The sequence below is a fragment of the Pluralibacter gergoviae ATCC 33028 = NBRC 105706 genome (assembly GCF_001598855.1).
GTDB lineage: Bacteria > Pseudomonadota > Gammaproteobacteria > Enterobacterales > Enterobacteriaceae > Pluralibacter > Pluralibacter gergoviae.
On the sequence record NZ_BCZS01000007.1, the window covers coordinates 1 to 115,343 of the forward strand.

The following is a 115,343-nucleotide window of genomic DNA, read 5'->3' on the forward strand; positions in this document are numbered from 1 at the left end:
CCATACCGTTAAACAGTTCCTGCGTCTGTTTCGCTTCCGGGCCGGTTCCGTTAAGCAGCTGCTGTATCTGCTGGTAGCCTTCCTGCACTTCCTTAGGATTCTGGTAACCCAGATTCTGATAAGTAGCCTGTTTCTCCTGCGCATCCTTACGCGCTGTGGTACAGGCCGAAGCACTTCCGCCCAGACAGGCATCTACCAAGGCTTTGCTGGTTTCCGCGTCCTTACGATTTAAGGCATCCAAGTCCCGCTGTTCTTCCTGTGTACGCTCTTTCCTGTTACGCAGATATGTCTGGCGGCTCTTATCCGTACTGCTCAGATAATTATTCTCAACTATAGTTTAGGATTAAACTCTCTAGATAATCCTTACCCGAACCTTTAACTAACTCTATATCTTGCAGTGTATTTTGGCTCAACCATTCATTAATATTTTCATAATTAAAAAAATTATCATTAACTATTTCACTCTTTAATAATGAATCATCATTAATTCCAAGCACTCCATCATCTACAGGTGTTCGTTGAAAAAGACACCAATTATTACTTGCATCTAAAATAATCAACCCACCATAATCACCATCATCATTCATACTCTTACTTAATAAAAATATCTTACTTACCCAATTATCATCTGCGTTAAGGGAACCTAAATAATTATAGTCTGAAGAGGAATACACATACGCAGACGCAACCTCAAAATGAGAATTAAAAATCAAATAGTTTAAAGCACCAATTAAACATTCTGAAGTACATATATCATTATCAAAAAATAAATAATTTTCAAATCTCTTTAAGAAAACATCTTGAGGGAGATTTACCCCAAGTTTCACCGTGCGCTCAAGCAAAGATATTGCTTTTTTATTTTCGAAATCCATCACTATTTCTCTCCAGGAAAACGTATTTTAGAAATTATTTTCCCACCCACTGAAACTGAGGCGGACGGTACTCCTGATTCAGCTCCGACGATTCCACCACCGGTAGAAAATGGATAAAATCTATATACTGTATCTCCTTTAGACATGATAGTAACTGAACCATCTTTTGACATTGCCTTGGTATAACCATTCGCTGACAGATTATTAATCGCCTCATCTGGAGTTATGTTCTTAACAACTATTTGTCCTGCACTCTTTTTCGTATTCTTGGCAGCAAAATCTATATCTGTTTGTTTCCCTATTGCTGAGATATCTTTGCTAATTTCATTAGCAAATCTAATATCATTTGCACTTCCTGCCTGCCCAGGTTTCGGTACACTCCCTGCTCCCAACGCACCATAAGCAATATTGCTCAGACCATCAGCTCCTGTTTTAAGGAGAGATGCTTCCAGCCAGCCACATTTACCTGCGCACTGGTCAATGATATCAGCATACCATTGCGCTGAACTTTCATAAGCGCGGCCAGCCATATCATCCTGTTTGCGCAGTTCTGTATACGCCTGATCGCTGAGTTCCATCTTCGCGCGCATATCAGCAACACAGGCCGCATCACCGGAGTCCCAGCATGACTTCAGTTTCTGAACATTCTCTGCTGACTCTTTCGCCATTTCCTTACGAATATTCTGCTCACAGCCTGCATTCCCGTTGCACGCTTTGTACTTATCAGCGTATTCCTGCGGATGGCCCTGATTCAGGAAATTATTCTCAACCGCATTCTTCCCGGCCTGCGCCCCGGCCACTGCATCTGCGGTGCTGCCTCCAGTGAGCCCTCCCGCCAGCCCGGCCGCCAGGGTTCCCAGCGCGCTGATGGTCTGCTTCTGCTCCTCCGTCAGTTTATCCCTCGGTACGCCCGGATATATCTGCTGCGCAATATACTCGCCCAGCGCACCGCCACTTGCCCCTGCCAGCGCGGAGTTGCCCTGGGCTGAGGCCACTACCGCCCCCAGTACCGCGTGCGCCATCAGGTTCGCCTGGGTGTTCACCACCTCATTGCCATTTGCGTCCTTCGTGGTGGTCATGTTGTGAATCACTTCCGCCAGGTACGGCGCTGCGGCTCCGCTGATGGCCTGGCCGATGTTCCCCCCTGCCAGACCCTGCACGGCTGCCGTAGCCGCTGAAATCGCCTGCTGCACTGTGCTACCGGTGCCCCAGGGCTTCATCGCGCTGGCATAGGCCTGGTCTGCTATTTCCTGACGGCTCGGGTCAGGCTTGCCTTCCGCCACCAGTTTTTCCTTCGCCGCCTTCAGCGCTGCCGGGTCGTTCCTCGCCTTTTCGCCGGCAATCTTCCCTTCGGTCCTAGCGATATCCGCCACCTGCGTCCCTATCTCCCCGATAAGCTGCGCTTCCTGCAGGCGCCTCTGCTCCTTCTCCTTGTCAAATATCGGGCTCAGGCCGTTCGCCGCGTGCTCCGTGTCCCGGCTCAGCGTCGATACGTCCTGCTGCTGGTTGCCCGGGTCCCGGATGATGATGGTCCCGGCTTCCACCGCCGCGTGCGTCGTGCTGCTGTCGTGGCCGCTGCCGTGGGCGCCGGTCAGCGTGTTGCTCGCCATATTGCCGATAAACTGGCCCGCATAGCTCCCGCCGGTGCTCACCCCCGCGCTCTGGTGCTCTACCGTAAAGTCGGCCTGATTGCCGATATCCCTCCAGCCCAGCGTCCCCGTCTCCAGACGGTTTTTGTCCGGAGTGGCGGTGGACGCAAGCACTCCGCCGTTGAGCTGGGTATGGCTGCCCACGTTGACGTCAAACCCGCCGTTGCCCGCAAACAGCCCCGACTGCTCCTGCACCGAATCGAAGTTGCTGTTCATCCGGTCGCGGCTGGCGCTGACGCTCGCCGAGCCGCTGAAGCCCGCGCCCCAGGTCACGCTGGCACCCGCGCTGCTGCCGGTCTGCTTCATGTCGTAGCGGTCGCTGTCCTGCTCGCTGGTGATAGTCAGGTTGCGACCCGCGTTGGCGATAATCGATTCGCCGCTGCCCTGCGCACCCTGCATCAGAATGTCGCGTCCGCTGTCAATGGTCAGGGTACGGCCCGCGCTCGCCGTGGTTTCGGTATGCGTCAGGCTGCTGCCGTTTTCCCGGCCTTTGCTCTGGTTCGCGCTCGCCGATACGCTGAAACCCGCGCTGCCGGAGCCAGCAGCTACCCCGACGCCCACGCTACCGCCGTGGCTCTTGTTGCTGCCACTGCTCTCGGAACTGTTCTGCCCGGAGGTCATGTTGATATCCCGGCTTGCCGCCAGGCCCATGTCGCGTCCGGCCTGCAGGTCGCTTCCCTGTATGTTCAGGTCGCCGTCCGTGGCGCGGATGGTCACATCGCGCCCGGCCTGAACGTGGCTCGGAGAGGCCGTATGCTCCTCCAGCCGGTTTTCAGATTTCGACTTCTGGCTGCCGTAGCTCAGCGTTATCCCGGCGTAGTTGCCTTCGTTAGAATCAGCGGCGCCCTGCGCCAGCCGCGCGGCCTGTGTAGCCTGGTAGCCGGTCAGCGCGGCCTGGGTTCCCTTCAGCGCCGCCAGCCGACCGTCTTCCTCATTTCTGGCCGATTTCAGCTGCTCCGTGGCCGTATTCAGGGCGCTGCCCACCGTCCCCGACAGCCCCAACGTCAGGCCGCTGCTCTTGGTCTCGCGGGTGGTCAGGGCGGTATGGCTGTTCTCTGCTGCCGTAATATTAACGTTTTTACCCTGAATCGTCATATCCTCGCCGGCCACCAGATCGCTGCCGTGGATGTTGACGCCGTTGCCGGCAAGCAGGGTAAGGTTCCCCTGGCTGCTGCCTACCACGCTGCCTTTTTTCACGTTGCTGAGATCGTCGCTGGTGACTTTCTGCGACGAGCTTCCCGCCGAGATACCTATCCCGCCGGTACTGCTGATGCCGGATTTTTTCTTCGTCTCACTGAAGAAGGAGTGGTCCGACTCATCGGCGGTGGTCAGCGTAATGTTATTCTTCGCCTCCAGCGTCACGTCGTGGGTACCCAGAATATTACTGCCCTCAGAGGTGAGGTTGTTTCCGGCCATCACCGTAACATTATCGCCGGACACCGTACTGCTCGCCGCCGTCTCCCGGTGCATCTCAGAGGCGATTTTGGTGGTGGTTTTCGAGAAGGTGCCGTGCTTTGTCCATTTCGCCCGGCTGGACTGATCCCAGGTATCTTCCCCGCTCAGCAGATTGACGTCATTGCCCGCCATCAGCGCGGCGTCGCCGGTGGCCGTCACGTCCGCGGCGCGCAGGTTCAGGTCGTGCCCGGCCTGCATCAGCAGATCGCCCCCGACGCCGATCGTTGAGCCTATCTCCCGGGTCTCCATGCTGCGATCGTAGTTCTTGCTGTTGCGGGTATAGTCCGTGGCGTGGCTGATGCCGGCGGTATCCAGCGTAATGTCATTCCCGGCTACCAGGCGGGTGATACTGTCCTTGCCCTGGTTGCTGAGCTGGCTTGCCGTCATATGGATATCATGGCCTGCTTCAGCCGACAGTTCGCCTTTGTCATTGGTGACGGTAATCACCGCCTGGCGGCCGAGCCAGCCTTCGCTGCCTTTCTGATAGCTGTCCGTCACGTTGAGAATATCATGCCCCGCCTGCAGGCTGAGCTGGTCGCCGCCCTTGAGCTGGCCGCCGCGGTTGACGATGTCATTTGTCGCAACCAGCTGCGTCCGGTTGCCGCTGATGTCGCCGGTGTTCAGCAGGTTGCCCGCAGAAATGGCCGTCAGATCGCGCCCCTGAATGGTGCCGCTGTTGATCACATCCCCGGCGGTGTTGATGCGCACATTGTTGCCCGAGAGCAGGGCGCCGTCGCCCTTAAGATCGCCGGGCTTAACCCGGGCGTATACTTTCGGCACGCTGACGACCTGGGTACTGCCGTCAGGCAGGGTGACCGTCTGGTTCACCATGATCACCATGTCGCTGGTGACCTGCAGCATTTGCTCCGGAGTGAGATCGACGCCCGGGGCGATGCCGAAGCGTTCGGTGAAGGATTTACCGCTGCTGAGCAGAGCGCGGTACTGCTCTTCATCGTCGCTGTAGCCGGAGAGGTAGCGCTGTCCGGTCGCCTTCACGATCTGATCGCGCACCAGCGACTGCTCGTAGTAGCCGTCGCCGAGCCGCTTCTGCAGCTGGTCCTGAGAGTAAAAATCGCCGCTGCTCAGGGCCTTTTTGCCCTGGGTAAAGCGGGGATCGGTCTCCACCAGATAGTTGCTGTCGGTGCCGGGATGCAGCACGAACAGGCTGCTGTCCGGCACTTTCACCGGCCCGGTGACGCTGCGCAGCACCCAGTTATCCTGTCCCGCCGGCACCGTCGTCGAGGCACCGCTCTGGGTGCCGTCAAGCTGTGCATTTCCCACGGTTCCGTTCAGGCTACCCGTCGCACCGGACGTCAGGCCGCCGGCACCGCTGAGGGCGACGTCCACCAGGCCATCGGCGCCGCTGCGGCGCTGTAAATCTGACGGCGAATGGTCAGCGCTATCCGTGAGCGTGTCGTTCACCGGCCTGAGCTGCGTATCGACGGACTGGCCGGGCGGCAGCGCGACTTCGGTCACCAGCGTCCGATCGTCGCGGCGCATCAGCTCAGCGCCGCCGTTCAGACCAGATGCCTGTTCACCGCCGCCGGTGGTCGGCTTCTGGCCGTCGATGGTCCGGCCATCGGCGGGCCCCTGGCCCTGCTGCTGAACCGTCAGATGCAGCGGCAGGTCAATTTCCTGCAGAGGAGGCTGGTAGGCGCCCTGGCCTTCAAAGTGGGTCTCCTTGTGCTCTTTTCGTTTCCCGGCCCGGATCACCACGCCGTCGTCGGTAATTTCCTGCCTGACGGTGGTCTCATCGTTATTCACATTGCCGTTGATGGTCAGATCCTGCCCGGCCACCACCTGGCTGTCCTTATTGTGCAGGCCGCCGTTGAGCAGCAGGTTACCGCCGCTGCGGATAACCGCGCTGTCCTGGCCGCTGACCGCCTGCTCCTTAACGCTGCGGGTGAAGGAGAACACGTCAAAGCGCCGCCCGGCATCGGTCACCCCCGGCAGGTTGAACCAGATAATGTCGTTGGCCGTGTCCTGCCAGAGATACACATATTCGTCCTGGCCGTTGACGTTAACCGTGATGCGGTTGCCTTCCGCATCCAGGGCGTAGCTGCGCCCGTCCTGATCAAAGTCAAAGGCAACGTTGCTGGTTTCGCCCTGCTCGTAATTAATCACGTGGCCATTGAAGCGATAGTGCTGGCCGTCAATCCGGCCGCAGCCTTCCGGCCACTCTCTGCCGCTGCACAGCTCAACCTCCAGCATATTGTCGCTCACCGAGACATTTTGCAGGCTGTCGCTGACCGTGAGGTGAATATCGCGGTTCTCAGTCTGCGCGGCGTCGATGCGCAAATCGCCCATCGCTTCAATCGTGGCGCTCAGGTTTTCCACCTGCGAAGCCTGGCCGCTCAGCTCACCGGCCTCATTCAGCGCGCCGCCGATGCTCAGCCCGCCGTTGCTGTAGATCAGGCCGTGATCCTGATTGACCAGCCGATCGGTGGCAATAACGAGATCTTCCCGGGCGGCAATGGTGGCCGCCGTGTCGCCCGCTTTATCATTGAGCAGCGTGCGGGCATCGATCGCCAGGCGATCGCCGTAAATGCGCCCGGTGCCGGTGTTGTGCAGATCGCCGGTGCGTATCAGCACGTCGCCGCCATCAATCAGCCCCTGATTGAGAATGTCAGATGCATTCACCCGCGTGGTGCCAGCATTAATGTCACCGCTCTGCAGGTTGTCGAGATGGCCGCTATTCAGCGTCAGCTGGTTACCGGCGTTAATGCTGCCGGCGTTGGTCAGGGCGTTACCGTTGGTATTCAGCGTCAGATCGTTGCCGGCGGCAAGGCTGCCGTCCTGATTCAGCGCCGAGGCCACATCCAGACTGAGGCTGCCGCCGCTGGTGATCCGCCCGACGCCGTCAATCTGCCCCAGCCACAGGCTGGCGTCGCCGTTGGCCACGATATCGCCGCCGCCGTTGGCAAGCGCAGGCCGCTGGCCTGGCTGGCCGATGGTCAGGCTGTTCTGCGAAGAGATCAGTCCGCTCTGGTTATTGAGCCGTTCGCTGACGTTCGCCTGCAGCGTATCGCCCGCCCGCAGGGCGCCGCTCTGGTTATTGAGCGAGGCCGCATTCAGCGTCAGGTCCCGGGCCTCGATGCCCTGGCCGCTGCCGCGGGTATTCTGGTTATCAAGCTGCGCGGCGCTGACCGTCAGGGCCCCATCGGCCTTGATAAGCCCCTGCTGATTGCGCAGATCCTGTGAGGCAGAGACGTCTGCATCGCCGGCGGCATATATCAGGCCGGCGTCGTTATTCAGCGAGTCCACGCGGGTGGTCAGCCCCCCGCCGGAGAGGAGCTGCCCGCGGCCGTTATCCAGCTGCGAACCCGCTACCGTCAGGCCCGCTCCGCCCTGGATCAGGCCCTGAGCGTTGCCGAGCGCGCCGGCGCTGAGCGTCAGGATCTTATCGGCCAGCAGCGTGCCCTGTTCGTTGTGCAACCCGGCTCCGCGGGTATCGAGGCTGATGCTGCCGCCGGACTGGATGACCCCGCTCTGGTTATTCAGATCGCCGGTGGTGAGCTGGCTATCTCCGGTGCTGTTAATCAGCCCCTGACGGTTATCGACATCCTGCCCGCTTACGGTAAGCGCGTTTGCGGCAATCAGCCCGCCCTGGTTATTCAGGCCGCCGGTCGAGAGCGACAGGCTGCCGCCGGAGCGCAGCCCGGTGCTGTCGCCGTTCGTGCCGCTGTTATCCAGCAGGTTGCCCTGCGTATTGATGGTCAGCGCGTCGCTGCCCTGTATTAATCCGTTCCGGTTCGTCAGCGCCTGGCTGGTTAGGTCGATATGCTTCGCCACCAGCACGCCGTCGCGGTTATCCATCTCTGCGCCGTTCAGCGTCAGCCGGTTGCCGGCGCTGACAAAACCCTGCTGATTATTCAGCCCGCCCGTCAGGCTGAGCGTACTGTCGCCGGCGGTGGACTGAAGGGTACCGCGCTGGTTAGTCAGACTGGCCGCGCTGAGGTTCAGGTCGCCGGTGCTCTGCAGCGTCCCGTCGGTGTTATCCAGCCGCTGGCCGCCGTTGACCGTCAGCGGGCCTTCAACGGCAGTGACCATGCCCTGCACATTATTCAGATCGTCGGCGACAAGGGTTACCCCGCGGCGGGCGGCAATCTGTCCGCCCTGATTATCCAGCCCCTGCGCGACGCTGACCGCCAGATTGTCGGCCGCCGAGAGCAGCGAGCCGCCGCGGTTGTTGAGGCTTCCGGCGCTAATCTCTACCGGGCCCGCCCCCTCCAGCGCGCCCTTCTGGTTATTCAGCAGGCCGTCAACGCTTACGTTCAGCGCGCCGGTCTGACTGCTGACGGTACCGTTCTGGTTATCAACAGACCCGGCCCGCAGCTCTACCGCCTGCTGGCTGGCTATCTCGCCGCCGCCATTGAGCAGCGCCCCGTCCACGGCGATGCGGTTAACGCCGTCAACCGCCAGCACGGTCCCTTCGCGGTTGTCCAGCGCGCCGCCCTGCAGCAGCACGTCGTGCCCGCTCTGAACCACGCCGCGCTGGTTATTTATCGTATCCGCCAGACTGGCCCGCAGCTGTCCCCCGACGCTGGTGAGGGTGCCGTCGCTGTTGTCCAGCGTCTGGCCGTCAATCTGCAGATCGCCCTGGGCCGCCATGCGGCCGCTCTGGTTAGCGATCTCCCGGGCTGACGCCGTCAGCGCGCCGCCGGAGGCCACGATTTGCCCCCCGGCGTTGGCGATGCGATCGCCCTTCAGCTGCAGGGCGCTGGCGGCATCAATAATGCCCCCCTGATTCAGGATCCCGGCGGCCGCGCCGATAAACGCGCCGCCGTTGAGGGCCGATACCCGGCCGCCCTGATTATCGATGTCGCCCGCGTTCAGCCGCACGTCGTTTCTGGCAAGCAGCTCTCCCCGCTGGTTGTTAAAGGCGTCCTGCACCCTGACGTCGGCGCTGCCGCCCGCCGCCAGCAGCGCGCCGTCGCTGTTGTTGACACTGCCAGCCGAGACACCCAGGCTCTGCCCGCTTTGCAGGGTGCCGCGCTGGTTATTGAGATCCTGCGTCAGCGAAGCCGTCAGCGTGCCCTCGCTGGCGCTGACCAGCCCCTGGGCATTATTGAGCGAAGCGCCGCTGAGGCTCAGGTCGCCGGCGCTGCTCAGCTCCCCGCCCTGGTTATTCCACGCTTTCCCCTGCGCCGTCAGGCTCTCGCCGCTGATGAGCCCGCCCTGGTTATCCACGTCGCCCGCGGTCAGCGTCAGCAGACCGCCGGAACGGATCCCGGTGCTGTCAGTCAGCGTCCCGGTATTGCTGAGCGCTCCGCCCCGCGTGTCGATAGCGAGGGCATTGCGGGCCTGGATAAGGCCGCCGTCGTTAATGAGGCCGTCAGAAACAACCTCCATCGCGTCGCTGGCCAGCAGCTGGCCGCCGCTGTTATCAAGCTGACCGGCGTCAACAGTAAGCCGCTGGCTGCTTTCAATATCGCCGCTCTGATTATTGAGCGCGCCCGTCGTCAGGCGGCTGTCGCCATGCGTGGCGGCAATGATGCCCTGCTGGTTATCCAGCGAAGCGCTGCGCAGCTCCAGCGCCGTCCCGGCCAGCACGCTTCCGCCGCGGTTGCTCAGGGCGCCGCTGAAGGCGCCGTTAACCTGTGATTTTGCCGAGAGGATTTTACCGCCGTCGTTATCCAGCGAGGCGGCATTGAGGTTCATCGCCTGCTGGCTCTGCAGCGTGCCCTGCCGGTTAGCGAGTGCGCCGGTCAGCGACAGCGACGCCGCGCCGCCGTCGGCGCTGAGCAGGCCGTCGGCGTTATTCAGCGAGGTGCCCTTCAGCGTCAGGCTCTCACTGGCGCCCAGGTAGCCGGACTGATTATTGATATTGCCCGCGTTCAGAATCAGGTTACGGGCCTGCAGGTTACCGTTCAGGTTGTTGAGATCGCCGCTGTACAGGGTCAGCGTCTGGCCGGAAAGCAGCCCCAGCCCGTCGGCATCTGTCCGGGCGTTAATCAGGCTGCCGCCGTGCAGATCGACATTCAGCGCGCCGGGCGTGGCGATGCGCCCGGCGGTATTATCAAGCGAGGCGGCATTCAGCGTCAGCCCATCGGCGCTCTCCAGCGTGCCGCCGCTGTTGTCAAACGCGCCGGAAAGATCCAGCGCGCTGCCGCCGGACGCGGCGCTGATGGCGCCCTGATGATTGTTAAGCTCCCCGGCGCTCAGCGCCAGCTGCTGCGCAATCAGCCTGCCGCCGCTGTTATTCACGCTGCCGGTGAAACCGGCCTGAAGCTGCCCTCCGGCAGCCAGAACCCGGCCGGACTGGTTATCGAGGGCATTCCCGCTGAGGAAGAGATTTTTTGCACTTTGCAGGTTACCGCCGCGGTTATCGATGTCGCCGGTAACGCTGAGGCTGGCATCGCCGCCGTCGGCGCTGATAAAGCCCTGCTGGCTGTCCAGCGAGCCGGCATCGATCGCCACCGTCTGCAAACCTTCCAGTGTCCCCTGGCGGTTGGTCAACGCGGCCGCGTGAATGTCGAGCCGCTGAGCAATCAGCGTGCCCGAGGTATTGTCCAGATCGCCGCTGCGAACCCCGAGGTTACCGTTACTGGCAATGCGGCCTTCGGTATTATCCATGCTGCCCGCGCTGAGCGTCATCGCCCCCGCGCTCTCGATCAGGCCGCCCCGGGTGTTGAGCAGCCCGCTGGCCCCGATCTGCGCCTCGCCGTCTCCGGTCTGCAGCAGATGGGCATTCTGCAGGGAGAGCGTTTCACCCTGCAAATTAACCTGCTGGCCCTGCGTCAGGCCGCCGTCGAGTACGATCTGCTGCCCGCTGACGCTCAGCGCCTTCCCGGCGAGGATTTTACCCTCCGCCCCGGCAATATCGCCGCCCTGAATCGTCACGTTTCCGCTATCCGAGCCGAGCTGACCGCCGGTATTGATAAGCCTGCTGCTGGTCAGGGTGAAGTCACCGGCGCTGGCCAGGGTGCCGCCGCTGTTATCTATCTCGCGGCTGCTGAGCGAGAAGCCCTGAGTCCCCCGGGAGATGAGCGTCCCGCCGCTGTTGTCAATTTTGTCCGCGGCGCGAATATTCAGCTGGCTGGCGGCGATGGCGCTGTTGCGGCTGGAGAAGGCGCGGGCGCTGCTGAGCGTCGCCCGATCTGCATCAATCAGCGCCCCGTCCACGCTGAGGTTGCCGTCGCGGGCGGTTGCCGTCACCGCCGCCGAGCGGTTCTGGCTGCCGGAGAGATCCACTTCACTGCCGGAGGCGGTGAAGCCATCGCGACTCAGATGCGTGCCGTGGCTGGCCAGCCGTCCGGCAGCGTTGACGGTCAGCTGACCGCTGCGGGTCGCCTGGCCGTTATCGTCTATTCCCGCCCCCAGTGCGCTGCCGCTATCCGCCTCCACGCTTTGGGCATTGACGGTGGTATTCCTTCCGGCAATGAGGCTGGAGCCGGCCTCGCTGCGTAAGACGCCCGACGTATCCAGGCGCAGATCCTGGTCAGCGCGCATCTGGCCGCTATTGGTCAGGCTGCCCTGATTCGTCACGCTGAGGTTTCCCCCGGTGGCAATATGTCCCTGGTTATCCAGCTGGGCCGTTTTCAGGGCCAAATCCTGCTGCGAATAGAGGGTGCCGCTGTTAGTCAGTTTGCCCTCGGCGTTGAGGGTAAATCCGCCCTGGGTGGCGCCTATCTCTCCGGCGTTGCGTACCCCGACCCCGCGCTCGGTTCCCACCAGGGTGATGCGGTTAGCGTACATCCCGCCCAGCGAGGCGGTATCCACCGCAAACTGCGGGCGACCGTCCGGATCGTCGGCCTTGACCTGAATGACGTTGCCGTCGGCGTCCGTCTGGTTACGACCGGTCGTTATCTTTAAATCGCCGGCCTGCAGGCGGGCGTTAACGTCCACCGCACGGGCGATCAGCCGGGTGTAGTCCTGCCCGGTGGCGTTCATGCCGCCGCCGCTGATGGTTATTCGCCCGCGATCGACGTCATAGCCCGCGACCTGGCCGTTTTCCAGCCGCACCCGGCCGGCGGCCAGGGTATTACGCCCGGCGTTGATAAAGCCGCAGCCGCTGCAGGTGATCCCTGCCGGGTTGGCGATAATCACGTCTGCCTTTTGGCCCGCCACCTCCACGAAGCCGCGCAGCTGGCTCGGGTTCATGCTGTTGACTTCGTTAAGAATAACTTTCGCGGAACCTTTCGCCAGCCACGGGTTACCGGCAACCTGTCCGGCCAGCTGAGTCTGGGTATTGTGCTGGCTGTTGTTTAAGATGGCGCCCCGCTCGCCGACGTCGAACTGGCTGTATTTGTTGTGCGAAAGCCCCTTATCGTTGGGCGTCTGAATATTGACCTGCGGCAATCCATTACCGGTTTGCATCACGGTGGGCTGCTGTCCGCCCGGCGCGCTGCGATCGGGCGCGATAGTTTCAGCCTGCGCCGCCGCGCTAATCATACCTCCGGCAAGCCACAGCGCCAGCGTGAGCGGGCGCAGGGCGGCAACGCATTCTGGCTCGCAGCCCGGGCCGCGGCCCGTATCGCCGCCCCTGGCCCGCGCCAGTTCGGAAACAACAACCAGCATCCGGCGGGCGCGGTTGAAAATGATGCGATAACAGTGTCTGTTCATCTTTCATCCCTGTATTCAGTACTGCCAGCTGACGCTGAAGCCAAAGGTCACCGAATCTGTTTTAAATCCGTGCGGTTTAGAAAGCGGCGTTCCGCCAAAAGCGTCATAGCTGAGGCCGAGTGCGGAAATATTGCCCCGCAGCCCCGCCACGCCGCCGGCCAGATGGCGACCCAGCAGCGTCGAGCCATCGCTGCGCCCGCCGACTTCGCCATAGTCGGCCCCGAGGTAAAACTCCTGCTCCGGCAGCGGCGTCTGCCAGGCGAGGGTATTCTGCACGTACCAGCCGTGGCTGGCGCTCAGCGTGCGTTCACCGTCGAACCCGCGCACCGTCCAGCGGTTGCCGATGGCCAGCTGATCAGGCGAGGTCAGGGGCGTGGTGCTCATCTGGCGCAGGTAGTTCATCTGATAGCGGAAATTCTGATTGCCCAGCGCAAACGGCCAGTTGAGCCCCGCGGTCCACGTGAGGATTTTGCTTTTTGCCGTAGCGTCGTAGCCGTCTTCGTACTGCTCTTCGTAAGCGGGCATCGCGCCGAACCAGCGGGTGCCGCGCTGATAGCTGACGCCGCCGTCAATCGTCGCGTTGCCGATATAGTGGCGATGATCGAGCCCCAGCAGCCAGGCGCTGGTACGCCGACGCTGGACCTCGATTTCCGTGTGGTCGATGTAGTTACGGATCTCGCGAACCTGAACGCTGCTGCGCAGCGTCGTTTTACCGCTGGCGTTACGCTGAATAACGCGGCTCAGGCCGACGTTAAGATTTTTGCTTTTGCCCGAGTAGCGGATATCGCCGTTATAGCCCGCCACGTTCTGCACGTAGTTGTACTGCCCGGCATTGACCTCAAACAGCCAGTAGCCCAGCGGAACAGAGTAGTGGCCGTTGATGTTTTTACTCTGCTTGCGGCCTTTGAAACCCAGATCGTGGCTGGCGGAGACGTAAAGCAGATCGCTCAGCGCAAACGGATTATCCAGCGCCAGCATGGCGCCGCCCTGGCTGCGGCCGGTGCTTTTGGTGCCCGAGTTGTCGACCCACATATTCACCCGCCAGAGTTTGCTCTGGTGGCGGGTAATAACCACATCGCTTTCGCCGGGGTTATCGCCGGGAACGATCTCCATGCTGTCCTGTACCGTCGGCAGGCGCTGCTGGTTCTCCAGTCCCTGTTCGATATCGCGCAGATCCAGCAGCTGGCCTTCCCGGGCGGGCACCGAGGTAAAGAGCACGGCGCGCTCATCCGAGCCGTCGGCATAGCGGATATGGCGCAGCATTCCCGGCACCAGCGCCAGGGTCAGTTCCCCCTTACTGAGATCCTGCTCCGGCACCAGCACCCGGGAGGTGACCCAGCCGTGGTCAACCAGCCGGTTTTGCAGGCGGCTCATCAGCTGGTTAATCCCCTTGACGCCGAGGCAGTGGCCAACGGCACCGTCGGCAATGCGCTGCGCCGGAAACCAGTGCGGGAACGCCTCCCGCCCCGTCAGGCGGACGCGATCGATTGAAAAACAGGGTGTTTCCTGGGGGAAGGGCCCGTCAGCATCAGGCGGGGTGCTCTCGTTCAGCGAGATATCAGGCGCGTCAGGGGTAAGCTGCGCCTCTTTTGCCGACTGCTGGCTTTTGATGTGCTGCTGCTGCTGATCGATGAAGGGCGCCGCCTGCGTGTTCCAGGCGACAAAGCTTGCCCCTATCATCACGACGTGACGGGGCCAGTGCTTCAGCAAAATCCTTGCCAATGTCCGTAACTCCATTTGAATGTATGTAACCGTAAAGAAATGTCATTTGTAGTCTATGGATATCCGATTCCGGACAAAAAAACAACATCGGCGGTAAATTTTAATTCACAAAAGATAAACATTAGCAATCGGAGTTATATCAAACGGCCATTTTTATACCCATTCGCCGGAAGTATTGCCCTCCGGCCTGGCGAGAAGTGACCTCCTGGCCAGCGGACGCCGCCATACGAGCTTTATGCCTGATTCCAATTTAATTCAGTTTTTCTGACAAACTATAGCGAATTGTTTCGATTTTAATCAAACGGTCCGCCGCCTATTATTTATCACATCAGGGCGAAGCGCCCTACAGTGACCAGATAACTTAAGGAATACGACCATGAAAACCATCAAAACTTTTGCTGCTGTTGCCGCTCTTTCTCTGATGTCCTTCGGCGCCTTTGCCCAGAGCGTCAGCGCAACCGCCTCTACCCTGGACCGCGCGGAAGCGCAGATTGCCGCGAAGGCCGCAGCCGAAGGGGCGTCCTACAAAATCACCAGCGCACAGTTCAATAACCGCGTGCACATGACCGCCGAACTGAGCAAATAAGTGCCGAAAAAAACAAAACAGGCTGCCACCGGGCAGCCTGTTTTGTTTTTCACTATACGGGAAACTAGCGCTCCTGCTGCTGACGGGCCAGCGCCGCCAGCACGGTACGCTCAGAGAGGTTCAGGTAGTCGCTCATCGCCTCTGCCGCCTCGCCATTTTTACCCGCCCGCAGCAGCCCGAGGATCGCGGCGTTCTTTTCGATATAGGGCGCGTGCAGCAGGGCATGATCGTTGAGGTGGCCAAACGCCAGCCGCAGCTCGGCGGAAACCTGGCGATAGAGGCGCATCAGGCGCTCGCTGTCGGTCAGCTCAACCAGCGCGATATGAAAGGCCATGTTTTCGGTGCCGACGCTGCGCCATTCGCTCTTTGCCTGGTGCTGCCGGGCGGCATCGACCGCCTCCGCCATGCGCGCTACCGCCGGGTGGAAGGCGCTGGCGCCGCGCAGGGCGTCGCACTCAATCAGCCGCCGGATGCGGTAGATGTCAATAATCGACGCCACGTCAGGGAGCGAAACGCTGACGCCCCGGTGCGGCTCGTGGCGCACCAGGCCCTCCTGGGTCAGCAGGCGGAACACTTCGCGCAGGGTATTGCGCGAAATGCCGAGCTGCTCGCTGAGATGCGCTTCCGACAGGCGGGTTCCGGGAATAAGATCGCCGGCAATAATGCTGGCGCGAACGGTCTGTGCCGTGCGCTCAATGAGCGTCTGCGCGGGCGCTGCTTTTTTCATTTCCTCTCCAGGGGACCGCACCGAGCGGCCATCTTCACACAATCCTCCGGCAGCGACAAGCTGCGAAATCCGCACCTAAACGGTGCAATTCACGCACCGCAACAGGGCGCAATGCGATCTTTGTCGTAATTTTACATCGCGAATTCGAAAAGAGATTGTCTACGCTGCGGCCGTTCACCAGGATATTGTTCAACAATAAAACAAATATTGATTAACAAACACAACACATAACTCAACAATGGTCCGGTTATTGCTTGGCTGAATGATGACAACCGTTCACCGCTGCCAATAGCCAAAGGAGTCCGCTTATGCCCGCTCTGGAAGTCGAAGATAAAGCCTTTCTCCGCAACCGGCGCTCGTCGCTGGTTGCCGCCATCTTTCTGATGGCCACCTCCGCGATAGGTCCGGGATTTATTACCCAGACCACCGCTTTTACCGCCACCATGGGCGCCGCCTTCGCCTTCGGTATTCTGGCCTCGATCGTTATCGACTTCGTGGTGCAGCAGAATATCTGGCGGGTCGTCACCCTGACCCAGATGCGCGCCTCCGACGTGGCCAACGCCGCCCTGCCGGGCAGCGGCTATCTGCTAGCGGTACTGGTGATTTTCGGCGGCCTGGTGTTCAATATCGGCAATATCGCCGGCGCCGGGCTTGGTATGAATGCCATGTTCGGCATCAGCCCGAAGTGGGGCGGCCTTATCAGCGCCGGCTTTGCGCTCTACATCTTCTCCTCGCGCCGGGCGGGAACGGCTATCGATCGGCTGATGGTGGTACTCGGTATTCTGATGATTGCCATGGTTGTCGGGGTGATGTTTGTGACTAAGCCGCCGGTAGGCGATGCGCTGTTCCAGACCGTGATGCCGGGCCATATCGATTTCGCGACCATCACCACCATCGTCGGCGGGACCGTCGGCGGCTATATCTGCTACGCCGGCGCCCACCGCCTGCTCGATAAGGGCATGGTGGGTCCCGAGCACATAGAGGCCGTCTCCTCCGCCGCCAACAAAGGAATTCTGGTGGTCGGCATCATGCGCTACGTGCTGTTTCTGGCGATCCTCGGCGTGGTCGCCAGCGGCGTAACCCTCGATCTTTCCGGCCAGGCGGCCAACCCGGCCTCGCAGGCATTCCGCTACGCGCTGGGCGAGTTTGGCGTGCGCGTATTTGGCTTTATCTTCTGGGCGGCGGCGATCACCAGCGTGATCGGCGCGGCCTATACTTCCGTCTCCTTTATGACGGTGTTTAAGGCGGGAATGACCGACCGCCAGCGCAATATCGCCACCCTGATTTTTATTGCCGTCTCGCTGGCGGTCTATCTGGCGCTCGGTACGGCGCCCGCCGCCCTGCTGGTGTTTGCCGGCGGCTTTAACGGCCTGGTGCTGCCGGTGGGGCTGACCATCTTCCTCTATGTCGGCTGGAAACGCAGCGACCTGATGAAGGGCTACCGCTATCCGCGCTGGCTACTGTGGAGCGGGCTGATCATCTGCGCCCTGACCTGGTACATGGCCGCCCTCTCTGTCGGCACCATTTTTAGCTTCCTGGAGATTGTCTGATGCACTGTATTGATTTAAATAGCGACCTCGGCGAAAGCTACGGCCAGTGGCGCCTCGGCGACGATGCCGCCATCCTGCCGCTGGTCAGCAGCGCGAACGTCGCCTGCGGCTTTCACGCCGGTTCCCCGGATGTGATCCTCGCCACCCTGCGCGCCGCGGCCCGCGGCGGCGTCGCCGTGGGGGCCCACGTCGCCTACCCGGACCTGGTGGGCTTCGGCCGCCGCAATATGGATCTCAGCCGCGATGAGCTGTTCGCCGACGTTATCTACCAGATCGGCGCCCTGCAGGGGCTGGCGGCGGCGGCGGGCACCCGCGTGCGCTACGTGAAGCCGCACGGGGCGCTGTACAACACCATCGCCGGTAACGAGCGCCAGGCGCGGGCGGTGATTGACGCGATTCTGGCCGTCGACGCCACGCTGCCGCTGGTCGGCCTCGCCGGATCGCGCGTGCTGACCCTTGCCGCAGAGGCGGGCCTGCGCACCGTCGCCGAAGCGTTCGCCGACCGCGCCTATCACCGCGACGGCAGCCTGGTCTCCCGCCGCGAGCCGGGCGCGGTGCTGCACGACCCGCAGCAGGTGGCCCGGCGCACGCTGCAGCTGCTGCAGGACGGCGGCGTCACCTCGATTGAGGGCGAATTCACCGCTATCGCGGCAGATTCCATCTGCGTTCACGGCGACAGCCCCGGCGCCATTGAGATGGCGCGCCAGACCCGCGCCCTGCTGGAAACCAGCGGCATCGCTATCCGTCCGTTCGTGGAGATGCCATGAGGCTGATTAAAGCCAGCCGCCAGGCGATTGCTGCCGCCCGGGAGGCGCGGGCGGCGATCCGCGGCGGGTTCGACAGGCCGACCGCCGGGATGGCCCCGGGGATGACCCAGGCCAATATGATCTGCCTCCCCCGCGACTGGGCGTTTGATTTTCTGCTCTACGCCCAGCGCAATCCGCAGAGCTGTCCGGTACTCGACGTTATTGAAGCCGGTGATTACCGCACGCCGCTGGCGGAAGGGGCCGATCTGCGCAGCGATATTCCGCGCTACCGCGTCTGGGAGCAGGGCCGGCTGGTGGACGAAGTCACCGACGCTACGGCGCTGTGGCGCCAGCATCCGGATCTGGTCACTTTCCTGATCGGCTGCAGCTTTACCTTTGAGACCCCGCTGCGCGAAGCCGGGATCGAGATCCGCCACATCACCGACGGCTGCAATGTGCCGATGTACAAAACCAGCCGCCAGTGCCGCCCCGCCGGGCGACTTTCCGGCGAGCTGGTGGTCTCCATGCGCCCGATCCCCGCCGATCGCGTCAGCGACGCGGTGACCATCAGCGGCCGCTTTCCGGCGGTGCACGGCGCGCCGGTGCATATTGGCGAACCGCATCTGCTCGGCATTGCCGATCTTCAGCACCCCGACTTTGGCGATGCGGTGCGCATCGAGCCGGGCGAGATCCCGGTCTTCTGGGCCTGCGGCGTGACGCCCCAGGCGGCGGTGATGCGCTCCGGCGTTCCCTTCGCCATCAGCCACGCGCCGGGGCACATGTTTATTACCGATATACCAGATGCCGCCTGGCAGGGAGCATAACGTGCGTTTTTTGCCCGTCAACAGCGACAGTTTTCTGATTGAACTGGCGAGTCTCGACGAGACGCTGGCCCTCTTTGACACTCTGCGGCAGGCCGCCCTGCCCGGCGTCGACGAGCTGGTGCCTGCCGCGCGCACCGTGCTGGTTCACTTCTCGCCCTGGCTGACCTCGGCCCGCGCCCTTATCGCCGCGATTGCCGCCCTGCCGGTGGCGGCAGGCACCGGGCGCAGCGTGCCGCAGATAAGCGTCGCGGTGCGCTACGACGGCGAGGATCTGCCCGCGCTTGCCGAGCGGCTCGGCGTCAGCGCGGCTGAACTTATTGAGGCGCACCAGTCCCTGCGCTGGAAAGTGGCCTTTACCGGCTTTGCGCCGGGCTTTGCCTATATGGTCAGCCCCGGCTGGGACTATGAGGTGCCGCGCAGGACGACGCCGCGTACCCGCATCCCCGCAGGCTCGCTGGGGCTGGCGGGCGAGTTCAGCGGCATCTATCCGCAGGCCAGCCCCGGCGGCTGGCAGCTGATCGGCACCACCGATACGCCGATGTGGGATATCGCCCGCCGCCCGCCGGCGCTGCTGCAGCCGGGCGCGGAGGTGCGCTTCGTGGCCGACGGCGGCGGGAAGATCGTCTCCCTGCCCCCGGCCGCAGCGCCGACGCCGGTAGCCGACGCGGCGCTGACGATCGTCGCCCCGGGCCTGCTGACAATCTGGCAGGACGGCGGGCGCCGGGGGCAGGCCAATATGGGCGTCGCCGAATCCGGAGCGATGGACAAAACCGCCTGGCGGGACGCCAACCGGCTGGTGGGCAACGCCGCGCAGACGCCCGCGCTGGAGATAGCCTTCGGCGGCTTTGCGGCCAGGGCCGAACGGGACCTGGTGCTGGCGGTCACCGGCGCCGACTGCGCGCTGACGCTTAACGCCGCGCACCCGCTGCCGATGCATCACCCCTTCGCCGTGCGGGCCGGAGACGTGCTGCGCCTCGGTCCCGCCCGGCGCGGCGTGCGCAGCTATCTGGCCATTCGCGGCGTCAGCGCGCCTGCCCCGGTGCTGGCCAGCGCGGCCTTCGATACCCTCGCGCAGGTAGGGCCTGCGCCGCTGCGCGCCGGGGACCGGATCGGTCTGGATCCTCAGGCGAGGACCGGCAGTGTGGCGCTGTCGGCCACGCGCTGCGCGCTGCCCGCGCCCGGCGAGACCGTTACCCTGGACATCATTGCCGGGCCGCGCACCGACTGGTTTGACGACGGCGCGCAGCGCCTGCTGACGACGCAAGTCTGGCAGGTGACCGCCCAGTCCAATCGCATCGGCCTGCGCCTTGCGGGCGAGCGGGCGCTGACCCGCAGCCGACAGCAGGAGCTGCCCAGCGAAGGCACCTGCGCCGGCGCTATCCAGGTGCCGGCCAGCGGCCAGCCGGTGCTGTTTCTCAACGATCATCCGCTGACCGGCGGCTATCCGGTCATCGCCGCCGTGGCGCCGCACCACCTCGACCTCGCCGGACAGATCCCGCCAGGATGCGGTATTCGCTTTAATCCGATCTCCCCTTTTATCGACCTGCAGGAGCACCGTAACGATGACTGATTTAGCCCAGCCCCGCCATAAAGTGCTGATCGCCAACCGGGGCGAAATTGCCGTGCGCGTTATTCGCGCCTGCCGCGATGCCGGGATGGCGTCGGTGGCGGTGTACGCCGATCCCGACGCCGACGCCCTGCACGTCGCGATGGCGGATCAGGCCTTCGCCCTGCCGGGCGTGGCGCCGAAAGAGACCTACCTCAATATTGCGGCGCTGCTCGACGTTGCCCGCCGCAGCGGCGCCACGATGGTGCATCCCGGCTACGGCTTCCTCTCCGAGCGGGCCGACTTTGCCCGCGCGGTGCAGGAGGCGGGGCTTATCTGGATCGGCCCGCCGCCGGAGAGCATCGCCCGGCTTGGCGACAAAGTGCAGGCGCGCAGGATCGCCCTGAAGGTGGGCGCGCCGCTGGTGAAGGGCACCGCCGATCCGGTAGAGAGCGCGCGGGAGGTGGTGGATTTTGCCCGCGAGCACGGCCTACCGGTCGCCATCAAGGCGGCATTCGGCGGCGGCGGGCGCGGCCTCAAGGTGGCCTGGACGCTGGAGGAGATCCCCGAGCTGTTTGCCTCCGCCGTCAGCGAAGCGCAGACCGCCTTCGGGCGCGGAGAGTGCTACGTCGAGCAGTACCTGGACCAGCCGCGCCACATTGAGGCGCAGATTATGGCCGACGGGCACGGCTGCGTGGTGGCCGTCGGCACCCGCGACTGCTCACTGCAGCGGCGCAACCAGAAGCTGGTGGAGGAGGCCCCGGCGCCGTTTATCAGCGACGCCCAGCGCGAGGCCATTCACCGCTCGGCGGTCGCCATCTGCCGCGAAGCGGGCTACGTCGGTGCCGGCACGGTGGAGTTTCTGCTGAGCCGCGACGGCACCCTCTCGTTCCTCGAAGTGAATACCCGCCTGCAGGTGGAGCATCCGGTGACGGAAGAGACGGCGGGCGTCGATCTGGTGCTCGAACAGCTGCGGGTAGCCCAGGGGCTGCCGCTGTCGATAAGAGAGACGCCCGCGCCGCGCGGCCACGCGCTGGAGTTTCGCATTAATGCCGAAGATGCCGGGCGCGGCTTCCTGCCGACGCCGGGCGCGGTGACGCGCTTCGCTCCTCCTTCCGGGCCGGGCGTGCGGGTAGACAGCGGCGTGGAGAGCGGCGGCAGCGTGCCGGGCAGCTACGACTCGCTGATGGCGAAGCTTATCGTCACCGGCGCGACCCGCGAGCAGGCCATTGCCCGGGCGCGGCGCGCGCTGGCCGAATTTCAGATTGAGGGCGTGGCCTCGGTGCTGCCGTTTCACCGGGCGGTGATCGACGAGCCGGACTTCACCGACACGTTTGCCGTCCATACCCGCTGGATAGAGACGGCGTTCAGCGAGCGGGTACAGATCGCCCCGCGCCCGCTGCCGGTGCAGGACGCGCCGCTGACCCGCACCTGGATCGAGCTGGACGGCCGGCGGGTGGCGCTGGGCATTCCCGCCGGGCTGCTGGCCGCGCCGCAGGGGGCGTCTCCAGCTCCGGCGGCACCGGCCGCTGCGGCGGACGAGGGGGATGTGGCGGCGCCGATCTCCGGCGTGCTGCACCGCTGGCTGGCGGAGGACGGCGCCGCCGTCGCCGCGGGCGAGCCGGTGGCGGTGATGGAGGCGATGAAGATGGAGGTTCAGGTACTGGCGGGCCGCAGCGGCGTACTGCGCCGCGCGGTGTCCGCCGGAGAGCAGGCCAGCGCGGGCGCGACGCTTGGGAACATTCGCTAACGCCGGGTCAGGCGATACACCGGCACCAGCCGCGTGGTGCCGGTCAGGCTGTCGGAGACCTCCGTCTCGGCGGTCATGATGCCCATTCCGCTCTTTCTGAGCCGCAGCACGTCGGCGGCGATGCGCTGAATGCCGAACCAGAATAACCCGTCCAGCGCGGTCACCGACAGCCCGGCCTCCAGCGCCTTTTTCAGCCGCTCGCGCGGGGCTTTGGTCTCTTTGGCTATCTGCTGGAAGGGCGCGGCGTCGCTGCCGCCGGGCGCGACCCGGCGGATGCGGGTGGAGAGGCGGTAGTGAAAAGCGTCGGGAATATCGCCAAGCCCGGTTTTCAGGCTGTAGACGCAGCCGAAGCGCTTATCGTTAAACACCGCGCTTTTCTGGCTGATGGCAAGCGTTTCGCGCATCCCGGCAACCAGCTGCGGGGCGCGGATCAGCAGCAGCCGGAAGGGAAGTTCAAAGCTTGTGACGTAATCGACATTGAGCAGCGCAATGCGCAGGCGCTCTTCGCTGCCCGCCCGGCTCTGCTGACATTCGGTGATAACTTCGGCCCACTGGCGGGTCAGGCGCGGATCTTCATTGAGCGCCGTGAACTGGTATTTTTCTATCTGGTAATCAATACGCTCTGCCATCGCTATTCCCTTTCCGCAGATTAACGCTAGTGGGTCACCGTTTTAGAAAAGAGCTGAATGACTACCACGCCGGCAATAATCAGCGTAATGCCCGCCACGGCCGGCAGATCGAGACGCTGATTGAAGAGCAGCCACGACAGCAGGGAGACCAGGCATATGCCCACGCCCGCCCAGATAGCATAGGCAACGCCTAAGTTCATTACTTTCACGACCTGAGAGAGGCCGTAAAAAGAGATGATATAGCCCGTAACCACCGCCAGCGAAGGCAGCAGGCGGGTAAAGCCCATTGAAGCTTTAATCATCGAGGTTGCCAGCGTTTCCGCGACGATAGAAACCAGCAAAATAAGCCAGGTTTTCTGCATGGAGATATCCCTGTTCAGCACGGCGATTTGTGGAAGAATAATCGGCAATAACAGGAGTGTAAACAAGTGTATGGAGCAGCGTCGGCGGCGGGTAATAATCTGCCGCCGGGAGTGCCCGTCCCGGCGGCAGCGCTACTAGCGTTTTTCGACAATCAGCGGCTCGATGTCGCTCTCTTTTTTGACCACCAGCGTTTCATCGCCGCGCAGACAGCTGCCGGCGTAGCTGCCGCCGACGGTGAAGGTGCAGACCTGGATATACTTGCCGTCCACTTTCGGCAGGCACCACAGCTGCTGGTAGATGTTTTTGCGATCGACAAACTGGCCGCTGCTCTGGTCCAGCAGCCCGGCATCGTGGCTGATAAGGTCGATATTGCTGCCGCAGCGCCCGGAGATGGGCTTCACCGCGTAGCCGGTTTTCGCCAGCTCGTCGTTGACCGCGAAGTCGGTATCCAGCAGGTAGTGATGATGCGGGAACAGCTGCCACAGCACCGGCAGAATCGCCTTGTTGCCGGGCACCACGGTCCACAGCGGCTCAAAGACCATCACTTCCGGGCGCAGCAGGACGTCGATCAGCCGCACCTGGTTGTCCGGATGGCCGGTGCGGATCGGCACCGCCGCGTATTCGGTTTCGCTCACCTCGCGCACCTGCTCGATGGCCGTCTCCCAGGCCCAGGTTTTCCATACGCAGTTGACCAGCCGGCCGTCGCCGTCGATAAGCTGCCCGGCGGGATCCCAGCCCAGCTCGTCCAGCCCGCAGAGGATCTTGCTGTCAAAGCCGGCCCGGGTCAGCGCTTCCTGCATAAACAGGGCGTGGTAGCTCTCCTCCAGATCTTTATCCTGCATGATGTGGACGAACGGGCGGGCGGAGCTGTGCTGCCACGCGGCGGTGAGCTGGCTCAGCAGATCTTCCGCCGGGTTGTAGCCGCTGCCCGTATAGCCGGTCTGCGCCCAGCGCTCGAGGATCAGGCCGCCCTCGGTGTGGCAGGAGGCGGAGTCAGCGTTGTACTCGTACACCTTCAGTCCGCGCTCGTCCATGCAGAAGTCCATTCGCCCGGTGATCATGTCGTGGCGGCGGCGCTGCCACGACAGGCGCAGGCGCGGCCAGAGGATCTTCGGAATGTCGAACAGCGCCAGCAGGCTGTCGTCCTTCATCACCTTGTCGGTAGCGTGGAGGTACATCAGATGAACTTCATTGGTAGCCTTGATCAGCTCCTGCTCGGCGGACTCGCTGATGGTGTAGTAGTGGAGCGGATCGTGGTTGATGAAGTGGCCGTTGGCCTTCACGTAGGCGGCCTGCAGCGGGTCCCGTTCGTCGAGCCATTTGCCGCTGAACTGCCCCTTATCCTCAAGCCGCGCGCCGTTAATTTTCAGCGTCCCGCTCGCCACTTCCGGCTGCGGCAGGCCGCCGCGCGCGTCGTCGGTCTGGATCATCCAGCCGAGGATCTCGGTGTCGTCGAAGGTGTCATGCAGCGTGTAGCGGCCGTCCTGTACCGTCAGGGTCAGCTCGCGGGTCCACTGCTGGCCCTGGGGCAGCGGCTGGTGAATGACGTTCTGTTCGGCGATGCGCACCTTGTCGCCCACCAGCTGGGTGATGACCGCCACGTGCCCGGTCTCGTGAAACTCGCCGCCCTTCTGCCAGATCAGCAGCGATCCGGCCTCCGGCGCCCGGCGGGAGCCGTTGGCAAAGGCCTGCAGCGGCAGCAGGTTGTCGTTCACCACCTGGCGCAGAAAGCGCAGGGAGAAGATCTCATAGGCCATGCCGACGTCGGTAAACACAAAGCCGTAGGTGAGGAACAGAAAGCGGCGGGCGAACTCCACGCACTGCCACTTGTGGCCCATGTATTCGTTGTCGATGTAGCTACGAAAGGCGGGATCGTCGCGGGAGGGCCGCGGAACGAGGCTGCTGTAGTTCGAAGAGTAAATGGCAACGCCGCCTGGGGCATATCCTAATAATGTGCCAAACGGCGCATCGCTACTGGACTTTCCTGTACTCATTGTTCCAACCTAAGTCATTAACTAAAAAAAGGCAGGCGGCGAGTGGCACCGGGTCATTGTCGTCTGCGGAGTGTTGCTACTGTGACAGAAGTGGCTTAATCATACACTCGAACAAAAATATTATCGCCGGACAACATGCTAATCAGGAGTCGCTATGCAGGCACAGCCGCTGGAGTGGGGCCACGGCCCGAATACCTTTGAAGTCTTTCTGGAACCCACCTGCCCGTTTTCGGTCAAGGCGTTCAACAAGCTTGACGCCCTGCTGGACACGCTCGGCGAGGAGAACGTAACGGTAAAAATCCGTCTGCAGTCGCAGCCCTGGCACCTGTTCTCCGGGGTGATTGTGCGCTGCATTCTCGCCGCGTCAACGCTGCCGGAGGGCAAGGCCGCCGCCAAGCGGGTGATGCAGGCGGTGGCGGACCACCGGGAGGAGTTTGAGTTTACCGACCACTGCGCCGGGCCCAATATGCAGGCGACGCCGGAGCAGATTATTGACCGCCTGGAGCGCTACAGCGGCGTGCGCGTGCGCGAGGCCTTTGCGGTGCCTGAACTGCAGACGGCGATCAAGTGGCACTGTAAATACGCCCGGCAGAACGGTATCCACGTCTCGCCGACCTTTATGGTCAACGGCCTGGTGCAGGCCGATCTCGGCAGCGGCGATGATATCAGCGCCTGGGCAGAAAGGATTATGGCCTGAGCGATAAAGGCGCAAAGGGTTAAGGCCCGGCGCGCCCCACTGCTACACTCGCTTAATTGATCCACAACCACAAGGCAGGTTCTACGATGTCTGACAACAGCTACCAACCGCCCAAAGTCTGGGAATGGAAACAAAGCAGCGGCGGCGCGTTCGCCAGTATCAACCGCCCCGTCTCCGGCGCCACCCACGAAAAAGCGCTGCCGGTCGGCAACCATCCGCTGCAGCTCTACTCCCTGGGCACGCCCAACGGTCAGAAGGTCACTATTTTGCTGGAGGAGCTGCTGGCGCTGGGCGTCACCGGCGCCGAGTACGATGCCTGGATGATCCGCATCGGCGAAGGCGATCAGTTCTCCAGCGGCTTTGTTGAGGTGAACCCCAACTCTAAGATCCCCGCGCTCAGCGATCGCTCCGTCACGCCGCCGCTGCGGGTCTTCGAGTCCGGCAATATTCTGCTCTACTTAGCCGAGAAGTTTGGCCACTTCCTGCCCAAAGATCTGGCCGGGCGCACCGAGACGCTGAACTGGCTGTTCTGGCTGCAGGGCTCGGCGCCCTACCTCGGCGGCGGCTTCGGCCACTTCTACAACTACGCGCCGGTAAAAATCGAGTACGCCATCGACCGCTTCACTATGGAGGCGAAGCGCCAGCTCGACGTGCTGGATAAACAGCTGGCGCGGGGCCGCTATATCGCCGGCGAAGAGTACACTATCGCCGATATCGCCATCTGGCCGTGGTACGGCAATCTGGTGCTCGGCGGCGCCTACAACGCGGCGGAGTTCCTCGACGCGCAGAGCTATAAGAACGTGCTGCGCTGGGCGCAGGACGTGGGCAGCCGCCCGGCGGTGAAGCGCGGGCGCATTGTCAACCGCGCCCAGGGGCCGCTCAGCGAACAGCTGCACGAGCGCCACAACGCCGGCGATTTTGATACCAACACGGAAGACAAGCGCCAGGGCTAACGCCGTCAGGCCATCTCCTGCGCCAGGCGGAAGCGCTGCACCGCCTGCTGCAGGGCATCGGTCTGCGTCTCCAGCGCCGATGAGGCGCTGGAGACCTCCTCCACCAGCGAGGCGTTCTGCTGGGTCACACCGTCCATCTGAGTAATCGCAATCCCGACCTGGGAAATCCCCCTGCTCTGCTCATCAGAAGCCCCGGCGATCTCCTGCACAAGGGTTGCCACCTCGCCCACCGACTGCATTATCTGCTGCATGGCGGTGCCGGTATCGTTCACCAGTGAGACACCGCCGGCGACCTGGGCGGTGGATTCCGCGATCAGCCCTTCAATCTCCTTCGCCGCCTGGGCGCTGCGGCTGGCCAGATTGCGCACTTCGCTCGCCACCACCGCAAAGCCCCTGCCCTGCTCGCCCGCACGGGCCGCCTCCACGGCGGCGTTGAGCGCCAGAATATTGGTCTGGAAGGCGATGCTGTTGATAACGTCGGTGATTTCGGCGATCCGCGCCGAGCTTTGCGAGATGCCGGACATTTTTTCCACCACGGCGGTCACCAGCTTGCTGCCTTCCGACGCCGACTGCGCCGATGAGGACGCCAGCCGGCTGGCCTGCCGGGCGCTCTCGGCGTTGCGCTGCACGGCGGCGGTGAGCTGCTCCATGCTGGCGGCGGTCTCTTCGAGCGCCGCCGCCTGCTCTTCGGTGCGCTGCGACAGATTGGTATTGCCCGCCGCAATTTCCGTCGCGCCACGCCAGATATTCTCGCTGCCGCTGCGGATGGCGCTGACCGCCGCGCTGAGGCTGTGCTGCATGTCGTTGAGGATAGGCACCACCTGGCCGATGCAATTGCGGCCAATCTCCTCCATCGGCTGGCTAAGATCCCCCTGCGCCATCTGGCGGAAGTGCTGACGCACCCGCTCCAGGGGCCTGACCAGCATCGCGACCAGATAGCGGTCCGAGAACAGCAGCAGCAGCAGGCCAGTAATGACCGCCGCCATGATCAGGGTGCGGGTCACTCTGGTCAGGTGGTCTACCGTTAACCGGGTCTGCGCCAGCTTTTTACCGGCCTGGGCCGTGAATTTCTCTGAGCTGGCGGAAAACGCCCGGCTAAGCGCCGGGGTGGTGTTTTGCGCCAGCGCGCGCCACGCCTCGACGTTGCCGGCCTTAGCCTGCGCCATCTGCGGCGCGGCCCCTTCATCCAGCAGCGTCTGCCAGCGGGCGATAAGCTCTGCGGAGACGGCCGGGGTCATCGGCCCCGGAGAGACCTGTTTAAAGTCATCAAGGCGGCTGCGCATCTGATCAAGCGCCTGCTGCGCCGGCGCGAAATCAGCCGTCCGGCCGGTCATGGCGCGGTTGAGGCGGGTGATAAAGCGAAAGTAGCGGTCGTTACCTTCGCTGAGCAGCAGCATCTGGTTCACCAACTGCCGATCGGTATCGTTACCTTTGGCCACCTGCGACAGTGACCATATGCTGTAGCCGCCGACGCCGGACCACAGCAGCGCAAAAATGCTCAGAGTGATCAGCATCACCCGCCTGATAGTGAAGTTACGCAGCAGATTCATATATTCCCCCGGAAAAATCGGTTAATTAAGGTGATCTATGTCACGTCAATCCGGTTATCGGCAGGGAATGAAATAGTTATAACGTTTCGTATGATCTTTTTGTAAACAGAATAATGTCCTGAAAGCGTCTTTATGCGATCCCGCCAGGTTACCGCCGGGCGTCCGCTGTATAGACTGTATAGAATAGAAATGACGTTTTAAAACAACCAAGAAGGGGAGTTCATGTCCTGGTCTGCCAGTCCCGATCGCTATTCCCGCATGCAGTACCGCTACTGCGGCAGCAGCGGCCTTCAGCTACCCGCGCTCTCGCTGGGGCTGTGGCACAGCTTCGGCCACGTACAGCCGCTGGAGTCCCAGCGCGCCCTGCTGCGCACCGCCTTTGATGCCGGTATTACCCATTTCGACCTCGCCAACAACTACGGCCCGCCGCCGGGCAGCGCGGAAGAGAACTTTGGCCACCTGCTGAAAAGCGACTTCGCCGCGTACCGCGATGAGCTGATTATCTCAACCAAAGCGGGCTACGATATGTGGCCCGGCCCCTACGGCGCGGGCGGCTCGCGTAAATATCTGCTGGCGAGCCTCGATCAGAGCCTGCGGCGCATGGGGCTCGACTATGTGGATATCTTCTACTCCCACCGGGTAGATGAAAACACGCCGATGGAAGAGACCGCCGCCGCGCTTGCCCACGCGGTGCAGAGCGGCAAGGCGCTGTACGTCGGGATCTCGTCCTACTCCACGGAACGCACCCGCACCATGGCCGCGCTGCTGCGCGAGTGGAAGATCCCGCTGCTGATCCATCAGCCCTCCTACAACCTGCTCAACCGCTGGGTGGATAAAACCGGGCTGCTGGACGCCCTGCAGGAGAGCGGCACCGGCTGTATCGCCTTCACGCCGCTGGCCCAGGGCCTGCTGACCGGCAAATACCTCAACGGCATTCCGGATGGCTCGCGAATGCAGACCGAGGGGAAAAAGGCGCGCGGCCTGACGGAGAATATGCTGACGGAGAGTAACCTCAGCAGTCTGCGGCTGCTGCAGGCGATGGCGGAAAAACGCGGGCAGAGCATGGCGCAAATGGCCCTGAGCTGGCTGCTGAAGGACAATCGCGTCACCTCCGTGCTGATTGGCGCCAGCCGTCCCGAGCAGGTGGAAGAGAACGTCAGGGCGCTGGATAACCTGCAGTTCAGCGCGCAGGAGCTGGCGCAGATTGACCAGCACATCGCCGACGGCGGGCTGAATCTGTGGCAGGCCTCGTCGGATAAATAACACTCAGGCCCCCGACGGGGGCCTGATTCGCTTTATATCAGCCGGAAGACGGCAGCGGCGCTCTGCAGCGCCCCCGGTTACTTCGCCCCGGCCCGCTCTTCCGCCACCAGACCTATCTTGAGATAGCCCGCCTGATGCAGCGTATCCATCACTTTCATCATGGTTTCGTAGTTCACGGTCTTGTCGGCGCGGAAAAAGATAGTGGTGTCCTTTTTACCCTCGGTGAGCGCGTTGAGCGCGCTAATCATCGTCTCCTCGGTGACCGGATCGTTACCGATAAACATGGTGTCATCGGCTTTAACGCTCAGGTAAACCGGCTTTTCCGGGCGCGGCTGCGGCTGGCTGGAGGCCGCAGGCAGGTTGACTTTGACGTCCACGGTGGCCAGCGGGGCGGCGACCATGAAGATAATCAGCAGAACCAGCATGACGTCGATAAACGGCGTCACGTTGATTTCGTGCATCTCATCGCCATCTTCCATGTTTTCGTTCATGCGCATTGCCATGTGCTGTCACCCCACTCGCAGTTTTTGCGTCGCGTGTACCGGGGAGGCGCTGCTGGCGTTAAGATCAAGATCGCGGCTCTGCAGCAGCAGGACCTGCGCGGCGACATCGCCGAGCATCGCCTTGTAGCTGGCAATCATGCGGGCAAAGACGTTGTAGATAACGACCGCCGGGATCGCGGCAAACAGGCCGATACCGGTCGCCAGCAGGGCTTCGGCAATGCCGGGGGCCACAACGGCAAGGTTGGTGGTCTGGGTCTGGGCAATGCTGATAAAGCTGTTCATGATGCCCCAGACGGTGCCGAACAGACCGACGAACGGCGAGATGGCGCCGATAGTCGCCAGGAAGCCGTTACCGCGGCCCATATAGCGGCCAACGGCGGCAACGCGGCGCTCCAGGCGAAAGCCGGTGCGCTCTTTAATGCCTTCGCGGTCTTCGGAACCTTCGGAAAGCTCCAGCTCATTCTGCGCTTCATTAATCAGCATCGCGCTCAGGCTTTTGGCCTCAAACGTGGAGGCCACTTCGCTCGCCCGATCGAGGGAGCGCACGTCGCTGAGCTGCTTCTGCTCGCGCTTGAGGCGGCGCTTGTGCGCCAGCAGCTCGGTGCTCTTGCTAAAGAAGATTGCCCAGGTAACGATCGAGGCCAGAACCAGACCAATCATCACCACTTTAACAACGATGTCTGCATGATGGTACATGCCCCAAACGGAGAGGTCCGTCTGCATCAAATCATTACCCACTGTGTCTCTCCAGGATCTGAATCACAAAAAAACTGAGCGTAATGATATCAAAACGACGTCGAATTGATAGTGGTTCTCATTACTATTTCCCCAGCCGTAAAATTTTATTCTATATCGGACCGCGACCGATACAGACGCTCGCAATCGTGCTAGTTTAGACGTCCAGACGTATAAAAAAGGCAGAGCGAACATGTCCGACAAGCCACTCCATCATCAGGAAACCGCGCTGGTCCACGCCGGGCGCAGCAAACGATACACCCAGGGTTCGGTGAACAGCGTGATCCAGCGCGCCTCATCGCTGGTTTTTGACACCGTCGAAGCTAAAAAGCACGCGACGCGCAACCGCGCGAAGGGCGAGCTGTTTTACGGTCGCCGGGGGACCCTGACCCACTTCTCGCTGCAGGAGGCAATGTGCGAACTGGAAGGCGGCGCCGGCTGCGCGCTGTTCCCCTGCGGCGCGGCCGCCGTCGCCAATACGATACTCGCCTTTGTTGAGCAGGGGGACCATGTCCTGATGACCAACACGGCCTATGAGCCGAGCCAGGATTTCTGTACCAAAATCCTCGCCAGGCTCGGCGTCACCACCGGCTGGTTCGATCCGCTGATCGGCGCAGAGATAGCAAGCCGCGTTCAGCCCAATACCCGCGTCGTGTTTCTGGAATCCCCGGGCTCTATCACCATGGAAGTGCACGATGTCCCGGCCATCGTCAGCGCGGTGCGCAGCGTCGCCCCGGAGGCGATCATCATCATCGATAACACCTGGGCCGCCGGGGTACTGTTTAAGGCGCTGGACTTCGGCATTGATATCTCGATTCAGGCCGCCACCAAGTACCTCATCGGCCACTCCGACGGCATGATAGGCACGGCGGTCGCCAACGCCCGCTGCTGGGATCGGCTGCGCGAGAATGCCTATCTGATGGGCCAGATGGTGGATGCGGACACCGCCTACATGACCAGCCGCGGCCTGCGCACGCTGGGCGTGCGCCTGCGTCAGCACCATGAAAGCAGTATCAAAATTGCCGAATGGCTGGCGCAGCATCCGCAGGTTGAGCGGGTTAACCACCCGGCGCTGCCCGGCAGCAGGGGGCATGAGTTCTGGAAGCGCGACTTTACCGGCAGCAGCGGCCTTTTTTCTTTTGTGCTGAAGAAGCGGCTGAACGACGCCGAGCTGGCGGCCTATCTCGACAATTTCACGCTGTTCAGCATGGCCTACTCCTGGGGCGGCTTTGAGTCGCTGATCCTGCCCAACCAGCCGGAGCAGCTAGCAGCGATTCGTCCCGAAGGCAAGGTCGATTTCGACGGTACGCTGATCCGTCTGCACGTTGGTTTAGAGAATGTTGACGATCTTATCCAGGATTTATCTGCAGGCTTTGAACGTATCGTGTAAAGTGGCTGCCAATGGACACCAGTACGGACAAATGCGGTTACAATCGTCTGTATGAGATGCGCCCGGGATCAAGATGTTTCGGGCGATTGAGGAGTATACTGTCGGCAAATTCGCACGTACCGCAGCAGGCGGTTTGCGCGATGACGCGTATAACCAGAAATAGAATGTATACACAAAATCATTCAAGTTGCATCAAGGCGGCAGGTGAGTGACAGGAGTCTCTCATTAATCCCAGGTGCTTACTCAAGTAAGTGACCGGGGTGAACGAGCGCAGCCAACGCAGAGGCAGCTTGAAGGATGACGTGTATAGTCCCACAGGAAAGTCCATGGTTGTTATTCAAGAGATTGTCGCCGCGCTCTGGCAACATGATTTCACCGCGCTGGCGAATCCCCACGTGGTGGGCGTTGTTTATCTGGTCATGTTTGCGACGCTGTTTTTAGAAAACGGGCTGCTGCCGGCTTCGTTTCTGCCGGGCGACAGCCTTCTGCTGCTTGCCGGCGCGCTGATTGCAAAAGATGTCATGGACTTCATCCCGACGATGGCGGTGCTGACCGCCGCGGCGAGCCTCGGCTGCTGGCTGAGCTATATTCAGGGACGCTGGCTCGGCAATACCCGCATCGTGAAAGGCTGGCTGGCGCAGCTGCCGGTGAAGTACCACGAGCGCGCCACCTGCATGTTCGATCGCCACGGGCTGCTGGCCCTGCTGGCGGGCCGCTTTCTCGCCTTCGTCCGCACGCTGCTGCCGACCATGGCCGGGATCTCCGGGCTCTCGAACCGCCGCTTCCAGTTCTTCAACTGGCTGAGCGCCGTGCTGTGGGTTGGCGTGGTAACCGGCTTCGGCTATATGCTCAGCATGATCCCGTTCGTCAAGCGCCACGAAGACCAGGTGATGACCTTTCTGATGATCCTGCCCATCTTTCTGCTGGTCTGCGGCCTGTTCGGCGCGGTGTTCGTGGTCATCAAAAAGAAATACTGCAGCGCCGCCTGACGGCGCACCGCACCGTTCCCGGCTACACGCCGGGAATGCCCCGAATACGCGCCGCATCCTCTCCCGGCGTAGTGCCAAAATAGCGCTTAAACTCCCGACTGAACTGCGAGGCGCTTTCATAGCCCACCCGCATCGCCGCGGTGCTGGCGTTCAGGCCGTCGTGGACCATCAGCAGCCGCGCCTTGTGCAGGCGGTAGGACTTGAGGTACTGCAGCGGCGAAGTGCTGGTCACGGCCTTGAAGTTGTGGTGGAACGCCGACACGCTCATGTTGGCCTCCGCCGCCAGCCGGTCAACGCTGAGGTTTTCGGTATAGTGGCTCTCAATCTGCTTTAGCACCCGGCTTATCAGGCTGAAGTGGGTCTGGCGGCTGACCAGCGCCGTCAGCGCCCCGCCCTGCGGCCCGGTCAGTACGTAATAGAGGATTTCCCGCACGATCTGCTTACCGAGAATGCGCGCGTCCAGCGGGCGCGTCATCACGTCCAGCAGCCGCTCGGCGGCGCAGAGGATCTCATCCGTGAGCGGCGAGGAGTTGATGCCGCTCGCCGCTGCCGGCGTCTGAAACTGGCGGTCCTCGCCGATATCCATCAGCAGCTCCTGGAGCTGAAGCACGTCGATGTTCAGCCGCATGCCCGCAAGCGGCACGGACTCGGTCGCGAAGGTCTGACACTCAAACGGCAGCGGCACCGTCAGCAGCAGGTATTCGTTGGCGTCATAGCGGAACGTCCGCGCATTGATGTAACCAATTTTATGGCCGGAAAAGAGGAATATAACGCCCGGCTGATACATCACCGGCATGCGCGGCCAGGGCTGCGTGTCGTAGAGCAGCGTGATATCCGGCAGCAGTCTACTCAGATTATCTTCTTTATTTATCAGCGTGTTAATCTTTTCAGATAACAACTGGCAAATGGCTTCTCGGCTCATCGCAGATCCTCACGGGAGAAAATTTCAACGACCGCATTGTGCCTTCGCCGATGCATTTTCTCCAGCGGCGTGGAGAAATAGGCAAGACTAAAACAGGAATGTGCATTGAGCGAAATAGCGATGATGATCACAATATTCAGCATCAGGCAGCCCTCCGGCCGCCTCCGTTACAGAGAGAGCAAGCCATGTTTAATTTTAATCTGCACACTCCTACCCGGATCCTGTTTGGTAAAGACGCCATCGCCGATTTGCGCGCGCAGATCCCTGACGACGCCCGCGTGCTGGTCACCTACGGCGGCGGCAGCGTGAAGAAAACCGGCGTGCTGGATCGGACGCTGAGCGCCCTGAGCGGTCTTGAAGTGCTGGAGTTTGGCGGAATTGAGCCGAACCCTTCCTATGAAACCCTGATGAACGCGGTGAAGATTGCCCGCGAACAGCAGGTTACTTTCCTGCTGGCGGTCGGCGGCGGTTCGGTGCTGGACGGCACCAAGTTTATTGCCGCCGCCGCGCACTACGCTGACGGCGTCGATCCGTGGGAGATTTTACAGACTTATGGCGAGAAGATAGCCAGCGCTATCCCGATGGGTTCAGTGCTGACCCTGCCGGCGACCGGCTCTGAATCCAATAATGGCGCCGTTATCTCGCGTAAAACCACCGGCGACAAGCAGGCATTCAGAAGTCCGCATGTACAGCCGCAGTTTGCCGTACTCGATCCGGTCTATACCTACACGCTGCCGCCGCGCCAGACCGCCAACGGCGTAGTCGATGCCTTTGTTCACACCGTTGAACAGTACGTGACCTACCCGGTCAATGCCCAAATTCAGGACCGCTTCGCCGAGGGCATCCTGCTGACCCTGATTGAAGAGGGTCCGAAAGCGCTGGCGGAGCCGGAAAACTATGACGTGCGCGCCAACGTGATGTGGGCCGCGACCCAGGCGCTCAACGGCCTGATTGGCGCCGGCGTGCCGCAGGACTGGGCGACCCACATGCTGGGCCACGAGCTGACGGCAATGCACGGCCTCGATCACGCCCAGACGCTGGCGATTGTTCTGCCCTCCCTGTGGAACGAAAAGCGCGACGCCAAGCGCGCCAAGCTGCTGCAGTACGCGGCCCGGGTGTGGAACATTACCGACGGCACGGATGACCAGCGCATCGACGCCGCCATTGCCGCCACCCGCCGCTTCTTCGAAAGCATGGGCGTGCCGACCCGCCTGTCGGACTACGGCCTCGACGGCAGCAGCATCCCGGCGCTGGTCGACAAGCTGGAAGAACACGGCATGACAAAACTGGGTGAAAATCAGGATATTACTCTCGACGTCAGCCGCCGCATTTACGAAGCCGCCCGCTAAGGTTTTTCTGCATTCCCTTTCGTTTTTGCGGTTTTCGACCAGACTTAATGCTACGACTTCACCGGGGAGAGTAAGCGGCCCCGGTGAATTTTCACCTTAAGGAGGAACGCATGACACATCCAACCGTAATCAAGCTCCACGACGGCAACGTAATGCCGCAACTGGGTCTCGGCGTGTGGAAAGCAGGCAACGAGGACGTTGTGAACGCCATTCACAAGGCGCTGGAAGTGGGCTATCGCGCGATCGATACCGCCACAATGTATAAGAATGAAGAGGGCGTAGGTAAAGCGATTCAGACCGCCAGCGTCCCCCGCGATGAGCTATTCGTGACCACGAAACTGTGGAACGACGACCAGCGCCGCCCGGCGGAAGCCCTGCAGGAGAGCCTGGACAAGCTTAAGCTCGACTACCTCGATCTCTACCTGATCCACTGGCCGGATCCCGCGCTGGACCGCTACGTTGAGGCCTGGCAGGGCCTGATCAAACTGCGCGAGCAGGGGCTGGTGAAAAGCATCGGGGTGTGTAATTTCCAGGCGCCGCACCTGCAGCGCCTGATTGACGAGACGGGCGTGACGCCGGTCATCAACCAGATTGAGCTGCACCCGCTGATGCAGCAGCGTCAGATGCAGGTCTGGAACGCCAACCACAAGATCCAGACCGAATCCTGGAGCCCGCTGGCGCAGGGCGGCGAAGGCGTCTTCGATCAGGCCATTATCCGCAGGCTGGCGGACAAATATGGCAAAACCCCGGCGCAGGTGGTCATTCGCTGGCACCTCGACAGCGGCCTGGTGGTGATCCCGAAATCGGTCACGCCGTCGCGCATCGCCGAAAACTTTGACGTCTGGGATTTCCGCCTCGACAAAGAGGAGCTGGCGGAGATCGCGAAGCTGGACCAGGGCAAGCGCCTTGGGCCGGATCCGGACCAGTTTGGCGGCTGAGTTCTGGCGTTAGCGCCGATATCTTGCCGGGCGGCGCTACGCTTGCACGGCCTGCAAAACCATTGAATACAGGCCCGGCGGCAAATGCCGGGCTTTTTTACGCCTTCGTCGGGCGTTTGCCCGCAGGTCTCGCCGGACGCCTCTGGTGCGCGGCCGGCGTATGTTTGGTCAGCGCGGGCTGCGCGCGGCGGCCCTGGCGGCGGGCCTCGCGCATCTCCTCGACAGTCGGGGCGGGCACCAGGCAGTCGCGGCGTCCGCCAATCAGGTGCTTTTTACCCATATTTTCCAGCGCCTGGCGGATCAGCGGCCAGTTGGCCGGATCGTGGTAGCGCAGCAGCGCCTTGTGCAGCCGGCGCTGGCGGTCGCCCTTCGGCACCGCCACATCCTCGCTCTTGTAGTTCACCTTATTGAGCGGATTCTTGCCGGTGTAATACATGGTGGTGGAGTTGGCCAGCGGCGACGGGTAGAAGTTCTGCACCTGGTCGAGTCGGAAGCGGTGGCGCTTGAGCCACAGCGCCAGGTTGACCATATCCTCATCGGTGGTGCCCGGGTGCGCAGAGATAAAATAGGGGATCAGATACTGCTCTTTGCCCGCCTGCTTCGAGTAGGTATCGAACAGCTCTTTAAAGCGGTGGTAGCTGCCCATGCCCGGCTTAAGCATTTTCGACAGCGGCCCCTCCTCCGTATGCTCCGGGGCAATCTTCAGGTAGCCGCCGACGTGGTGGGTCGCCAGCTCTTTAATGTAGCGCGGATCGGCCACCGCCAGATCGTAGCGCACCCCGGAGGCGATGAGGATCTTCTTCACGCCCTTAAGATCGCGGGCGCGGCGGTAGAGATCGATAGTCGGCTGATGGTTGGTGTCCATGTGCGGGCAGATCTCCGGATAGACGCAGGAGAGCCGGCGGCAGGTCTGCTCGGCGCGCGGCGAGGTGCAGCGCAGCATGTACATGTTGGCGGTAGGCCCGCCGAGATCGGAGATAATGCCGGTAAAGCCGGGCACGCTGTCGCGAATGGCCTCGATCTCGTTGATGATCGACTCTTGCGAACGGCTCTGGATAATGCGCCCCTCGTGCTCGGTGATCGAGCAGAAGGCGCAGCCGCCAAAGCAGCCGCGCATGATGTTCACCGAGAAGCGGATCATCTCGTAGGCCGGGATGCGGCTTTTGCCATAAGCCGGATGCGGCACCCGCTGATACGGCAGGGCGAAAACGCTGTCCATCTCTTCGGTTGAGAGCGGGATCGCCGGCGGATTGATCCACACGTAGCGGTCGCCCTGCTTCTGCATCAGCGCCCGGGCGCAGCCGGGGTTAGTTTCGTGGTGAAGAATGCGCGAGGCGTGGGCGTACATCACCTTATCGGCCTTCACCTTCTCAAAAGAGGGCAGCAGAACGTAGGTTTTCTCCCACGGCTTCGGCTTCGGCGGCTGGACGGTGACAGGCTTCGCCTCCGGCTCATCGGACTGCGGCTTTTTATTCTGCATGCAGGCCAGATCGTCGCCGTAGGGATGCGGGATCGGGTCTATCCTGCCCGGCCTGTCGATGCTGCGGGAGTCCACGCCGCTCCAGCCCGGCAGCGCCTCCTTGACGATAATCGCCGTATTGCGCACGTCGCGAATATCGGCCACCGGCTCGCCCATCGCCAGGCGGTGGGCCACTTCCACCAGCGGGCGCTCGCCGTTGCCGAAAATCAGCATGTCCGCCTTGGCATCCACCAGCACCGAGCGGCGCACGGTATCGGACCAGTAGTCGTAGTGCGCGGTGCGGCGCAGGCTGGCCTCGATGCCGCCGAGGATCACCGGCACCTCTTTCCACGCCTCTTTGCAGCGCTGGGTGTAGACCAGCGTCGCCCTGTCGGGACGCTTGCCCGCGACGTTGTCCGGCGTATAGGCATCGTCGTGGCGCAGCCGGCGGTCGGCGGTGTAGCGGTTGATCATCGAGTCCATATTGCCGGCGGTAACGCCGAAGAACAGGTTCGGCTTGCCGAGGCGCATGAAGTCCGCTTTGCTGTTCCAGTCCGGCTGGGCAATGATGCCGACCCGGAAGCCCTGCGCCTCCAGCATGCGGCCGCAGATCGCCATCCCGAAACTCGGATGATCGACGTAGGCATCCCCGGTGACCAGGATAATATCGCAGCTGTCCCAGCCGAGCTGGTCCATCTCCTCCCTCGACATGGGTAAAAACGGCGCCGGGCCAAAGCAGGCCGCCCAGTACTGGGGCCAGGAAAAGAGGTCGCGATCGGGCTGGATCAGGGATGTTGCGCGCATAGGACGTCCGGGAGATGGTTAAAAAGGCTGCAAAAGGCGGGGATTATACGCCTTATCAGCACAAAATGAAGGGATTATTTGGGCTGCGGCGGGCAGCCCGGCAGGGGCGCGCTACGGCGCCGGATTCACCAGAATTTGTCCGATGGAGCCGCGGTCCGCCAGCTCCAGGGTCTGGCTGGCGAACTGGAACGGGAAGTGCGGCCACGACGGCTGGCCGAAGTAGACCAGCAGTTCGACCTGGCCGTCGACCCAGACGGTATCTTTCCAGCCCCGGTCTTCCGGGAACGGCATGGCGCCGTTAACGTTGGTTATCTGGAACATCACCCCTTCGATGTGGAACGACTGCGGCGAGTCGGCGCGCAGCGTCCAGCGCTCCCAGCTGCCCTGCTGGGCGGTGACGTCGATGCGCTGCGGATCCCACAGGTGGCCGTTGATGCCCGGATCGTCGCCGAGAGTAAAGTCGCGGTTGCGGATGGGAGACCCGGCCACCATTTCGGTGGGCAGCAGGCGCATCGGCAGGCTGTCGGTGACCAGCGGCAGCAGGCCGGTGGGGCGCAGGGTCAGCACCAGCGTGGAGATCAGGATGCTGGAAGGCTCAAAGAAGCCGCGAATGCGATCCACGATGCTCGCCGCTTCGCCGCAGGTGATCGACACTTCGTCGCCGTTGGTCATGTCGACGAGGATCTCGCGGCGCTCGCCGGGGGCCAGCGACAGCTGCCTGACCGACACCGGCGCCGGCAGAAAGCCCTGGTCGCCGGAAATCACGTGCAGCGGGCGGCCGTCGCTCATCTGCAGCTGGTAGCGGCGGGCGTTAGAGGCGTTGAGCAGGCGCAGGCGCACCCAGCCGCGCGAAACTTCCACGTAGGGGCTCTGGGCGCCGTTGACCAGCAGCGTATCGCCGACGAAGCCGCCGCTGCCCGGTTCGCTGTACTCCGGCGCGCCGAAGTTATCCAGCCGCTTGTCCTGGATGATCACCGGGAAGTCGTCCACGCCGTAGTGGTTAGGAATAGGTAAGGACTTACTGACTTCATCCTCTACCAGCCACATGCCCGCCAGGCCGTTGTAGACCTGCTGCGCCATATGGTTGGGGGTATTGGCCTGATACCAGAGGGTGGCCGCGCGCTGGCGGATAGGCAGCACCGGCGCCCAGTCGGCGCTCGGCGACATCATTCGCGCCGCGCCGCCCATCAGCGGCCCCGGCACCTGCAGCCCTCGGATAGTCATGGCCACGTTGTCCGTGAGCCGGTTGCTGTAGATAAGCTTAACGTCGTCGCCGTTCCAGACGCGGATGGTCGGCCCGAGGTAGCGGCCGTTGACGCCCCACACCGGCGCGCGGGTGCCCGGCGTGAATGACCAGTGGGCGCGCTGCAGCGTCATAAACAGCGGCTGTCCGCGGCGGGACTCCAGCAGAGGCGGCACCGGCAGCGCGGGCTGCTGGCCCGCGGCATTTGCCCTCAGCGGCACGGAGCCCGCACAAAGTGCAAGCCCTGATGCCTGAATAAACTGACGCCGACTGAGTGACATATTAACTCCAGAGTGACAACACCAACGCGGGAAGGTCTTCCCGAATGCTTATTTTTGTTTTTTTGCCGCTTCGCGCCGGGCCACTTCCTGGTCCAGCTCGTCAATTTTCGCGATCATCATTTCGCGGCAGTAGGCAGCAAGCTCACGCACCTTGTCTTTGCTCCACGCGCTGGTATCGACCGGCGGCAGCATCTCGACGATCACCAGACCGTTATCCAGCCTGTTGAGGTTAATCTTGTTCGAGGTGTTAGAGACGCACACCGGAATAATCGGCACGCCGGCGGCAATGGCCGCGTGGAAGGCGCCGGTTTTAAACGGCAGCAGGCCGCGCCCGCGGCTGCGGGTACCTTCCGGGAACATCCAGAAGGAGATTTTGCGTTTCTTAAAGGCATTGACCACTTCCGCGATGGTGCTGTGGGCCTTGGCGCGATTGTTACGGTCAATCAGCAGATTGCCGGTCAGCCAGTAGAGCTGGCCGAAAAACGGTAGCCACGCCAGGCTCTTTTTGCCGACGGTCACGGTAGGGGGCAGCACGATATTGGAGGCGGTCACCATGTCATAGTTGTTCTGGTGATTCGCAATATAGATAGCATTGCCGAACTGCTCGTAGCCCGCGGGCAGGCGCTTTTCGACCTTCAGACCAAAAACGGGCGCCAGTCGGCCAAACATATGGCCAAAGGTGGCGACGTGCTTCGGATTACGCGGGCTGAACAGGCAATAGATGCTACCCAGAATGCATACGATAATGCAGTAGATAACAACAATAATTGCACGTAAAATCAATAACATAACAACCTCTGAGTCTCAAGCCGTTTCGTGTTATATACCGGCGGAGACACTCTGACTGGCAGGTCCCTGAAAACGCTATTGTTAATCGCAGCGCACGAATTAACAACGGTTTTACCGCAAATTTTATACGCCCCCGACATGCGGGGGCAGAAGCCGCTTACTCTTCGCTGTCGCCGGCCGCAGGTCGCAGCGGCGAATCAACCTCGATGCGGTCGATTTTCTGCAGGCCGCGCATCAGCGTGCCGCGGCGCCCGCGCTCGCCGGCGACCTTCTGCAGCTCTTCCGGACGCAGCTTGATTTTGCGCTTGCCGACGTGAATGGTCAGCGTGCTCTGCGGCGGCAGAAGCAGGAGATGGGCAAGGCCATCGGCCCCGCTTGCCGCGTCTGCAGACGGAATACCGATAATCTTGTTACCCTTGCCCTTCGACAGCTGCGGCAGATCGCTGACCGGGAACATCAGCATACGCCCGGCGCGGGTGATGGCCAGCAGGGTATCGGTTTCGTCCTCGATCACCGCGGGCGGCATCACCTGGGCATTTTCCGGCAGGGTAATCATCGCCTTGCCGGCGCGGTTGCGCGCCACCAGATCGGCGAAGGTGCAGACGAAGCCGTAGCCGGCGTCGGAGGCCATCAGCAGCTTCTGCTCGTCGTTTTCCATCAGCATCTGCTCAACCGTCGCCCCCGGCGGCAGCGTCAGCTTGCCGGTAAGCGGTTCACCCTGGCCGCGCGCCGACGGCAGCGTGATCGGGTCGATGGCGTAGCTGCGCCCGGTGGTGTCGATAAACACCACCGGCTGGTTGCTCTTGCCCTTCACCGAGGCCTTCCAGGCGTCGCCCGCCTTGTAGCTCAGGCCCTTCGCATCGATATCGTGGCCCTTGGCGCTGCGCACCCAGCCCATCTGCGACAGCACGATAGTGACCGGCTCGGACGGCAGCATGTCGTGCTCGTTCATCGCTTTGGCTTCTTCGCGCTCGTGCAGCGGCGAGCGGTGGTCGTCGCCGTAGGCGTCGGCGTCGGCCTGCAGCTCTTTCTTCAGCAGGGTATTCATCTTGCGCTCGGAGGCGAGGATGGCCTGGATCTGATCGCGCTCTTTCTCCAGATCGCTCTGCTCGCCGCGAATTTTCATCTCTTCCAGTTTGGCGAGATGGCGCAGCTTCAGTTCGAGGATGGCTTCGGCCTGGGTTTCGCTGATGCCAAAGCGCGACATCAGCACCGGCTTCGGCTCATCCTCGGTGCGGATGATGTGGATAACCTCGTCGATATTGAGGAACGCCACCAGCAAGCCTTCGAGGATGTGCAGGCGCTTAAGCACTTTCTCCAGGCGGTAGTTGAGGCGGCGGCGCACCGTGTCGCGGCGGAACGCCAGCCATTCGGTGAGGATCTCCAGCAGGTTTTTCACCGCCGGACGGTTATCCAGGCCGATCATGTTGAGGTTAACGCGGTAGCTCTTTTCCAGATCGGTGGTGGCGAACAGGTGATTCATCACCTGCTCCATGTCCACGCGGTTGGAGCGCGGGACGATCACCAGCCGGGTCGGGTTCTCGTGATCCGACTCGTCGCGCAGGTCGTCGACCATCGGCAGCTTCTTGTTGCGCATCTGGGCCGCAATCTGCTCCAGCACGCGGGCGCCGGAAACCTGGTGCGGCAGCGCGGAGATCACCACCGCGCCGTCCTCTTTGCTCCACACGGCGCGCATGCGGATGGAGCCGCGGCCGTTCTGGTAGATTTTGCGGATATCGGCGCGGGAGGTGATGATCTCCGCTTCCGTCGGATAATCCGGCCCCTGGACGATATCCAGCAGTTCGTCGAGGGAGGTTTTCGGCTGCTCAATCAGGGCGATAGCCGCTTTTGCCACCTCGCGCAGGTTGTGCGGCGGAATGTCGGTGGCCATGCCGACGGCGATGCCGGTGGTGCCGTTCAGCAGAATGTTGGGCAGGCGCGCGGGTAAGGTGCGCGGCTCCTGCAGCGTGCCGTCGAAGTTGGGCTGCCAGTCAACGGTCCCCTGCCCCAGTTCGCCGAGCAGCACTTCCGCATACTTTGACAGGCGGGATTCGGTGTAGCGCATGGCGGCGAAGGACTTCGGATCGTCCGGCGCGCCCCAGTTGCCCTGACCGTCCACCAGCGGATAGCGATAGGAGAAGGGCTGCGCCATCAGCACCATCGCTTCATAGCAGGCGCTGTCGCCGTGCGGATGGTATTTCCCCAGCACGTCGCCGACGGTGCGGGCCGATTTTTTAAACTTGGCGCTGGCGCTCAGGCCCAGCTCGGACATGGCGTAAACGATGCGGCGCTGAACCGGCTTAAGCCCGTCGCCGATAAAAGGCAGCGCCCTGTCCATGATGACGTACATGGAGTAGTCGAGGTACGCCTTTTCGGTAAATTCATGCAGCGCAAGGCGCTCAGCCATATCGCTCATTAATATAGATTCCTCACTCGAAACGCCGCGCGGGGGACCGACGGCAAGCATCGGGCGATGATACCCTATCTCGGATGAGGAGTCACAGGGATGCCGCCACGGGCGTGGCGGCGGGGGGCATTACGGATTCACTTTTTTGAGCTGCTTAACGTCGATTTCTACGCCTTTTTTGTCCTTATCGACTTCGCCGATAATTTCAACCACATCGCTCGGGGTCACGTTCACGCCGTTCCAGTGCTTGCGGTCGATATCGACGCTGATGGTGCCGGTGCTATCCTTAAAGGTGTAGTCGTCGTCGGAGTTCTGCTGGATGATATTGCCGCGCAGGGTCACCGGAGCGTCATCCTGCAGACGTTTAGCGGCATCGACGGTGGTCACGCTGCTGTTAGGCCCGGAGAAGCCGCCGGCCTGCTGCTGCGAAGCCGGTGCGCCCGGGCCGGAAAAACCACCCTGAGTGTTTGCCGCGAATGCCGGCGCCGACATCAGTGCAACGATAGCGGCCAGAGCAAAAGTCTTCTTCACGTTAATTTCTTTCATGAGCGTTCTCCCTTCATCAGTGTTTGATTGTCATTACACAGCATAGAACTTAACGACTTCTTAACCGGTAAAAAAAAGTTTTTTTTGCTGTACACCGCCCTTTTGCGCGGGTTTACTGACCGCAAACATCGGTTAACGTGGAGACGAACGGATGAGGATTTTACTGATAGAAGATGACAAGCTGATCGGCGACGGCCTGAAGGCCGGGCTGGTGAAAATGGGCTTTACCCTCGACTGGTTTACCCGCGGCAATGAGGGCAAGGCGGCCCTGTACGCAGCGCCGTACGATGCGGTGATCCTGGACCTCACCTTGCCCGGCATTGACGGACTGGAGATCCTGCGCGAATGGCGCGCGAAAGGGAAAAATGAGCCGGTGCTGGTCCTGACCGCCCGCGATGGCCTGGCCCAGCGCGTGGAGGGCCTGCGCCTCGGGGCCGACGACTACCTGTGTAAACCCTTCGCCCTGATTGAGGTCGCCGCCCGCCTGGAGGCGCTGATGCGCCGGGCCCACGGTCAGGCCAGCAACGTGCTGCGCCACGGCAACGTCAACCTCAGCCCCGACAACCTGACGGCAACCCTTAACGACGAGCCGCTGCTGCTCAAGCCGAAAGAGTTCGCCCTGCTGGAGCTGCTGATGCGCAACGCCGGCCGGGTGCTGCCGCGCAAGCTTATTGAAGAGAAGCTCTACAACTGGGACGACGACGTTTCCAGCAACGCCGTTGAGGTTCACGTCCACCACCTGCGCCGCAAGCTCGGCAGCAGCTTTATCCGCACCGTGCACGGCATCGGCTATACCCTGGGTGAGCAATGAATTTTCTCAATAATCTCAGCCTGCGCGTCCGCCTGACGGTGCTGTTTATTTTTGTCACCCTGCTCGCCTGGGGCTGCGCTAGCCTCTTTGCCTGGCACCACACCACCAAGCAGCTCAACCGCTTGTTTGATACCCAGCAGATCCTGTTTGCCAAGCGGCTGGTGGTGATGAGCTTTAATGAAAAGCATATCAAGAGTCCGAACCTTGAGCCCAACAAGAAGATCAAGCACGCCAACATGGACGACGATGCCCTGACCTTCGCCATTTTCACCGTCGACGGCAGGATGGTGATCAACGACGGCGAGAACGGCCCGGATATTCCCTACGCCTACACTCAGGACGGCTTTTTTGACGGGCCGATGTACAACGACGAAGACGAGTGGCGCTATCTGTGGATAACCACGCCCGACGGCAAGTACCACATCGTGGTCGGCCAGGAGAAGGAGTACCGCGAGGAGATGGCGATGAAAATCATCACCCGCCAGCTGCTGCCGTGGATCGTGGCGCTGCCGCTGATGATTATGATCATGACCATGCTGCTCAGCCGCGAGCTGTCGCCGCTGAAAAAGCTCACCCGCACGCTGCGCTACCGCTCGCCTGACGTTGACGAGCCGCTCAGTACCAAAGGCGTTCCCGGCGAGGTTCGCCCGCTGGTCGAAGCGCTCAATCAGCTGTTTACCCGCTCCCACGCCATGATGATCCGCGAGCGGCGCTTCACCTCCGACGCCGCCCACGAACTGCGCAGCCCGCTGACGGCGCTCAAGGTGCAGACAGAGGTGGCCCAGATGTCGACGGACGATCCAGAGGCGCTGCAGAAGGCGCTCTCTCAGGTTCATTTCGGCATCGACCGCGCTACCCGCCTGGTGGAGCAGTTGCTCACCCTCTCGCGGCTGGACTCCCTTGACCAGCTGACGGATATCGAGCAGATCTCGATGGCCGATCTGCTGGAGTCCGCGGTGATGGATATTTACCACACCGCGCAGCAGGCCGGGATCGAGGTGCGGCTGCACGTTCACGCCCGGGAGACGATCAAGTCCGGCCAGCCGCTGCTGCTCGGCCTGCTGGTGCGCAACCTGCTGGACAACGCGGTGCGCTACAGCCCGCGCGGCAGCGTGGTGGACGTGAATCTTAAAGCGCACCATTTTACCGTCCGCGACAACGGCCCCGGCGTCAATCAGGAGGCGCTGGCCCACATCGGCGAGCGCTTCTACCGCCCGCCGGGCCAGGATGAGCCCGGCAGCGGCCTGGGACTGTCTATCGTACGGCGGATCGCCACGCTGCACGGTATGTCGGTCTCTTTCGGCAACGCGCCGGGCGGCGGCTTTATCGCCAAAATCATCTGGTAGGCCGATTATTGCGCATACAGCAAAAGACTTTGCACATTTTGCTAATATCCTCACCCATCCGGCGGGGTTAAAATATGCGCATACTGCAGCTTTGAGGACAAACCATGAATAAGATTCTGATTATTAACGGCGGTAAGAAGTTCGGCCACTCCAACGGCCAATTGAACGACACCTTGACCGACGTCGCGGCAACCTTCCTGCGCGATCTCGGCCGCGAAGTGCGCGTCGTGCGCGCCGACAGCGACTACGACGTGAAGGCCGAAGTGGACAACTTTCTGTGGGCCGATGCGGTTATCTGGCAGATGCCGGGCTGGTGGATGGGCGCGCCCTGGACCGTGAAGAAGTACATCGACGACGTCTTTACCGAGGGCCACGGCTCGCTGTACGCCAGCGACGGCCGCACCCGCTCAGACGCCAGCAAAAAATATGGTTCCGGCGGCCTGATCCAGGGGAAAAAATACATGCTCTCCCTGACCTGGAACGCGCCGATGGAAGCCTTCACCGAAAAAGACCAGTTCTTCCACGGCGTGGGCGTTGACGGCGTGTACCTGCCGTTCCACAAGGCCAACCAGTTCCTCGGGATGGAAGCGCTGCCGACCTTTATCGCCAACGACGTGATAAAAATGCCCGACGTGCCGCGCGATGTAGCAGAATATCGCAAGCATCTTGGCGAGATTTTTGGTTAACTGAAGCTCTGATTAAACAGGAGTACGCATATCATGTTGACCGTTATTGCCGAGATCCGTACCCGTCCTGGACAGCACCACCGCCAGGCCGTACTCGATCAGTTCGCTAAAATTATTCCGACCGTGCTGAAAGAAGCGGGCTGCCACGGCTACACGCCGCTGGTGGACGCCGCCACCGGCCTGAGCTTCCAGGCCACTGTCCCGGACTCTATCGTCATGGTGGAGCAGTGGGAGAGCGCCGCGCATCTGGAAGCGCACCTGGCGACGCCGCACATGAAGGCGTTCGGCGAGGCGACCAAAGGCGACGTGCTGGAGATGGACATTCGCGTTCTGCAGCCGGGCGTCTGAACCGCCTGAATGAAAAAACCGGCGAATTCGCCGGTTTTTTTGTGCCTTCAGCGACGTTCACGCCTCTAAATCCGCCATATCGCCCTTCTCCTGCAGCCAGTTGCGGCGGTCTTCCGAACGCTTTTTGGCCAGCAGCATATCCATTACCGCATCGGTCTGACGCTCGTCCTCATCGCGGATGGTGAGCTGCACCAGGCGGCGGGTATTCGGATCGAGGGTGGTTTCGCGCAGCTGCATCGGGTTCATTTCGCCCAGCCCCTTGAAGCGCTGCACGTTCGGCTTGCCCTTCTTGCGCTTAAGCTGCTCCAGCACGCCGGCCTTCTCTTCCTCATCCAGCGCGTAGTAAACCTCTTTGCCCAGATCGATGCGGTACAGCGGCGGCATCGCCACGTAGACGTGCCCCTCTTTAACCACCGCGCGGAAGTGCTTCACGAACAGAGCGCACAGCAGGGTGGCAATGTGCAGGCCGTCGGAGTCCGCATCCGCCAGAATGCAGATCTTGCCATAGCGCAGCTGGCTGAGATCGTCGCTGTCCGGATCGATGCCGATCGCCACCGAGATATCGTGCACTTCCTGCGAGGCGAGAACCTCGTCGGAGGAGACCTCCCAGGTGTTGAGGATCTTGCCCTTCAGCGGCATGATCGCCTGATAGGTGCGATCCCGCGCCTGTTTGGCGGATCCGCCCGCAGAGTCGCCTTCCACCAGGAACAGCTCGGTGCGGCTCAGATCCTGCTCGGTGCAGTCCGCCAGCTTGCCGGGCAGCGCCGGGCCGCTGGTGAGCTTTTTACGCACCACCTTTTTCGCCGCGCGCAGGCGGCGCTGGGCGCTGGAGATGGCCATCTCGGCCAGCAGCTCGGCGGCCTGTACGTTCTGGTTGAGCCAGAGGGTAAAGGCATCCTTCACCACGCCTGAAACAAACGCCGCGCACTGGCGCGAGGAGAGGCGCTCTTTGGTCTGGCCGGCGAACTGCGGGTCCTGCATCTTCACCGACAGTACGTAGGCGCAGCGGTCCCAGATGTCCTCTGCCGAGAGCTTCACGCCGCGCGGCAGAATATTGCGGTATTCGCAGAACTCGCGCATGGCGTCGAGCAGGCCCTGGCGCAGGCCGTTAACGTGGGTGCCGCCCTGCATGGTCGGGATCAGGTTGACGTAGCTCTCGGTGAGCAGCTCGCCGCCCTCCGGCAGCCACAGCAGCGCCCAGTCCACGGCTTCGCTTTCGCCCTGGAAGCTGCCGACGAACGGTTTTTCCGGCAGCAGCGGCAGGCCGTTAACCGCCTCGGCCAGGTAGTCGTTGAGGCCGTCGGCGTAGCACCAGGTTTGCTCGCTGTTGTTCACCTTATCTTTAAAGACGATCTCGACGCCCGGGCAGAGCACCGCTTTCGCCTTCAGCAGGTGGCTGAGGCGGGAAACCGAAAAGCGCGGGCTGTCGAAGAAGCTCTCGTCCGGCCAGAAGTGGACGCTGGTCCCGGTGTTGCGCTTGCCCACCGTGCCGGTGACGTGCAGATCTTCCACCTTTTCACCGTTTTCGAAGGCGATGGTGTAAATCTGGCCGTCGCGGCGTACGTTAACCTCCACGCGCTTTGACAAGGCGTTAACCACCGAGATGCCCACGCCGTGCAGACCGCCGGAGAACTGGTAGTTTTTATTGGAGAACTTGCCGCCCGCGTGCAGGCGGCAGAGGATCAGCTCAACCGCCGGCACCCCCTCTTCCGGGTGGATATCGACCGGCATGCCGCGCCCGTCGTCGATAACCTCCAGCGACTGGTCGGCGTGGAGGATAACCTCCACGCGCTTCGCGTGGCCGGCCAGCGCTTCATCCACGCTGTTATCAATGACTTCCTGACCTAAGTGGTTAGGACGTGTGGTGTCGGTATACATCCCCGGACGGCGGCGAACCGGCTCCAGCCCGGTGAGTACCTCAATGGCATCAGCATTATAAGAAGATTGCGTCATGGTATGTTCACGAATAGTTGGGCCCGTTAGCGCAGGCCCAGGAAATCGATAATCTGTGTGAAATGATCTTCAAAGCCGATAAATGCGTGATTACCGCCCTCCTCGACCATCTGGCGGCAGGAGGCGTAATAGTCCACAGCCTGGCGGTAATCAAGCACTTCATCGCCCGTCTGCTGCAGCAGCCAGATGAGATCTGGCGCTTCGAGCGGGTCGATTTGCATCACTTTCAGATCGTAAATATGGCGAGACTCTAGCACATATTGTTCGCCGGTGTAGGGATTCTCGTTATGGCCGAGATAGCCGGTCAGCAGCTCGAACGGGCGCACCGCCGGGTTAACCACCACCGCAGGCAGCATAAAGCACTGCGATAGCCAGGTGGCGTAGTAGCCGCCGAGCGAGGAGCCGACGATGCCGAGCGGTTCACCGCCGTGCTCCATGACCCGCTTTTCCAGCAATTCGGCGGCATCGGCGGGAAAGGCGGGCAGCTGCGGGACAATCATCTCAATCTCCGGGTGGTGCACCCTGAGCCACGCCTGCAGGGCGGTTGCCTTGGCAGAGCGCGGAGAGCTGTTAAAGCCGTGCAGGTAGAGTAGCGTCGCCATCAGTACCCCTCCGAGCCGGTATCTGGCCTGAACTGCGCACCGTCAAGCCGGCACACTTCGGTGGTCAGCGTGCCGTCGGGGTGCAGGTCTATCCAGCGCCAGCCTGGGGCAATGGTGTCCAGCGTAAAATTGGCGCAGTGCGGTTTGAACTGCACGCAGGTAGAGGGCGTGGCCATCATCCGGCGGCCATTCCAGTCAACGTCCATCTCCTGGTGAATATGACCGCAGAGGAGATTGCGTGCGTTGGGATAGCGGGACAATACGCCGTCAAGGGCGCCGGCATTGCGCAGGCTGTGCTGATCGAGCCAGCTGCAGCCCGCCGCCAGCGGATGGTGGTGCAGTAATAGCAGAGTGTAGCGTTCGCCGGCATCTGCCAGCTTATGCTCCAGCCACTCCAGCTGGAAGTCGCTCAGCTCGCCGTGGGGCACGCCAAACACCTGGCTGTCGAGCAGCAGGATCTGCCAGCGGTCGCCCACCAGCACGCGCTTTGCCGGAGAGATCCCCGCATTCTGCAGCGCACTGTACATCGCAGGCTGAAAGTCGTGATTGCCCGGCAGCCAGACGCAGGGATGGGTAAAACCGGCGATGCCCTCGGCAAAATGCTGATAGGCCTCCGCGGAGTGGTCCTGGGCTAGATCGCCGGTGGCGACAATAAGATCGAATTCGCGCTGAGAGTTGCGAATGGCCGCCAGGACAGCCTGATAGCTTTCCCAGGTGTTCACGCCCAGCAGCGTCTCGTGTTTCTGCGCAAAAAGGTGGGTATCGGTAATTTGTAATATCCTGCCCCTGGTCCCACCGGCCAGAGGAAGGTTTAACAGGCTTTCCAAATGGTGTCCTTAGGTTTCGTCCTCAGGTTTCTCGACGCTAACAAACCGGAATCGCCATCGCTCCATGTGCTAAACAGTATCGTAGCCAGTCGGCTAAAAACTGGTTAATTTGATGCTTTTCATCACGCTGATGCAACTTTTTATTCGGATAATCATAGCGCGCCTTGAAGCGAAAGATCTGCTGGCTCGAACACACTTCAGCCACCATCGCATCATGATAGAGCCGCACCGTCATCGACGGCAGGCTCCAGTAGCTGACTTTTGGTACCGTTTGCTCTATTTCAACCAGCGTAGTGTAGCGGGTTGATTCACTGATGGTTAGCCGGTATTGAGCATTGCCCACCTGATAGGTCACCGTTTCGCCGGGTGCGTCAGTCTGAGGCAGCAGGCGGCGCAGCTGGGCGAAATTGGTTTCGCACAGGCGCATCATTTCTGGGAAGTCAGGTGTATAGCGCTTCATGTTGTCCACTCGTTTCGTAATGTCTGATAATGCAACTGCAGCCACTGCAGGGCGATGATAGAGGCTGCGTTGTCGATTTTCCCCTCTTCTACCCACTGATAAGCCTGCTCCCTGCTTACCACATGAACCCGAATGTCTTCGTTCTCATCAGCCAGACCGTGAATACCCTTCGCGGTCGTGGCGTCCACTTCGCCAACCAGAATGGTCAGGCGCTCGCTGGTGCCGCCGGGACTTGCCAGGTAGCTCAGCACTTCCGTTACGCGACCGACGTCCAGCCCGGCCTCTTCGACCGCTTCACGCCGCGCCACGTCTTCCGGGCTTTCGCCCTCTTCAATCATGCCCGCCACCATCTCCAGCAGCCACGGCGTCCTGCTGGTGTCGTAAGCCGCGATGCGGATCTGCTCAACCAGCACCACTTCATCACGCACAGGGTCAAAGGGTAGCAAGACTGCGGCGTGACCGCGCTCAAAAATTTCGCGCCGCACTTCCCCGCTCATCTCGCCGTTAAACAAACGGTGACGGAAGCGGTAAAGATCCAGGGAAAAAAAGCCTTTATACAGCGATTCACGCGCAATAAATTCCACATCTTCTTTGCCGTAATCGACAAGGTTGTTGTTTTTCTTAATCATTATCGTGTTCCGGTTTGAACAGTGATGAAATTATGGATTTTCAGCCTCGGCGGCTACTGTTTTACCGCCATTATGATAGATTGGTGCAAATTACCGCCGGATGGCACAATACGCCAACTTTTTAAATAAGTTGCCTCTGGTACAATCATCGACCATTTTTGAGTAGATCAGCGCTAAATGCTTCACAACAAGGAAAGCAAATGAAGAAATTGCTCCCCATTCTTATCGGGCTGAGCCTCACGGGCTTCAGTGCCCTGAGCCACGCCGAAAATCTGCTGCAGATTTACCAGCAGGCTCGCCTGAGCAACCCGGATCTTCGTAAATCCGCCGCCGACCGCGATGCTGCATTCGAAAAAATCAACGAAGCGCGTAGCCCGCTGTTGCCACAGCTTGGTTTGGGTGCCGATTACACCTACACCAATGGATCTCGCGACAGTAGCGGCATTAACTCTAAGGATGCTACTGCGACATTATCGTTAACCCAGACGATTTTTGATATGTCCAAATGGCGCGCGCTGACGTTGCAGGAAAAAACGGCCGGCATTCAGGATGTGAGCTATCAGACCGATCAGCAGGCGCTGATGCTGAACTCCGCTACCGCCTACTTTAACGTGCTGAGCGCCATTGACTCACTCTCCTATATCGAGGCAGAGAAAAAGGCCATTTATCGTCAGTTAGATCAGACTACCCAGCGCTTTAACGTCGGCCTGGTGGCGATCACCGACGTGCAGAACGCCCGCTCCCAGTACGATCAGGTACTGGCGGATGAGGTAACCTTCCGCAACGACCTGGATAACGCCGTCGAACAGCTGCGCCAGGTCACCGGCAACTACTACCCCGAGCTGGCCTCCCTCAACGTCGAGCGCCTCGAACTGAACAAACCGCTGCCGGTCAAATCGCTGCTCAAAGAGGCGGAGAGCCGCAACCTGTCGCTGCTGACCGCCCGCCTGAGCCAGGACCTGGCCCGCGAGCAGATCCGCTACGCTCAGGACGGTCATCTGCCGACCCTCGGACTTACTGCGTCGACCGGTGCGTCGAAGACCACCTACAGCGGTCACAATACGAATACGCAGGAGTATGACAATCGCCACCTCGGCCAGAGCCAGATTGGACTCAACTTTAGCCTGCCAATCTACAGCGGCGGCTCGGTGACCTCGCAGGTCAAACAGGCGCAGTATAACTTTGTCGGCGCCAGCGAGCAGCTGGAGAGCGCTCACCGTTCCATGGTGCAAAACGTCCGTTCCTCGTTCAATAACGTTAACGCCTCCATCAGCAGCATTAATGCGCTGAAACAGGCCGTTGTCTCATCGCAGAGCTCCCTGGATGCGATGGAAGCCGGCTATCAGGTCGGTACCCGTACTATCGTTGACGTGCTGGAAGCCACCTCGCGGCTCTACCAGGCCAAAGAGAACCTCTCCAAGTCGCGCTATACCTACCTGATTAACCAGCTGAACATCAAGTCGGCGCTGGGCACGCTTAACGAAAGCGATCTCGCGGCGCTGAACAGCACGCTCGGCAAACCGGTGCCGACCGTACCGGATACCGTTGCGCCGGAAACACCGCAGCAGGACGCCAACGCCGACGGCTACGGCGACAGCAGCATGGCAACCGGCGCCGCACAGCCTGCATCAGCCCGCAGCAGTGCGAGCAGCCGGGGCAGAAATCCGTTTAGCCACTAACGGCCAGGGCCCGGCGGCGCCAGCTTCCGGGCCTGTTTCACACTTCTGCCTGCGGTAACGTAAGGCAACGTAAAGAAGCCTGCTTTACGCCCCTCTTCGCTTCAATTTCGACCACTCATCCACTATCCTGACCGCTACCACTGGGTCCAGGAAGAATTCAATGAAACGGACAAAAACAATCAATCACGCCGCGTTCCGCAAGAGCTGGAGCGCACGCCACCTGACGCCGGTCGCGCTGGCGGTCGCCGCCGTATTTATGCTGGCCGGCTGTGAAAAATCGGATGAGACTGTGTCGCTATATCAGAACGCCGACGACTGCTCCGCCGCCAATCCCGGCAAGAGCGCAGAATGTAAAACAGCCTACAACAACGCCCTGAAGGAAGCGGAAAAAACCGCGCCGAAGTACGCCAGCCGCGAAGACTGCATCGCCGAATTTGGCGAAGGCCAGTGCCAGCAGGCACCGGCGCAGGCCGGTATGGCGGCAGAGAATCAGGGCGGCGGCAGCTTCTGGATGCCGCTGATGGCGGGCTATATGATGGGCCGCCTGATGGGCGGCGGTATGGGCTTCCAGCAGCAGCCGCTGTTCAGCTCGAAAAACCCGTCCAGCCCGGCCTACGGTAAATATACCGACGCCGCCGGCAAAGGCTACGGCGCAGCCCAGCCGGGCCGCACCATGACCGTGCCGAAAACGGCGATGGCGCCCAAGCCTGCGACCACCAGCACCGTGACGCGCGGCGGCTTCGGCGAGTCGGTGGCTAAGCAGTCTGCCATGAGCCGCTCGTCGGCCAGCTCCTCATCTCACCGCTCGATGGGCGGCTGATGATCATGGAAAGAGTCTCCGTTGTCGAGCGCCCGGACTGGCGCGAAAAGGCCACCGAATACGGCTTCAACTTTCACACCATGTACGGCGAGCCATACTGGTGTGAGGACGCCTATTATAAGCTGACGCTGGCGCAGGTCGAAAAGCTGGAAGAGGTCACCGCCGAGCTGCACCAGATGTGCTTAAAAGTGGTCGAGCGCGTGGTCGCCAGCGATGACCTGCTGGCGAAGTTCCGCATTCCCAAACACACCTGGGGCTTCGTGCGCCAGTCGTGGCAAACCCGGCAGCCTTCGCTCTATTCGCGCCTCGATCTGGCGTGGGACGGCAAGGGCGAGCCGAAGCTGCTGGAAAATAACGCCGATACGCCAACCTCGCTGTATGAAGCAGCTTTCTTCCAGTGGATCTGGCTTGAGGACCAGCTTAATGCGGGCAACCTGCCGGCGGGTAGCGATCAGTTCAACAGCCTGCAGGAGAAGCTGATCGCGCGCTTCGGCGAACTGCGCGAGCAGCACGGCTTTAACCTGCTGCACTTCGCCTGCTGCCGCGACACCGTTGAGGATCGCGGCACCGTGCAGTACCTGCAGGACTGCGCGAATGAGGCGGGCGTCGCCAGCGAGTTCCTCTACATGGAGGATATCGGCCTCGGCGAAAAGGGGCAGTTTACCGATCTGCAGGATCAGGTTATCAGCAATCTGTTCAAGCTCTATCCGTGGGAATTTATGCTGCGGGAGATGTTCTCCACCAAGCTGGAAGACGCCGGCGTGCGCTGGCTGGAGCCGGCCTGGAAGAGCATTATCTCTAATAAAGCGCTGCTGCCGCTGCTGTGGGAGATGTTCCCCGACCACCCCAACCTGCTGCCGGCTTACTTCGCCGAAGATGACCATCCGCAGATGGCGAAATACGTGGTGAAGCCCATTTTCTCCCGCGAAGGCGCCAACGTGTCGATTATTGAAGACGGCAAGGTGCTGGAAGCAGTAGAAGGGCCCTACGGCGAAGAGGGTATGATTGTCCAGCAGTTCTGCGAACTGCCGAAATTTGGCGATAGCTATACGCTGATCGGCAGCTGGCTGATCGACGACCAGCCCGCCGGGATCGGCATTCGCGAGGATCGGGCGCTGATCACTCAGGATCTGTCGCGCTTCTATCCGCACATCTTTGTCGAATAAGCAGGAGCCGCTCCGCAATGCGGAGTGGCTCCCCGCACGTTACCCTACCTGTACCGACAGCATACTCAGGCTGCCCATTTCGATACCGTCGACCGGGATGGTAACGGGCTCTTTGCCGTCCCAGCTTCCCAGGGCGTACAGCAGCGGCAGGAAGTGATCCGCCGTCGGGTTGGAGAGCGAGCCGCCTTCGTGATCCAGATAGTTCGCCAGCGGGTGATCCTCCAGGCTGTCGCCCTGCCAGGTCAGGTTCTCTTTTACAAACTCGTTAAACGACGCCGCCCACGGGTACGGCGTGTTTTCGCCGTGCCAGCGCGCGGTGCGCAGGTTATGGACGACGTTGCCGCTGGCCACCAGCATAATGCCCTCGTCGCGCAGGGCGGCAAGCCTGCGGCCCATCTCCAGGTGCCACGCCGGCGGCTTAGTGCTGTCGACGCTGAGCTGCACCATCGGAATATCGGCATCCGGATACATTTTGATCAGCACGCCCCAGGAGCCGTGATCGAAGCCCCACGCCTCTTTATCCAGCGCGACGGGCACCGGGGCCAGCAGTTCGACCAGCCGCCGGGCCAGCGCCGGAGAGCCGGGCGCCGGATAGTGCGTATCGTACAGCGCCTGCGGAAAACCGCCGAAGTCGTGGATGGTTTTCGGCGTTTCCATGGCGGTCACGCCGGTGCCGCGGGTAAACCAGTGGGCGGACACCACCACGATGGCTTTCGGACGCGGCAGGGTATCGCCAAGATGGCGCCAGGCGCGCGTATAGACATTATCTTCCAGCACGTTCATCGGGCTGCCGTGACCAATAAACAGGGCTGGCATACGGGAAGAAGACATGGCGATATCCTTACAAAAGTTGTTAGTTGATGCGGATACATTACACCTCTTCGGCCGCCGTTAAACTCGGATAAGCGTGATGATCATCTTCAGGAAATTTGAATGTAAGGTCCGGTAAATGGCCTGCAGCCAGCCTCGCATTAGCGCACTGCCGCGATTAACATCGTCAGAAGTGATTGTCTGCAATGGAGCGCACATGTCTGTCCCTCTGATCCTGACTCTGCTTGCGGGCGGGGCCACGTTTATCGGCGCATTTCTGGGCATTATTGGACAACGCCCCTCCAACCGTCTGCTGGCTTTCTCCCTCGGCTTTGCCGCCGGGATCATGCTGCTTATCTCGCTGATGGAGATGCTGCCCGCCGCGCTGGCTACGCCCGGTATGTCGCCGCTGCCCGGCTACGGTATGTTCGTCATTGGTCTGCTCGGCTACTTTGCCCTCGACCGCGCCCTGCCCCACGCCCATCCGCAGGACCTCACGCCCGCCGGGATGCCGCGCAGCCTGCGCCGCACGGCGCTGCTGCTGACGCTCGGCATCAGCCTGCACAACTTTCCCGAAGGCATCGCCACCTACGTGACCGCCAGCAGCAATCTGGAGCTGGGTTTCGGCATCGCGCTGGCCGTTGCGCTGCACAATGTGCCGGAGGGGCTGGCGGTCGCCGGACCGGTGTACGCGGCCACCGGATCCAGGCGCAAGGCGCTGTTCTGGGCCGGCATGTCCGGCTTTGCGGAGATCCTGGGCGGCGTACTGGCGTGGCTTATCCTCGGCACGCTGGTGTCGCCGGTAGTAATGGCCGCCATTATGGCCGCGGTTGCCGGGATCATGGTGGCGCTATCGGTGGACGAACTGATGCCGCTGGCGAAGGAGATCGATCCTGACAGCAATCCCAGCTACGGCGTACTGTGCGGGATGTCGGTGATGGGCCTGAGCCTGGTGGTGCTGCAGGCGATGGATTTTGCTTAGTAAAACGCCGGGACCTGCCCGGCGCTTATCGCTCTGCGCTCACCGCGCTTAGCTGGCCTTACGCTCGTGCTGCTGGCGATACTCCACCAGATCTTCAATGGTCACTACCGGCATGTTGTGCGCGGCGGCGAACTTGATGCACTCCGGCGCGCGCGCCATGGTGCCGTCGTCATTGGTCAGCTCGCACAGTACGCCCGCAGGCTTGAAGCCCGCCAGGGTCACCAGATCGATGGTAGCTTCAGTGTGGCCGCCGCGGGTCAGCACGCCGCCCGCCTGCGCGCGCAGCGGGAAAACGTGGCCAGGACGGTGCAGATCGGCAGGCTTCGCGCCGTCGGCAATGGCCGCACGAACGGTAGTAATACGGTCAGCGGCGGAAACGCCGGTGGTTACGCCGCGCGCGGCTTCGATGGTCACGGTGAAGCCGGTGCCGAAGGCGCTGGTGTTGTTTTCCACCATCATCGGCAGATCGAGCTGCTTGCGGCGATCTTCTGTAATGCACAGGCAAACGATGCCGCTGCCGTGGCGGATGGTCAGCGCCATCTGCTCAACGGTCATGTTTTCGGCGGCGAAAATCATATCGCCTTCATTTTCACGATTCTCATCGTCAAGCACCATCACGCCGCGGCCTTCGCGCAGCGCGGCCAGCGCTTGTTCTACACGTTCAAACGGAGTACCAAAAGAGGAAAGTAGCGTCTGATTCATGGTAAAAGACCTCATTAAAATTATGGTTACCAGAATCAGGGCAGTCTTAGGAGTGCCGGCCAGCGGCTTAAAAATAACGCGAGCGGGCTGTGCCCGTAGTTCGTTACTCTCTCCCATCCGGACTCTAACCGTCGGCCCCGGAATTTCACCGGATCTGCTGACCTTTGGATAACAACCCAAAGCGCTCGCGGGCTTTCAACGTTCGTTGATTTACCGCCGGTGGGGAATTTCGCCCCGCCCTGAGAATAAGCGAGATAACTATAACGCTAATGATTACCTCCGGCAATGCATAAGCTTCACACATTTTTCGATTTAGATTTGGGGTAGGTAGTCGGGAGCGGAAAGGCTACAATGAGCATTAACCACGACAAATCAGGAAAAGCAAAATGATTGACGCGAAAAAAATTGAGCAGATTGCGCGCCAGGTCCACGAGTCGATGCCGAAAGGGCTGCGCGATCTGGGTGACGACGTTGAGAAAAAGGTTCGCCAGGTGCTGCAGTCTCAGCTAACGCGCCTTGACCTGGTGAGTCGTGAAGAGTTCGACGTCCAGACGCAGGTGCTGCTGCGTACCCGCGAGAAACTCGCTCTGCTTGAGCAGCGTATTGGCGAGCTTGAGGCGAAAACCGCAGCCGCCCCGGCGCCGGCTATCCCGCCGGTGGATGAGCAGCCGTAACGCTGTTGTAAGGCGCAACGGTCAAACGGGCTAACGCAGGAAACCTGACGGCGTTAGCCCGTTCATCTTTCAGGGCAATATCAAAACTCGGTCCACTCCTCCTCAACTGCCGCCGGGCGTCTCATTTTGGGCGCCTCCTTTTCCTTCACCGCCTTCACCCCGCTTGCGGCTACCGTCGGCGCTCTCCGGCTCTGGACCGAAGCCGTCCCGTGTTCGGCCGCGTTGATGGTGAACACCGAGACGGTATCGAACAGGTTTCTGGCGTTAGAGGACATATTTTCGGTGATGGCCGCGGACTCCTCTACCATCGCCGCATTCTGCTGAGTCGCCAGGTCCATCTCATTTATCGCCATCGCCACCTGGCCGACGCCAGTATTCTGTTCATCGGAAGCGTGGGTGATCTCCTGCATGATATTGCTGACGTGAGTGACGGAGGAGACTATCTCATCCATGCTTTTGCCCGCATCGGCGATCAGACGGGCGCCATCGTCCACGTTTTTCACTGACTCGTTAATCAGATGGCTAATTTCTTTGGCCGCATCGGCGCTGCGCTTCGCCAGATTGCGCACTTCCGTTGCGACGACCGAGAAACCGCGTCCCTGCTCGCCAGCGCGAGCCGCTTCAACCGCCGCATTAAGCGCCAGAATATTGGTCTGATTGGCAATACCGTCGATGACGCTGTTAATCTCAGAAATTTTACGCGCGCTCTGCGAGATTTTATCCATGGTGCTGACGACGCTGCTCATCACCGTGGAGCCATTATCCGCCGCGGCGCGCGCCTGCTGAGAGAGTCCATTCGCCTGGCGGGCGTTTTCCGCATTGTTGGAAACGGTGGTTTTAATCTCCTCCATACTGGCTGCCGTCTGCTGCAGCGCGCTGGCCTGCTCTTCCGTACGCGATGCCAGGGCGTGATTGCTGCTTTCTATCTCCTCGGAGTTGAGGTTAATCTGGTCCGAGGCAGACCTGACAGCAGTAATAATTTTGGTAATAGAGGACTGCATTCGCTTGAGGGACTGTAGCATCAGTCCGATCTCATTCGGGCTACCGACGTCAAATTCATGGCACAGATCGCCTTCGCCGATCTTATCCAGCGCGGTCGATGCAATTTTCAGCCGGTCGAAAATGTTCTTTTTGATAAGCAGGTAGGAGATAAAGGAGAAGACAACGGCGATCAGCAGTAAAATCGACACCGTGACCAGGAAGGATTCGCGATCTTTGTCGAAACTATCGCTCATTTCATCCTGGATCTTCACGTTCAAATCCATATATTTCATAATGGCTTCATCAAGCGCCTTCTCCCGCTGTTCATTATCAAAACCGCGATTATTATAGGTTTCCAGCGCATGCATATTCGCTGCGTAATTCTCCAGTACGCCATTAAAGGCCGCGTTGATAACGTCGCCAAGTTTTCCCGTTTCCACCGTGGTATTGGGAGAATCCATAAACTTACGCTGAAAAACTCTGGCTTTATCAAGATTAACTTTAATATTTGCAGCCTTCGCCTCCATCACTGCTTTCGGAACATCCGGGTCATTATTAACGGAATTAATATCCCCTTTAGCATTGTTCAGAATCCGCGTTGCCTGGCTAAGGTTTCTAATATTGGTCGTTAGCGTCTGAATTTTATCAAATGACGAGGCGACGGTGTACATGGATTTCAGACCATATACCGATATGACAACTATGGTAATACATAGTGCCATTAATATGACCTTAATAAGTGCCGATATTTTTAATGATTTCATATTATCTCTCTGTTATAACCAAACGCCGGGCAAATAGAATGCAATGCGTGCCCATCACCCAGCACACACCCGGCCTCTGACTTGCCTGAAAAGTATCCCTGACAGGATTTATTCCTTAAGAAAGCTCCTATAACAATGGTACTCGTAACAATAGCAAGTGCAATTTATTTCATGCCAGGCAATACCGGGAGTACCGCGCAGAAAACGCGGTATTATGTCGTTATAAAGGCTCTGATTAACGCGCGACGATTATGCGCCGGCAAGTACGGAGAAAAGTTGTGAAATGAGCTCAAACATCATCGCCATCATTGATTCAAATGATGGGGCAAGGGTATACATAATCAGGGATAGCGCCAGCATACCGACCGTCAGGGTCAGGGGAAAGCCAATGACAAAAATGGATAACTGCGGCGTCAGCCTGTTCAGCAGTCCCAGCGTGAAGTTAATGCATAACAGCAGCGTAATAATTGGCAAGCCGAGTAAAATACCAAACTTGAAGATCAGATCGGCCGACTTGGCAAAATAGAGGAAACCTTCCGGGTTGAGCATCGTACCATTCACCGGAAAGGTATTGAAACTGTCCACCAGCACATTAATCATCCACAGATGGCCATTGAAGGCGAGAAACAGTAACACCGCCAGCAGGTTGAGAAAGCGCGCAATAATCGGCATATTGCCGCCGCTGACGGGATCGAAGAAGGTTGCAAATGATAACCCCATCTGCAGGCCAATAATTTCCCCGGCGTTTTTTACTGCGACAAAAATAAATTGCGCAGTGAGACCCATAACACAGCCAATGACAATCTGTTGAACGGCCAGCAGTACTCCGTCAAGCGAGAAAAGATGGATATCAGGTGCGGGTAGCATCGGCGCAATAAGCACCGTCAGGAGTACCGCAAGGCTAATTTTAACCTTTTTATTGATACTTTTTTCACTAAAAAATGGCGCCGTACTGAATAACGCCAGAACTCTGAATAGTGGCCATATACCTTGATTGATGGCAGGATAAAAATTTGCAGCTGACAGGGAGAGCATAGCTATCCAATAATATAGGGAATACTGTTAAACAGGGTTCGCATATAATCAAGAAAAATGTTCAGCATCCAGGGGCCCAGCGCAATACCTATCGCCACAATGGCCAGAATTTTTGGAATGAACGACAGCGTCATTTCATTGATTTGCGTAGAGGCCTGGAGAATACTGACCACCAAACCGGTTAACAGCGCCGTTAAAAGCAGCGGCGCTGAAATAGTCAGGCCCATTTTTATGGCCTGAAAGCCCATGGCAACAACGCTTTCTGGTGTCATTTATATACCGTTAACTAAAGAAACTTTGCGCCAGCGATCCCATCAGCAGCTGCCAGCCGTCCACCAATACAAACAGCATAAGCTTGAAAGGTAATGAAATCGTTGCTGGCGGCACCATCATCATTCCCAGCGCCATCAGCACGCTGGCCACCACCAGATCAATAATCAGAAAGGGAATAAAAATAGTAAAACCAATCTGAAACCCCGTCTTCAGCTCGCTGGTGATATATGCCGGCATCAGCACGCGCATCGGAACGTCGCTTTTACGCTGAAAGTTATCCACTTTCGCCAGGCGCGCGTAGAGCGCGAGATCGCTTTCCCGGGTTTGCTCCAGCATAAAATCGCGCAGCGGTCGTACGCCTTTATCGAGCGCCACCTCCATTGAGATCTTATCCTGCGACAGCGGCTGCCATGCGTCATCGTAGATGCGGGTAAAGACCGGCGACATGACATAAAACGTCAGAAATAACGCCAGTCCGATCAGCACCTGATTGGGCGGCGTGGAAGGCGTGCCCAGCGCGGTACGCAGCAACCCCAGCACAATAATAATGCGGGTAAAACCGGTCATCATCAGCAGCACCGCCGGTAAAAAGGTCAGCGACGTCAGTAAAACCAGCGTCTGAACCGGCAGCGACCACCCTCCGCCTTCGGCGGCGCGGGTAACCACGATGTCACCGTTAGCTGCCCACGCACCGTGCAGCGGTATCAGACACGCGACGGCCAGCACGGCGAAAAAAGGCGCTGAAGAGCGAAAATAGCGATAAATCTTGTTCATTCGATCTGTCTTGTTCCACGTTTATTCAGCAGCTTTTTCAACGCCGTCTGAAAATCCGTCCCACCGGCCTGCGGTGCAGCACATTCCTCTGCTGGCTTATCCGCTGTGGCAAGGCAGGAAATATGCGCCGCCGTCACGCCAAGCAGCAGACGCTCATCCTGCCAGTCAACCACCACCAGCCGCTCTTTCTGCCCGATGGTCTGGCTGGACACTACGCGAAGATCGCCCTGGCCAGCGAATTTGCCGCCTGCGCGTCTGAATCGCCGCGCGGCCCAGAGTACCGTTGCGGCAATCAGCAGGATGATGGCCACGCCGCCGCCCAGATTCGCCATCAGGCTACCGGGAGCAGCCTGGGCGTGCCATGGGCTCGACGCGTGGCTCTGACTCTGGCTGTTCATTATCGACTTAGCCGATGCATACGCTCTGAAGGCGTAATAATATCGGTGATGCGAATACCAAATTTATCGGAGACCACCACCACTTCCCCCTGGGCAATTAAATAGCCATTAATCAGGATATCCAGCGGCTCGCCTGCCAGACCTTCCAGCGCAACGACTGAACCCTGGCTCAGGCGCAGCAGCTCTTTAATTGTCATCTTGGTGCGGCCCAGTTCGACCGTCATCTTGACCGGAATATCGAGGATTAAATTCATATCTTCCGGGAAGCCGACCGTCAGATTATCTTTCGCCGCAAGGCCACCTTGAGAGTGCTGTTCACTCATGGCCTCGCCCCAAAGATCGTCCTGGGATTTTTTATCCGCTTCCGTCTGTGGCGTGTTATCACTCATGGGGGAAAGACTCCTTTTTGAAGGCTAATAACGCGGGACTCATCATACTCTCGACTTTTAAAGCATATTGCTTATTCACTGAACCATAATTACCCGTGAGAACCGGCACGCCGTCCACTCGAGCCTCAATTGTTTCTTGCTTATCAATAGGAATAACGTCGCCTGCCTTCATCTTCATCACCTGGGAGAGGCGAATGGGAATATCAGCAAAACTTGCCACCAGCTCAACTTCGGTATCGCGTATCTGGGTCGATAGCGTTTTGCGCCACTGCTGCTCTTCCTGACCGGAGTTCTCCAGAGGCGGGCTGGTTAACAGCTCGCGCAGCGGCTCAATCATGTTGAACGGAATACAGATATCAAACTCGCCGCGGTGGGCGCCAATCTCGACAAAGAAAGGCGTCGTGACCACAATATCGTTCGGCGAGGAGGTGATATTAGTAAATTTGACCTGAATCTCGGCGCGAACATACTCGGTGGTCAATTTAAAAATCGAACTCCACGCCGAGTCGTAGGCATCCAGCGCCATCCTCAGCATGCGGGTAATCACCCGCTGCTCGGTAGGCGTAAACTCTCGCCCGTCGGCTTTGGTCGGGAACCGGCCATCGCCGCCAAACAGATTGTCCACCGCAATAAAGACCAGGTTTGGCGAGAACACAAACAGCGCCGTTCCGCGCAGCGGATTCATGTGCACCAGGTTGAGATTGGTCGGTACCGGCAAATTGCGGGCAAACTCATGATAGGGCTGAATTTTAATGTTACCGACGGTGACGTCCGGACTGCGGCGCAGCAAATTAAAGAGCCCCATGCGGAACTGACGTGCAAAGCGCTCATTAATAATTTCCAGCGAGTGCAGACGTTCCCGCACAACCCGACGCTGGGTAGTGGGATCGTATGGCTTAATATCGCTTTCCGCCGCCGCACCTTCAGCCATCTTTTCGCTTTCGGCGCTACTGCCACCGTTTAACAGGCGATCAATTTCATCCTGTGACAGGATACTGTCAGACATAGATATTACCGTAGGATAAAGGCGTTAAATAAAACATCACTAACAAATATATTTTGATGCGGCGAAACCGGTTTTCCTAACTCTTTCTTAATTATGCCAATGAGATTACTTTTACCTTCCTCAGTGGATAATGATTTCGCCGTTTGATGCGATAGTAAAATAAAAAGCCGACTGCGAATATCTGGCAGAAATTGCTCGGCGAGCTTTTTAGATTGTTCGTCATTCACCCGTAAGGTAATCCCGACATAGAGCACGCGGTCAAGATCTTCACCTTCCGGCTTAAGGCTGACGGTAAAGGTATCCATCGGTACATAGATAGGCGCAACAACCTCTGCAGACTTACTACCGCTGGCTACTTTGCTGTTTCCAGCCACCTGGCCGCGAAGGTTTTTCATTTCATAAAATGTATATCCGGCAAGCGCACAGCCCCCTACAGCAATAAGCATCAGTAAAATCACCAACAGCGAGTTTTTTTTCTCGCCTGTTGCGGCTTTTTGGTTCTTTTTTTTCATCTTATTGAAAAACCTTGTTTAAAAGTAATCCTGGTTACTAAAATACATACCGGATGAGCGGCTCATTCTATTACAGTATCTGCGCAGGACAATTCACTAAAAAACCGAAACTATTGTCCGCATTTCATACTATGAAATTAGTTGTCAAATAAATGTATTTATTTCGTTGGAATGAACTCGCTGATGAATAATTCGCGGTTCAACCTCATCGACTGCGGCAGCGCCCTCTGCGCTCCCCTCCTTACCACCACGTTCGCCAGAGTGAGAATGGCCGGACGCGAACCCCTCTTCCCAGCGGGGGTGGGCTTCAGATCCTACGCTGCCGTGCCCCAGCTCAATGCCAGACTCCGCCAGCGAGGTGCGCAGGTGCGGCAGCGCGGCCTCCAGGGCAGCGCGAACCTGATGGTTACCGGTAATAAAATGCATCTGCGCGCGATCGTTATTCAGACGCAGGTTGACCTGTATCGCGCCCAACTCTTCGGGATGCAGCCGCAGCTCGGCGTTGTGAATGCCGCTGCGGGTAAACCACGAGAGCTGATGGCTGAGCGCCTGCTGCCAGGCGGGCGTACCCAGCGGCTCAGCAAGCGTCGGCGTGGGGAGCGGGCCTGCGGCCTGTGCCGTTGGCTCCGGGGGCGAAGCGAAAGTCGGCGCGGAAACACGCAGCGCGCCATCCGGCAGTGCGGCAAAGCGGTTATCGGGCGCGGGCGACGGGGGCGCATCCGCCTGCATTTGCGGCTCCGGTTTCGCGGACGATGCATCACCGGCAGCCGCGTCTGCGGCCTTGACCGCCGTCTGCGCTTCGCCATGACCAGGCCGCCCGGCCTCCTCCCCGCCCTTCAGCGCGCTGCCGTGTACGATTGCCGACAGGTTTTTTTGCGCCGGGCGCGATTCCGGGCGCGCGGTGCCGGAGCGCGGCGCTATCCCGCCAGGCAGGACGGGCATCGCCTCTGTCTGTCCCGCCAGCGCTCCGACGAGCGCCGCCTGCGGTGCAGCCTCTCCCGGTGCGAAGGAAGTCTGCGCCGAGGCCGCGGTGGCCACCAGCTGCTGCAGGCGCTGCTGCGGGGCATCTACCTGTAAAGCGTCTCCGGCCGGTACGGCGCCCGCGCCGGAGCCCGGCACATCGGGCACCGCCAGAGGGATCGGGATCGCCGGTTGCGCTACCGCCTCTCCCTCTTCGGACCGCTTTTTGTGGTTATCGCCTTGCGCGGGCCGCTCCCCGCCGTCAACGGCTGGCGCTGCCTTCGGCGTGTCGCCGTCCGCCTTTTGCCGCTTTTCATCAAGCGTGGCAACAAAATCGGCCTCATCGCCGTCGGTTTCCGTCTGCGATGCTCTCGCCGGCGGCGCCGGACTTACTGCGGGTACTATTTGGGCAATCATAAAATCTTTTTCCTGGTAGATGCACGCTGTGCAAATTCATCCATCGCTTTCTGCTCCAGACGCTGCTCTTTTTGCATTCTCACGGCCTCAGAGCGACTCTGCAGCGTTTCAAAGGCGTTGAGCCGCTTCTTATCCTGACGCCATGTCTCAAGCTTCTCGTCAACCGCCTCCTTGCAGCGGGCCACGTGGCCGGTATGCTGGCGAACCACTTTTCCCAGCGAGTCGATAAAGGACTGGCGGTTAAGCAGTTCAGCCATCGGTATTCCCTTGCCGGAGACGGTGCTGTGCAGCTGCTGCTGATACTCCAGCGCAAAGTTTTCGAGCTGACGAAGCTGCTCTGTCGCGAGGGTATACACCTGCTGGACCTTGCCTAATTCAGCGGTCGTGTCCGTCAGAGTCTGTTCGGCCATATCGCGCAGGAAGGCCATCGGGCTGGTTGCTGCCATCGTCACCGCTCTCCGTTATGTTTATACATCGCCAATAAGCCCGTTGAGGGCTGCGCAGGCATCTTCATAGAGGCTACTTTCGTGGATCCCCTGCTGCAAAAAGGCTTCCATCTGCGGATAAAGGCGAATAGCGCTGTCCAGCAGCGGATCGCTGCCGGCGGCGTAAGCGCCGACGCTTACCAGATCGCGGTTGCGCTGCCAGGAGGAGAGCAGCTGCTTGAACCGCTGCACCTTCTTGTAGTGCTCGGGGGGGATCAGTTCGGTCATCGCACGGCTGATGGAGGCCTCAATATCAATAGCCGGGTAGTGTCCCGCCTCCGCCAGGCGGCGCGAGAGAACAACGTGCCCGTCGAGGATCGCCCTCGCCGAGTCGGCGATAGGATCCTGCTGATCGTCGCCCTCGGTCAGCACCGTATAAAAGGCGGTAATCGATCCGCCGCCTTTAACGCCGTTGCCGGCGCGCTCAACCAGCGCGGGCAGTTTGGCAAACACCGAGGGCGGATAGCCTTTGGTGGCCGGCGGCTCGCCGATGGCCAGGGCAATCTCACGCTGGGCCATCGCGTAGCGGGTCAGCGAGTCCATAATCAGCAGTACGTCCTGGCCGCGATCGCGGAAATCTTCCGCAATGCGGGTGGCATATACCGCGCCCTGCATACGCAGGATCGGGGAAACGTCGGCCGGTGCGGCGATGACCACGGCGCGCCTGCGCCCCTCTTCGCCGAGAATATTTTCAATAAAGTCCTTAACTTCTCTGCCGCGCTCGCCGATCAGGCCGACCACAATCACGTCCGCCCGGGTAAAACGCGCCATCATCCCCAGCAGGACGCTTTTGCCGACGCCGGAACCGGCGAACAGGCCCATGCGCTGACCGCGGCCGACGGTCAGCAGGCCGTTAATGGCCCGCACGCCGGTGTCGAGCACATTTTTAATCGGATCGCGCAGCAGAGGGTTAACGGTTGGGGTAAACAGCGGCGCATAGCGCTCGCAGGCGGGCGGCGGCAGCCCGTCCAGCGGCCGGGCGCTGGCGTCCAGCACCCGCCCCAGCAGCTCCGGCCCCAGCGGCAGCTGCTTGCCTTTAATGGCCCCCGCGCCGCTGTCGAGCGCGTAGACCCGCGCGCCGGGCAGGATGCCGTCGACATTTTCCAGCGGCATCAGATAGAGGCACTTGCCGTTGAAGCCCACGACCTCGCTCTCGACGCAGTCCAGGCCGTGATTCGACTGGCGCTCAACGATGCACAGCGTACCGATGGGAAGCTGAAGCCCCACCGCCTCCATCACCAGGCCCGTCGCCCGGGTCAGCTTGCCGTACTGGCGAAAGGAGGCGAGCCGCGATATCTGCTTCTCTTTGCGCTCAATCGCGTCCAGCCACTTTTTTAACCGCAGCGTCATAGGTGCGCGTCCTCGCGCGACAGCTGGCACAGCTCCTGCCAGCAGGTGGTGAGCGTGGCGTCGAACTCCCCTTCTTCAGAGGTCAGGCGGCAGCCGCCGGGCAGCAGCTGGTTGTCAGTGCGCAGTTCCCAGCCCAACGCCTCAAGAGAGTCGCCCACTTTCTCTCTGACCATATCGGCATCGCCAGGGTGCACCCACAGCTGCGAATGGCCTTTAAACAGCGTGTCTTTTTGCAGCAGCTGCTGGATCTTGTCCATCAGCACCGTGCTGTCAAAGCTGACGTGGCTGCCGAGCATGGCGCGGATCGCGGTCAGCGATAGCTGAACCAGCCGCGCCGGGATGACGCTGTCGAGGTTATCCAGGGTGATTTTGAATTCATCGCACCACTGGTTAAAGCGCGCGATCGACGCCTGCTGCTCGGCCAGCGCCTCTTTCTTGCCCTGGGCTGCGCCCTCCTGCTGGCCGTGCACGAAGCCGTCTTCATAGCCCTGCTTTTTTCCTTCATCGAAGCCGCGGGCCATGCCCTGCGCCATGCCTTTCTGCTCCGCCTGCTGATAGAGGCGGGTTAATTCTGCCTGCACCTGCTCATCGGACTGCAGATCGACCGGCAAATTGTCGATGATCTCCTGCTCAACCGGCACGGCCGCCTCCAGCAGATCTTTCGGCTGCCAGCTCTGCCAGGCGGTGCGGCTCTCGCTATCAGATATAGGCATCATCGCTTCCTCCCAGCAGGATCTCACCGGACTCCGCCAGGCGACGGACAATCATCAGAATATTTTTCTGCTCGGCCTCAACCTGAGACATACGCACCGGCCCGCGGGAGGCGAGATCTTCCACCATAATGTCGGCCTGGCGGCGGGACATATTGCGGAAAAACTTCTCGCGCAGCTCCGGCTGGGCGCCTTTGAGGGCGATAATGAGGGATTCGCTTTCGATCTCCTGCAAAATGCGCTGAATGCTGCGATCTTCCACTTCGACGAGGTTTTCGAAGAGGAACATTTCGTCGATGATTTTCTGCGCCAGCTCCTGATCGTATTCCCGCACGGCGGCAATAGCGGCGTCTTCCTGCTGGCTCTTCATCAGGTTGAGGATCTCCGCCGCCGGACGTACGCCGCCCATCTTGCTGCGCTTGAGATTCTGGCCGTGCAGCAGGTTGTTCAGCACCTCGGTCAGCTCCTGGAGCGCCGCCGGCTGGACGCCGCCGAAGGTGGCGATACGCAGCATAATATCGTTGCGCTCGTGCTCATCGAACTTGCTGAGAATATCGGCCGCCTGGTTACGCTTGAGGTGAACCAGAATAGTGGCGATGATCTGCGGGTGCTCCTCGCGGATCAGATCGAAGACGTTCTGCGGCTCCATAAAGTTGAGCGTTTCGATACCGTTCGCCCCCTGCTGGGAATCCAGCAGGTCTTCAAGCAGGCTGGAGGCCCGCTCCTCGCCCAGCGCCTTGACCAGTACGCTGCGCAGATAGTCGTTGGTGTTGACGCTCAGTACCGCGTACTCGCTGGAGTCGCGCTGGAATTCGCCAAGAACAGTGGACAGATCTTCATGGGTAAATCCGCCCATATTCACCATCGCACTACTGATCTGTTTGACCTCATGCGTATTGAGATGTTTGAACACTTCGGCGGCCAGTCCGTCGCCGAGGGTCAACATGACGATGGCACTTTTATCGTAGGCATTCATTGTTGCTTCATGTCCTTGTTAATCCACTGACGAATCACCAGCGCGATGACGCGAGGCTCTTGCTCGGCCAGATCGCGGAGTTTCTGCGTATTAAGCTCAACTTCGACGCGCTGTTCGGCTTTCTCTCTTTCGCTCTTCTCGGCGTTGATCTTATGGGCATCCAGCTGGGCCTGGCGCGCTTCTCTCTCCAGTTCGAGGCGATGGATAACCGCCTCCTGATGGCGGATCCAGGCAGGCTGGACCAGCTTGCGCCACAGCACCCACGCCACGATGGCAATAAACAGGTAGCGGGCCGCGTACATCAGCAGATCGAATAAGGCCTGCTGCTTCCAGAACGGCGGCGGCGCATCTTCCTCGACGGTGCTGAACGGCGAGTTAATAACGTTAACGGTATCGCCGCGCTGCGCCGAGTAGCCCACGGCTTCTTTAACAAGCGTATCAATCTGCGCCAGCTGTTCTTTGGTGAGCGCCGCCGGTTTGCCGCCTTTTCCTGGCAAATAGTTCACCACCACCGCCACGGACAGACGCTCAACCTCACCGAGGTTACGTTTGGTGTGGGTCAGCGTGCGGTTAACCTCGTAGTTGGTGGTTTCGTCCTGGCGGTTGTTGTAGGGCACGGCGGACGCCGGGGCCTGTGAAGCCGCTGTGCTGGTCTGGCTGGTACTATTCTGTACGGCGCCCGCACCCAGAGGCCGCGTCAGCGGCGCCGCAGCAGGGGTCGGCGCCTGGTTGCTGAGCGCGCCGGGCACGCCGCCGACGGCATTGCGTCCGCCCTGCTGAGAAATGCTGTTCTGCCGACTGCGGATCGCCATCTTATTGACGTCAGTATTAGGCTGATACGCCTCGTCGGTCTGCTCGTGGAGCGTAAAGTCCAGCTGGGCGGTAACCTGCGCCTTAACGTTACTGTGGCCGACAATCGGTGCCAGTATCGCCTGAATGCGCTGCTGGTAATCCGCCTCAAGATCGCTGGTGTACTTCAGATGCGAGGTCTGGATAGCCTGTTCGCCGCTCTGGGTCAGCAGGCGGCCATTCTGATCCACCACCGTGACATGGTCGGCATTAAGACCCGGGACGGCGCTGGAGATAAGATAAGTAATGGCATTCACCTGGCCTGAATCCAGCGAGCGGCCGCTGTTGAGGGTGACCGTTACCGATGCGGAGGCCACCTTCTGTTCACGCACAAACATCGAGGGCTTAGGAATGGCCAGATGAACGCGGACGGTATGAACCGGGCCGAGGGTCTCAATCGTGCGGGAAAGCTCCCCCTCCAGCGCCCGCTGGAAGTTGACCTGTTCGCTGAACTGGCTGATGCCAAACTTTTCCTGATCCAGCAGCTCGAAGCCAACCTCGCCGCCCTTCGGCAGTCCAAGCTGGGCAAGTTTGAGGCGCGCTTCGTAGACTTTATCGGCCGGTACCGTGATGGCCCCGCCGCGGTCGGTAAAGCGATAAGGGATGTTCATCTGCGACAGCTGCGACACCACGGCCCCGCCATCCTGATCGCTGATGTTGGTGTACAGCACCCGATACTCAGGCGTCTGCGCCCAGAACACCAGCCCAATAATAAGAGAGAGCGCAGCCGCTGCCGCAATCGCTAAAACGAGTTTGGGACTGGATCGCAAACGCTCCAGCTGCGCAATGACAGTAGCAGTGCTATTTCTTTTGATATCGTTTGTCGTGGCATTCATGCCATAGTCCTGTAAGAAAATAAATAACGTGAATAGATGCCAAGTTACCGCTCAACATTGCAAGCTCAGATATCAAAGCAGGGCGCTAAACACTTTGACCGAATTTCAGCGGCGTATTATCTGCCAAAAATAGTTTTTCTAAGTATCAATAAGCTTAAACTTGTGACGGCTTTTCACGTTATATTGTTTGCTAGCTGACATGTTAATCTTTGGTAATCAATCATCATTAAGATAAATTCAGTACCCTGTCTTCGTCAGGTTACTAAGTCAGGAGCAAATAACAGTGTCAATTCAATCAATGAGCCGGGTGCTGGACCAGATTAATGCCCAAAGCCAGCAAATTGCAGCCTCGCAGAACGGGGCATTTTTACCGACGACTGCGGGCAGCAAGAAGACGTCTTCGTTTTCTAATGAATTGCTCAACAGCATTAACAACATTAATACAATGCAAACCCGCGCGCAACAGGAGTCTCAGGACTATATGACCGGCGCTTCGGATATTGGTCTTAATGATGTGATGGTCGACCAGCAGAAAGCGTCGGTAGCGCTAAACTTCGGCGTTCAAATGCGTAATAAGTTAGTCAGCGCCTACCAGGATATCATGAGCATGGGCGTATAATAGCGAAAAGACATTATTTATGCCTGTATTTCAAGGGATAAATATTACTTACCTTAAGCTTGTCAGATTATTTTATTCCCGGCCACAGGCGATTTTTAAAATATCCTCCGCGGTTAATGACAGGAAATATTTATATAACGGAATATTAACAAATTGAACTAAACATGCGCCTTCAGCAAGAGCTATCCGAGAAAGACTTGTGCAGGATCGGCGAGTTGATTTATCAGCGAGCGGGTATTGTTGTTAACAAGCAAAAGCACGGAATGGTTTATAACAGGCTCTCCCGCCGCCTGCGGGAATTAAAAATTGAGAGTTTCGGGCGCTATATCCAACTGCTCGAGTCAAATCCCAACAGTCCGGAGTGGCAGTGTTTTATTAACGCCCTGACAACAAATTTGACCTCTTTTTTTCGGGAAGCCTATCACTTCCCCATTCTGGCTGAACACGCCAGGAGCCGGCCTGTTAACTACAGCGTATGGTGTGCCGCCGCCTCAACCGGCGAAGAGCCCTGCTCCATTGCCATCACGCTGAACGACGCGCTGGGCCCGGCGCTGGCCGGTCCGAGAGTATGGGCAACGGACATCGACACTGACGTCTTAGCAAAGGCCAGAAGTGGGATTTACCGGCTCTCTGATATCGCAGGATTATCACAGCGCCAGAAGCAAACCTACTTCATGCGCGGCACCGGCGAGCAGCGCGAGCGGGTGCGGGTAAAGCGAGAACTGCTGTCATCCATTCACTATCAGCAGCTCAATTTGCTGAATAGTGAATGGGACATTCCGGCACCTTTCGACGCAATATTCTGCCGTAATGTCATGATTTACTTTGATAAAAATACGCAGCAACGGCTTTTAAAACGCTTTGCAAAACTGTTGAAACCCAACGGCATCCTGTTTGCCGGCCACTCTGAACATTTCGGGAACACTCACGGCGCTTTTCAATTGCGCGGTCAGTCGGTGTATTACCTGACACAGGAGAAGTGATGAGTAAGATAAAAGTGCTCTGCATTGACGACTCCGCTCTGATTCGCAGCATCATGACCGATATCGTTAACGGTCAGCCGGATATGGAAATGGTCGCTACCGCGCCCGATCCGCTCATTGGCCGGGATCTGATTAAGCGCTTTAATCCCGATGTGCTGACCCTGGACGTAGAGATGCCGCGTATGGACGGCCTGGATTTTCTTGAGCGCCTGATGCGCCTGCGCCCGATGCCGGTGGTGATGATCTCTTCCCTGACCCAGCGCGGCTCAGAAATCACCCTCCACGCCCTGGAGCTGGGGGCGGTGGACTTCGTTAATAAACCGCATATGGCGCTCAAAGAAGGCATGCTGCAATACGCCGAGCTGATTGTGGAGAAAATTCACATCGCTTCCAGGGCCTGTATTCACCGCCTGACGCGCGAACCCTCTGCGGTGATCCCCCTGAGCGGCCCGCGGGTGAGCAGTGAAAAAATCATTGCTATCGGCGCATCGACCGGCGGCACCGAAGCCCTGCGGCAGACGCTGCTGCCGCTGCCGCCCTCAAGCCCCGGCATTGTGATAACCCAGCATATGCCGCCGGGATTCACCCACTCTTTTGCCCAGCGCCTCGACGGCCTGTGCCGGATTTCGGTCAAAGAGGCCGAAGACGGCGAACGCGTGCTGCCGGGCCATGCCTATATCGCGCCGGGCAATCGCCATATGGAGCTGGTGCGCAGCGGGGCCAACTATCACGTCAGGATAAGCGATGGCGAACCGGTTAACCGCCACCGCCCCTCTGTGGATGTTCTTTTTCGTTCGGTGGCCACATCAGCCGGTAAGAACGCCGTTGGCGTGATTCTGACCGGCATGGGCAGCGACGGCGCGAAAGGGCTGCTGGAGATGCACAACGCCGGGGCGCATACCCTTGCCCAGAGTGAAAAAAGCTGCGTGGTGTTCGGCATGCCGCGCGAGGCGATTGCCCTTAACCCGGACATTGAAGTGGTCGACCTGTGCGATATGAGCCAGCAAATGCTCAACAGCGTCGTCGGGCAGGCTCGCCGAATTTAATCTCGTTTTTAAACATGATGCGCCCCGCCGGGAGCGCTTTTACAGGATAGAACTATGGCAGATACAAACTTACGTTTCCTGGTCGTTGATGACTTCGCCACCATGCGCCGGATCGTACGCAATCTTCTTCAGGATCTGGGCTACAAAAACATCGAAGAGGCCGAGGACGGCCAGGATGCCCTGGCCCGCCTGCGCAGCGACCGCGCCGACTTCGTCATCAGCGACTGGAATATGCCCAATATGGACGGTCTGCAGCTGCTGTGCGAAATGCGCAAGGACGACAACCTGAAAACGGTCCCCGTGCTGATGGTCACCGCCGAAGCGAAAAAAGAGAACATTATTGCCGCCGCCCAGGCGGGGGCAAACGGCTATGTGGTGAAGCCCTTCACCGCCGCCATTCTGGAAGAAAAACTCAACAAAATATTCGAAAAGTTAGGGTGGTAGCGATGAACGTAACGCAACACCAGGAGTCCAGTCAGAACTTCAAAGATATCTTCTCCAAAGTGGGCCAGCTCACGCGCCTGCTGCGCGACAGCATCGCCAATCTCGGTCTTGACCGCGCCATTATGGACGTCGCCGAGGCGATCCCGGATACCCGGGCCCGCCTCAACTACGTGGTCGGCAAGACCTCAGAGGCCGCCGAGTGTGCGCTGACCTGCGTGGAGAACGCCCGTCCGCTGCAGGACCAGCTGAGCGCCCGGGCCAGCGGCCTGAGCCAGCGCTGGGACGCCTGGTTTGCCGATCCGGTGGCGCTTGCCGACGCGAAAGCGCTGGTCAGCGACACCCGCCGCTTCCTCGGCGATACGCCGGAGCTGGCCGGGAAAACCAATAAGCAGCTGATGGAAATCATGATGGCCCAGGATTTCCAGGATCTCACCGGCCAGGTTATCCAGCATCTGATGGTGCTGATTGAGAATATCGAGCGCGAACTGGTGCAGGTCCTGCTGGAGAACATGCCGGAAATGCTGCCGGAATACGCCGACAGGAAGCCGGAAAGCCTGAAGAATGGTCCGCAGGTCAACCAAAACGTCTCCGGGATCATGGCCTCGCAGGACCAGGTTGACGACCTGCTGGAAACGCTCGGGTTTTAACCCGGCCGCCGCCGGTGAGGCGATTTCACCGCGGCCCCGGGCGTATCCCTCGCCCCCTACTTTCGCGTTGTTAAAAGATGTCTGAAGAGAGTGATGTAGAAAAAACGGAAGACCCCACGCCCCACAGGCGGCAGAAAGCCCGCGAAGAAGGTCAGATCCCGCGTTCCAAAGAGCTTACCTCCCTACTGATGCTGCTGGTGGGCTGGCTGCTGCTGATCGCCGGCGGCGAAAACATGGCCGAACGCCTGATGATGCTGCTGCACGATGGGCTGACCTTCGACAATCTGCTGGCGCGCGACGTGACCTTTTCGACCATCCGCGCGGGCGAACTGCTGTCGATGGCGATGGTCACCGTGCTGCCGATGCTGGGCGGGCTGTTTCTGACGGCGCTGGTGTCCCCGGCGTGCCTCGGCGGGTTAAGCCTCAGCGGCAAATCGCTGAAGGTAGATCTTACGCGGCTTAATCCGCTCTCGGGCATAAAGCGCATGATCTCGATGCAGATGGTCTCCGAGCTGTTCAAGAGCCTGCTCAAGGTTGTGCTGGTCGGTGCCGCCAGCACCTTTTATCTGTTCAGCAGCAAGGCGCACATGATCCAGCTTATCTACGAGCCGCTGCCCGATGCCATCAAAGACAGCGGGGCAATGATCTCCCGCTGCATGCTGATCGTCATTCTGACCCTGCTGCCGCTGGTCGGCTACGACGTTTTTTATCAGTTGATGAGTCATCTGAAAAAGCTGCGCATGAGCCGCCAGGAGATCCGCGATGAACACAAGCAGCACGAGGGCGATCCTCACGTTAAGGGACGCATCAGACAGCTGCAGCGGGCGGCGGCGCAGCAGCGCATGATGGCCGATATTCCGCGCGCGGACGTTATCGTCAATAACCCGACGCACTACTCCATCGCCCTGAGCTATCAGGAGGGCGGTAATCGCGCGCCGGTGATGCTGGCCAAAGGCGCCGGCGACATTGCCCTGCGCATCCGGGAAGAGGCGGCAAAACACCGCATTCCGATGCTGGAGGCACCGCCCCTTGCCCGCGCGCTCTATCGCCACTGCGAGATTGGGCAGGAGATCCCAACCGCGCTTTACGCCGCCGTGGCCGAAGTGCTTGCCTGGGTTTACGGCATGCGCAACTGGCGTAAAGGCAAAGGCGTACTGCCGAAAAAACCCCAACATTTACCCGTGCCGCCGGCACTGGATTTTGCACAAGAGAGTCAAGAGTGATGGCAAATTTAGCCGCCAAATTACGTTTACCCGGATTAAAGCAGACCCAGTGGCAGGTCATGGCAGGCCCGGCGCTTATCATGGCAATTCTGGCGATGATGATCCTGCCGCTGCCCTCCTTCGTGCTGGATATGCTGTTTACCTTTAACATCGTCCTGTCGCTGATGATCCTGATGGTGGCGATGTTTACCCAGAACACGCTGGAGTTCTCCGCCTTTCCGACGGTGCTGCTGTTTTCGACGCTGCTGCGCCTGGCGCTCAACGTCGCCTCGACGCGCATCATCCTGATGCACGGCCACACCGGCGAAGGCGCCGCGGGCAAGGTGATCGACGCCTTCGGCCACTTTCTGGTCGGCGGCAACTTTGCCATCGGTATCGTGGTATTTACCATCCTTATCATCATCAACTTTATGGTTATCACCAAGGGCGCGGGGCGTATCGCCGAAGTCGGCGCCCGCTTCGTGCTGGACGGGATGCCGGGCAAGCAGATGGCGATCGACGCCGATCTGAATGCCGGACTGATCGGCGAGGAGGAAGCCAAGCGCCGCCGCAGCGAAGTTACCCAGGAAGCGGATTTTTACGGCTCGATGGACGGCGCCAGCAAGTTCGTGCGCGGCGACGCCATCGCCGGGATCCTGATCATGGTCATCAACGTCATCGGCGGCTTGATCATCGGTATTCTGCAGCACGATCTCAGCTTCGCCGAAGCCGGACAGACCTATACCCTGCTGACCATCGGCGACGGCCTGGTGGCGCAGATCCCGGCGTTGATCATCTCGACGGCGGCGGGCGTGATCGTCACCCGCGTCTCCACGGATCAGGACGTCGGCGAACAGATGACGGGCCAGCTGTTCAAAAATCCGCAGGTGATGCTGCTGGCCGCCGGGGTGGTTGGCCTGCTGGGGATGATCCCGGGGATGCCGAACTTCGTCTTTCTGCTGTTTACCGCCGGGCTGCTGGCGCTCGCCTGGTGGACGCGCGGCCGTCAGATGAAGGCTCCCGCCGACGCGGCGCTGGATAAAAAGGCGATGCAGATGGCGGAGGAGAAGGCGTCGCAGGTGGCGGAAGCCTCCTGGGCCGACGTGCAGCATGAGGACGTGCTCGGGCTGGAAGTCGGCTACCGCCTGATCCCGATGGTCGACAGCGAACAGAGCGGCCAGCTGCTGACCCGTATTCGCGGTATCCGCAAAAAGTTCGCCCAGGAGATGGGCTTCCTGCCGCCGGCGGTGCACATCCGCGACAACCTCGATCTGGCCCCGACCGAGTACCGCATTTTGCTTAAGGGTGTGGAAATTGGCCGCAGCGAGGCGCAGCCGGACCGCTGGCTGGCTATCGACCCCGGCTGCGCCGAGGGAGAGCTGGCGGGCGAGAAGACGCAGGACCCGGCCTTCGGCCTGCCCGCAGTGTGGATTGACGAAGTGCTGCGCGAGCGCGCCCAGACCCTGGGCTATACGGTGGTCGATCCCAGCTCGGTGGTGGCGACCCATCTTAACCACCTGATCGCCTCCCACACCGACGAGCTGTTTGGCCGTCAGGAAACCCGGATGCTGCTGGAGAGGCTGACCAAAGAGATGCCGAAGCTGGTAGAGGATCTGATCCCGGAAACGATCTCGCTCAACGTGTTTCATCAGGTGCTGCAAAATCTGCTGGCGGAGCGGATCTCGATCCGCGATATGCGCACCATTATTGACACCCTGGCGGAAAATATCGGCACCCAGAGCGATCCGGAAGCGCTGACCGCGCTGGTGCGGATCCGTCTGGGGCGGGCGATCACCCAGCAGTGGTTCCCCGGCAGCGGCGATATCGAAGCGATCGGCCTCGATCTTAATCTCGAGCGGCTGCTGATTCAGGCCACCCAGAGCGGCAGCGCGATTGAACCGGGCATTGCCGACGCCATTCTGCAGCAGACCGAAGAGGCGATTATGCAGCAGAGCGCCGCCGGCGCGCCGCTGGTGCTGCTGGTAAATCAGCCGCTGCGCTTTATGCTGTCGCGCTTTCTGCGCCGGGTTTATCCCCAGCTCGCCGTGCTGGCTAACCAGGAGATCGCCAGCAACCGGGTGGTGCGCTTCACCTATACCATCGGCGCGAAGTCGTGATGCCGCGCGCCCTGCTCAGCCTTGCGCTGCTGCTGCCCCTGGCGGCGACCGCCGCCGGCGGCAGCGTCACCGCCGCCTCGATGGGCGGCATCACTGGCGCGGGCGGCCAGACGCTGGTCAGCCGCGCGCTGGCACCCGCCCTGCCGCCCGGCGCCCGCCCCTACTCCCTGTCGTGGCGCATTCAGCTGCTGAGTAACCCGCCTGCGGGGCTGAACATCGCCCTGTGCGCGCCCGGCGGCTGCCTCCCGCTGCCCGGCCTTGCGGGCCGAATGTCGTTGAGCGGCGCTCCGGCGCTCGCCGCGCCGCTACACTTTACCTACCGCGTCGCGCGCCCCGGACGCATCGTTCCGGCGCTCAACGTCGTGCAGAATCAGCTGACCATTAATTACCGGCAGTAGTGGTTATGAGCCTATCCCAGTAGGCGTAAATGTCGCAGCCAGTTTAGTTCCGACCAGCGCGGAGAAACCGGAGCGTACTGGAGTACGTGAGGATTATTCGCTGCGCTCACCCTTTGGGCCGCCCTGAAGGGCGTTCAAAATCCTGCGGATTTTGTTCGAGCACTGCCCGGGGCTAAATAGTCCTAATGGGATAGGTTCTAAATTGCGGTGGAATAATCAGGCATGCGAAGGCCGTTTTCAGACAGTGAAAACGGCCTCTGCGAATATTAGTGGCGAACGGAGGTAAACTGGCGGGCATAGGCTTCACTGCATTTTTTCCCATTGTGCAGCGAGGACATGTCTTTTCTCAGGAACTGAAGACGCTGCCTGAGCGCTTGCTCTATTTCATCTTCATTGCTCAGCAATGACTTAAACAGCGAAATCAGCCGCTCTTCATCCTGCGCCATCATCTCTGCAGGTGAATTCTCAATGATATCGGAGACCGCGGTGACGTACTGCTCGGCCAGGGGGATAAACGCATCCCAGTTTCCCTGCCGGGCCAGCGTCAGGAGGTCCGCATTCAGGCGGTAAATATGTTCATAATCTGCTGTCGAAAGTTTAGCCATAGTGAGCCTGTATTTTTCTCGGTTCAATCTCTTTCCACGTGGTGGCGAGGTTCGTTAATATTTCGCTTACCGACGTCAGCCCGGCGGGATTATTCTCCCGGTTGGCCTGCAGCAGCGCGCGGGACATATAGTCATACAGTCGCTCCAGATCGCGGGTGATCTCCTGTCCCTTCTCATGATCGAGGGCGCTGCGCAGCCCGTTTTCAATAATATTGATGGCCCGGGAGATCATCTCCCCGCGCCGGGCAATATTGCCGCTTTCAAAATAGATGCCGGCGCGCAGCACCGCATTCAGCGCCCCGTCATAGAGCATTGAAATAAGCTGATGCGGCGTCGCGCCGGCCAGCTGACTCTCCAGATCAACGCGGGCGTAGGCCCCGGTCCCCTGTTTTGCGTACACGGTGTCTCCATTTATTATCAGGCGGAGTTGCCTCCGCCGCTGTCAGTGTGTGGCTACGTCAGAGCGAAGCCAGCATTGAGGTGAGCTGGTTGCCGAGGTTCGTCAGCTTGGACTGCGTGGCATCCAGGTTCTGGAACTGAACGCGGTAGCGCTCGACCTGAGCATCGATCAGCTTCTGGGTCTTGTCGATCTGGGCGTCCATCAGCTTGACCTGCGCGTTAAGATCGTCGGTCGCCATCTCAATGATGCTGTCATCTTTCTTTTTCGATGAGTCATCGGGATCGCCGATGTAGCGCGTGACGATATCGTTGAGGCTGGAGGCCATGCCGGTATCGCCGTTGCTGCCCACGAACATATTCTTGATGGCGTCCGGGTTATCCGCGATGGCCTTATCCAGCTTGCTTTCGTCAAGGGTCATATTGCCCGTCGCGGCGTCCACCTTGATGCCGAGATCGGCCAGCGCAGAGATATCCGCATCGCCCGAGCCGTAGGTGCCGTTAACCGCATCGCGGATCTCGGAGACCATCCCGCGCAGGGTCGAGTCGCCCATCAGAATGCCGCTCTGGCCGCTTGGCGTCGCCACCTGATCGTCAGCCAGGCCGGAGGTGTCGTTTTTAACGTATTTGCTGGCGGCGGAGGTGAGCTTGGTCAGAGCGTTGTACTTGTCAACGAAGTCCTTCACCGCGTCCTTGACGGCGGAGGTGTCCGGCGTCAGGGTCAGCTGCTCTGATTGATCATCTTTAGAGACGTTCTTCAGGTCGAGGGTTACGCCGGTAATGATGTCGTTAATGTCGTTCGAGGAGCGGGTGTAGTCGCTGCCGTCGACGGTGAGCTTGGCGTCTTTGGCCTCGGTCACCAGCTCCATCGCGTCGCCGTTATCGTCGGCGCCGCCCGGATTGCCGCCTTTGGAGGTATTGAGGACCGCCCCCAGCTTGTCGTCTCCGGAGACGCTGACCGACATCTTGCCGTCGCTGCCGGTGGTCTTCGAGTTAAGCACCAGCTGATAGCCGTCGTCGGTGCGCTGCACCGTAGCGTTAACGTTGCCGTCCGCCTTGTTGATGGCTTTGGCGATCTGCGACAGGGAGGTTTCGTCATCTTTCAGTTCGACGGTGGTGGTTTTGCCGTCGCCGGTGGTGATGGTGACTTTGCGGGTGCCGCCGTTGGCCTGACCCAGTTGGTCGTCGGCGCTGGGAAAGCCCTTGGTCTTAATTTTGTGCGCGCTGGCCAGCTGGTGTACGGTCACCGAGTGGGTATCCGCCGTGGCGCCGCTGCCCGCCGTGGCGGTAAAGGCGTCGTTTTTACTGACCGTCATCTTGCTGAAGGCGTCGCCCTTGAGCTTTTTAATGCAGGCCTGCAGGTCGGACATGGCGCTGGAGATCTGCCCCCAGGCGGAGATCTTGCCGCTGTAGGTGCTCTTTTTAAGGGTGTAGGGCTGCAGGCGCATCTGCTCGCCCGCCTTTAACTGTTCGAGCATCCCGGCGGTATCAATCCCGGACCCGATACCTAAAGATGAAATTCCCATCGTGTACTCCTGTGCTTAATTAACTCAATCTAAGGAACGTCACATAGATATCGGTTTGAATAGCGCAAAGTTTAATTTTTTGTCGCCACGACGGCAACGTTATGATGCGCAGAAATGCATTGTTCCGCACTTTTCAGCGCATCATTTTTCTATTTTTACAGAATGTGTCACCATACCAAAAACAATTCAAAGAATTGTCTGCAATAATGCGCGCAATTCATTTAATTGCGCTACCCGTACATTTTAAGACCTTTTTTAAGGTCGTTTCCGCCTATAAAGGCACGGCGCCGCCGCCCTGATTAAAACGCGCTCAGTCAGCGCGTTTTCGTTAAAAAATTTTTCAGTTATTTTTTCCGCCACCGATATTTAAATCATGCGAAACGAAACAGCGCATCACGTTATTATCTTTTTTAAATAGTAATTAATGTAATGAGGAACTACTAATGGCACAAGTCATTAATACCAACGCCCTGAGCCTGGTCGCACAGAATAACTTAAACAAATCTCAGGCATCCCTGGGTACCGCTATTCAGCGCCTCTCTTCCGGCCTGCGTATTAACAGCGCCAAGGACGATGCCGCCGGTCAGGCGATCAGCAACCGCTTCACCGCCAACATCAACGGCCTGAGCCAGGCGTCGCGCAACGCCAACGACGGTATCTCCATCGCCCAGACCACTGAAGGCGCGCTGAACGAGATCAACGACAACCTGCAGAATATCCGCCGCCTGACCACCCAGGCGCAGAACGGCACCAACTCCGATTCTGACCGTAAATCTATTCAGGACGAAATCGACGCGCGTCTGGACGAAATTAACCGCATCTCCGAGCAGACCGAATTTAACGGCGTGAAGGTACTGAGCAAGGATCAGTCCCTGAGCATCCAGGTCGGCGCCAACGACGGCCAGACCATTGATATTCAGCTGAATAAAATCGACTCCACCACGCTGGGTATGGACGATTTCAAAGTGGCGACAGGTATGACTGCTGAAGAACAGGCCGACGGTGCCAGCATTACAGTCAAAGATTCTGGCGGTGCGGACAAAGCCGGTACTGTGAGTCTTACCGATCTTAATGCTGCTGCAGACATTACAGCTGAAGCCGGTGCGAATGCGAAGCTGTATAAGTCGGATGACGGCAACTACTATGCCGTTGGTGACGATGGTGCCGTAAAAGTGGATCTAGGCTGGGATGATGCTAATAGCAAAGTAACCTATAAAGCCAATGGCGCCAAGCTGGACGATGCAACAAGAGCAGGTGCCGGCCTGGGCGAACCCTCGACGGCCAACCCTCTCGCTACCATCGACAAGGCGCTGGCGCAGGTGGATGAACTGCGCTCCGGCCTGGGTGCGGTACAGAACCGCTTTGACTCGGTGATCAGCAACCTGGACAGCACCGTTAACAACCTGTCCGAGTCCCGCTCCCGTATCCAGGACGCCGACTTCGCCTCTGAAGTGTCCAACATGAGCCGCGCCAACATCCTGCAGCAGGCGGGCGTAACCGTCCTCGGCCAGGCTAACCAGGTTCCGCAGAACGTACTGTCACTGCTGCGTTAATAAAGCACTGACTACGGGGTTCGTTATACCGAGCCTTGCCCCAGCCCCTCTCCGGCTGGGGCTTTTTTTTATTTGCTTTTCTCGCCCGTCAATTCATCCGCTTTTTTTATTTCTGCCGCCGCTGGCACAACGGCGGTTAATTTATTTCCCGACCGCGGAATGGCAGAATATATTCAGGCCCGGAAAAAAGTCCGCGCTTAATTTTTTTAATCAATACTGATGAATAATAATGGCAGATTTAACCGCAGTAGAAGGCTCGTTTGAATGGGCGATGCTCGAACTGAAAAATGGCAAGCGCGTCAGCCGCGAGGCGTGGAAAGACCGCAGCATGTATCTGGTGCTCAACCCCGGCGAACCGGGCCAGACGGTGAAGGACGGCGACTGGCGCGCCCTGGCCGGTGTGCCGGTGGATACAAAATTTGACTATCTGCCCAATATTGAGATCTGCAACGCGGAGGGAAATTTTGTGCCGTATCAGCCATCGCAGGTGGATATGGAGATGAAGGATTGGGGGGAGTTGGCGAGTGAACCTGGCAACACTAATTATATGTTGGTAGTTGATATTACTAACGGTCAATCTCTTGGAGAATATATTAGCTGCTGGGGATACTCCATAACAACTACAGGCAGCAAATGCACTATTATAGAAAATACCACACCAGCACAGTATCTCAGAGCGTTTCAATTTTGGACAGGAAATACCGGCCCTAATGCTTTGGTAATAGATTTTCCAAGCGACGAAAATACTATGAATTACTATTCAAAAATTTTATCTAAACCAGTCACGATCATGGTCGATGGTGTTTTTTATACTTTGCCTGTTGGTTCTGGCCCCACGACTAATAAGAGCTACAGTGTCAATTTCTATCCCATAGATGGATGCCCTGAGCTACACAAAAAATTCTTAACAAAAGATGAAATCCATCGTTTCTACTGCAAATGGGCCGATTAACACCTCCACGCTAAACCAAAAAGGGCGACATCCTCCGTCGCCCGCACAACCCGTCAGCAAACCCATCCTCGCCACACCGCCCGGCGGCGCTGCGCTTGCCGGGCCTACAAAATCGCACCCCGCCGCATTACGTGAAATGTAGGCCGGTGCAAGCGCAGCGCCGCCCGGCATAAAGGCGGCACTATCGCCTCATGCCTGCTTCACCCCTACCGCTCAAACTCATGCTGCGGCTCCTCGTCCGCCAGGCGCTGGACGATATCCATCTCCTCGCTGTTGAGCAGCTTCTCGATATCCACCAGGATAATCATCCGCTCGTCGAGAGTGCCCAGACCCAGCAGATACTTGCTGGAGAGCAGGGTCGAGAAGTCCGGGGCGGGCTTGATCTGCTCCGCCGTCAGGGACATCACGTCCGATACGCCGTCGACCACGATCCCCACCACCCGGTCCTTGAGGCTGAGGACGATGGTTACCGTGTTGTCATCAATCTCCGCCGACGCCAGGCGGAACTTCACCCGCAGGTCGAGGATCGGCACGATCACGCCGCGCAGGTTGGTTACGCCGGCAATAAAGTCCGGGGTATTGGCAATGTGGGTGACGCGGTCGTAGCCGCGGATCTCCTGCACCTTGAGGATCTCAATGCCGTACTCTTCGCTGCCGAGGGTAAAGATCAGATATTCGCTACCCACGTTTTTATCACCAAAATTTTTATCCGTGCCTGTCGTACTCATACCAATACCTTGCTTAGCCCCAGTAGTTAGCGCCTTTCGGCCAGTTCGTTATTTTTGCTTAGCGTAAACAGCGCCACGATATCGAGGATCAGCGCCACGCTGCCGTCCCCGAGAATGGTGGCGGCGGAGATGCCGGGCACCTTGCGGTAGTTCAGCTCCAGGTTCTTGACCACTACCTGATGCTGGCCGATAAGCTGGTCTACCAGCAGGGCGTAGCGGCAGCCCGCGCTCTGCAGGATCACGGCGATGCCGTCGGTGGGAGCTGCGGCGTCGCCGTCGATGCCGAAGATATGCTGCAGGTTGAGCAGAGGCAGATACTCGCCGCGCACCTGGAGCATCACTTCCCCGCCCGCCATGTTGTAGAGCGCGTTCTCCTGCGGCTGCAGCGACTCCATGACGGTGCCCAGCGGCAGGACGTAGATTTCGCTGCCGACGCGGACCGACATGCCGTCGAGTATGGCCAGCGTCAGCGGCAGAACGATGCGTACGGTGGTGCCGTTATTCGGCTCGGAGTGCAGTTCGACGTGGCCGCCCATGGCGAGGATGTTGCGCCGCACCACGTCCATGCCCACGCCGCGCCCGGAGACGTCGGTGACCTGCTCCGCGGTCGAGAAGCCGGCGGCAAAGATCAGCATCCAGACCTCTTCGTCGCTCCAGTTTTCGTTGATGGCGATGCCCTGGGCGGCGGCGCGGGCGAGGATCTTCTCGCGGTTCAGCCCGGCGCCGTCGTCGATCACTTCAATGACGATGCTGCCGCCGTGGTGCTCGGCGGAGAGGATCAGATTCCCCTGGGCCGATTTGCCTTTGGCAACGCGCTGCGCCTTCTCCTCGATGCCGTGATCGAGGCTGTTGCGCACCAGGTGGGTCAGCGGATCGATAATGCGCTCAATCAGGCTCTTATCCAGTTCGGTGGAGCCGCCCTGCAGCGTCAGCTCGACCTCTTTACCGAGCTTCTGCCCAAGATCGTGGACCAGGCGCGGGAAACGGCTGAAGACGTACTCCATCGGCATCATGCGGATCGACATTACCGACTCCTGCAGATCGCGGGCGTTGCGCTCCATCTGGGCGATACTGGCGATCAGGGTGTCGTACTGCGCCGGGTCGAGGGATTCGGAGAGCTGGGAGAGCATCGCCTGAGTGATGATCAGCTCGCCGACCAGGTTGATGATGGTATCCACCTTTTCGACCGCCACGCGCAGGCTGCCGGTTTCGGCGGCCTGCGCGCGCACGGCGGGCTTAGCCCGGGCGGCGAGCGGACCGTCGTGGTGCGCGCTCTCTTTGTCCGCCGCCTCCGGCGCGGCCGATGCCAGCGGCGCGCTGGCGGGCGCGATAGTTATCTGATCGGCCTCAAGGACGAAGCAGAGCACCGCCAGAATATCGTCGGCACAAGAGGTGGTCAGCAGCTGGACGTGCAGCGTGTCGCCGTCGCTGCTCTGCTCAAGCACTTCGCCCAGATGGCCCAGTTCGTCGAGCAGCGCGGCGCGATCCTTTTCAGCAACGCCCCTGAGCGCCACGTGCAGCGAGGTACTCGCATCGCCGCCGGGGGCCGGGGCCGCCGCGGTTGTCGCGGGCTCCGGCTGCGGCGCGGGCGCCTCATGGCCCTGCTTCGCCTCCAGGGCGATTTTGCGCAGCGCCTCGCAGATATAGCGGAATGTCTCCTCGTCGGGCTTTTCGGACGATTTATACGCATCCAGCTGATCTTGCATAATGTCTTTACTCTCCAGGAACAGATTAATGATGTCGCTGGTCAGCAGCAGCTCGCCGCGACGGGCATCATCCAGCAGGTTCTCAAGGATGTGCGTGGTTTCTTGCAGCACGGTGAACCCGAAGGTGCCCGCCCCGCCTTTGATCGAGTGGGCGGCGCGAAAAATCGCATTCAGCCGCTCTTTGTCGGGCGACCGGCAATCGAGCGCCAGGAGATGGCTCTCCATATCAGCCATCAGCTCATCGGCTTCATCAAAAAAGGTTTGATAAAAATCACTGATGTCCATGCGTTACCCTCTGGTTGTAGAACCGCTCTCCGCCCCGGCCGGGGGCGTCGCTTTGCCGGAAATCGTGCTCATCGCCTTCAGCCCGGACTGAATTTTTTCGCTGGACGGCGTGTCCGCGGCGTTCTGCAGCACGTTGTCCTCGCTCATGATGGTCTTCTCTTTGCTTTTGCTGAGCACCAGCACGCTGATGCGTCGGTTGAGCGGATCGTCGGGCTTGATGTTCTCCAGATGGAGCATGTTGGCCGTACCGATCACGCGCAGGAATTTGTTATCCGCAAGCCCGCTGGCAACCAGCATCCGCCGCGTAGCGTTGGCGCGATCGGAGGAGAGCTCCCAGTTGCTGTAGCCCAGCTCGCCGTTGGCGTAGGGGAGCGAGTCCGTGTGGCCGGTGAGATTAATGCGGTTGGGCACGCTGTTGAGCACCGGCACCAGCGCCTGGAGAATGCCGCGCATATAGGGCTCGGGATCTTTGCTGCCGATCTTAAACATCGGCCGATCCTGGCTGTCGATAATCTGGATCAGCAGGCCGTCTTCCGTCAGGGAGAGCCGGAGGTTGGACTGGAAGTTGCTCAGACGCGGATCGTTGTGGATCAGGCTCTCCAGCTCTTCGTGGGCGCGCTTGAGGTGGCGGATATTTTTCTGCTTATCGAGTTCATCAATCTTCTTCTTGAACTCTTCGCCCTCTTTGCGCAGCAGATCTTCACCGCCGCCGGGGATCGGGCTGCTGCTGAGGCTGGCCTTATTGCCTCTCGACATCGCCACCCGCAGCGGCATCTTGAAATAATCGGCGATCTGCTCGCGCTGCAGCGGCGTCGAGGTCGACAGCAGCCACATAACGAGGAAGAAGGCCATCATCGCCGTCATAAAGTCGGCATAGGCAATCTTCCACGAGCCGCCGTGGTGGCCGTGCTTGTGGCTTTTTCGTTTACGAACGATAAAAACAGGTTCGTTTTTTTTACTCATGAAGGCGTATCCATTTTACTGGTGGACATGCTTTTCACCTGGCGAACGTGCTCTTCCAGTTCGAGGAAGGTTGGCCGCTCGGTGGAGTAGAGCGTCTTGCGCCCGAACTCAACCGCAATCTGCGGCGCATAGCCGTTCATGCTGGACAGCAGCGTGACCTTGATGCACTGCAGCATCTTGATCTCTTCACTGCTTTTCTGCCGCAGCAGCGTGGCCAGCGGCAGGATAAAGCCGTAGGCGAGCAGGATGCCGAGGAAGGTGCCGACCATCGCGTGGGCAATCAGCTCGCCGAGTTCGGCCGCCGGGCGGTCGGCCGCCGCCAGGGCGTTCACCACGCCCATGACCGCCGCCACGATGCCGAACGCGGGCAGCGCGTCGCCGGTGGTGTTCAGGCTGCTGGCGGGCACCTCGTGCTCCTGTTCGGTGGTTTCGATATCCTCATCCATCAGCGCCTCCATCTCGAAGGCGTTCATGCTGCCGCTGATCAGCAGGCGCATATAGTCAACGATGAAGTTCATCAGGGTGGCGTCGGCAAGCAGGCGGGGATAGGCGGAGAAGATAGGGCTGTTCTGCGGATCCTCAATGTCGCCTTCCAGGGTCATCAGGCCGTGCTGACGCCCTTTCGCCAGCATCAGGTACATCATCGCCATCAGATCCATGTAGAGCGCTTTGGTGTAGCGCGTACCCTTAAGCATGTGCGGCAATGCCTTCATGGTCGCTTTAATCGCTTTACCGTTATTACCGACGATAAACGCCCCCAGCCCGGCACCGCCGATAATCAATAATTCTGTCGGTTGAAAAAGCGCACCCAGCTGCCCTCCGGATATGGAATAGCCACCGAAAACGCAAATCATAACAACCAGATAACCGATAATGACTAACACAAAAAATTCCTCAGAAATGAATAAGCCGCAGCTCCGCCGGTAATAAGCAGATATGAAAAATGCACCTCAATAAATCGCAGCACGGACAGGGAATATCACCGATATTCCCCGTCAACCGAATCACGCTTACATATGCATTTCAGCAGGCATGTTCGCTATTTTATTTTTCTTAATGGCCCGTGAAGGTGGGGAGCACAGGCTACAGGTGAAGGCGCTTCGGGAGTGTTCGCTGGTGACCACGAAGCTTCCGCCACAGATGCAGCACTCCGTCTGCTCAATAATGCCGCAGTCGATAAAACGCAGCAGCGTCCATGCACGCGTCAGGCCCAGCACCGGCGCCTCGCCCTCGTAAACAGGGCACTGTTCCAGATAAAGGCGATAGGCCTTAATTGTCGCCTCAATAGGTCGGCTTGATTCCGTTCTCTGCAAATAGAGGTAAATGTTGTAAAACATGGATGCGTGGATATTGCGTTCCCAGGCCATAAACCAGTCTTCTGAAAACGGCAGCATACCTTTCGGCGGCGGACAGCCGCGCAGCTCTTTATAAAGACGTAGAAGGCGTCTGCGGCTCAGATTGGTCGTGCTTTCCAGCATCTGCATACGTGCGCCAAAATTAATCAAATCCATGGCAATTTGAACTTCCCTGACTTCCTGGAGAATGCTTTTCTCGGTCATAATCATAAAGTCCAGTAATGCGTCATGTAGGATCAACTCGTTGCTCTGAGAGCGAGTTAAGTAAATCGGTAGATAAAATAATGCCCGTGTGAATTTGCTGAAGGGCTTCGATTCTGGAGTCTTTCGTCAAGTTATCGATGACAATTTCGCTATCTACGCGTAACCGACAAATGAGCTGATTCGTCGATGCCAGCTTAATGAGCTGCGGTAAAGAGAGGTCTTTAATTGTATCAATAGTTGCTTCACTCAGTCCCAGGCGAAACCCTGCGGCAAATTTATCTTCACGAATAAGCTGCTGCGCCAGTAGAAGATAGGACAAATTGATGTCGTGAATTCTCTGAAGTTGATCGTCAACGTTTCCAATAGTCATTTTATTTTTACCAAGCCACGAGGCTACAGCCCCAAGGATAAATTAAGTTTCTGAACAAAAAACATCAAAAATATTAGCTTCAGGTATAAAAATAAAGGTGACACAGCTGCTATTTTGCATATCTGCGCTGTAAATCCCATCACAGACAACAATGAATAAACGTTGCGCAACAGAATTACAATTTTGTGATGAGGTTCATAATTGAAGCAGTAGTTAATAATGAAACTCAATTACCTTCATAGTAAACATATAAACTGTCTTTGCGGTAATAGTCACACACCTTACTAATTTTCAACTCTCCAGCTATTCTTCATGATGATGAACATCCCTGGTCGAAAAATATAATAGCACCGCAAAAAGTAATATTTTTAAGTATTGGATTATTATTCAATCATTATTGCATCAATGATGCTGCTAGCGTTTCTCACCCGCGACATCAAGCCGTGCCCGCAAACGCTTTATTGCCAGGCTATGTAGCTGGCTGACGCGCGTTTCAGTGATCCCGAGCAGGACGCCAATCTCCTTCATGTTCAGCTCCTGCTGATAGTAGAGACTCAGTAAAAGTTGTTCTCTTTCAGGCAGAAACTTGATCTCCTGGCCAATTTTCTGCACCAGCTTGCCGCGCATCAGCTCATTCAGTGGATTATTGTTTTCGCTTTGCTGATCAACGATTTGTACATTGTCAGCAAACTCCTCTTGCAACTCATCCAGTGAATAGACCTGACTGTTGTTGGTATCCAGCAGCATCTGCTGGTAGTCATGTAACGAAACGCCTAACATTTCTGCAACGCTTGCCTCGCTTGCAGGAGCCCCACCCTCCTGCTCAATCTTCCTGATTGCGGCAGATATTTCCCGGGAATTACTGCGCACGCGGCGCGGCACCCAGTCATACTCCCGTAGCTCATCAATCATGGCCCAGCGAATACGCTGAGTAACGTATGCGCCCAACCCAACGCCCTTCTTTGGATCAAACTGGTCAATCGCTCCCAACAGGCCGATAGTCCCGGCCTGAATGAGATCGTCAAGCTCAACGCTTGCAGGGAGTTTGACCTGAAGGCGCAGCGCTTCATTACGAACAATATGACGATACTTTGTCCATAGCTCGTCCTTTTGTATTACTCCATCTTGGGTATAAATACCGTTCACAGTCACACTACCTAATCAGATAATATGCAGCACATTATGTGAGAGTATTCTGAAATCAAATAGCCTGAAAAAGGCTCACGATCTCTACCAATCTCCATCTTAAAGATGCTAATTCCATGTAAAAATATTTCTACGGCTATTCCGCGAAGACTTTACAATCGCTGATTAAATAAAACGCAATCGCATGCCCTGAAAGCGTCAATCGCTGAATATGATTATTTCATTCCTGCCCGAAGGCAATGCGATCATTAATGTAAAATGTATCAACGATGTATCACTATGTGGTTAAATTAATGCGCATATTAATTGCGATTAATGTTAAATCACTTCAGATAATTAAAAATATTCAGATTTTGCATGCTCTGAAAAACCTTCGCCGAGCTCTCAAGAGCGAAGTCGGCCATCTGATAGCGGGTGATCATGGTAGTGATGGTATCGGGATCGGAGCCGACCGTTTGCTGCAGTCGGGACTCGACGTTGATGCGATCGGTGGCCGAACTCATCGACAGTCCGTCAATATGCTGCAGGCTGGTGCCCACTTCGGCCTGCACTCTGCCGAGGTTATCAATGCCTTTTTTGATGCTCACATTGCTCTGGTCGAGTACGCTTTTCAGCGCTTCGCGGTCGGCATCGCTGGACACCGGCTTATTCAGCGCAGCAATCGCATTATCGAGGGCTTTAAATAGATCGTCAGAAGACCCGCTCATAAAGACATCGCTGCCGGTGTGGCCAACCTGCATTTCGGTGCTGTCGGCAACCTTTTGCGTCATCGGCGTATCGCCGCCCGCGTAGCTGCCGTCTTTATTAAAGGGCGCCGTACCGGTTTTATAGCCTGAGAAAATATAGCGGCCGTTGCTGTTTTTGGTATTCGCCAGATCCAGCAGGTTATCGCGAATACCCTGAAGTTCGGTTGCCAGCGCCTGGCGGTCGGCATCGGATAATGCCTGGTTACCACCCTGAACAATTTTCTCGCTCAGGTTTTTCGTCAGCAGATTACCTATCGAGCTCAGCGTATTATCTTCCAGCTCAAGGGCATCTTTGGCATATCCCTGGGCGGTATCATATTCGCTCATGGTAGACAGCGTATTTTGATAGGCAATCGCCTGCGACGCACCGGCAGGATTATCCGAGGGACGTAATAATGAACGCTGGGCGGAAAGGCAGGTGCCCACGTCGTTCTTCGCTTTCATCGCGTTAGAAAGGCTATCAATATTATTTTGAAACATGTAATAGGAGGTAAGACGCATAATGCTTTCTTTCCTTATGGGTAAAAAATTAAACGGGTCGCGGAGCCTGATGGGCCGGGCCGTTAGCGCAGCCCGAGCGGTTATTGCAGGCTTAATATCGTGTCAAAAATATCCGTCGCCGTTTTAAGTACCTGGGCATTAGCCTGATAGTACTGGGTAAACATTTGCAGATTGATCATCTCTTCATTTAAATCAACGCCGGAGACCGACTGCTGCTGCTGGGCGGCGGCATTGTAAGATTTACCGGTGGTCGTCATATCCGCCTTCAGGGAACCCATTGACGACCCGACGGAACTTACCAGGCTCGCGTAGGCTTCGGAGAGCGTACCGTTATTGATCACTTTGGCATCTTTAATGGCGATCAGCGCCTTGATGTTTTCGTTATTGCTTTCATCCGTCGGATCGGAAGAGCTGGATGCCGCAATACCGTCGCCGTTCTCGATAGCCACCCCGAGCTTACCCGCCGCGCCGTCTGCCGGATTCAGGCTGAAGGAGTCACCCGGCTGGGGAGTTCCCTGCGGCGAAATCGAAATGCCGTCAAACTGCAGCAGTTCGCCATTGTCGCCTACCGTCGGCGTGATGGTGCGCCCGTCGGCGGTTTTGACCTCCCAGTCACTCTGGCCCGGACCTTTGTAGGTGATCGTGTAATCCTGGGCGACAACCTTGCTGATATCGGTAAAGCTGACGTTGAGGCTGCCGTCTCCGGCGTTGTTGCGATTTGCCTGCGCAGCCGGATTGGCGACGGAGAAGAGATCGCCTCCCTGTTTGCCGCTCAGGTCGTAGCCTGCGGCGTTAACCTCGTTGAACTTGTTCGCCATCTGCAGCGCCAGCTGGTTGAGCTGGTTTCTGGCCTCAACCAGATCTTCATTGCGGAATTTGAACAGGCCCGCCAGCTGACCTTTGGTTACCTTCGACTCATCCAGCGCCATCTTATTGCCGGAGGCGTCCACGTAGGAGACAACGGTTTTTGCCGGATCGTCAGGCGAGGTCGATGCCTCCAGGGAGTAGGCGCGGTCGCCGCTGACCAGCGGCATCCCGTTGGACATGGTGACTTCAACCTGGCCGGTCTTTTCGTTCTCGTTGACCTTGACGCCGACCAGTTCACTCAGCTGACCGAGTACCTGATCGCGCTGATCCATCAGATCCGACGGCAGCGTGCCGGTCTGGGCATAGATCTTATTAATCTGGGTGTTGATGTCCGCCAGCTGTTTAGTGCAGGAGTTAATATCCTCAACACTCTGGGTAATCTGGGTGTTGGTGCTTTTTTCCAGACCGTCCAGCGTGTTGCTGTTGGTGTTGTACTGATAGCTGATGGCCTTAAGCTGGGAGTAAACCTCCTGGCGCGCCGCCGGGTTAACCGGATCGCTGCTCATTTTCTCCATTGCGCTGAAGATGTTGCTCAGCGAAACGGAGATGTTGGAGGTATCGTCACCCAGCATATCGTCTATCTGGCTGAACTGCTGATAGCGGGCGCCGAGGGCAGCGTAGTCAGAGGTGACGTTACGCATCTGATTACTGACAAAACCGTCATAGGCGCGCTCAACGCCGTCGGTTTTAACGCCGTAGCCGAAGTAGCCCACCCCGGTGGTGCGGCCGCCCGCTTCGCCGAGGATCAGATTCTGGCGGCTGTAGCCTGGGGTGAAGGCATTGTTGATATTGTTGCCGACGACATTTAAGGATAATTGCGCGGAACTAAGCCCACTCTGGGCTAAATACAAGAGATTCATGGCTCACCAATAATTTCTTAACACTGCGTGAAAGCGCTATCATTCGCGCCGCACAGGAAAGTTTGTTATCTAATCTATCGGTTGAATGAGAATTAACTGAAATATATTTTCTAAAATAATGAAGCGATGTCCGATTTATAGCTACTTAACCCTTTATCAACCACGTTTTTCACCTGATCAATAATTTTAATCAGTTTATTTGCGTAGCGCGGATCGGTGGCATAGCCGCCATTTTGCAGGGCGCGGGCAGCATGTTCAGGCGTCGGAGAGTGAACTACATTTTTATAACGCGGATTACATTTTAATAACGAAGTATAGTCTGCCAGCGCCGCCGAATAAGAGGGATATACCCGGAAGGCGGCTTTAACCTTTTTCCTGACGCCGTCAATATACTCCGTGGTGGTCACCATCGTGGACTCCCCTTTCCAGTCGGGCGTCGCTTTGATGCCAAAGAGATTATGCGTTGCTTTCCCGGCCGGCGTTCTTATCTCCCGGTTCCCCCATCCGGACTCCAGCGCCGCCTGGGCAACGATAAGCTGGTGCGGAATACCGCTTTCCCTGGCCGCGGAAATGGCGGGCCCGAGCAGGCGGGAAATAAAGTCGTGATGGTTGGCGCCCGCCGGGATTGGCGGCGCCTCCGGCGTTCCCGCGTCGGCAAGATTGCGCATCGGGATATGTTGCCAGGTTTTTTGCTGACCCGGGGAGAGTTGATAGGGCGCGACGCCCGCCCCCTGAGTCGGTACCGGCGGCGCAACCTCCCCGCCGAACTGCCTGACCATCATATCGGCAAACCCCAGCTTGCCCTGAGCAGCGATATCCTGGGCTATCTGCTGATCGTACATGGAGGTAAACATATCCGACGACTGGCTGTGCATCAGGTCATCCTTGATCGACGCATCGCGCATGCTTTTCAGCATCATCTGGACAAAGATGCCCTCTATCTGCTTCGCGGCGGCCCGCAGCCCCACCGCTGAGTTCGTGCGCGCCTCCTTTTTCAGGGCGTCGAGGCTGTTAACCTCAAACGCCGCGCCGGAAATGAGCGGTTTCGCATTCATCAGTTAATCTCCAGTTTCGCCCGCAGGCAGCCCGCGCTCTTCATGGACTGCAAAATCGCCATCAGATCGTTAGGCGTGGCCCCGAGGCTGTTAAGCGCCCGCACGACCTGATTGAGATCGGCGCTGGTGGACACTTTTTGTAGCGATCCGCCACGATCCTGCACCGAGATCTGCGTATCCGGCGTGACGACCGTCTGACCGCCCGCCAGCGGTGTATCCGGCTGACTAACCCGGCTGCTTCTTGAGACCTCAACCGCCAGGGAGCCCTGGGCCACAGCGCAGGAGTCCAGCATCACGTGCCGGTTCATCACCACCGACCCGGTACGGGCGTTGACGATCACTTTGGCATCCATCACCTGAACGCGCACCGGCAAATCGAGAATGCGCGACAGGAAGCGCACGCGCGACGCGCTGTCCGTAGGGGCATAGAGCTTGATGGTGCGGGCGTCCTCTGCGGTCGCCGCGCCGCCGCTGAAGTGGCTGTTAATGGCATCGCTGATAGACTGGGCAGCCGTAAAATCATCCTGATGCAGCTGCAGCGTAATAGTGTTGCGCGTCGCAAAATCGATCGGCACCTCGCGCTCAACGGTGGCCCCGTCGCTGATGCGGGCGCCGTTCAGCTGATTGACCTGAACGCGGCTGCCGCCGCTCTGCGCGCCCGCCCCGGACACCAGCAAATTGCCTTGCGCGAGCGCATAAATCTGGTTATCCACGCCCTTAAGAGGGGTCATCAGCAGCGTCCCGCCGCGCAGACTTTTGGCATTGCCAAGTGAAGAGACGACCACATCAATTTTCTCTCCGCTGCGGGCAAACGGCGGCAGCTCCGCCGTGACCATCACGGCGGCAATATTTTTAAGCTGCATGTTCACCCCGGCAGGCACCGTGATCCCCAGTTGCGACAACATGTTGTTGAGGCTTTGGGTGGTAAACGGCGTTTGCATCGTCTGATCGCCCGTGCCGTCGAGGCCAACCACCAGGCCATAGCCCATCAGAGAGTTACTGCGCACGCCCTGTACCGAAACCATATCGCGAATGCGCTCTGCGCGAGCCCCGGCGGGCATCAGGATAACGATGCCAACCACCAGCAGACTCAGGGTAATGTTGAAGAAGGAAGTTTTCATCGGCCCGTCATTAAAAAGGTGAAAGATTCAGGAACAACCGCTGTAGCCAGCCCATCTGTTGCGCCTCATTGATATATCCGTTGCCGACATACTCAATACGCGCATCGGACACCTGGGTAGAGATCACGGTATTACTGGCGCTGATCGTTCTGGGATTGACGACGCCGGAGAAGCGGATAAATTCCGTGCCCTGATTGATGGCAATCTGCTTCTCTCCCACCACCTGGAGATTGCCGTTCACCAGCACCTGGTGAACCGTCACGGTGAGGGTGCCGCTGAAGGTGTTTTTCGCCGCAGCGCCGCCCTTGCCGGAGAAATCACTGCTGCCGCTGACTTCGGTTTTGGTGCGATCACCGCCGAACAGTCCCGAAAGCATGCGGGGAATAGCGTCAAAAGAGAGTCCGGTTGAGCCATCGCGATTCGCACTCGCCGACGAGCTTTTGCTGGCGCTGACGTTTTCCTGCAGGATGATGGTCAGGGTATCGCCGACGTTTCGCGGGCGCCTGTCTTCAAACATCGGTTGATAGCCATAGTTCATCGCCTGCCCGGTCTGAAAGATGGAGCCGCTTGCGGCAGAAGCCTGAACGGGAACCGGTGCCGCCGTCGTTTCTCCCTGCACAAGCGGCTTGTGTGGAAGATAGGCACATCCCGATAGCGTGATGATCAGCGCGGCGATCGCCGAAAGCAGAACGGGTCTGCGACGGAAAACGGAGGGGTGGCGAACGCTGCAAGGTCGGGCGACGTGAGAAAAAGGCTGGTTTTTCATTTCATTCACTAGGTAATACCGCAGCCGCACTCGCCTCCGCCCGCAGGCGGAGGCACGGTCAGGCTGCTATTAGAGTTGCGTTAAGCGCTGCAACATCTGATCGGATGTTGATACCGCTTTACTGTTGATTTCGTAAGCGCGCTGGGTCTGGATCATATTGACCAGCTCTTCGGCGACGTTGACGTTGGAGGCCTCAACGAACTTCTGCTTGATGGTTCCCGCACCGTTCAGGCCAGGCGTGCTCTCATTCGGCGCGCCGGAGGACTGCGTTTCGCGATAGAGGTTCTCGCCGATGCTCTCAAGACCGGAGTCGTTGACGAAGGTGGTCAGCGTCAGCTGGCCTACCTGCTGCGGCGCCGTCTGGCCCGGCACCGTGACGCTGACGATACCGTCTTTGCCGACGGTAAGCTGATCGGCATCCTGCGGCAGCGTAATGGCCGGCTGAACCGGATAGCCGCTGGAGGTCACCAGTTGCCCGTTCTGATCTATCTGGAAAGAGCCGTCGCGGGTGTAGGCCGTGGTGCCGTCCGCCATCTGCACCTGAAAAAAGCCCCGGCCTTCGACGGCCAGATCTTTATCATTGCCGGTCTGGGTCAGGTTGCCCTGAGTGTGCAGACGCTCGGTCGCCACCGGCCGCACGCCGGTCCCCAGCTGCAGCCCGGACGGGATCGTGGTCTGCTCCGAAGACTGCGCACCCGGCTGGCGCACGGTCTGATACAGCAGGTCTTCAAACACGGCGCGCTGGCGCTTAAAGCCGTTAGTGCTGACGTTAGCCAGGTTGTTGGAAATAACGTCCATATTGGTCTGCTGTGCTTCCAGACCGGTTTTAGCAATCCATAACGAACGGATCATGAGTCATGTTCTCCTGCTCTGATTAGCTCAGGCTTAATAGCTGGTTGGCCTTTTTGTCGTTGTCATCGACGGTACTGATAGTGCGCATACTCATGTCAAACCCGCGGGCGTTGGCTATCATGTCGACCATCGATTTCACCGGGCTGACGTTGCTGCTCTCCAGCGCGCCGGGCGTCAGCTTGAGGTCTGGATCGGCCGCCAGCGCGGCCTGGCCAGCATTCGGCGAGGTTGGCGCAATGTGAAACAGACCGTCATCGCCGTGGACCAGATCCTGCATTCTGGCGTTGACCATTTTCAGGCGCGCCACCGGGGCCAGGGTTTTGGCATCGTCGCCCGCGCCCCTGGCGGTAATGGTGCCGTCCGGCGCAATGGTGAGCGCCGACTGCGGCGGCACCTCAATCGCGCCGCCATCGCCCATCACAGGCAGGCCGCGGATGCGCAGCGTGCCTTCGCTGTCCACCTCAATATTCCCCGCACGGGTATAGCCTTCGCTGCCGTCGGCATTCTTCACCGCAAGCCAGCCGTTCTGCGGCAGCGCGACGTCGAGGTTTCTTCCGGTCTGGTTGACTGCCCCCATGGTGTCGTCATTGAACGGCGTTGAGTCTGCCACCAGCGTGCGGGTCGCGACCGAAGGCCCCTCAACCGGCGCCGCACGAAAAGCTGAGAGCTGAGCCCGAAAGCCGGGCGTTGCGGCATTGGCCAGGTTGTTAGACGTCACGCTCTGGCGGGTCAGTGCGGCGTTCGCCGCGCCCATAGCGGTATATATCGCGCGATCCATATCAGCCCTCGTTAGCCAAGATTGGTGACGATTTGCAGCAGCTCAGACTGGGTCTTGATGGTCTGCGAATTCGACTGATAGTTGCGCTGATAGACGATCATGTTGACCATCTCCTGGCTCAAATCGACGTTAGAGGCCTCAACGCGGTTACCGGCTACGGTGCCCAGATTGCCGGTTCCTGAGGATCCAATCACCGGCTGACCGGACTGCGAAGTTTCAGACCAGCAGTTGTTGCCTTCAGAAGAGAGTCCGCCGGGATTAGTAAAGTTTGCCAGCACCACCTGACCGATAAGCTGAGACTGGCCGTTGCTGTAGGAAGCCATCACCTGACCATCATCATCCACCGTATAACCGTTCATCTGGCCCGGCGCATAGCCGGTGGTCGACTTCTTATCAATGGAGGTTTCGGAGGACTGCTGGATAGTGCCGTCGAGATCGAGATCGAAGTCGAGGGCAGTACCGCCGTTGTAGGACGCTCCCTGAATTTTCACCTTCGCCGGATTGGTGGTGAGTTTTCCCGAGCTGTCAAACTGCAGATCCAGCTCGCCGTAGATATCTTTGCCGTTGGCATCTTTTACCGGCGAGGTGGTGTCGTTGGTATAGACCTTCCACTGGTTATCGCCGGTCTTAACGTAGTAGACGTTGATGGTGTGCTTGTTGCCCAGCGAGTCGTAGGCTTCAATCGGCGCAACCTGGCTGTAGGTCTTATTATCAGACGGATCGAAGGGATGCTCAGTCTGATCGATAGCCTCGGTTTCGGAGGAGAGATTTCCGCTCATCGTACCGGCATCGGAGGCCTTCGCCGGCATCTGTCCGTCGGGGATCTGAATCGGGCCAACCGGTGAGCCGGGCTGAACGGTCGGCGGCGTACCGGTGGCCTGGTAGCCGCTCAACTTCATGCCCTGATTGTTAATAATGTAGCCGGAGGCATCCTTCTGGAACTGGCCGTTGCGGCTGTAAAACACGCGGCCCGCCTCATCAACCATACGGAAAAAGCCGTTGCCCTGAATCCCCATATCCAGAGCATTATTGCTCTGGGTGAGCACACCATCGGTGAAGTCCTGATTAACCCCCGCAACCTGAACACCCATACCAACCTGGGAACCCGCAAAAACGTCTGCGAAGGAAATTGCGCCAGATTTAAAACCTACGGTCTGGGAGTTGGCGATATTGTTACCCACCACGTCCAGCGCCTGGGAAGCGGCATTTAAGCCGCTGAGACCTTGTGCAAAACTCATTGTTATTTAATTCCTGAAAAGAGAGGAGAATGACGTGCGGCGATTACTCAATGAGGTAAACGTCGCCCAGCGTGGTGGTGCCATCCTTGCCCAAACGTAATACTGCGCCCTGCGCTGAAAACGAAACGCCGTCCACGGTAGACTTTTTAAGAGAAACAATTTTCGGTACCGTGCCATCATCGTTGGCAGCGGAATAGGTCACTTTAAAGTTGCTATCCGCAGGAGGGGCGCTCGGTTTAAAGTCCTGAAGATCGTCGAGCGAGAAGCTATTCACGCCGGACTTCAGATCTTTAAGATCGGCGGTATAAGCATTACCGGCGTCATCGGTTAAGGTGACGGTCACTTTATCGGTATCCGAATCCACCGCGAAGGAGAAGTCCTTATTACCGTCCTGGCTTGTTGATACCGAGTTGTCACCTTCGATATAGACCTTGCGGCCGACCCACTGCGCGGCATTCATCTGCTGCATGTTGTAGATAAGGCCGCCGACCTGATCGAGTTCGGTATTAAGATCGCGGACCCCGGCGGCAGTGTTAAACTGCGCCAGCTGCGAGGTCAGCTGGTTATTATCCATTGGGTTAGTGGGATCCTGATTTTGCATCTGGGCAACCAGCAGCTGCATAAAGCTGTTGGTAATATCGTCGATATTGCTACCGGTGCCGAGGTTACCGGAACCTCCGCCAGCCGGCGCCGCGCCTGCACCTTGTACAGGATTGCTGGCGGCGCTTATTAAAGGTGAAACAGACATTTTCTGACCTTACTTATTGACCGAGCGTCAATGTTTTAAGCATTAATGATTTGGCCGTGCTCATAACTTCAACATTGGCCTGATAGCTGCGGGAAGCAGAGATGGTGTTCACCATCTCGCCCACGACATTTACGTTTGGCATGCGGACATAGCCGCTGGCATCGGCCAGAGGGTTGCCCGGCTCGTACACCATGCGATCGGGCGCGTTGCTTTCAACAACATCGCTGACCCGCACTCCGCCCGTCTCCTGGCCCGGTGCGCTATTCACTTCGAAAATGACCTGTTTCGCCCGATAGGGCTGCCCATCTGGCCCTACGGCACTGTCGGCGTTTGCCATATTACTGGCGCTGACGTTAAGTCTTTTCGACTGGGCGGCCATTGCCGAACCGGCAATATCAAAGATACTGAACGTTGACATCGTTATTATCCCTGACCGATAGCAGTCATCATGTTTTTGATTTGAGCACCCAGTAACGTAAGGCTGGACTCATATTTCACGCTATTATCAGCATAATTCACGCGCTCCCTGTCCATATCGACAGTATTACCATCAGCGCTGGGCTGGTCCGGAATTCGATACATTAATCGCCCATCATCAAATGCCGGCGCCCGGCCAGGTATATGTGCCCCGGAGGTTAATGTCAGTGAAACAGGGCTATTTTGTGGCCTATTTTTATCCATTGAGTCCTTTAACTGGCGTGAAAAATCAATATCTCTTGCCAGATACCCTGGAGTATCTGCATTCGCAATATTGGCAGCCAGAACATCCTGCCGCTTAGTCAGCAAGCTGAGCGCCTGTTGCTGGAAGCGGAGCGCACTATCGAGTCTATCGAGCATGAAATATACTCACTTTATACTTGAAAAATTAACCCAAACATTTTAGGAGTGAACAACCTATTTCTATACTGCAAAGATCCAACAGAAATAAACGCAATTAGAGACATGGCGAAAAAATGACACAGTTTGTAAAACTAATTCGCCGAATTGGCATCAAAAACTTCACTGTCTCTGGCATTAAAAATGAACGAATTTTAGCATATACTCTCAGAATAAAAATTCTAATTAACGACTTCATTTTACTCTTGCAATATATCAATAAGGTCTGACCGCCACATGTCATTTATCCGTTCCATCCTTGCTATTGCAATAATGCTGGGTAGCAGCCTGAATTATTCCTTCGCCCATGCCAGCGTGGAAAATGAAGCATTAAAGCGAAATATCACTGCGCTTATCACCTCTGAAAGTCAGCTGCCAGCAGCGGCCAATGTTGTTCAGATAGTCACTATCGTCACGCCCATCAGCCAGCTCAAACAGCTGTGTGAAAATCCCGATCTGTATCTCGCCGGCAGCAGCAGGCGCCTGACCGGTAACAGAAGCGTTGTCGCACGCTGCGGTAACCTGCGTAAATTCATTCAGGTCAAGGTGGCGGCGGAGGGTGAGTGGTGGACTGCGGCCCACCCCTTAAAACCCGCCAGCGTGATTCAGGAGGATGATCTGATGCTGCATACCGGCTCGCTCGATCATCAACCGGCCGATCTTCTCTTCGATAAAAGCAGCATTATTGGCCAGACCACCACCCGCACCATCAACGCCGGGCAGGCAATCACCCAAAGCGAACTACGGCACCCCTGGCTTGCCGTCGCGGGCCAGGAAGTTGAAATCCTCGCCCAGGGCGATGGCTTTCAGATACGCACGCGCGGCAAGGCGCTGACGAATGCGGCAGCCAACAAAACGCTCAGGGTTTCCATGCGTAACGGGCAGATAATCAACGGAATTGTTGAACCTGACGGTACGGTAAGCATAAATCTTAAAGAATAATTTTAGTCTTTTCCGCTGTGACCGATAGTTAATACAGAGTCACAAGTTTATGAGGATCACGATGAGTATAGACAGAGCGCAGTCGCCTCTCCCCGTATCAGCAATGACCGTTCGTCGGGATTTTAACACTCCGGCAAAAAGCGGAAACGCGAAAGCGGCGGTAGCGACCAACAGCAAAGAGAGCGGCACGCGGGTAAAATTCAGCCAGATAGCACAGCAAATTCAGGCGGATTCGGCTCAGGATATCGATTATCAGCGTATTGACAAAATCCGCAGCGCGATTGAGTCCAATGAGTATACGATCGACCCTGACCTGATAGCCCAAAATTTAGTGAATGATATCTTTCAACTCTCCTGATGTCATAAATGATGAAAACTGAAAATTTTAGCTCTATTCTGAACAAGCTTCACAGTGCGCTGATTGAACTGGAGGCGCTACTTATTGAGGAAGTGTCACAGCTACGAAAAGTACAGATTAATCCCGTTTCGCTACAGATTATTTCTGATAATAAAAAACAGCTGCTTTCCACCATCAGTCACTATGATGAGATGCGCAAACAACTAGAGGTAACGCTAAAAATAACGGCTCCGTACAAAAACAACCCCAGAATTGCAACCTCGTGGGAAGAAATTGTTAAAAAAATAAAAATATCCAATGAGCTTAATAATAAAGTTGCAGGCCTGCTGGCGCTGCATATGGAGAAAAGCGATCGGTTAAATAAACTGGTTAAAAAGAGCGGCTCAATGATGCCCACCTATGGCGCCAATGGTCAAACAGAGACCGCATCCTCAGGTAAGGTTTATAACCTCAGCGTATAATAGATATATTATCTCATAACTAACAATAGCATCCATTTATTTACCTATGAAAGACAAAGAAGAATCTTCTTCTTTGTCGCGATTATTTATATTTAATTTAACACCTCAAGACCAACACCAATGCCGATAAGGTTTGCGTATTGCGGTAAAACATCAAACAAAAGTTTTCCTTGAGAGTTTTAATTATGTTAAACAGGATAAAGATCGTCAGCGGATTATTGTTGCTATTTGTATTAATAAATATATTGCAAATATCCTCTGGTGCAATGAGTTATTACTCTCTTAACTCAAATAAGAAAAATACAGAAATAGTATCGACCATCAATCTACAGCACGACTATCTCAACAAATCCTTTATCTCTTTACTGCAAGTCAGGACAATGGTTAGCTTAGTTGGCATCAACTACGCACTTAATCATGACAGTACCGCAACGTCCCCGGATATCGCCACATTACTCGATCGGGCAGAAAAATCGCTGCTGCTGGCCCGGCAACAATGGAGTCAATATGAAGCAATAAAACTTCCTGTCGCTATCAATCCGCAAAAGCGCGATGTACTCAGGCAGACCTATATGATCTACGCTAATTCGCTGGCTGAGATGATTGTTTTCATGAAACGCCGTGACCTGGCGAGCGGGCTTAATCAGCCAACGCAGAAAATTCAGGATAACTTTGAAAAAGCCTATATCCAGTTCATTGCCAACGGCGAAAAAACGCTCGCAGGCGCCGTTGCGGCGAGTAACTTTGATTACCGACTGGCCGTCGCTATCTCGATAGGAGCAACATTACTGATTGTGCTACTGGTCTTTTTCGCCTGGTTCGGCATTCACCATATTCTGATTAAACCGCTTAACCGGTTGAGTAAAAGTATTAATAACATTACGGATGGCGATTTAACGCAGCCTCTTGAAATCGCAGGCAGTAACGAGCTCAGTACCTTTGCTAGCCATCTGCACCAGATGCAGAACGCATTGAACCGCACCATTGGCAATATTCGCACCAGCGCCAATACCATATACCACTCGGCTAAAGCGCTGACGCTTGGCAGCAGCGAACTTGCCGAGCGTACCGAGCTGCAGGCGGCGTCTCTGGAACAGACCGCTGCCAGCATGGAAGAACTGACGTCAACGGTGAAGCAAAATGCGGAGAATGCGCAGAAAGCGAATCAGCTGGCGCTCGACGCATCGGCCGCAGCCCGCCAAGGCGGTAAAGTCGTCAGCAATGTTGTCGCCACGATGAATGAAATCACTGAGAGTTCGCGGAGAATCGCCGATATTACCAGCGTCATTGACGGCATCGCTTTTCAGACGAACATTCTGGCGCTGAATGCCGCCGTGGAGGCCGCGCGCGCCGGCGAACAGGGACGAGGATTTTCGGTCGTCGCAAGTGAAGTGCGCAATCTCGCCCAGCGCAGCGCGCTCGCCGCCAGAGAGATCAAGACGCTTATTGATGATTCCGTCTGTAAAGTCGATCTTGGCTCCACGCTGGTGATAAGCGCCGGGGAAACCATTGATGAGGTCGTAAAGGCCACGACTCACGTTAACGATCTGATGAGTGAAATTGCCTCCGCTTCACAGGAACAGAGCAAAGGAATTGAGCTGGTGGGCAAAGCGATAGTCGAAATGGACAGCGTCACGCTGCAAAACAGCAATCTGGTGCATAAGTCGTCCAGCGAAAGCCACGCGATGGAAGAGCAGGCCAGCGTGCTGACGAATAGCGTCGCCGAATTTACCATCCGCCCCGCCTGACGCCAGCGCGGCTCGCGCTGCAAATAAAAACACCCCGTCAGCTAACGCTCACGGGGTGCGGTGATCCGCATATAAATCCGGCGTCAGCTTCCTGACGCCGGATCCTCTTTTACGGGCAAGAGGGCCAGGCACGCCTGAGCCCCCGGCAGCCTGGATATTTCAGAACAGCTCCCTGTCGAGCCAGTCGCCGGTATCAATCCGCGTGTGCGACTCCACCGAACGCTGGTAGACATACATCCAGGCGCTCCCGTAGGGCGTCTGGATCAGGTGGCGCGCGTATTCACCGCCCTTAGTACGCAGGGCGTCGAGTTCGGCGAGCGTTGAAGCGTCGATGCGATAAACCTCACCTGCTACCGTGCCCTCACCGGGCACCGCGCCCGGATAGTGGCCCAGGCTGTAGAGCTGATAGTTTTCCACGCTGAAATCGCCCAGCCACTGGCCATTGGTCATCCAGTGGCTGTTGCCTTGTTTGCGTCGTAAACTGCCGTAAACAAATATTCGCATTGCTAAAACTCAAACTGATAGAGCAGATCGAGCGCCTGATCTATGCCAGACACCGCTTCCAGATATAGCTTAGGCATCAGGCGATAACGTAGCGTGAGCGTTGCCAGAGAATCAAAAATTCCCACGCCGTATTTCACCTGCAGACCCGGCATAATATAACCGCTGACGACAACCTGGGAAGAGTCACCGACTCCCGCCGTGTCGAGCGCCAGATTGCTTACGCCAAAGGTCTCGCCGATTTTACCCATAACCTGCCCACTCTGCGCAACCCCTAAACCGACTAAAGCTGAGGTCATTGCCGCGCTGTCGCTCTGCTCGCTGCTCAGTCCCTGACCGCGCAGCAGGTAAGAGAGCGCCTCCTGCTGGGACATCGCCGGATCGGAGAAGATCTCCGCTTTCGGCTGATCGGCTGAGCCGGTGACGCGCACGCCGGCCACCACGTCGTCCTCGGTGGCGTCCGGGTTACGAATGGCTTCGATATTGAGCATCGGCTGGTCCGGCGGGCCTGAGAACAGCAGGATGCCCTTGCGGACAATCAGGTCCTGACCGTAGGCGTGGAAACGCCCTTCCGGAATGTTGATCTGCCCGTTAAGGCCCAGCCCCTGTTTGTCCTGCGCCACCTTCAGATCGCCGTCGAGGCGGGCCTTCAGGCCGAATGCGCTCAGGCGAACGTTGTTGCCGAGATGAATATTCAGGTTGCTGTTAATGGGGATCGCGGCGGTCTGCGGTTTTTCCGGCTGCAGATCGTTGTTGAGCATCACCTCATCGCTGGAGACGCCCGTCGCGCTCTCCGGCACGTCGTGCACCACGATGCGCGCCCAGGGCACGTCGACGTTGCCGTCGAGGGTAAACAGGCTCGGCGTGGCGGTAAAGACCACGTCGGGCGAGACGTCCAGACGCACCATCGGCGGCACGGTAATGCGCACCCGGCTGCCCTTCGCCGCCACCTGCGCTTTCCAGTTGTCGAGCTGGGTCCAGTCGGCGTTGCCGCTGAGGTTTATCTGCCCCTGCTTCGTGGCGATAAGCCCGGATAGCGTCGAGCGGGTGCCGTTGAAGCTCAGGCCGATGCGGCTCGGCTGCATATCGAACGGCATAAAGTTCGCGTCCATATCCAGATCCGCCAGCTGCAGCTGGCCGAAGAGCTGCGGCGCCTGCAGGTCGCCGCCGAGGCGCAGGTTAGCGTTGAGGTTGCCGGCCGCCTTCTCGCCGCGCTCGAAGATGGCGTTAATCATCGACAGCGAGAAGTTGCGGATGTTGACGCTGCCCGCGAGATTGCGCTTGCCCTGCGGATCGCTGATGTCGATTTTGCCGTCGGTCTGGCCGTTGTTGGTCAGGCGAATAAGCCAGCCCAGCTCGGCGCGGTTGTTGTGCAGATCGGCGTTAACGTTGAGCGTATCAAAGGCGACCGGCAGCGGGGCGTCGTTCACCTGCTGGGTCACTTTAACGTTGCGCCCGGAGAGCGTCACTTTGCCCTGTGGCAGGCCAGGCTTGGTGGTGTCCCAGCTGACGTCGGCATTGCCGCTGAACACGCCGCTGGCCTGGGTTTCAGGCGGCAGGAACGGCTTGAGCATCGCCAGGTCAAAGCGGTTGAGGTTCACCAGCGCGCGGCCGCTGGCGCCCGCGTCGATGGTCTGCGGGACGCACAGCTCGGCGTTCGGGTTGGTCCAGCAGTGCGGCCCGACGCTAATCTTCTGCTCTTTGTTGCGGTAATCGAGCGCCACCGCGCGGTTAAGCGCCAGCGGCCCGACCGGCGTCTCGAAGCGGGTATTGCTGAGCGTACCTTTCCAGCGCTGCTCGCCGCGGTCAAAGCTGCCCGCCAGATCCAGCTGGCCGGAGACCGGCTCGCCCTGAATGCGCAGCGTCAGCTTATGCTCCTTCTCGCTGCCTTTGGCATCAAGCAGCACCTGGCGAATGTTGACGTCCGGCTGGGTAATGCCGTTCACCCGCACGCCGAGGCTGCCGCTGATTTGCTCTGCCGATTTGACGTCGCCCTTGACGCTGACGTCGGCGACGCTGAGCTCCTGCCAGCGCAGGCCGCGGGCGGTGATGTCCGCCAGCAGCTGCGGCGCCTCGATGGTGCCGCGCACCTTCACCAGTCCCTTCGCCGTGCCGCCGAGGCCCGGCAGCGCATTGTCGAGATTCGGCGCATCGATGCTGGCATCGAGATTCAGGTCCTTAACCCCCAGCTCGCCCTTCACGTCGGCGCTGTTGTTGCCCAGCGCCAGGTGCAGGCCGGGGATTTTCCACTGCAGGTAGCTGTTGCCGGAGAGCTTGCCGTCAACGTTGACCTTGTTCTGCTTGACGTTGCCGGTAATTTTCAGCTCCGGGACATCCACCTGCCAGCTGCCGCCGTAAAGGCTGCCGCGAGTTTTGATAATACCGTTAAGCTTCGACGGCCAGTCGGGCACCTCTTTGGCGGTATTGATACCGGCAAGCGTCAGCTCGCTGCGCCAGCTGATCGCCTGCTGCCAGTCGACGAGCGCCTTCAGCTCGGTTTTGCCCTCCAGCGCCGCGACGGTGAGCTTATCAATGTTCACCTGCTGCGCGTTGCCTTTAGCGTCGAGCCGTATGTCGGCGGGCGGCAGGTCCTGGCCCTTAACCGCCGTTTTAAAGGACAACGCGTAGTCGGTGGCCCTGCCGCTGAGCCTGAGGTGCAGATTGTCCGCCTGGAACTGGCGCTGGCCGGTGAAGGGCCAGTACAGCTGTTTGCTCTGTACTTCGAGGTTAAGCGGCAGCCCGGCCTCGGCCAGCTGCGCCCGGGCCCGCAGGTCGATATCGGCGGGGCCGGAGAGATTAATTCCGACCTCAAGCTGCTTGCGCAGCTCGCCGCCGACCTTCATCTTGATCTTCTCGCCCTTCAGCGGATCGATATTCAGGGTACTGTTGAGCGTCAGATCCACCGGCCAGCTGTCGGCAAGCGTTGCCGACCCGCTGGCGTTGACGGTGCCCTGGCTGGAGTTAACGTCCAGGGTATCCAGCGTCATTTTGCCGTTGTTGCTGCTGACCTTGAGCAGCAGCTTATACACCGTCAGATCGGTATCGCCGGTGACCCGCAGCTGTTCGCCGGTAAACTGCTGGATGTTGAGGTTGAGCGGCAGGTGGACGTCGGCCATCTCCGGCAGCAGCGGTTTGGCGAAGAGGTCTTTCATCGTCTCGCCGAGCGGCTTTTCGTCCGGCTTTGGTTTCTCGATTTTGGGTTCGACCACCTGCTCCTGCGCCACTTTTGCCGCTTTGGGCAGGGCGATCAGCAGCCCCTGCAGCGCGGTGGGTGTCAGGGTCAGATCTTTCTCTTTCCAGCTGAGGCCGGAGGTAAAGTCCATCAGCGACACCGCGGTGTCGTCAATTTTGATATTGATATTGCTGAGCGCCACCCGGCTCAGGGTGATGGGATACGGCGTCGAGAGGTTCAGCGGCCCGCTCTCCTCCTCTTCCACCGGCGCGGAAGGCGGCATTTTTTTGCTGTCGATGGCGACGTTGACGTCGCTCAGGGCGATATCGTTGACGCACAGGCTGCTGTGCCACAGGCAGCCCGGATCCACCGCCAGGTGGAAGCGCCCGGCCTGAACCGCCACGCCGGGCTGTTCGTAGCGCAGGTTCTTCACGGTCAAATCGCGCCAACCGCCGGTAACCTGCTCAATGGCGAGCCCCGGCACCCAGCGGTTGGCGGCCTTAAACACCAGATGCAGGCCGGGAGTGGTGCCCACCAGAAAACCGACCGTCGCCAGCAGCAGGACGACCACGATCAGCGCGCCGAGGCTTATCTTTTTCCATAAACTCATAATTCAGGCCCCAGACCGATGTAGAACTGTATCCCGTGTTCGTCTTTATCGCCGACCGGGGCGGCAATATCGAACTTGATCGGCCCGACCGGCGACTGCCAGCGCACGCCGACGCCGGCGCCGGTTTTAAAGTCGCTTTTGCTGATATCGTTTACCGCCTCGCCGCTGTCGACGAAGACGGCGCCCCACCACTTGCCGGTGACGTTGTACTGATACTCCAGCGAACCGGTCGCCAGCTTCGAGGCGCCGCGCAGCTTGCCTTCGCTGTCTTCCGGCGAAATAGATTTGTAGTCGTAGCCGCGAATGCTGCGATCGCCCCCGGCGAAGAAACGCAGATCGGGCGGCACTTTTTTGAAGTCGTTGGTTTCAATCCAGCCGAGGTTGCCGCGCATGACGAAGCGGTGCTTCTCCTGCAGGGTGCGGATCCAGGTGTTCTGCGCCTGCAGCACCAGGAAGTCGATATCGGAGCCCCAGGTAGTGTTGGAGTAGTCCACCGAGTAGCGCTGGGAGTCGCCCCAGGTCGGCATCAGGCCGCCGCGGGAGCGGGTGCGGCTGACCATCACGCCCGGATAAAGCAGCATGGTGGTATCAGTCACCTCACCCTGGGTAAAGTGGTCGAGGCTCCAGCGCAGGTTGATGGCGCGCTGCCAGCCGCTGGAGAGGTCCCAGTAGCGGGAGAGCGCCAGGGTCGTCGAGTCCGATTCGGTATCGTTAAGATCGGTGCGCTTGTAGCCGCCCTGCACCAGGTAGTACTGCTCCAGCGGATTTTTCAGCAGCGGCATCTTGTAGCTGAAGTCCAGCTGCTGCTCGGGGCTGGAGATGCTGAGGCTGGTGGTCAGACTGTGGCCGTAGGAGTTCATCCACGGCTTCTTCCAGGTGGTCTTCACCCTCGGACCGACGTCGGTTGAGTAGCCTATCCCGGTTTCAATGGTGTTTTCGGTGCGCGGCGACATGACGCCGTGCAGCGGCAGCACCTTGGTCTGCCGCGCTTTATCAAACTCCGGCGCCACCACCACCGAGTTGAACCAGCCGGTGGCCGACAGGCGGCGGTTCAGCTCGCCGAGATCGGCCGACGAATAGTAGTCGCCCTTCTTAAACGGGATCAGGTTTTGCAGATAGCGGTCCTGGATCTGCGAGCCTTCGAAAGTGACGTCGCCAAAGCGGTAGCGCTGACCGCTGTCGTAGTCGATGTCCCAGAAGGCCTGATGGCGGTCGAGGGCCACGCCGAGCTGGCTCTTTTTAAATTCGCTGTCGAAGTAGCCTTTGCGCAGCGCAACGCTGGTGAGATCTTTTTTGAAGCCATCGTAGTCGCCGTGATTGAGCACGGTGCCGATTTTGGGGCGCTTCTTCAGCAGATCGAGGTAGTCGCGATCGTCGCGGGCGCCGCCGCGCAGGATAACATCGGTACCGCCGATGCGCACCGGCTCGCCGGGCTTGACGTGCGCCACCAGCTCCTGGCGACCTTTGGCCGGCGCGGGCTTAAGCTCAAAGTTTATCGACGGTTCGTAATAGCCCAGCGCCTTAAGACCTTCACGAATGGCATCGTCCACCCGTGCCTGGAAGCGGCGGTCGGCCGTGACTTCATCGCTCTCGATGGTCGATAGCTGCGCGCGAACGTTCTTCTCCAGTTCGCCCGACAGCCCCTCAACTTTCAGGCGAATTCCCGCCGCGCTGGCGACGCTGCTGATCAGCAGTAGGCTGGCCCAGCATAGATGTCGAAATTGTGGCACCTTATCTCCCAAATATCCTTGCTTCCACCCCGGACGGAAAAGCAACAGCCGATCCACGACTTAACAAAAATTCAACACTAACGATTGAAAAAACGATGCAGGGCCCGATATCTCTAATGTTCACCTACGAGCCTATCCCATCAGGCTCTACGTATACATCATCCCATATTGTGTTAAAACTGACGTTATATGACAACCTCAACGACATTCTCAGCATTCCGGAGGCCACACCGTGAGTCTATTTGATAAAAAACACATTGTTGCCCAATCGGATGCGCTCCCGGGGCGTAACACGCCGATGCCGGTGGCCACCCTGCATGCCGTAAACGGACATTCGATGACCAACGTGCCCGACGGCATGGAAGTGGCGCTGTTCGCCATGGGCTGCTTCTGGGGCGTTGAGCGCCTCTTCTGGGAACAGCCGGGCGTTTACAGCACCGCGGCGGGCTACAGCGGCGGCTACACGCCGAACCCCACCTATCGCGAAGTCTGTTCCGGGCAGACCGGCCACGCCGAGGCGGTGCGGGTGGTCTACGACCCGAACGTTATCAGCTATGAGCAGCTGCTGCATCTTTTCTGGGAAAATCACGATCCGGCGCAGGGTATGCAGCAGGGTAACGATCGCGGCACCCAGTACCGTTCGGCCATCTATCCGCTGACCCCGGAGCAGGAGAAGGCGGCCCACGCCAGCCTCGAACGCTATCAGGCGGCGATGAATGCGGGCAACGATACCCGGGCGATCACCACTGAAATCGCGGCGGCGAAACCCTTCTACTACGCCGAGGACGATCACCAGCAGTATCTGCATAAAAATCCTTACGGCTACTGCGGCCTCGGCGGGATTGGCGTCTGCCTGCCGCCGGCGTAACGCTACGCTGGCCCGGCGCTCTGCTGCATCAGGTCCACCAGCTCGCGGGCGGCGCGGTCCAGCGGCCGGTTTTTCAGCCACACCAGATGCATCGGCAGGCGCAGGGCGTTATGGGTATTTTTAAACCTCAGCCTGACGAGCCTGCCGCTGTCCAGCAGCGGCTGGGTGAGTGACAGCGGAAAGTTGCCCCATCCCAGCCCGGCCTCCACCATACTCAGCGCGGCGGTCAGGCTATCCGTCTGCCAGAAAAATGCCGCCACCTGCGGACGCTGGTCGCTGACCGGCAGATCGCGGCTGGCGACCACAATCTGCCGGACGTTCACCAGGTCCTCAATAAATAGCCCGCCGTCCGACTCCCGCCAGGCTGGATGCGCGGGCGACAGCGTCGCTACCAGCGCGTCGCTGCCCACCAGCTGCAGCTGCTCGGCGCTGTTAACGCTCAGGCCGCCGAACACCAGCCCGAGGGCAATACGCTGTTCGTGCAGCATATGCAGGACGTCGTCCCGCGGTGCGCTGAGGAGTTCAACGTTCAGCAGGCTGTAGCGCTCAGACAGCCGGCGAATGGCCGCCAGCAGCGCGGCGCTGTTAATGTCCGCCGCCACGCCGACGGAGAGCGTGCTCTCCAGCCCCTGGGATAGCTCCACGGCGTGGATCTGCAGTTGCTTGAGCTGGGCGGCAATCGCCCGGGCGTGCGGCGCCAGCGCCAGGGCCAGCGGCGTCGGCACCGGCTCGCGGCGGGAGCGGTCGAACAGGTCGAAGCCCAGCTCGGCCTCCATATTGGCGATCCCCATACTCACCGCCGACGGCACGCGCCGCAGCGCCCGCGCGGCGGCGGAGAAGGAGCCGCGGTCCAGCACGGCAAGAAACAGTTCGATGTTGTCGCTGGAGAAGTTCATCGTCGACCTTTCAATAAAACTGATAGTAACTGACTTTTTCTGTCAGCATCGATGACTGTATTGTAGCGCCCCGCCACCCAATACAGGAGAACACCGTGCAGGGCTTTAAAAGAAAACTGGTCTATGTGACCGCTTATGAACTTATTGGTATGACGATTTCGGCCCTGGGGCTGGCGCTGCTCTCCGGCCACGAACCGGCCTCCACAGGCCCGCTGGCGGTGATCATCACCACCATCGCGGTGAGCTGGAACTTTATTTACAACTATCTGTTCGAATTCTGGGAGAGCCGCCAGGCCTCGCGCACCCGCACCGTCCGCCGCCGGGTGCTGCACGCCATCGGCTTTCAGCTGACGCTGGTGGTGTACCTGATCCCGCTTATCGCCTGGTGGATGAACGTCAGCCTGGTGCAGGCGTTCCTGCTGGACGCGGCGCTGATTGTGATTATTCCGTGCTACACGTTTGTCTATAACTGGGTATTCGATAAGGTGTTCGGTTTACCGGCGTCGGCGCTGCCCGCCAGCGAGACGGCGTAATGGATTGCTGCATCAGGTTGAAATAGCGTTGATGAGCCAGGTGCGGCCCGGGAATGGGGCCGCACCGATTATTTTTATCAATAAATATCAATTTACTTTTCCTGATTTATCATATTGCTCATTTCATCACCTTTATGAAAAAAGAAAAAACAAACCTTCTCATTATTATATAAAAATCATAAAACCCGGTCATTAACAGCCCTTAATCACATAGCGCTATCATCTGTCGCGTTACCCTCTCCTTGCGACTTTAATATTCATCGGCCAGCGTGCTGATAATAAATAAAATGTCGCCAGTCTGATTCATAACTTTAATTAATAAAGATTAAGGAGTATGTAATGGGTAAATCCATCACTGCAAAAAATAGTGCAGCCTCTGTTCCCGCATTAATAGAATTGAACAGCGATAGCAGCGACTGGTGTACCGAGTGGCCGGACGTCAGCAAGTGTTTCTATATCACGGTCTATGACAGCGACAAAAAACCGGTTTCGGGCGTTGCTGTCGGGCTTGAGACACTTGAAGCCACCGACGGGAAACCGGAGTTAACCCTGATGAATAGGCCGGTGACCAATGCCAATGGCGTTGCCATCGCGTTTTGTCGGATTAAGGCTGAGGCCGGACAGTATGCTGTGGTCGCAGTACATTCCGCCACTCAACTACAGTCGTCCCCAATGATCCTCAATATGAAGGCGTCTGAACTTCCGGCACCGCGCATACCGGCGGCATTTGACAGCATCATTGATGATTATGACTATGCAAACAGCGTTATGGCGAATGTGATCGGGGCGCAGATGCAGCGAGGTAGCGTGGTTTATCTTCTGTGGGGAGATAATATGTTACAGCAGATACTCACGGAAGATGATAACAGCTGCCCATTCTTCCTCACCGGCAGGGGTATCGTACCTGATGAACGGCTTTTTCAGAATCAGTCTTACCGCGTAAGGGCGTTTGTTGTCGATCCCGCAGGCAACGGGAGTTTCTCCACCCAGATATTGCTGGGGGTATCACGCACTCACGGCGGGGGCGCACTTCCATTTTGCGAGCCGCTGGATATCCCGCAGGGAGACGACGGCCTCCTGAACCAGGAGGATATTCTCAACGGTGTAACTATCAATATCCCCAATGGCCCGCTGATTCTGAATGGGCATACTCAGGCTGAGCATCAGTTGACCGAAGCGACGGCAGCCAGTATCAGCCTTAAAGCCCTGAACAATGATGGCGTGACCATTAATACGCTGAATATTCCTCTAAACGTTGTAAATATTCCCGCCGAGGATGATCCCTACCCGTACCAGGATACTCCTGACCCCCGCCAACCTACGGCGCTTAAGGACTTGCTGATGAGTATCGGCGCGGGCAGCATCATGGTGTCTTACAACGTAACGATTAAAAATTATACTTACAGCGTGACAAAAGAAAGGAGCTACGAAGTTGACGTTTCACAGCTGAGTCATTAATCCGTTAAAGGCAAAAGCAAGTTAAACTGAATGCAGCCTATACGGCACTGACATAACGACGAAAGATAATAAAGCTACCGCGACATTCAGGTAGCTTTATTATTGGTTAATAAATATTTTCCACGTAATGAAGCCATCATCATTAAGGTAAGCGGCAATACTCTTTACGCATTTGCACTCCGCTGTTAAAAACCACGAAGAAAAATCGCACGTATATAAATCCACCAAAACCATCGATTAAACAAGGTATCTTCGCGATCGTCTGAATTATTTAATAGCCAAACATCAATAATAATAAAATTATAAATCACGCAAAATCATTACGCTCAATCACAATCATTATTCGTCACCGATCACTTAATCACCATGAGATTGTCGCTATTGTTTTCAGGCGGTTTACGGATAAGCACAACTTGATTCACTTCGTACTTATCCGGAAAAGAAAACTGCCTGATAAGCATCTATTAATCAAATAGACTAAGGAGAACTACAATGGATAAATCCACAACGATTAAACCCGTTGCCAATCCTGTTGTAACTACCATCGAACTTACTAGTGACAGCAATGACTGGTGTACAAACTGGAAGGATGAGGTAAGTAAGCGCTTTTACGTCAGGGTAAAAGATGAAGCGGGTAAAGTAATGTCCGGCATCACCGTAAACCTCACATCAAATATTCCTGCGCTGTCTCTTAAACCCGTAGCAACACCGCCAACCAATGAAAAAGGTCTGGCCATTTTACTTTATACACTGAGTGGGCCTGCAGGTTTTTATCAAATTACCGCAGCAGCTGTTACTCCCCCTTCAGAGCCAGGCCAGCATCTATCAACAACAGCGCAAACCAGCGCGGTACTGCCTCTTGAAATGAAAAATACAACCCTGCCTGCGCCTCGGATCCCTGCGGCACTGGATGGCGTCATTGATGATAATGACTATGCTAATTCAGTCGTCGCAAGCGTTATTGCCCCGGATTTGCGCAAAGGGGATCAGGTTTTCCTGCTTTGGGGCGACAATGAAATGCAGCAAACCGCAACAAGGGATGACCAATATTATCCATTTTTCCTGACGGGCCCCGATATTACGCCTGATGAACTGCTTTTCCAGAACCAAAGTTATCTGGTTCGCGGCTTTGTCGTTGACCCCGCAGGTAATGGTCACTATTCCGAGGCCACAGAGGTACTCGTTGCCCGCGTTAATGGCGGTGGCGGCTTACCCTACTGCACACCTCTTGATATTCCCGCAGGTGATGATGGATTCATTAATCGGTCAGACGTAGGTAATGGTGTAGAGATTGTTATTGAAAACTCACGCATTTATTACAATGGAGAATCCGACCCTGTCGATATCCCTCAACAGTTAACCGATGAGAAGACAACCGCTGTCAGCATTAATCTTGTAGCACATAAT

The 115,343-nt window shown here is 58.6% G+C and carries 104 protein-coding genes and 1 riboswitch (1 of these 105 running past the window's edge); of the genes, 40 read left to right on the forward strand and 64 right to left on the reverse strand.

Translation table 11 applies throughout. The features are described from left to right. From ENGE1_RS09095 to ENGE1_RS09105, 4 genes are all read right to left on the reverse strand, one after another. On the reverse strand, positions 1-241 hold a 241-nt coding region (locus ENGE1_RS09095), incomplete at its 3' end, for a DUF6862 domain-containing protein (RefSeq protein WP_409372174.1). A gap of 85 nt (positions 242-326) precedes the next feature. After that, entirely contained in the window at positions 327-875 is a 549-nt protein-coding gene (locus tag ENGE1_RS28390) for a hypothetical protein (protein WP_146144428.1), read from the reverse strand. After that, complete coding sequence (locus tag ENGE1_RS28395; protein WP_064360608.1) at positions 875-12,541, reverse strand: two-partner secretion domain-containing protein; 11,667 nt, start codon at positions 12,539-12,541, stop codon at positions 875-877. The genes ENGE1_RS28390 and ENGE1_RS28395 overlap by 1 nt, the downstream gene beginning before the upstream one ends. A 15-nt stretch (positions 12,542-12,556) precedes the next feature. Next, positions 12,557-14,221: a ShlB/FhaC/HecB family hemolysin secretion/activation protein gene (locus tag ENGE1_RS09105; protein WP_048253426.1), complete on the reverse strand. Its 1,665-nt coding sequence runs from the start codon at positions 14,219-14,221 to the stop codon at positions 12,557-12,559. Between the two features lie 418 nt (positions 14,222-14,639). On the opposite strand from ENGE1_RS09105, the gene ENGE1_RS09110 reads away from it, so the two are divergent. Further along, the gene (locus tag ENGE1_RS09110; protein WP_043081992.1) at positions 14,640-14,849 is read left to right on the forward strand and encodes a YdgH/BhsA/McbA-like domain containing protein; all 210 of its coding nucleotides are present in this window, start codon (positions 14,640-14,642) and stop codon (positions 14,847-14,849) included. Positions 14,850-14,913: 64 nt separating this feature from the next. On the opposite strand, the gene ENGE1_RS09115 is transcribed toward ENGE1_RS09110, so the two are convergent. Then, entirely contained in the window at positions 14,914-15,576 is a 663-nt protein-coding gene (locus ENGE1_RS09115; protein WP_048253427.1) for a GntR family transcriptional regulator, read from the reverse strand. Between the two features lie 308 nt (positions 15,577-15,884). Here ENGE1_RS09115 and ENGE1_RS09120 point away from each other — a divergent pair, with 308 nt between their 5' ends. Genes ENGE1_RS09120 through ENGE1_RS09140 form a run of 5 tightly spaced genes read left to right on the forward strand, consistent with a single transcriptional unit; the run spans position 15,885 to position 21,992 of the window. Continuing rightward, positions 15,885-17,126, forward strand: a complete 1,242-nt coding sequence (locus ENGE1_RS09120) for an NRAMP family divalent metal transporter (protein ID WP_048253428.1) — start codon at positions 15,885-15,887, stop codon at positions 17,124-17,126. Further along, a complete protein-coding gene (locus ENGE1_RS09125; protein ID WP_048253429.1) occupies positions 17,126-17,893 on the forward strand; it encodes a LamB/YcsF family protein in 768 nt (255 codons plus the stop codon). Before ENGE1_RS09120 ends, ENGE1_RS09125 begins: the two co-directional genes overlap by 1 nt. After that, entirely contained in the window at positions 17,890-18,696 is an 807-nt protein-coding gene (locus ENGE1_RS09130) for a putative hydro-lyase (RefSeq protein ID WP_048253430.1), read from the forward strand. Before ENGE1_RS09125 ends, ENGE1_RS09130 begins: the two co-directional genes overlap by 4 nt. 1 nt (position 18,697) lies before the next feature. After that, complete coding sequence (locus ENGE1_RS09135; RefSeq protein ID WP_048253431.1) at positions 18,698-20,266, forward strand: 5-oxoprolinase subunit B/C family protein; 1,569 nt, start codon at positions 18,698-18,700, stop codon at positions 20,264-20,266. Further along, on the forward strand, positions 20,259-21,992 hold the full coding sequence (locus ENGE1_RS09140; RefSeq protein WP_048253432.1) for an acetyl/propionyl/methylcrotonyl-CoA carboxylase subunit alpha: 1,734 nt from the start codon (positions 20,259-20,261) through the stop codon (positions 21,990-21,992). Before ENGE1_RS09135 ends, ENGE1_RS09140 begins: the two co-directional genes overlap by 8 nt. Here the strand turns inward: ENGE1_RS09140 and ENGE1_RS09145 are convergent. From ENGE1_RS09145 to gss, 3 genes are all read right to left on the reverse strand, one after another. After that, positions 21,989-22,621 carry an ECs1377 family protein gene (locus ENGE1_RS09145; protein ID WP_048253433.1) on the reverse strand — a complete coding sequence of 211 codons (633 nt, stop codon included), beginning with the start codon at positions 22,619-22,621 and terminating at the stop codon, positions 21,989-21,991. The genes ENGE1_RS09140 and ENGE1_RS09145 overlap by 4 nt on opposite strands. A gap of 26 nt (positions 22,622-22,647) precedes the next feature. Beyond that, complete coding sequence (locus tag ENGE1_RS09150; protein WP_043081984.1) at positions 22,648-22,983, reverse strand: DMT family transporter; 336 nt, start codon at positions 22,981-22,983, stop codon at positions 22,648-22,650. Positions 22,984-23,118: 135 nt separating this feature from the next. Further along, entirely contained in the window at positions 23,119-24,978 is a 1,860-nt protein-coding gene (gss, locus tag ENGE1_RS09155; protein WP_043081982.1) for a bifunctional glutathionylspermidine amidase/synthase, read from the reverse strand. A 154-nt stretch (positions 24,979-25,132) separates the two neighbouring features. On the opposite strand from gss, the gene ENGE1_RS09160 reads away from it, so the two are divergent. Next, positions 25,133-25,675: a DsbA family protein gene (locus tag ENGE1_RS09160; RefSeq protein ID WP_048253434.1), complete on the forward strand. Its 543-nt coding sequence runs from the start codon at positions 25,133-25,135 to the stop codon at positions 25,673-25,675. Between the two features lie 86 nt (positions 25,676-25,761). Next, positions 25,762-26,628 (forward strand): glutathione-dependent disulfide-bond oxidoreductase, encoded by an 867-nt coding sequence (gene yghU, locus ENGE1_RS09165; protein WP_045287432.1) that lies wholly within the window; start codon positions 25,762-25,764, stop codon positions 26,626-26,628. Between the two features lie 5 nt (positions 26,629-26,633). Here yghU and ENGE1_RS09170 read toward each other — a convergent pair whose 3' ends face one another. Then, a complete protein-coding gene (locus ENGE1_RS09170) occupies positions 26,634-28,178 on the reverse strand; it encodes a methyl-accepting chemotaxis protein (protein ID WP_048253435.1) in 1,545 nt (514 codons plus the stop codon). Positions 28,179-28,400: 222 nt separating this feature from the next. On the opposite strand from ENGE1_RS09170, the gene mgrA reads away from it, so the two are divergent. Beyond that, positions 28,401-29,441, forward strand: a complete 1,041-nt coding sequence (gene mgrA / locus ENGE1_RS09175) for an L-glyceraldehyde 3-phosphate reductase (RefSeq protein ID WP_048253436.1) — start codon at positions 28,401-28,403, stop codon at positions 29,439-29,441. Positions 29,442-29,518: 77 nt separating this feature from the next. Here mgrA and exbD read toward each other — a convergent pair whose 3' ends face one another. Then, positions 29,519-29,944: a TonB system transport protein ExbD gene (exbD, locus tag ENGE1_RS09180; RefSeq protein ID WP_043081976.1), complete on the reverse strand. Its 426-nt coding sequence runs from the start codon at positions 29,942-29,944 to the stop codon at positions 29,519-29,521. Between the two features lie 6 nt (positions 29,945-29,950). Further along, a complete protein-coding gene (gene exbB / locus ENGE1_RS09185) occupies positions 29,951-30,682 on the reverse strand; it encodes a tol-pal system-associated acyl-CoA thioesterase (protein ID WP_043081975.1) in 732 nt (243 codons plus the stop codon). Positions 30,683-30,872: 190 nt separating this feature from the next. Here exbB and metC point away from each other — a divergent pair, with 190 nt between their 5' ends. Both metC and yghB read left to right on the forward strand, forming a co-directional pair. Further along, the gene (gene metC / locus ENGE1_RS09190; protein WP_043081973.1) at positions 30,873-32,069 is read left to right on the forward strand and encodes a cystathionine beta-lyase; all 1,197 of its coding nucleotides are present in this window, start codon (positions 30,873-30,875) and stop codon (positions 32,067-32,069) included. A 326-nt stretch (positions 32,070-32,395) separates the two neighbouring features. After that, the gene (gene yghB, locus ENGE1_RS09195; protein ID WP_043081972.1) at positions 32,396-33,058 is read left to right on the forward strand and encodes a DedA family general envelope maintenance protein YghB; all 663 of its coding nucleotides are present in this window, start codon (positions 32,396-32,398) and stop codon (positions 33,056-33,058) included. A gap of 22 nt (positions 33,059-33,080) precedes the next feature. Here the strand turns inward: yghB and ENGE1_RS09200 are convergent, their stop codons facing one another. Together ENGE1_RS09200 and ENGE1_RS28400 are read right to left on the reverse strand one after the other, a co-directional pair. Next, the gene (locus ENGE1_RS09200) at positions 33,081-33,980 is read right to left on the reverse strand and encodes an AraC family transcriptional regulator (protein WP_043081971.1); all 900 of its coding nucleotides are present in this window, start codon (positions 33,978-33,980) and stop codon (positions 33,081-33,083) included. Next, positions 33,977-34,123, reverse strand: a complete 147-nt coding sequence (locus ENGE1_RS28400) for a hypothetical protein (protein WP_098938801.1) — start codon at positions 34,121-34,123, stop codon at positions 33,977-33,979. The genes ENGE1_RS09200 and ENGE1_RS28400 overlap by 4 nt, the downstream gene beginning before the upstream one ends. Before the next feature lie 42 nt (positions 34,124-34,165). Between ENGE1_RS28400 and yqhD the strand changes: the two genes are divergently transcribed. Both yqhD and dkgA read left to right on the forward strand, forming a co-directional pair. After that, entirely contained in the window at positions 34,166-35,329 is a 1,164-nt protein-coding gene (gene yqhD, locus ENGE1_RS09205) for an alcohol dehydrogenase (RefSeq protein WP_048253437.1), read from the forward strand. Positions 35,330-35,439: 110 nt separating this feature from the next. Next, the gene (gene dkgA / locus ENGE1_RS09210; RefSeq protein ID WP_048253438.1) at positions 35,440-36,267 is read left to right on the forward strand and encodes a 2,5-didehydrogluconate reductase DkgA; all 828 of its coding nucleotides are present in this window, start codon (positions 35,440-35,442) and stop codon (positions 36,265-36,267) included. 97 nt (positions 36,268-36,364) lie between these two features. On the opposite strand, the gene ENGE1_RS09215 is transcribed toward dkgA, so the two are convergent. The 5 genes from ENGE1_RS09215 to ENGE1_RS09235 all read right to left on the reverse strand — a co-directional run bounded on the left by ENGE1_RS09215 (position 36,365) and on the right by ENGE1_RS09235 (position 43,781). After that, positions 36,365-38,530: a YgiQ family radical SAM protein gene (locus ENGE1_RS09215; protein WP_048253439.1), complete on the reverse strand. Its 2,166-nt coding sequence runs from the start codon at positions 38,528-38,530 to the stop codon at positions 36,365-36,367. Between the two features lie 111 nt (positions 38,531-38,641). Then, positions 38,642-40,054 carry a cell division protein FtsP gene (ftsP, locus tag ENGE1_RS09220; protein WP_043081965.1) on the reverse strand — a complete coding sequence of 471 codons (1,413 nt, stop codon included), beginning with the start codon at positions 40,052-40,054 and terminating at the stop codon, positions 38,642-38,644. Between the two features lie 48 nt (positions 40,055-40,102). After that, complete coding sequence (locus ENGE1_RS09225) at positions 40,103-40,843, reverse strand: 1-acylglycerol-3-phosphate O-acyltransferase (RefSeq protein WP_043081964.1); 741 nt, start codon at positions 40,841-40,843, stop codon at positions 40,103-40,105. 157 nt (positions 40,844-41,000) lie between these two features. Continuing rightward, a complete protein-coding gene (gene parC, locus ENGE1_RS09230) occupies positions 41,001-43,259 on the reverse strand; it encodes a DNA topoisomerase IV subunit A (protein ID WP_048253440.1) in 2,259 nt (752 codons plus the stop codon). 120 nt (positions 43,260-43,379) lie between these two features. Next, a complete protein-coding gene (locus ENGE1_RS09235) occupies positions 43,380-43,781 on the reverse strand; it encodes a YgiW/YdeI family stress tolerance OB fold protein (RefSeq protein WP_043086409.1) in 402 nt (133 codons plus the stop codon). Positions 43,782-43,947: 166 nt separating this feature from the next. On the opposite strand from ENGE1_RS09235, the gene qseB reads away from it, so the two are divergent. From qseB to ENGE1_RS09255, 4 genes are all read left to right on the forward strand, one after another. Next, entirely contained in the window at positions 43,948-44,607 is a 660-nt protein-coding gene (gene qseB, locus ENGE1_RS09240; RefSeq protein ID WP_048253441.1) for a quorum sensing response regulator transcription factor QseB, read from the forward strand. Beyond that, positions 44,604-45,953, forward strand: coding sequence for a quorum sensing histidine kinase QseC (qseC, locus tag ENGE1_RS09245; RefSeq protein ID WP_048253442.1), 1,350 nt, complete (start codon positions 44,604-44,606; stop codon positions 45,951-45,953). The genes qseB and qseC overlap by 4 nt, the downstream gene beginning before the upstream one ends. 104 nt (positions 45,954-46,057) lie before the next feature. After that, positions 46,058-46,639, forward strand: coding sequence for an NAD(P)H-dependent oxidoreductase (locus ENGE1_RS09250; RefSeq protein WP_043081960.1), 582 nt, complete (start codon positions 46,058-46,060; stop codon positions 46,637-46,639). A gap of 33 nt (positions 46,640-46,672) precedes the next feature. Beyond that, the gene (locus ENGE1_RS09255; RefSeq protein ID WP_048253443.1) at positions 46,673-46,987 is read left to right on the forward strand and encodes a putative quinol monooxygenase; all 315 of its coding nucleotides are present in this window, start codon (positions 46,673-46,675) and stop codon (positions 46,985-46,987) included. 57 nt (positions 46,988-47,044) lie between these two features. On the opposite strand, the gene parE is transcribed toward ENGE1_RS09255, so the two are convergent. Genes parE through nudF form a run of 5 tightly spaced genes read right to left on the reverse strand, consistent with a single transcriptional unit; the run spans position 47,045 to position 51,458 of the window. Continuing rightward, a complete protein-coding gene (parE, locus tag ENGE1_RS09260) occupies positions 47,045-48,940 on the reverse strand; it encodes a DNA topoisomerase IV subunit B (protein ID WP_043081957.1) in 1,896 nt (631 codons plus the stop codon). Between the two features lie 26 nt (positions 48,941-48,966). After that, positions 48,967-49,542, reverse strand: a complete 576-nt coding sequence (yqiA, locus tag ENGE1_RS09265; RefSeq protein WP_048253444.1) for an esterase YqiA — start codon at positions 49,540-49,542, stop codon at positions 48,967-48,969. Continuing rightward, complete coding sequence (gene cpdA, locus ENGE1_RS09270; RefSeq protein ID WP_043081954.1) at positions 49,542-50,369, reverse strand: 3',5'-cyclic-AMP phosphodiesterase; 828 nt, start codon at positions 50,367-50,369, stop codon at positions 49,542-49,544. Before cpdA ends, yqiA begins: the two co-directional genes overlap by 1 nt. 37 nt (positions 50,370-50,406) lie before the next feature. After that, entirely contained in the window at positions 50,407-50,829 is a 423-nt protein-coding gene (locus tag ENGE1_RS09275; protein ID WP_043081953.1) for a DUF1249 family protein, read from the reverse strand. After that, on the reverse strand, positions 50,826-51,458 hold the full coding sequence (gene nudF, locus ENGE1_RS09280) for an ADP-ribose diphosphatase (RefSeq protein ID WP_043081951.1): 633 nt from the start codon (positions 51,456-51,458) through the stop codon (positions 50,826-50,828). The genes ENGE1_RS09275 and nudF overlap by 4 nt, the downstream gene beginning before the upstream one ends. 200 nt (positions 51,459-51,658) lie before the next feature. On the opposite strand from nudF, the gene tolC reads away from it, so the two are divergent. The 3 genes from tolC to ENGE1_RS09295 all read left to right on the forward strand — a co-directional run bounded on the left by tolC (position 51,659) and on the right by ENGE1_RS09295 (position 55,123). Continuing rightward, a complete protein-coding gene (gene tolC / locus ENGE1_RS09285) occupies positions 51,659-53,137 on the forward strand; it encodes an outer membrane channel protein TolC (protein WP_064360609.1) in 1,479 nt (492 codons plus the stop codon). 160 nt (positions 53,138-53,297) lie between these two features. Beyond that, complete coding sequence (locus ENGE1_RS09290; RefSeq protein WP_043081949.1) at positions 53,298-53,957, forward strand: DUF1190 family protein; 660 nt, start codon at positions 53,298-53,300, stop codon at positions 53,955-53,957. A 5-nt stretch (positions 53,958-53,962) separates the two neighbouring features. After that, a complete protein-coding gene (locus ENGE1_RS09295) occupies positions 53,963-55,123 on the forward strand; it encodes a glutathionylspermidine synthase family protein (protein WP_048253523.1) in 1,161 nt (386 codons plus the stop codon). Between the two features lie 39 nt (positions 55,124-55,162). Here the strand turns inward: ENGE1_RS09295 and ygiD are convergent, their stop codons facing one another. Further along, on the reverse strand, positions 55,163-55,954 hold the full coding sequence (gene ygiD, locus ENGE1_RS09300; protein ID WP_043081948.1) for a 4,5-DOPA-extradiol-dioxygenase: 792 nt from the start codon (positions 55,952-55,954) through the stop codon (positions 55,163-55,165). Positions 55,955-56,150: 196 nt separating this feature from the next. Here ygiD and zupT point away from each other — a divergent pair, with 196 nt between their 5' ends. Then, positions 56,151-56,915 carry a zinc transporter ZupT gene (gene zupT, locus ENGE1_RS09305; RefSeq protein ID WP_048253445.1) on the forward strand — a complete coding sequence of 255 codons (765 nt, stop codon included), beginning with the start codon at positions 56,151-56,153 and terminating at the stop codon, positions 56,913-56,915. Between the two features lie 48 nt (positions 56,916-56,963). On the opposite strand, the gene ribB is transcribed toward zupT, so the two are convergent. Beyond that, positions 56,964-57,617, reverse strand: a complete 654-nt coding sequence (gene ribB / locus ENGE1_RS09310) for a 3,4-dihydroxy-2-butanone-4-phosphate synthase (protein WP_048253446.1) — start codon at positions 57,615-57,617, stop codon at positions 56,964-56,966. A gap of 101 nt (positions 57,618-57,718) precedes the next feature. After that, a riboswitch (FMN riboswitch) is annotated at positions 57,719-57,868 on the reverse strand. A gap of 135 nt (positions 57,869-58,003) precedes the next feature. Here ribB and ubiK point away from each other — a divergent pair. Continuing rightward, positions 58,004-58,291, forward strand: coding sequence for a ubiquinone biosynthesis accessory factor UbiK (ubiK, locus tag ENGE1_RS09315; RefSeq protein WP_043081945.1), 288 nt, complete (start codon positions 58,004-58,006; stop codon positions 58,289-58,291). A gap of 80 nt (positions 58,292-58,371) precedes the next feature. On the opposite strand, the gene ENGE1_RS09320 is transcribed toward ubiK, so the two are convergent. The 14 genes from ENGE1_RS09320 to fliF all read right to left on the reverse strand — a co-directional run bounded on the left by ENGE1_RS09320 (position 58,372) and on the right by fliF (position 71,006). Beyond that, a complete protein-coding gene (locus ENGE1_RS09320) occupies positions 58,372-60,036 on the reverse strand; it encodes a methyl-accepting chemotaxis protein (protein ID WP_072065369.1) in 1,665 nt (554 codons plus the stop codon). A gap of 249 nt (positions 60,037-60,285) precedes the next feature. Beyond that, on the reverse strand, positions 60,286-61,071 hold the full coding sequence (fliR, locus tag ENGE1_RS09325; protein ID WP_048253447.1) for a flagellar biosynthetic protein FliR: 786 nt from the start codon (positions 61,069-61,071) through the stop codon (positions 60,286-60,288). Between the two features lie 2 nt (positions 61,072-61,073). Next, complete coding sequence (gene fliQ / locus ENGE1_RS09330) at positions 61,074-61,343, reverse strand: flagellar biosynthesis protein FliQ (RefSeq protein ID WP_043081943.1); 270 nt, start codon at positions 61,341-61,343, stop codon at positions 61,074-61,076. Positions 61,344-61,353: 10 nt separating this feature from the next. After that, complete coding sequence (gene fliP / locus ENGE1_RS09335; RefSeq protein ID WP_048253448.1) at positions 61,354-62,118, reverse strand: flagellar type III secretion system pore protein FliP; 765 nt, start codon at positions 62,116-62,118, stop codon at positions 61,354-61,356. Next, positions 62,115-62,450 carry a flagellar biosynthetic protein FliO gene (fliO, locus tag ENGE1_RS09340; RefSeq protein WP_043081942.1) on the reverse strand — a complete coding sequence of 112 codons (336 nt, stop codon included), beginning with the start codon at positions 62,448-62,450 and terminating at the stop codon, positions 62,115-62,117. The genes fliP and fliO overlap by 4 nt, the downstream gene beginning before the upstream one ends. A gap of 65 nt (positions 62,451-62,515) precedes the next feature. Next, positions 62,516-62,905, reverse strand: coding sequence for a flagellar motor switch protein FliN (gene fliN, locus ENGE1_RS09345; protein ID WP_048253450.1), 390 nt, complete (start codon positions 62,903-62,905; stop codon positions 62,516-62,518). Then, positions 62,898-63,911, reverse strand: a complete 1,014-nt coding sequence (gene fliM / locus ENGE1_RS09350; RefSeq protein ID WP_043081940.1) for a flagellar motor switch protein FliM — start codon at positions 63,909-63,911, stop codon at positions 62,898-62,900. The genes fliN and fliM overlap by 8 nt, the downstream gene beginning before the upstream one ends. Before the next feature lie 5 nt (positions 63,912-63,916). Then, a complete protein-coding gene (gene fliL, locus ENGE1_RS09355; RefSeq protein WP_048253451.1) occupies positions 63,917-64,423 on the reverse strand; it encodes a flagellar basal body-associated protein FliL in 507 nt (168 codons plus the stop codon). A 144-nt stretch (positions 64,424-64,567) separates the two neighbouring features. After that, complete coding sequence (locus ENGE1_RS29200) at positions 64,568-65,800, reverse strand: flagellar hook-length control protein FliK (RefSeq protein ID WP_053075576.1); 1,233 nt, start codon at positions 65,798-65,800, stop codon at positions 64,568-64,570. Further along, entirely contained in the window at positions 65,797-66,246 is a 450-nt protein-coding gene (gene fliJ, locus ENGE1_RS09365; protein WP_043081937.1) for a flagellar export protein FliJ, read from the reverse strand. Before fliJ ends, ENGE1_RS29200 begins: the two co-directional genes overlap by 4 nt. A gap of 21 nt (positions 66,247-66,267) precedes the next feature. Continuing rightward, positions 66,268-67,635: a flagellar protein export ATPase FliI gene (fliI, locus tag ENGE1_RS09370; protein ID WP_043081935.1), complete on the reverse strand. Its 1,368-nt coding sequence runs from the start codon at positions 67,633-67,635 to the stop codon at positions 66,268-66,270. Then, on the reverse strand, positions 67,632-68,348 hold the full coding sequence (locus ENGE1_RS09375) for a flagellar assembly protein FliH (RefSeq protein WP_043081933.1): 717 nt from the start codon (positions 68,346-68,348) through the stop codon (positions 67,632-67,634). The genes fliI and ENGE1_RS09375 overlap by 4 nt, the downstream gene beginning before the upstream one ends. Continuing rightward, on the reverse strand, positions 68,335-69,321 hold the full coding sequence (gene fliG, locus ENGE1_RS09380; RefSeq protein WP_043081932.1) for a flagellar motor switch protein FliG: 987 nt from the start codon (positions 69,319-69,321) through the stop codon (positions 68,335-68,337). The genes ENGE1_RS09375 and fliG overlap by 14 nt, the downstream gene beginning before the upstream one ends. Beyond that, a complete protein-coding gene (fliF, locus tag ENGE1_RS09385) occupies positions 69,318-71,006 on the reverse strand; it encodes a flagellar basal-body MS-ring/collar protein FliF (RefSeq protein WP_048253452.1) in 1,689 nt (562 codons plus the stop codon). The genes fliG and fliF overlap by 4 nt, the downstream gene beginning before the upstream one ends. 283 nt (positions 71,007-71,289) lie before the next feature. Between fliF and fliE the strand changes: the two genes are divergently transcribed. The 8 genes from fliE (at position 71,290) to ENGE1_RS09425 (ending at position 78,462) form a co-directional block, all read left to right on the forward strand. Beyond that, entirely contained in the window at positions 71,290-71,625 is a 336-nt protein-coding gene (gene fliE, locus ENGE1_RS09390) for a flagellar hook-basal body complex protein FliE (protein WP_225823475.1), read from the forward strand. 164 nt (positions 71,626-71,789) lie between these two features. After that, complete coding sequence (locus tag ENGE1_RS09395) at positions 71,790-72,608, forward strand: CheR family methyltransferase (protein WP_043081929.1); 819 nt, start codon at positions 71,790-71,792, stop codon at positions 72,606-72,608. Next, positions 72,608-73,654, forward strand: a complete 1,047-nt coding sequence (locus ENGE1_RS09400) for a protein-glutamate methylesterase/protein-glutamine glutaminase (RefSeq protein ID WP_043081928.1) — start codon at positions 72,608-72,610, stop codon at positions 73,652-73,654. The genes ENGE1_RS09395 and ENGE1_RS09400 overlap by 1 nt, the downstream gene beginning before the upstream one ends. 54 nt (positions 73,655-73,708) lie before the next feature. Further along, a complete protein-coding gene (cheY, locus tag ENGE1_RS09405) occupies positions 73,709-74,098 on the forward strand; it encodes a chemotaxis response regulator CheY (RefSeq protein ID WP_043081927.1) in 390 nt (129 codons plus the stop codon). Positions 74,099-74,100: 2 nt separating this feature from the next. Beyond that, the gene (cheZ, locus tag ENGE1_RS09410) at positions 74,101-74,745 is read left to right on the forward strand and encodes a protein phosphatase CheZ (protein ID WP_043081926.1); all 645 of its coding nucleotides are present in this window, start codon (positions 74,101-74,103) and stop codon (positions 74,743-74,745) included. A gap of 77 nt (positions 74,746-74,822) precedes the next feature. Continuing rightward, entirely contained in the window at positions 74,823-75,968 is a 1,146-nt protein-coding gene (flhB, locus tag ENGE1_RS09415) for a flagellar biosynthesis protein FlhB (protein ID WP_043081924.1), read from the forward strand. Further along, entirely contained in the window at positions 75,968-78,064 is a 2,097-nt protein-coding gene (flhA, locus tag ENGE1_RS09420; protein WP_043081922.1) for a flagellar biosynthesis protein FlhA, read from the forward strand. The genes flhB and flhA overlap by 1 nt, the downstream gene beginning before the upstream one ends. Further along, positions 78,064-78,462 carry a flagellar protein FlhE gene (locus ENGE1_RS09425; RefSeq protein ID WP_048253454.1) on the forward strand — a complete coding sequence of 133 codons (399 nt, stop codon included), beginning with the start codon at positions 78,064-78,066 and terminating at the stop codon, positions 78,460-78,462. The genes flhA and ENGE1_RS09425 overlap by 1 nt, the downstream gene beginning before the upstream one ends. A 266-nt stretch (positions 78,463-78,728) precedes the next feature. Here the strand turns inward: ENGE1_RS09425 and ENGE1_RS09430 are convergent, their stop codons facing one another. The 3 genes from ENGE1_RS09430 to fliD are packed head-to-tail and all read right to left on the reverse strand — an operon-like array spanning position 78,729 to position 80,989. Next, a complete protein-coding gene (locus tag ENGE1_RS09430; RefSeq protein WP_230677240.1) occupies positions 78,729-79,067 on the reverse strand; it encodes a flagellar protein FliT in 339 nt (112 codons plus the stop codon). Then, positions 79,060-79,467: a flagellar export chaperone FliS gene (gene fliS, locus ENGE1_RS09435; protein ID WP_043081920.1), complete on the reverse strand. Its 408-nt coding sequence runs from the start codon at positions 79,465-79,467 to the stop codon at positions 79,060-79,062. The genes ENGE1_RS09430 and fliS overlap by 8 nt, the downstream gene beginning before the upstream one ends. Positions 79,468-79,525: 58 nt before the next feature. Beyond that, a complete protein-coding gene (gene fliD, locus ENGE1_RS09440) occupies positions 79,526-80,989 on the reverse strand; it encodes a flagellar filament capping protein FliD (protein WP_043081919.1) in 1,464 nt (487 codons plus the stop codon). A 443-nt stretch (positions 80,990-81,432) separates the two neighbouring features. On the opposite strand from fliD, the gene ENGE1_RS09445 reads away from it, so the two are divergent. After that, entirely contained in the window at positions 81,433-82,542 is a 1,110-nt protein-coding gene (locus ENGE1_RS09445) for a FliC/FljB family flagellin (RefSeq protein ID WP_043081918.1), read from the forward strand. Positions 82,543-82,771: 229 nt separating this feature from the next. Then, complete coding sequence (locus tag ENGE1_RS09450) at positions 82,772-83,494, forward strand: DUF2829 domain-containing protein (protein WP_048253455.1); 723 nt, start codon at positions 82,772-82,774, stop codon at positions 83,492-83,494. A gap of 206 nt (positions 83,495-83,700) precedes the next feature. Here ENGE1_RS09450 and ENGE1_RS09455 read toward each other — a convergent pair whose 3' ends face one another. The 18 genes from ENGE1_RS09455 to flgB all read right to left on the reverse strand — a co-directional run bounded on the left by ENGE1_RS09455 (position 83,701) and on the right by flgB (position 100,620). Further along, a complete protein-coding gene (locus tag ENGE1_RS09455) occupies positions 83,701-84,222 on the reverse strand; it encodes a chemotaxis protein CheW (RefSeq protein ID WP_043081915.1) in 522 nt (173 codons plus the stop codon). Positions 84,223-84,248: 26 nt separating this feature from the next. Further along, a complete protein-coding gene (cheA, locus tag ENGE1_RS09460; protein WP_048253456.1) occupies positions 84,249-86,213 on the reverse strand; it encodes a chemotaxis protein CheA in 1,965 nt (654 codons plus the stop codon). 3 nt (positions 86,214-86,216) lie between these two features. Continuing rightward, positions 86,217-87,176 (reverse strand): flagellar motor protein MotB, encoded by a 960-nt coding sequence (gene motB, locus ENGE1_RS09465; RefSeq protein ID WP_071883318.1) that lies wholly within the window; start codon positions 87,174-87,176, stop codon positions 86,217-86,219. Then, complete coding sequence (gene motA / locus ENGE1_RS09470) at positions 87,173-88,060, reverse strand: flagellar motor stator protein MotA (RefSeq protein ID WP_043081913.1); 888 nt, start codon at positions 88,058-88,060, stop codon at positions 87,173-87,175. The genes motB and motA overlap by 4 nt, the downstream gene beginning before the upstream one ends. A 126-nt stretch (positions 88,061-88,186) precedes the next feature. Further along, positions 88,187-88,735 (reverse strand): flagellar transcriptional regulator FlhC, encoded by a 549-nt coding sequence (flhC, locus tag ENGE1_RS09475; protein ID WP_043086400.1) that lies wholly within the window; start codon positions 88,733-88,735, stop codon positions 88,187-88,189. 22 nt (positions 88,736-88,757) lie between these two features. Then, complete coding sequence (gene flhD, locus ENGE1_RS09480; RefSeq protein WP_234450324.1) at positions 88,758-89,105, reverse strand: flagellar transcriptional regulator FlhD; 348 nt, start codon at positions 89,103-89,105, stop codon at positions 88,758-88,760. Positions 89,106-89,519: 414 nt separating this feature from the next. Further along, the gene (locus tag ENGE1_RS09485; RefSeq protein WP_043086398.1) at positions 89,520-90,251 is read right to left on the reverse strand and encodes an RNA polymerase sigma factor FliA; all 732 of its coding nucleotides are present in this window, start codon (positions 90,249-90,251) and stop codon (positions 89,520-89,522) included. A gap of 323 nt (positions 90,252-90,574) precedes the next feature. Next, positions 90,575-91,498: a flagellar hook-associated protein FlgL gene (flgL, locus tag ENGE1_RS09490; protein WP_048253457.1), complete on the reverse strand. Its 924-nt coding sequence runs from the start codon at positions 91,496-91,498 to the stop codon at positions 90,575-90,577. A gap of 80 nt (positions 91,499-91,578) precedes the next feature. Continuing rightward, positions 91,579-93,225 (reverse strand): flagellar hook-associated protein FlgK, encoded by a 1,647-nt coding sequence (flgK, locus tag ENGE1_RS09495; protein WP_064360610.1) that lies wholly within the window; start codon positions 93,223-93,225, stop codon positions 91,579-91,581. 110 nt (positions 93,226-93,335) lie between these two features. Next, on the reverse strand, positions 93,336-94,280 hold the full coding sequence (gene flgJ, locus ENGE1_RS09500; protein ID WP_048253459.1) for a flagellar assembly peptidoglycan hydrolase FlgJ: 945 nt from the start codon (positions 94,278-94,280) through the stop codon (positions 93,336-93,338). Then, positions 94,280-95,341: a flagellar basal body P-ring protein FlgI gene (locus ENGE1_RS09505; RefSeq protein WP_234450332.1), complete on the reverse strand. Its 1,062-nt coding sequence runs from the start codon at positions 95,339-95,341 to the stop codon at positions 94,280-94,282. Before ENGE1_RS09505 ends, flgJ begins: the two co-directional genes overlap by 1 nt. 70 nt (positions 95,342-95,411) lie before the next feature. Next, a complete protein-coding gene (locus tag ENGE1_RS09510; protein WP_080732644.1) occupies positions 95,412-96,167 on the reverse strand; it encodes a flagellar basal body L-ring protein FlgH in 756 nt (251 codons plus the stop codon). Positions 96,168-96,236: 69 nt separating this feature from the next. Further along, positions 96,237-97,019 carry a flagellar basal-body rod protein FlgG gene (flgG, locus tag ENGE1_RS09515; RefSeq protein ID WP_043081908.1) on the reverse strand — a complete coding sequence of 261 codons (783 nt, stop codon included), beginning with the start codon at positions 97,017-97,019 and terminating at the stop codon, positions 96,237-96,239. 22 nt (positions 97,020-97,041) lie between these two features. Beyond that, complete coding sequence (locus ENGE1_RS09520; protein WP_043081907.1) at positions 97,042-97,797, reverse strand: flagellar basal body rod protein FlgF; 756 nt, start codon at positions 97,795-97,797, stop codon at positions 97,042-97,044. An 11-nt stretch (positions 97,798-97,808) separates the two neighbouring features. Next, a complete protein-coding gene (gene flgE / locus ENGE1_RS09525) occupies positions 97,809-99,035 on the reverse strand; it encodes a flagellar hook protein FlgE (protein ID WP_048253461.1) in 1,227 nt (408 codons plus the stop codon). Positions 99,036-99,078: 43 nt separating this feature from the next. Beyond that, the gene (locus tag ENGE1_RS09530) at positions 99,079-99,783 is read right to left on the reverse strand and encodes a flagellar hook assembly protein FlgD (protein WP_043081905.1); all 705 of its coding nucleotides are present in this window, start codon (positions 99,781-99,783) and stop codon (positions 99,079-99,081) included. Positions 99,784-99,796: 13 nt separating this feature from the next. Further along, positions 99,797-100,201 carry a flagellar basal body rod protein FlgC gene (flgC, locus tag ENGE1_RS09535; protein WP_043081904.1) on the reverse strand — a complete coding sequence of 135 codons (405 nt, stop codon included), beginning with the start codon at positions 100,199-100,201 and terminating at the stop codon, positions 99,797-99,799. 5 nt (positions 100,202-100,206) lie between these two features. Then, entirely contained in the window at positions 100,207-100,620 is a 414-nt protein-coding gene (gene flgB / locus ENGE1_RS09540) for a flagellar basal body rod protein FlgB (protein ID WP_048253462.1), read from the reverse strand. Between the two features lie 276 nt (positions 100,621-100,896). Between flgB and flgA the strand changes: the two genes are divergently transcribed. The 4 genes from flgA (at position 100,897) to ENGE1_RS29400 (ending at position 104,168) form a co-directional block, all read left to right on the forward strand. Next, the gene (gene flgA / locus ENGE1_RS09545) at positions 100,897-101,601 is read left to right on the forward strand and encodes a flagellar basal body P-ring formation chaperone FlgA (protein ID WP_048253463.1); all 705 of its coding nucleotides are present in this window, start codon (positions 100,897-100,899) and stop codon (positions 101,599-101,601) included. 49 nt (positions 101,602-101,650) lie between these two features. Further along, positions 101,651-101,959, forward strand: a complete 309-nt coding sequence (gene flgM, locus ENGE1_RS26915; protein WP_225823471.1) for a flagellar biosynthesis anti-sigma factor FlgM — start codon at positions 101,651-101,653, stop codon at positions 101,957-101,959. Positions 101,960-101,967: 8 nt separating this feature from the next. Beyond that, on the forward strand, positions 101,968-102,420 hold the full coding sequence (locus ENGE1_RS09555; protein WP_225823470.1) for a flagella synthesis protein FlgN: 453 nt from the start codon (positions 101,968-101,970) through the stop codon (positions 102,418-102,420). A 185-nt stretch (positions 102,421-102,605) separates the two neighbouring features. After that, the gene (locus ENGE1_RS29400; protein WP_048253529.1) at positions 102,606-104,168 is read left to right on the forward strand and encodes a methyl-accepting chemotaxis protein; all 1,563 of its coding nucleotides are present in this window, start codon (positions 102,606-102,608) and stop codon (positions 104,166-104,168) included. Positions 104,169-104,327: 159 nt separating this feature from the next. Here ENGE1_RS29400 and ENGE1_RS09565 read toward each other — a convergent pair whose 3' ends face one another. The 3 genes from ENGE1_RS09565 to tamA are packed head-to-tail and all read right to left on the reverse strand — an operon-like array spanning position 104,328 to position 110,181. Further along, a complete protein-coding gene (locus ENGE1_RS09565) occupies positions 104,328-104,672 on the reverse strand; it encodes a gamma-glutamylcyclotransferase family protein (RefSeq protein WP_072051224.1) in 345 nt (114 codons plus the stop codon). 2 nt (positions 104,673-104,674) lie between these two features. Then, positions 104,675-108,451, reverse strand: a complete 3,777-nt coding sequence (gene tamB / locus ENGE1_RS09570) for an autotransporter assembly complex protein TamB (protein WP_048273159.1) — start codon at positions 108,449-108,451, stop codon at positions 104,675-104,677. Beyond that, positions 108,448-110,181 carry an autotransporter assembly complex protein TamA gene (gene tamA / locus ENGE1_RS09575; RefSeq protein WP_045287502.1) on the reverse strand — a complete coding sequence of 578 codons (1,734 nt, stop codon included), beginning with the start codon at positions 110,179-110,181 and terminating at the stop codon, positions 108,448-108,450. Before tamA ends, tamB begins: the two co-directional genes overlap by 4 nt. 232 nt (positions 110,182-110,413) lie before the next feature. Between tamA and msrA the strand changes: the two genes are divergently transcribed. Beyond that, positions 110,414-111,049 (forward strand): peptide-methionine (S)-S-oxide reductase MsrA, encoded by a 636-nt coding sequence (gene msrA, locus ENGE1_RS09580; protein WP_043081899.1) that lies wholly within the window; start codon positions 110,414-110,416, stop codon positions 111,047-111,049. Between the two features lie 2 nt (positions 111,050-111,051). Here the strand turns inward: msrA and ENGE1_RS09585 are convergent, their stop codons facing one another. Continuing rightward, positions 111,052-111,945 (reverse strand): LysR family transcriptional regulator, encoded by an 894-nt coding sequence (locus tag ENGE1_RS09585; protein WP_043081898.1) that lies wholly within the window; start codon positions 111,943-111,945, stop codon positions 111,052-111,054. Between the two features lie 95 nt (positions 111,946-112,040). Between ENGE1_RS09585 and ENGE1_RS09590 the strand changes: the two genes are divergently transcribed. The 3 genes from ENGE1_RS09590 to ENGE1_RS09600 form a co-directional block, all read left to right on the forward strand. Further along, positions 112,041-112,478, forward strand: coding sequence for a PACE efflux transporter (locus ENGE1_RS09590; protein ID WP_048253465.1), 438 nt, complete (start codon positions 112,041-112,043; stop codon positions 112,476-112,478). A gap of 339 nt (positions 112,479-112,817) precedes the next feature. Continuing rightward, the gene (locus tag ENGE1_RS09595) at positions 112,818-113,936 is read left to right on the forward strand and encodes a hypothetical protein (protein ID WP_048253466.1); all 1,119 of its coding nucleotides are present in this window, start codon (positions 112,818-112,820) and stop codon (positions 113,934-113,936) included. Positions 113,937-114,428: 492 nt separating this feature from the next. Further along, positions 114,429-115,343, forward strand: the 5' portion of a protein-coding gene (locus tag ENGE1_RS09600; protein WP_043081895.1) for an Ig-like domain-containing protein. It continues 252 nt past the right edge of the window; 915 of the gene's 1,167 nt are visible here — the first part of the coding sequence; the start codon lies at positions 114,429-114,431; its stop codon lies off the right edge, out of view.

Coding starts and splice junctions, on each gene's coding strand:
- ENGE1_RS28395 (WP_064360608.1), bottom strand. CDS start 12,541: ATGAACAGACACTGTTATCGCATCATTTTCAACCGCGCCCGCCGGATG.
- ENGE1_RS09105 (WP_048253426.1), bottom strand. CDS start 14,221: ATGATAGGGGCAAGCTTTGTCGCCTGGAACACGCAGGCGGCGCCCTTC.
- ENGE1_RS09110 (WP_043081992.1), top strand. CDS start 14,640: ATGAAAACCATCAAAACTTTTGCTGCTGTTGCCGCTCTTTCTCTGATG.
- ENGE1_RS09115 (WP_048253427.1), bottom strand. CDS start 15,576: ATGAAAAAAGCAGCGCCCGCGCAGACGCTCATTGAGCGCACGGCACAG.
- ENGE1_RS09120 (WP_048253428.1), top strand. CDS start 15,885: ATGCCCGCTCTGGAAGTCGAAGATAAAGCCTTTCTCCGCAACCGGCGC.
- ENGE1_RS09125 (WP_048253429.1), top strand. CDS start 17,126: ATGCACTGTATTGATTTAAATAGCGACCTCGGCGAAAGCTACGGCCAG.
- ENGE1_RS09130 (WP_048253430.1), top strand. CDS start 17,890: ATGAGGCTGATTAAAGCCAGCCGCCAGGCGATTGCTGCCGCCCGGGAG.
- ENGE1_RS09140 (WP_048253432.1), top strand. CDS start 20,259: ATGACTGATTTAGCCCAGCCCCGCCATAAAGTGCTGATCGCCAACCGG.
- ENGE1_RS09145 (WP_048253433.1), bottom strand. CDS start 22,621: ATGGCAGAGCGTATTGATTACCAGATAGAAAAATACCAGTTCACGGCG.
- ENGE1_RS09150 (WP_043081984.1), bottom strand. CDS start 22,983: ATGCAGAAAACCTGGCTTATTTTGCTGGTTTCTATCGTCGCGGAAACG.
- gss (WP_043081982.1), bottom strand. CDS start 24,978: ATGAGTACAGGAAAGTCCAGTAGCGATGCGCCGTTTGGCACATTATTA.
- ENGE1_RS09160 (WP_048253434.1), top strand. CDS start 25,133: ATGCAGGCACAGCCGCTGGAGTGGGGCCACGGCCCGAATACCTTTGAA.
- yghU (WP_045287432.1), top strand. CDS start 25,762: ATGTCTGACAACAGCTACCAACCGCCCAAAGTCTGGGAATGGAAACAA.
- ENGE1_RS09170 (WP_048253435.1), bottom strand. CDS start 28,178: ATGAATCTGCTGCGTAACTTCACTATCAGGCGGGTGATGCTGATCACT.
- mgrA (WP_048253436.1), top strand. CDS start 28,401: ATGTCCTGGTCTGCCAGTCCCGATCGCTATTCCCGCATGCAGTACCGC.
- exbD (WP_043081976.1), bottom strand. CDS start 29,944: ATGGCAATGCGCATGAACGAAAACATGGAAGATGGCGATGAGATGCAC.
- metC (WP_043081973.1), top strand. CDS start 30,873: ATGTCCGACAAGCCACTCCATCATCAGGAAACCGCGCTGGTCCACGCC.
- yghB (WP_043081972.1), top strand. CDS start 32,396: ATGGTTGTTATTCAAGAGATTGTCGCCGCGCTCTGGCAACATGATTTC.
- ENGE1_RS09200 (WP_043081971.1), bottom strand. CDS start 33,980: ATGAGCCGAGAAGCCATTTGCCAGTTGTTATCTGAAAAGATTAACACG.
- ENGE1_RS28400 (WP_098938801.1), bottom strand. CDS start 34,123: ATGCTGAATATTGTGATCATCATCGCTATTTCGCTCAATGCACATTCC.
- yqhD (WP_048253437.1), top strand. CDS start 34,166: ATGTTTAATTTTAATCTGCACACTCCTACCCGGATCCTGTTTGGTAAA.
- dkgA (WP_048253438.1), top strand. CDS start 35,440: ATGACACATCCAACCGTAATCAAGCTCCACGACGGCAACGTAATGCCG.
- ENGE1_RS09215 (WP_048253439.1), bottom strand. CDS start 38,530: ATGCGCGCAACATCCCTGATCCAGCCCGATCGCGACCTCTTTTCCTGG.
- ftsP (WP_043081965.1), bottom strand. CDS start 40,054: ATGTCACTCAGTCGGCGTCAGTTTATTCAGGCATCAGGGCTTGCACTT.
- ENGE1_RS09225 (WP_043081964.1), bottom strand. CDS start 40,843: ATGTTATTGATTTTACGTGCAATTATTGTTGTTATCTACTGCATTATC.
- parC (WP_048253440.1), bottom strand. CDS start 43,259: ATGAGCGATATGGCTGAGCGCCTTGCGCTGCATGAATTTACCGAAAAG.
- qseB (WP_048253441.1), top strand. CDS start 43,948: ATGAGGATTTTACTGATAGAAGATGACAAGCTGATCGGCGACGGCCTG.
- qseC (WP_048253442.1), top strand. CDS start 44,604: ATGAATTTTCTCAATAATCTCAGCCTGCGCGTCCGCCTGACGGTGCTG.
- ENGE1_RS09250 (WP_043081960.1), top strand. CDS start 46,058: ATGAATAAGATTCTGATTATTAACGGCGGTAAGAAGTTCGGCCACTCC.
- ENGE1_RS09255 (WP_048253443.1), top strand. CDS start 46,673: ATGTTGACCGTTATTGCCGAGATCCGTACCCGTCCTGGACAGCACCAC.
- parE (WP_043081957.1), bottom strand. CDS start 48,940: ATGACGCAATCTTCTTATAATGCTGATGCCATTGAGGTACTCACCGGG.
- yqiA (WP_048253444.1), bottom strand. CDS start 49,542: ATGGCGACGCTACTCTACCTGCACGGCTTTAACAGCTCTCCGCGCTCT.
- ENGE1_RS09275 (WP_043081953.1), bottom strand. CDS start 50,829: ATGAAGCGCTATACACCTGACTTCCCAGAAATGATGCGCCTGTGCGAA.
- nudF (WP_043081951.1), bottom strand. CDS start 51,458: ATGATTAAGAAAAACAACAACCTTGTCGATTACGGCAAAGAAGATGTG.
- tolC (WP_064360609.1), top strand. CDS start 51,659: ATGAAGAAATTGCTCCCCATTCTTATCGGGCTGAGCCTCACGGGCTTC.
- ENGE1_RS09290 (WP_043081949.1), top strand. CDS start 53,298: ATGAAACGGACAAAAACAATCAATCACGCCGCGTTCCGCAAGAGCTGG.
- ENGE1_RS09295 (WP_048253523.1), top strand. CDS start 53,963: ATGGAAAGAGTCTCCGTTGTCGAGCGCCCGGACTGGCGCGAAAAGGCC.
- ygiD (WP_043081948.1), bottom strand. CDS start 55,954: ATGTCTTCTTCCCGTATGCCAGCCCTGTTTATTGGTCACGGCAGCCCG.
- zupT (WP_048253445.1), top strand. CDS start 56,151: ATGTCTGTCCCTCTGATCCTGACTCTGCTTGCGGGCGGGGCCACGTTT.
- ribB (WP_048253446.1), bottom strand. CDS start 57,617: ATGAATCAGACGCTACTTTCCTCTTTTGGTACTCCGTTTGAACGTGTA.
- ubiK (WP_043081945.1), top strand. CDS start 58,004: ATGATTGACGCGAAAAAAATTGAGCAGATTGCGCGCCAGGTCCACGAG.
- ENGE1_RS09320 (WP_072065369.1), bottom strand. CDS start 60,036: ATGAAATCATTAAAAATATCGGCACTTATTAAGGTCATATTAATGGCA.
- fliR (WP_048253447.1), bottom strand. CDS start 61,071: ATGCTCTCCCTGTCAGCTGCAAATTTTTATCCTGCCATCAATCAAGGT.
- fliQ (WP_043081943.1), bottom strand. CDS start 61,343: ATGACACCAGAAAGCGTTGTTGCCATGGGCTTTCAGGCCATAAAAATG.
- fliP (WP_048253448.1), bottom strand. CDS start 62,118: ATGAACAAGATTTATCGCTATTTTCGCTCTTCAGCGCCTTTTTTCGCC.
- fliO (WP_043081942.1), bottom strand. CDS start 62,450: ATGGCGAATCTGGGCGGCGGCGTGGCCATCATCCTGCTGATTGCCGCA.
- fliN (WP_048253450.1), bottom strand. CDS start 62,905: ATGAGTGATAACACGCCACAGACGGAAGCGGATAAAAAATCCCAGGAC.
- fliM (WP_043081940.1), bottom strand. CDS start 63,911: ATGTCTGACAGTATCCTGTCACAGGATGAAATTGATCGCCTGTTAAAC.
- fliL (WP_048253451.1), bottom strand. CDS start 64,423: ATGAAAAAAAAGAACCAAAAAGCCGCAACAGGCGAGAAAAAAAACTCG.
- ENGE1_RS29200 (WP_053075576.1), bottom strand. CDS start 65,800: ATGATTGCCCAAATAGTACCCGCAGTAAGTCCGGCGCCGCCGGCGAGA.
- fliJ (WP_043081937.1), bottom strand. CDS start 66,246: ATGGCAGCAACCAGCCCGATGGCCTTCCTGCGCGATATGGCCGAACAG.
- fliI (WP_043081935.1), bottom strand. CDS start 67,635: ATGACGCTGCGGTTAAAAAAGTGGCTGGACGCGATTGAGCGCAAAGAG.
- ENGE1_RS09375 (WP_043081933.1), bottom strand. CDS start 68,348: ATGCCTATATCTGATAGCGAGAGCCGCACCGCCTGGCAGAGCTGGCAG.
- fliG (WP_043081932.1), bottom strand. CDS start 69,321: ATGAATGCCTACGATAAAAGTGCCATCGTCATGTTGACCCTCGGCGAC.
- fliF (WP_048253452.1), bottom strand. CDS start 71,006: ATGAATGCCACGACAAACGATATCAAAAGAAATAGCACTGCTACTGTC.
- ENGE1_RS09395 (WP_043081929.1), top strand. CDS start 71,790: ATGCGCCTTCAGCAAGAGCTATCCGAGAAAGACTTGTGCAGGATCGGC.
- ENGE1_RS09400 (WP_043081928.1), top strand. CDS start 72,608: ATGAGTAAGATAAAAGTGCTCTGCATTGACGACTCCGCTCTGATTCGC.
- cheY (WP_043081927.1), top strand. CDS start 73,709: ATGGCAGATACAAACTTACGTTTCCTGGTCGTTGATGACTTCGCCACC.
- cheZ (WP_043081926.1), top strand. CDS start 74,101: ATGAACGTAACGCAACACCAGGAGTCCAGTCAGAACTTCAAAGATATC.
- flhB (WP_043081924.1), top strand. CDS start 74,823: ATGTCTGAAGAGAGTGATGTAGAAAAAACGGAAGACCCCACGCCCCAC.
- flhA (WP_043081922.1), top strand. CDS start 75,968: ATGGCAAATTTAGCCGCCAAATTACGTTTACCCGGATTAAAGCAGACC.
- ENGE1_RS09425 (WP_048253454.1), top strand. CDS start 78,064: ATGCCGCGCGCCCTGCTCAGCCTTGCGCTGCTGCTGCCCCTGGCGGCG.
- ENGE1_RS09430 (WP_230677240.1), bottom strand. CDS start 79,067: ATGGCTAAACTTTCGACAGCAGATTATGAACATATTTACCGCCTGAAT.
- fliD (WP_043081919.1), bottom strand. CDS start 80,989: ATGGGAATTTCATCTTTAGGTATCGGGTCCGGGATTGATACCGCCGGG.
- ENGE1_RS09445 (WP_043081918.1), top strand. CDS start 81,433: ATGGCACAAGTCATTAATACCAACGCCCTGAGCCTGGTCGCACAGAAT.
- ENGE1_RS09450 (WP_048253455.1), top strand. CDS start 82,772: ATGGCAGATTTAACCGCAGTAGAAGGCTCGTTTGAATGGGCGATGCTC.
- ENGE1_RS09455 (WP_043081915.1), bottom strand. CDS start 84,222: ATGAGTACGACAGGCACGGATAAAAATTTTGGTGATAAAAACGTGGGT.
- cheA (WP_048253456.1), bottom strand. CDS start 86,213: ATGGACATCAGTGATTTTTATCAAACCTTTTTTGATGAAGCCGATGAG.
- motB (WP_071883318.1), bottom strand. CDS start 87,176: ATGAGTAAAAAAAACGAACCTGTTTTTATCGTTCGTAAACGAAAAAGC.
- flhC (WP_043086400.1), bottom strand. CDS start 88,735: ATGACCGAGAAAAGCATTCTCCAGGAAGTCAGGGAAGTTCAAATTGCC.
- flhD (WP_234450324.1), bottom strand. CDS start 89,105: ATGACTATTGGAAACGTTGACGATCAACTTCAGAGAATTCACGACATC.
- flgL (WP_048253457.1), bottom strand. CDS start 91,498: ATGCGTCTTACCTCCTATTACATGTTTCAAAATAATATTGATAGCCTT.
- flgK (WP_064360610.1), bottom strand. CDS start 93,225: ATGAATCTCTTGTATTTAGCCCAGAGTGGGCTTAGTTCCGCGCAATTA.
- flgJ (WP_048253459.1), bottom strand. CDS start 94,280: ATGAATGCGAAACCGCTCATTTCCGGCGCGGCGTTTGAGGTTAACAGC.
- ENGE1_RS09505 (WP_234450332.1), bottom strand. CDS start 95,341: ATGCCCGCCGGGGCTCGCGCAGAGCGCATTCGCGATATGGTTTCGGTA.
- ENGE1_RS09510 (WP_080732644.1), bottom strand. CDS start 96,167: ATGAAAAACCAGCCTTTTTCTCACGTCGCCCGACCTTGCAGCGTTCGC.
- flgG (WP_043081908.1), bottom strand. CDS start 97,019: ATGATCCGTTCGTTATGGATTGCTAAAACCGGTCTGGAAGCACAGCAG.
- ENGE1_RS09520 (WP_043081907.1), bottom strand. CDS start 97,797: ATGGATCGCGCGATATATACCGCTATGGGCGCGGCGAACGCCGCACTG.
- flgE (WP_048253461.1), bottom strand. CDS start 99,035: ATGAGTTTTGCACAAGGTCTCAGCGGCTTAAATGCCGCTTCCCAGGCG.
- ENGE1_RS09530 (WP_043081905.1), bottom strand. CDS start 99,783: ATGTCTGTTTCACCTTTAATAAGCGCCGCCAGCAATCCTGTACAAGGT.
- flgC (WP_043081904.1), bottom strand. CDS start 100,201: ATGTCAACGTTCAGTATCTTTGATATTGCCGGTTCGGCAATGGCCGCC.
- flgB (WP_048253462.1), bottom strand. CDS start 100,620: ATGCTCGATAGACTCGATAGTGCGCTCCGCTTCCAGCAACAGGCGCTC.
- flgA (WP_048253463.1), top strand. CDS start 100,897: ATGTCATTTATCCGTTCCATCCTTGCTATTGCAATAATGCTGGGTAGC.
- flgM (WP_225823471.1), top strand. CDS start 101,651: ATGAGGATCACGATGAGTATAGACAGAGCGCAGTCGCCTCTCCCCGTA.
- ENGE1_RS09555 (WP_225823470.1), top strand. CDS start 101,968: ATGATGAAAACTGAAAATTTTAGCTCTATTCTGAACAAGCTTCACAGT.
- ENGE1_RS29400 (WP_048253529.1), top strand. CDS start 102,606: ATGTTAAACAGGATAAAGATCGTCAGCGGATTATTGTTGCTATTTGTA.
- ENGE1_RS09565 (WP_072051224.1), bottom strand. CDS start 104,672: ATGCGAATATTTGTTTACGGCAGTTTACGACGCAAACAAGGCAACAGC.
- tamB (WP_048273159.1), bottom strand. CDS start 108,451: ATGAGTTTATGGAAAAAGATAAGCCTCGGCGCGCTGATCGTGGTCGTC.
- ENGE1_RS09585 (WP_043081898.1), bottom strand. CDS start 111,945: ATGAACTTCTCCAGCGACAACATCGAACTGTTTCTTGCCGTGCTGGAC.
- ENGE1_RS09595 (WP_048253466.1), top strand. CDS start 112,818: ATGGGTAAATCCATCACTGCAAAAAATAGTGCAGCCTCTGTTCCCGCA.